The following is a 114,730-nucleotide window of genomic DNA, read 5'->3' on the forward strand; positions in this document are numbered from 1 at the left end:
CCCGCCCACCATCGCGGGACACGCTGCAAGTACGTCCTTGTAAGCTCCGTGGCGGCATCCATGCCGCCAAGGGTCCCGCGACGGTGGGCGGGCAAGGACCAGTCGAGTTGATCGGTGCCCAAGGTTCAGCACAGCAACCAGCAACCAGCAACCCTCGAAACCGCACGACGCGGTAGTTTCGTTCTTCAACGAAACCACCAGCCAACTGTCTAGTGCGGTGTCCTCGCCGCTTGCGGGACCGTTGGCGGCATGGATGCCGCCATCGAGCCCCCATGGACGGGTTAACGGCGTGTCCCGCGAGCGGTGAGGGCACCGCGCCCTCGATGCTGCGCGTTTGCTGCAGGACCCTTTCCCGGACCATCGCAGGACACATTCGACCAAGGGGAGCCTGGATCGTCCTGACGACGCCGATAGCGGCTGACCCACCGATGGCCCGGCGGTTGCCCGGTGCGGCATGTCGTACGCGCAACATTTCAATTCCTCCGCGCCGCCCACACCTGCCTTGCGCTTGCTCGCTGCGTTTGGTTGGCGCTCTTCGTCCGTTGCCCCCCAGGCATTGCAACGCAGGCTGGCGAGCAATCAGCGGCCGATGACCAGGTCCACTGGCACGCCTGCCGACAGTTCAACCATCACCGGCACGCTCTCGACATCATCTGCCTGACGCATCGCGTTGCCACTGCGCGATAGCCGTGCAAGCACCTGCACCTTTTCCAGCGACGACAGCGCGCGCGTCGGCATCGGGCTGTCGCCATCGTCCAGGGTGATGGTCAACGGGAGTTCGCTCAGCGCGTGTTTTTCCACTGCCACCGGCATCGGGGTGTCTGCTGCGCGTGCGATGACGAAGACGCTGGTATCGCCGGGCAATCCGGCGCGCTTGGCGAATGCGGCATCCAGCGTCACCCGCACCTGGATGCGTTTGCCGCTGGCTGCTTTGGTGGCAGGCGCAGCCGGTGCCTTGATCGGTTCCAGTTTGGCCTCCTGTCGCGCAGCATTGAGCTGCTCGAGCAGGCCGGGCCGGGTGGCGGCGTCGACCACGCTCAGCAGCGGTTCCCAGGTCTCGCTGGCCTTGGCCGGCTGGCCGGCCTGGCGCTGCACCACGCCGAGAAACCAGCGTGCGCGTTGATGGTCCGGCTGCACCGCCAGCGCGTGTTCGAGCAGGCGCATGGCCTGCGGGTCCGGTCGCCCGCTGTCGTCGGCGAGCATGCGCGACTGCGCGGCCGCTACCAGCACGTCCGGCTCGTCCGGGCGCAGCGCCACCGCACGCGCAAACGCGTCGCTGGCCTCGGCGAATTTCTGCTGGCTGGACAGCGAGCGCCCCAACAGCACCCAGCCTTCGGCCTGGTCGGGGTTACGCGCCAGGGCGCTGCGCAGTTGCACGATGGCCTCGTCCAGGGTGCGTGGCGTGGCCGGGCGGTCGGCCACCTGCTCGATCGCCGACGGCGTGCCGACCAGCCAGTACAGCGACGCGCTTGCGGCAAGCAACAGCAGCGCCACACTGGCCGCCAGGCCGCGCGTCTGGCGCCACAGCGGGCGCAGCGCCACGCCGAAGGCGAGCAGCGCGATCACGGCAACCGCCAGGACGAAGCCGGCCATCACCACTCCTGCTCATCGGCGGGCAACGCGGGCGCGGCAGCGCTGCGTCGACGCACCAGCAAGACAACCGCGCCGGCCCCCAGCAACAACACCAGCAGCGGGCCGAACCACAGCAGCCAGGTGCGCGATTCCACCTGCGGGCGATACAGCACGAACTCGCCATAGCGGGAGACCAGGAACTGGCGGATCTGCGCATCGCTGCGGCCTTCGTGCATCAAGGCCAGGACCTCGCGGCGCAGGTCCTGCGCAATCTGCGCGTTGGAGTCGGCCAGCGACTGGTTCTGGCACTGCACGCAACGCAGCTCGGCAGTCAGCGCGTGGAAGCGCGCTTCTTCGGCCGCCGAGCGATATTGCAGCGGCGCCGGGTCGCCGACCGGCTGGGCCAGGGCCAGCCAGGGCAACAGCAGCAGCGTCAGCAGCCAGGTGCGCTTCATGGGCTGGCGTGCAGGTCCGGGGCGGCGGTGGGCGAGCGCTCGATCTTGCTCAGCATTGGAATCAGCTGGGTGTCGATGATGGATTGGGTGAGCATGCCGCTGTACTTCCAGCGCACCACGCCGCGCCCGTCGACCAGGAAGGTTTCCGGTGCGGCAGCGATGCCGAAATCGATCGCGGTGCGCCCGTCTTTGTCGGCCACCACCAACAGATACGGATTGCCCAGTTGTTCCAGCCAGCGCAGCGCATCGGCTTGCTCGTCCTTCCAGTTGTAGCCGATCACGCGTACGCGCTTGGTCAGCGCAAAGCGGCTCAGTACAGGGTGCTCTTCGCGGCAGGCCGGGCACCAGCTGCCCCACACGTTGATGATGTACGGGGCGCCGCGCAGTTCGCGCGCGTGCACCACGATGCTGGGGTCGTGCAGCAGCGGCAGCGCGAACTCCGGCGCCGGCTTGCCGATCAGGGCCGAGGGCAGGGCATCGCGATCGTCCTGACCGGAGCGCACCACCGCGTAGACCAGCAGCGCTGCAAGTGCGAGCAGCAGCACGATGGCGCCCACGAGGACCGCAGTGGGCAGGCGGGGCGAACGTGACTCAACCATCTTGGATCTCCGGAGAACGACGAAAACGCCGGTCGGCCGCGGTGACCAGGCCACCGAGCGCCATCAGCAGCGCCCCCAGCCAGATCCAGCGCACGAACGGTTTGAGGTGGACGCGCACCGCCCAGGCCTGGTTGCCCAGCGGTTCGCCAAGGGCGACATACAGGTCGCCGAACGGACCGGGACGGATCGCCGCCTCGGTCAGGGTCTGTCCGCCGCTGGCATAGCGGCGTTTTTCCGCATGCAGCAGGCCGACCGGCGCATCGTCCTTGAACACCTGCAGGTTGGCGCGGTCTGAAACGTAATTGGGCCCGCGCAGTTCTTCCACGGTATCGAAGTGCAGCGCGTAGCGGCCGATCTGCACCTGCTGGCCCGGCGCCAATGCGACCTCGCGTTGCAGGCTCAGCGACTCCACCAGCAAGGCGCCGGCCAGAAACACCGCAACGCCCATATGCGCCAGCACCATGCCCAGCATTTCTGCAGTGAACTTGCGCCCCTTGGCCGCGCGACGGGTCCACAGGAAGCGTGCCGTGCCAAGCAGTACCCACACCGCACCGGCCACGCCGATGGCGGTTTTCAGCTGGCCTTGCGGCGCCATCAACCAGGCCAGCGCGCCCGCAGCAAGCGCCAGGCCTGCCCACGGTGTCAGCAGCGCCAGCGGCCGCGAGGCCTGCTCACGCTGCCAGCGCGTGAGCGGGCCGAACGGCAGCAATGCCACCAGCGGTGCCATCAACACCACGAACAAGGTGCCGAAGTAGGGCGGCCCAACCGACAGCTTGCCCAGGCCAAGCGCATCGGCCAGCAAGGGATACAGCGTGCCCAGCAACACCATCGCGCAGGCGCAGGTCAGCAGCAGGTTATTCAACAGCAGCAAGGTTTCGCGCGAGCTGCCGGCAAAGGCGCGGCGCGGGTCGTTGCTGGCGGACATGCCCGGCGCGCGGATGGCGTACAGCAGCAATGCGCCGCCCACCACCACCAGCAGGAACACCAGGATGAACAGCCCGCGCGACGGGTCGGCGGCAAACGAATGCACGCTGGTCAGCACGCCCGAGCGCACCAGAAAGGTTCCCAGCAACGACAACGCAAATGCGGCAATGGCCAGCAGCAAGGTCCAGCTGGCAAAGCTGCCGCGTTTTTCGGTGACCGCCTGCGAATGCAGCAACGCGGTGCCGACCAGCCACGGCATGAAGCTGGCGTTTTCCACCGGGTCCCAGAACCACCAGCCGCCCCAGCCCAGTTCGTAATACGCCCACCAGCTGCCCAGCGCGATGCCGACGGTGAGCATCGCCCAGGCCACGTTGGTCCACGGCCGTGTCCAGCGCAGCCAGCGCGCATCCATGCGGCCTTCCAGCAGCGCGGCGATGGCGAAGGCGAACGGCACCGCAAAGCCGACATAGCCGCAGTACAGCATCGGCGGATGGATGATCAGACCCGGATCCTGCAGCAGCGGGTTGAGGTCAGCGCCTTCCAGCGGCACCGGAAACAGGCGCGCGAACGGATTGGAGGTAAACAGCAAAAACGCCAGGAACCCGATACTCACCAGCGCCATCACCCCGAGCACGCGCGCGATGACGTGTGCGGGCAACTGCCGCGACCACACCGCCACCGCGCCGGTCCACAGCGCCAGCACCAGCGTCCACAGCAGCAGCGATCCTTCGTGCGCACCCCAGACCGCCGAGTAGCGGTAGATCATCGGCAACAGGCTGTTGGAATTCTCGGCGACATAGCGCACCGAAAAATCCTGCACCAAAAACGCATGCGTCAGCAGCGCGAAGGCCGCAGCGATCAGGCCAAGCTGCACCAACGCCGCCGGGCGCGCCACCGCCATCCAGCTGCTGTGCCCGCGCTGCGCGCCGGCCAGCGGCAATGCGGCCTGCATCAACGCGACCAGCAAGGCCAGCACCAGCAGAAAGGTACCGAGCTCAGGCAGCATGCAGAACTCGATGTTGGCAGCAGGGCATCGCAGCGCGTTGCCGGGAGCAGGCCATCAAGCGCCGGAGAGGGCCGGACATAGGGGCGTTGGCGGAACACGGGTTTCCCGTCGCCGCGCCGCGCCCACTGTTGGAACCCGCCGGTCCTGTCGCAGTGTCACGTTCTTTGGTCAGCGCGCCCGCGCAGCGACGTGCTGCCTGGCGGAGCCGGAGCGCGAGGATCAACGGCCGGCAAGCCGCCGCCACGGTACGATCCGCGCCGCTGCGTTGAGGCTCCATTGCCTGCGTCTGCCGGTCTTCATGTCGGCCGCCATCGCTTCGGACCGTCACTGCATCACCTTGCCCGGGGCCACCTGATGCTTGCGATGCGCGCTGCCCATCTTGTCGGCCACTTCCTTCGGCATATAGGTCTCATCGTGCTTGGCCAGCACGTCTTCGGCCACGAACACGCCTTGCTGCATGCGGCCGGTGGCGACCACGGCCTGACCTTCGCGGAACAGGTCAGGCAGGATGCGGTCATAGCGCACCGCCAGCTGCGCATCGCCATCGGTAACGCGGAACTGCGCTTCCAGCGAGCCGGAAGCGCGTTTGAACGAGCCTTTCTCGACCATGCCGCCAAGCCGGAAGCGGGCGTGGTCGCCGGCGTCGCCGCGCAGTACCTCCGACGGCGTGTACAGATAGGCCACATTGCGCTGCAGGGCCATCGCCACCAGCGCGGTCGCCAGCCCGGCGGCCAGCACCAACGCCAGCACCAGCCATAGCCGGCGGCGACGTTGCGGGTTCATCGGCTCAGCTCCGCATCGCTGGGCACGCTGCGCTTGCGCTCGCGCAGGCGGCGCGCCTGCGCGATCTTCAGGGCGCGACGCACCTGCCAGCGGCCGGCGATCAGGTCCCACAGCAGCACCAGCACGAACACCGCGTAAGCGGCGATCACGTAAGGCAGATAGCTCATGCCGCGCCCTCGGCATCGCGCACGATCCAGGCCTTGCCGGCCTCGCGGCGCAGGTTGTCGGCGCGCGCGCGGGTGAGCAGCGACCCGGCGAACCAGAACTTGGTGCCGATCACCATCAACCACAGCGGCAGCAGCATGCTGGCATCGATGGTGGATGGGCCGAGCAGACGAATGCTCTGGCCCTGATGCAACGAGTTCCACCACACCACCGAGTAGCGGATCACCGGCAGCAGCGCCACGCCGACGATCGCCAGCAACGCCGCCGCACGTGCCGCCTGGCGACGGTCGTCGATGGCCTGGTACAGACCGATCACGCCCAGATACAGGAACAGCAGGATCAGCTCGGTGGTCAGCCGCGGGTCCCAGTCCCACCAGGCGCCCCACATCGGCTTGCCCCAGATGCTGCCGGTCAGCAGGGTGATCACGGTGAATGCCGCGCCGATCGGTGCGCAGGCCATCGCCAGGATCTCGCACACCTTGATGCGCCAGATCAGTGCGATCCCCGCATACACCGCCATCAACCCGAACACGAACAAGCTCATCCACGCGCTCGGCACATGGATATACAGAATGCGGAAGCTGTCGCCCTGCTGGTAATCGGCCGGCACTGCAAACAGCGCCTGCCACATGCCTGCGCCCAGCAACACTGCGGCCAGCGCGTAGCACCAAGGCGCCCAGCGCGCGGTAAATCGGTCGAAGATCGGAGGTGAGGCGACTTGATGGAACCAGCGGACGACGACGTTCATGCGATGGCGATGGCTCTTGGCATGGCGATGGCTTCTTGCATGGAGACAGCTCTCGGTACGACACCGCCGTACGACCTACGGTGTCCCATCAACGGCGCATCTGCAATATCGATCAGCTGAGCGAAATCCGGATCGCCGCCGCTGCCGCCAACGGTGCCAGCACGATACCGATCACCAACCCGGCGCCTAACAACAACAACGCACCCACCGCATCCTGTCCTTGCCCGCTGGCCGCAACGCTGCCGGCGCCGAACACCAGCACCGGCACATACAGCGGCAACGCCAGCAACGCCACGAGAATACCAGAGCGTTTCATCGTCACCGTCAGTGCCGCAACCACGGCGCCGAGCAGACTCAATAAGGGTGTGCCCAGCGCCAACGATGCCAGCAGCACCGGTAGTTGGTCATGTGGCAGGTGCAGCAATTCGCCCAGCAACGGTGTCACTGCGATCAACGGCAGCGCGCTGGTCGCCCAATGCAGCAGCACCCGCACGGCGATCAACCACGCCAGCGGCACCGGTGCCAGCAACCATTGCTCCATCGAGCCGTCTTCCACGTCGCTGCGGAACAGCGCGTCCAGCGACAACAGGCCGGCCAGCAGCACCGACAGCCACAGCACCGCCGGTGCCGCCTGCGCCAGCAGGTCGGGGCGGCCGCCCAGGCCCAGCGCAAACAACACCACGATCAACAACGCGAACAATGCCGGCTGCAGGGCGTCGCTGCGACGGCGCCACAGCAATTGCAGATCGCGGCGCAGCAGCGCGCGCGCGGCCTGAAGCAACGAGGGTTGTGGCGACGGCGTGCTCATGCCGCAGCCTCCAGGGTGAGCATGCGGGTGCGCACCGGCGGGGCCGCATAGGCGCCATGGGTGGTGACCAGCGCCGCGCCACCACCGCGCAGATGCGCGGAGATCATCCGGTTGACCAGGGTGATGCCATCCAGGTCGAGGTTGGCATAGGGTTCGTCCAGCAGCCACAACGGCGCAGGCGACAGCCACAGTCGCGCCAGCGCCAGACGCTTGCGCTGCCCGGCCGACAACTGCCGCACCAGGGCATCTTCGTAGCCGGCCAGCCCGACGATCGCCAGCGCGCTGCCGGGCATCTGCTTGGCACGCCGTCCATGCAGTCCACACAGGAAATGCAGGTTCTCCAGGGTGCTCAGATCGGCCTTCAGGCCGGGCAGATGCCCCAGGTAGGCCATGAAGCGGCTGCGGTCGCCGCGCCGGGCGGTCTTGCCGTCGATCTGGATCTGGCCCTGTTCCACATGCAGCAGGCCGGCCAGCACCCGCAGCAAGGTGGTCTTGCCGGCGCCGTTGTCGCCCTGCACGAGCAGGGCTTCGCCGGCATCGACATGGAAATCCAGCGGGCCGAAGACCGGCTCTTCGTTGCGGCTGAAAGCCAGCGCGCGCGCCGCCAGCAGCGGAGGCGCAGTGTGCAGCGGTTCGATCATCGGCGCAGCGGGCTCCCGTCGCAGGACGGCATAAGGAAGGGCGGGCAGGGCGCGCATTGTAGCGACGATGGCCGCGGCACGGGCGCGCTTCAGCGGCGCGATGTGTCCGGGAACGCTGTTTTGCGCCGGGCCTGGCGCACCCGCGCGGCCGCTTTGCGTACACTCGCGGTCCCCGATTGCTGACCGGACAGGCGCGATGCCCCTCACGACCAAGCTGCCCAAGGTGGGCACCACCATCTTCACCGTCATGTCGCAACTGGCGGCCGAGCACGGCGCGGTCAACCTGGGCCAGGGCTTCCCCGATTTCGCGGTGCCGCAGCGCCTGGTCGATGAACTGGAGGCGGCCATGCGCGCCGGCCACAACCAGTACCCGCCGATGACCGGCGTGGCGGCCCTGCGCCAGGCCATCGCCGGCAAGGCGCAGCGCTGCTACGGCGCGCAGGTCGATGCCGACAGCGAGATCACCGTCACCAGCGGTGCCACCGAGGCGATCTTCAATGCCATTCACGCGGTGGTGCGCGCGGGCGAAGAGGTCATCGTGCTGGACCCGGCCTACGACTGCTACGAGCCGGCAATCGATCTGGCCGGCGCGCGCGCGATCCATGTGGCGCTGCACCCGCAGACTTTCGCCGTGGACTGGGACGCGCTGCGCGCGGCGATCACGCCCAAGACGCGCCTGCTGATGATCAACTCGCCGCATAACCCGTCCGGCGCGATGCTCTCGGCCGCCGACCTGCAGACGCTGACCGAACTGCTGCGTGGCACCGATATCTTCCTGCTCTCCGACGAGGTCTACGAACACATCGTGTTCGACGGCCACCGCCACGAATCGGTGCTGCGCTGGCCGGAATTGCGCGAGCGCGCGTTCGTGATTTCCAGCTTCGGCAAGACCTATCACTGCACCGGCTGGAAGATCGGCTACGCCATCGCGCCGCCGGCACTGAGCGGCGAATTCCGCAAGGTGCACCAGTACAACACCTTTACCAGCTTCGGCCCGGCCCAGCATGCGTTCGCTGCGATGATCCGCGACGAGCCCGAGCACGACGAGCAACTTGGCGCGTTCTATCAGGCCAAGCGCGACCGTTTCCGCGAGCAGTTGCTGACCACGCGCCTGAAGCCGTTGCCGGTGCCCGGCGGGTATTTCCAGCTGGTGGATTACTCGGCGATCAGCGATCTGCCCGACACCGAATTCGTGAAGTGGCTGACGGTGGAGAAGGGCGTGGCCGCGATTCCGCTGTCGCCGTTCTACGAGACCGCGCCGCAAGGGCAACGACTGGCACGGCTGTGCTTCGCCAAGAACGATGCAACCTTGGATGCGGCGATCGCGCGGTTGCAGAAGCTCTGAACAGCTGGGATTCGGGAATGGGGATTCGGGAATCGTAAGAGCGGTTGGTCGCTTTTCGATCCGAATCTGCACTTGGCCCGATGACATAACGTGCTCACCAAACCGCTGTCCAATTCCCGATTCCCGATTCCCGAGCCTTCAATGCACGACCTTCGCATCTCCCTGATCCAAGGCGACACCCGCTGGCACGATCCGGCTGGCAATCGCGATTACTACGGCGCATTGCTGCAGCCGTTGGCCGGGCAGACCGATCTGGTGATCCTGCCGGAGACCTTCACCAGCGGGTTCTCCAACGACGCCATCGACAAGGCCGAGGACATGGACGGGCCGACCGTGGCCTGGGTGCGTGCGCAGGCGGCGCGGCTGGGTGCTGCCGTCACCGGTAGCGTGCAATTGCGCACGCCCGAAGGCGTATTCAACCGGCTGCTGTGGGCCACGCCGGACGGAGCGCTGCAGTATTACGACAAGCGCCATCTGTTCCGCTTCGGCAACGAGCATCTGCGTTATGCGGCCGGGCGCGATCGCCTGTGCGTGGAATGGAAGGGCTGGCGGATCAATCCGCAGGTCTGCTACGACCTGCGGTTCCCGGTGTTCTGCCGCAACCGCTTCGATGTCGAGCGGCCGGGTCAGCTGGATTTCGATCTGCAATTGTTCGTCGCCAACTGGCCGTCTGCACGCGCATATGCCTGGAAAACGCTGCTGCGCGCGCGCGCGATCGAAAACCTGTGCTTCGTGGCGGCGGTCAACCGCGTCGGCGTGGATGGCAATCAGCTGCACTACGCCGGCGATAGCGCGGTGATCGATTTTCTCGGCCAGCCGCAGGTGGAAATCCGCGAGCAGCCGCAAGTGGTCACCACCACCCTCAGCGCTGCGGCCCTGGCCGAGCATCGCGCACGCTTCCCGGCAATGCTGGATGCCGATGCCTTTGAGATCAGGGATTAGAGATTGGGGATTAGGGATTGGTGCAAGCAGGCAAGGCATAACTTTCCGCTCACCCGCCGTTGCCAATCCCCAATCCCAAATCCCCAATCCCGGCTACTCACCCAGCTTGATCTCGTAGATCTTCGGCCAACGCTTGCCGGTGACGAACAGTCGATCGTGCTTGGCGTCGTAGGCGATGCCGTTGAGTACATCGTTGCTGGAATCGGTAAGCGTGTCGGCATCGGGCACCAGCGCCTTCAAATCGATCCAGCCGATCACCTTGCCGTTGGCCGGGTCGATCCGCGCGATGCGGGTCGTGAGCCAGACATTGGCCCACAGCTCGCCCTTGACCCATTCCAGTTCGTTGAGATTGTCCAACGGCTTGCCGCGGGCGGTGACCTTGATGGTGCCGGTCTGCTGCAGCGTTTGCGGGTCCAGCCGGCGGATGCGGGAAGTGCCATCGCTCATGTACAGGCTGCGCTCGTCGCTGGTCAACGCCCAGCCTTCGCCGGCATAGGCGAAGTGCGAACGCGGTGTCAGCGTGGCCAGGTCGTAGACGAAGCCTTGCTGGTTGCGCCAGGTCAACTGGATCAGCCGGTCGCCCCAGGCCACGATGCCTTCGCCGTAGTAGGGCGCGGGGGTATTGGCTTGCTGCAGCACGCGGCCGGTCTCCAGCTCGACCTTGCGCACGCTGGACTGGCCCAGTTCGCCGGTGCTCTCATACAGGTACCCATCGAGATAGAACAGGCCCTCGGTAAAGGCGGCGGTGTCGTGCGGATAACTGTTGACGACGGTGTAGCCCCGGGTCGGAATCGTGTCGCTGCAATGCGCGAGCGAAGGCAGCAGCAGGGCGGCGAAGAAGAGTCTGTGGGCGATGTGTGACATGCACGAATGATCCCATGCCGGCGCTGCTTCTGCAGCGCGCTGCCATACGCGCGCCGGAATAATCATTCGCTGAACGCGGGTTGGAGAGCTGTCGTGACCTTGTCGCGGCTGCTACGTCGGCGCTGCTAGTCTCGCGCCACGTCCACCACCGGCTACGCACACATGATCAAGTCACTGTCTCTTTTCGCCCTGCTCGGCGCGGCAACGCTGGCGCCGCAGGCGCAGGCCGCCGGCAACATCGATTGCCAGCTGAAGTTCAACCTGTCCGGGTGGTCGGTGTTCTACAAGACCGCCAGCGGCACCGGCACCATCACCTGCGATAACGGCGCGGTCATTCCGGTCAAGATCTCCAGCAAGGGTGGCGGCCTGACCGTTGGCAAATCCAAGATCACCGGCGGCCGCGGTTCGTTCTCCGGCGCTTACAGCCTGAATGATCTGTTCGGCACCTACGCCGCTGCCGAGGCGCATGCCGGCGTGGTCAAGTCCAGTACCGCGCAGGTGGTCACCAAGGGTGATATCTCGCTGGCCCTGGCGGGTACGGGCGAGGGCGTCGATCTGGGCATCAACGTCGGTAACTTCGTCATCGAACGCCGCAAGTAAGCGCAGCCGGTAGCCTGCTGCGCTTGATGTCAGATGGGCGCGACAGCTACCTGCGCGGCATCTGAGCTGCGTGTCTTCGCGCCATCCGTGCGCGTCTGATGACCGATGGTTTGCGGTGTGCCTTGCGCCAGTTCACGCGCTTGCGCATCGTGCCAGTGGCGCGTGGCGTTCGACTGCCGCCTGCGTCGCTGCGATGGGCCTGGCGAGTCGGACTCCTGTCGCGTGGCATGCGAGGTCATCGTTGCTTCACTGCCGCTGCAATTGAACATGACGCGCAGCGCCATTGAGTGCACAAACAAAAACGGCCCTTTGCAGGGCCGTTTTCTTATTGCGCGTGCCGCCTCTTAGCGGCCGCGATTGCCGCCGCCTGGCGGACGACGGTTGCCGCCGCCCGGCGGGCGCCCACCCGGGCCGCCTGCGCCACGCGGTGCGCCACCCGGGCCACCGGGACCGCGATTGCCGCCCGGACCACGGTTACCACCCGGGCCGCCGGCGCGTGCACCGGTCGGGCGACCTGCTGGACGCGCCGCGCCGTACGGGCTGAAGCCCGGATTGGCATGATCGGACGGAAAGCTCGGTGCATTGCCCGGATGCCCGTACGGATGCTTGCGCTGACCCTGGCCCTGCGACTGGCCCTGTCCGCCACCGGCACCGCCGCGCCCGGGGCCACCTGCGCCGGGACGTGCATTGCCTGGGCCGCCGGCACCTGGACGCGCGCCACCCGGACCCTTCTTGGCATAAGGACGCGCCTGGCCGGTGCCGGGGCCGCTGGGGCCGGCATTGCGGTGACCGCTGGGGCCGGTGCTCACGCCATCGGGCACATACCAGCTACGGAACGCGGCCGGGTTGCCGTCCGGCAACGAGCGGTCCCCCTTGGCCGGGCCGCGCTGCTTGAACGGGCGCTGCTGCGACTGCTTGGCGGCCGCTTCGCCGCTGACGGTGAGGCCGCCCTTGAAGCCGCCGGGCTTGCCGCGACCGCGGCCGCCACGATCCTCGCGCAGGTTGTCGAAGCGACGCAGCTCGCGGCCTTCATCGGCGCCGGAAGTCTGGCCGTTGACGTAGGCGTTGCTGCGCCCATCGCGCGAGACGTGCACGGTCGACTTGGCAGCGCGACGCTGGCCGATCACCGGCTGCAGCGTCAATGCCGACGGCGCGCCTTCTTCGAGCTTGAGTTCGGCGCGCAAGGCATCGACCTTGTCCTGCGCCACTTCCACCGACTGCCCGCGCAGCAGTTCGCGCGGCAACGAGATCTTGCCGTAGCGGCTGCGCTTGAGGCGACTGACCTGGCAGCCCTGCGATTCCCACAGCCGGCGCACTTCGCGGTTGCGGCCTTCCTTGACCACCACACGGAACCAGTCGTGCGAATCGGTGCCGCCGATGCGCTCGATCTCGTCGAACTTGGCGCCGCCGTCTTCCAGCAGCACACCGCGCGACAGGCGCTCGATGATGGCGTCGGAGACCTTTTCCTCGCCTTCCGGGGCGCGCACGCGCACCACGTATTCGCGCTCGACCTCGTAGGAGGGGTGCATCATCGCGTTGGCCAGCTCACCGTCGGTGGTCAGCAGCAACAGACCGGTGGTGTTGATGTCCAGGCGGCCGATGGCGATCCAGCGCGAACCCTTCAGTGCCGGCAGCGACTCGAACACGGTCGGGCGGCCTTCTGGATCTTCGCGGGTGGTCACTTCGCCTTCGGGCTTGTTGTAGATCAGCACGCGCGAAGGTTCGGTCAGCGCGCTGGCCACGAAACTGCGGCCATCCAGCTCGATCTTGTCGCCGCTGCGCACCGACATGCCGGTCTGCGCGACGGCGCCATTGACCTTGATCAGGCCATCGGCAATACGTTGCTCGAGCGCGCGGCGCGAGCCCAGGCCGGCCTGGGCCAGCACCTTGTGCAGGCGCTCTTCCAGCTTGGGCGCTTCGGGCGCGCTGTCGCGCTTGAGGGAAAGCTTGTTCAACGACAGCTTGCGGGGGGTGTCACTCATGTGTCTGGCTCCGGCCGACGCGCTCTGGGTCGGCCTCTGGGTCGGAATCGGCTTCGTCAACAGCCACGGTCGTCGTCGCGACGGCGTTGTCTTCGTCTTCGTTCACTGCATCCGCGCGCGTTCCCGGCGCGGTGTCGGGGTCGCCCTCACGGGCGTCGTCTGGGTCCAACGTGTTCGGGTCCTGCGCCGAGACAGGCTCGGGGTGCTGCGTTGTCTGCTTACGCGACGCATCCGTGCTGGCATCGTCATCGGCCGCGTCGGCGTGGTGTTCGTTTTCTTCGTCGACTGCAGTTGCGGTGCCGGCAGCCTGATCGTCGACATCGACATCGACATCCATCTCGGCATCGACGTGCGTTGCATCATCGGTGTCGCTGGTTGCGTCGGGCGTGCTGTCCGCTGCTGGCAAAACGTCCGCATCGCGGTGTTCCGGCGGACCGTCGCTCGGGTCGGCATCCGCGCCAACATCCGCCTCCGAGTGCACGCCGGCTGTCGCGTCGGTCGCTGCACCAGCCCCCTCCGCATCCGCCAGCTCCGCATCCGCATCCGGGCCCGCTTCGGCAAGTTCCGCATCCATCGCCGCCGATGCCGGCACCGCGCCATCCAGTTGCCCGTCGCGGTCCAGCGGCAGCTGCGGTTCCAGCTCGGCAATGTCCTTCAACTCAGACAATGGCGGCAGCTCGTCCAATCGCTTGAGCCCGAAATAATCCAGGAAGCCCTTGGTGGTGCCGAACAGCGCCGGCTTGCCGGGTACGTCACGGTGGCCCACCACGCGGATCCACTCGCGTTCTTCCAGTGCCTGGATGATGTTGCTGCTGACCGCCACGCCGCGCACCTGTTCGATCTCGCCGCGGGTGATCGGCTGGCGGTAGGCGATCAGCGCCAGGGTCTCCAGCGTGGCGCGGGTGTACTTGGTGCGGCGTTCGGTCCACAGACGGGCGACCCAGCCGTGCACATCGGCCTTGACCTGGAAACGGAACCCCGAGGCCACCTCGACCAGCTCCACGCCGCGCTCCGTGCAACCCTCGCGCAGCAGTTCCAGCGCGCGCTCGACGCTGCCGGGCGGCGCCGGCTCTTCTTCGGGAAACAGCCCCTGCAGCTGCGCCAGCGTCAACGGCTGGCTGCTGGCCAACAGGGCGGCTTCGATAATGCGGGTGATCAGCGCTTGATCCATTCGGTGATCGGCTTCAGATAGGTTCGTTGGCAGCGTCGCTGTCATCGAATTCGCTGGAGAATTGCAGCGGCGCATTGGTATTGCCCAACGCCAGCGACTTCACGTAGATCGGCGCCAGCGGCGCTTCCTGCACGATGTCCAGCAACTGCTCCTTGGCCAATTCGAGTAGCGCCAGGAAGGTGACCAGCACGCCGAGCTTGCCTTCTTCGGCAGTGAACAGCGATTCGAAACGGTAGAACTTGCCGTCGTCCAGGCGGCTCAGCACATCACCCATGCGCTGGCGCACGCTCAGCGCCTCGCGCTTGATCGCATGGCCGGTGAACAGCTCGGCGCGCTTGAGCACGTCGTACAGCGCCATCAGCATTTCTTTCAGTTCCACCGGTGGCGGCAGCTTGACCGCGGCGCGCTCGGGCAGATGCGCCTGCACCGGGGCGCTGTCGCGGCCCATGCGGGGCAGGGTGTCCAGGTCTTCGGCGGCCTGCTTGAAACGCTCGTATTCTTGCAGACGGCGCACCAGCTCTGCGCGCGGGTCTTCTTCTTCGCCGTCCTGGCTGGGTGGGCGCGGCAACAGCATGCGCGATTTGATCTCGGCCAGGATCGCGGCCATCACCAGATATTCGGCCGCCAGTTCGAAGCGCAGCTCCTGCATCACATTGATGTAGTCCACGTATTGCCGGGTGATCTCGGCCACGGGGATATCCAGGATGTCCAGGTTCTGGCGGCGGATCAGGTAAAGCAACAAGTCGAGCGGACCTTCGAACGCGTCCAGAATCACTTCCAGCGCATCCGGCGGGATATACAGATCCTGGGGGATCTGCAGTACCGGTTGCCCATGCACCACCGCCAGCGGCATTTCCTGCTGCTGTGGATGAGCGCTTGCGGCTGGCGGAGTCGCGACGTGCGCGAGTTCGGAATTCATCAGGTCGACATCGGGTCTTACGGTCGCCGGCCGCGGTCTTAAGCCGCGCCTGCAGGGCTTTGCCTTGAGTTATTGCGATCAATGTCGTGCCTGCTTCGGCACGATCCCACAAATTCACATCCGCCGGTCCGCATATCATCAGGCGCCGCGTGGCAGGCGGCGACGGAATAGCGAGGAGGTCGTCTACGCGAGCCGGCGGTGGGCAGCGATTCGGTCGTCGAATGAGGCATGGGGCCTGGGCCGACGGGCCGCTGCGTCCGGTTGCGTGTGCAGTAGCGCCAAGGGTAATGCGTGCGCGGGGGCGGTGTCCAGCGCTGACGCGGCTAGAATCTCGGCGGTGATCTTCAAGTCCTGGATGAGGTGGCATGTGTGGTACGTAATCGAAGGGTATGACGGGGCCGATGCACTGGCCGCGCGGCAGCAGGCGCGACCGGCGCATCTGGCGCGCCTGCAGGCGCTGGCTGCGGCAGGGCGGTTGCTGGTGGCAGGCCCGTGCCCGGCCATCGATGCCGAAGATCCGGGTCCGGCCGGTTTCAGCGGCAGTGTGGTGATTGCCGAGTTCGACGCCTTGCAGGACGCACGCGCCTGGGCCGATGCCGACCCCTATGTGGCCGCCGGCGTTTACGTGCGCACGGACGTCCGGCCGTTCCGCCGGGTCTTGCCATGAGCCGGGTCGAGCGGATTCGCCAAGCGTTGCAAGCGGCATTGGCGCCGACCGAGCTGGAGGTGGTGGACGACAGCCATCGGCATGCCGGCCACGCCGGCGCCCGCGACGGCCGCGGCCATTTCAATGTGCGCGTGATCAGCGCCGTCTTCGCCGGCAAGCCGCCGCTGGCGCGTCACCGCGCGGTCTACGCCGCGGTGGGAGAGATGATGCAGACCGACATTCACGCCTTGTCGATCGAGGCGATCGCGCCGGGCGAGGCTGGGTAGGCCAATCCGACAGACCGCTGTCGTAGGAGCGCACGTGGGCGCGACGGGCCTTACCGGTAAAGCCGTCGCGCCCCGGTGCGCTCCTGCGCAAGAGGACATTGCAAAGTTGGGCAGCGCCGGAGCGACCGACCGATTGGCAAGCCATCCTCCGCTCCCGATCCATGAGCAGGCCCAGCCATCCGCAACCGTGATCGCCGTTCACCTTCGTTTGTGGAGACGTGGGTGCGGGTTTGTTGCGTCGCAGCACATTCATTCACGCATTCATCACTTGCAGATGCTTGATCTGTAAGCGTTTTCACGGTTGTGAAGATAGGGGTTTACGCCTGCTTATGAAAACGCTTACAGTCCGCGCCAGTTTTGGGAAGTCGGTCGCGGAGGGCGACACGAATGGCCAAGGGTGCGGTCACCATCAAAGATGTCGCTCGGGAAGCGCAGGTCTCTGTCGCCACCGTGTCGCGTGCGCTCAATGGGCACGACAACGTTGCCGGGCCCGTGCGTCAGCAGGTCATGGACGTGGCCGAACGGCTGCGCTACAGCCCGCATGCGGCAGCCCGTAGCCTGAGCAGCCGGCGGTCGCAGACCCTGGGCGTGGTGCTGCCCGATCTGTACGGCGAATTCTTTTCCGAGTTGATCCGCGGCATCGACGGCGCGGCGCGCGCTGCCGGCCAGCACCTGCTGGTGTCCAGCTACCACGGCGACCCTGAAGCCCAGGGCAGGGCGCTGCGGTCGATGCGCGGGCGCGTCGACGGCCTGCTGGTGCTCTCTCCGTATGCCGAGCAGCCGGGATTTCTCACCGACAACCTGCCGCAGTCGCTGCCCACCGTGCTGATCAATGCCCATCTGCCCGGCGCCGGTTATCCGGTGCTGAGCATCGATGACCATGCCGGCGCCATGGCCATGACCGAGCACCTATTGGGTGCGGGCCATCGGCGCATTGCCTTCATCGGCGGGCCTTCGCTCAATTTCGATGCGCGCGAACGCCTGCGCGGTTTCCGCGACGCGATTGCCGGATTCGGCGACCAGGCGCAGGGAATCGAGTATGCCGGCGACTTCGACGAAGCCTCCGGGCATCGCGCCGGGCTGGCGATGCTGGCCGCCGGCGCATTGCCCGATGCGGTGTTTGCCGCCAACGACATGACCGCGCTCGGCTGCCTGTACGCGTTTGCGCAGGCCGAGGTGTCGGTACCTGGCGATGTGGCATTGGCGGGCTTCGACGACATTCCGCTGGCGCGCTTCGTCCACCCGGCGCTGACCACGATGCGGGTCAGCATCGCGCGTCTGGGCGAACAGGCGATGACCCGATTGATGCGGCTGGTGGAACTGCCCGGCCATGACGACGGTAGCCGCCAACTGCTGACGCCCGAGCTGGTGATACGGACTTCCTGCGGCGCCGGCGAGTCCGGCCCCTGACTTTCGCGGACGTTCTGTCCGCTCCCGCTGCTCCCCCGCAGCGGTCGTTCCTGCTGGTTTGCAACACCACAACAACAATCTGTACCGATCCCTGGAGGGACCAATGCGCCACCACCACCCCCATTCCGCCCGCCCGGCGCGCAAGCTGCTCAGCTGTGCCCTGGCCAGCTGCCTGCTGCTGGGCGCCGCGCCTGCATTTGCGCAGAGCACTGCCGCGACCATCCGCGGCCAGGTCAGCGTCGACTCCGCTCCCGCCGCCCAGGCGCAGGTGACGGCCACCAACTTGGCGACCGGCCTGACCCGCACCGTACAGGTCAGCAACGGCGGTTACTCGGTCGGCGGCCTGCCGCCGGGCTCGTACCGCATCGACGTCACCGCCAATGGTCAGACCAGCTCGCAGAATGTGACCGTGCAGGTCGGCCAGACGGCGACCTTGAACCTGGGCGTCGGCGGCGAGCCGGCCACGGCCGAAGCTGGTAACGCCACCACGCTGGACGCGGTGCAGGTCAAGGCGCCGCCGGTGCTGGTGGAAACGCGCACCTCCGAGAACGCCACGTACATCTCCAACGTGCAGATCCAGAACCTGCCGCGTGCCACGCGCAACTTCCTGGAACTGGCCGACACCGTGCCGAACGTGCAGTTCACCCGCGATGCCAACGGCACCACCAAGGTCCGTTCGGGCGCCACCTCGGCCGAAGGCACCAACGTCTATATCGACGGCGTGAGCCAGAAGAACTACGTGCTCACCGGCGGCGTCAGCGGCCAGGACTCCAGCCGTGGCAACCCGTTCCCGCAGTCGGCGATCGGCGAATACAAGGTCATCACCTCCAACTACAAGGCCGAGTTCGACCAGGTCAGCGGCGCGGCCATCGTGGCCTCGTCCAAGTCCGGCACCAACGATTTCCACGGCAGCTTCTTCTGGGACACCAGCAACGACGGCTGGCGCGAAGAGAGCCCGCTGGAGAAGAAGGCCGGCGTGCGCGACGACTTCGAGGAGACCCAGTACGGCGCCACCTTCAGCGGCCCGATCCTCAAGGACAAGGCGCATTTCTTCATCGCCTATGAGGCCAAGGAATACACCACCCCCAACGTGGTGATCCCCGGTTCGATCTATTCCGACCGCGTCGACCAGTTGCCTGCGCAGCTGCAGCCGCTGGTTGCCACCTACAGCACCCCGTTCAAGGAAGACCTGTACTTCGGCAAGATCGACTGGACCATCGGCGAGAACAACCTGTTCGAGCTGAGTGGCAAGTACCGCAAGGAAGACGAGCTCAACGATGTCGGCGGCACCTCGACCCTCGAGCACGGCAGCATCAACGGCCAGGAAGAAAAGCGCGCCAACCTGCGTTGGCAGTACAGCGGTGCCAACTTCCTCAACGAAGCCAACCTCAGCTACGAGAGCGCGTTCTGGAACCAGGCGCCGATCAACAACGGCACCGGTTATGTGCTGAGTTATGCGCCAGTGCGCGGCATCGAGGACGAAGTGCTGTCCGCGGGCGCCGGCAGCAGCTTCCAGCGCAAGGGGCAGAAGGGCTGGACCTTCCAGGACGACCTGACCTTGAACAGCCTGGAATGGCACGGCGCGCACACCGTCAAGATGGGCGTGAAGTTCAAGAGCATCGATCTGGATTCGACCCAGTTCAATCCGGCCAACCCGCAGTACTACTACAACATCCTCGGCGATCTCGAAACGCCGTACCGGGTGCGCTTCGGTGCGCCGCTGGTCGAAGGTGGTGGTTCGGTGGTGTCCAAGAACAAGCAGTACGGCATCTATCTGCAGGACGACTGGGAGGTCAACGAGCACTGGACCCTCAACCTGGGCGTGCGCTACGACTACGAAGAAACCCCTGCGTTCCTGGACTTCGTCACGCCGTCCGATGTGGCCGGTGCGTTGCAGAACTGGCCGAACCTGCAGAATGCCAACTACGACATCAACAACTTCATCAGCACCGGCAACAACCGCAAGGCGTTCAAGAATGCCTGGCAGCCGCGTCTTGGTGCCTCGTACGACCTGTTTGGCGACCAGGCCCACGTGATCTACGGCGGTGCCGGCCGTGCATACGACCGCAACATCTTCGATTACCTGGCGCTCGAACAGCTCAACAATTCGTTCAAGTCCTATAGCTACTACTTCACCAACCCCAACGCCCAGAACGGCCAGGCCTGCCTGGGCGACCCGTGCACCGCATGGAATCCGGCCTACAACACCCAGGAAGGGCTCGATGCACTGGCGGCGACCAGCGCTGGCGGCGGCGGGCGCGAAATCTATCTGATCGACAACAACATCAAGACCCCGTACTCCGACCAATTCAGCATCGGCATGCGCAACATGGTGCCGCTATGGGGCCAGGACTGGTTCACCGACGTGACCCTGAGCCGCATCGAAAGCCACGACGGTTTCGCGTTCGTGCGCGGTAACCGTCTGCCGGACGGCTCGTTCTTCCTGCCGGGTACCACCTCCGGTTCGCCGAACGACGGCCCGGACGGCTATAGCGCGATCGTGCTGGGCACCAATGGCGTGGAGACCCGCAACAACCAGCTCGCCCTGCAGGTCGAAAAGCCCTTCGATGAGGAATCCGGTTGGGGCCTGACCGTGGCCTACACCTATTCCGATGCCAAGGAGAACCGCCAGTTCGGCGAGCACTACGCGCTGGATCGCGAGCGCGTCCAGGACTACGGCTGGCGCGAGGCCGGTGGCATCGCCAAGAACCGTCTGGTGGTCACCGGCATCTACGAGCTGCCGTACGAGGTCAAGCTGTCCGGCAAGCTGTCGCTGGCCAGCCAGACCGCGCGCTACGGGCAGAACTGCGTGGCCGGCAACGACCAGTGCTACATCGTCCAGTTCAAGCCGGACGGCACGCTGGGCTACAAGGAGTTCAGCATTGCGGCCAATAAAGAATGGGATACCGGCGGCGGTGTCAAATTCAACGTCCGTGCGGATATCCTCAACGTGTTCAATTGGGTGAACTACGCCGCCTTTAACGGCGAGACCGGGACACTCGGTGACTTGAACACGGCTTACGGCACGCCAACCGGCGTGCTGGCATCGCCGATGCGGACCTTCCGGCTGGCCTTTGGCCTGAACTGGTGAGGACCCGACCGCCCTGGCGCAGGCCAGGGCGGTCGAACTCGGCGCTTGGATAGGGTAGGTTGGCGTGCGGGATGTAATCGATTACACAAGTGGGGGGCGGATGAACAGGGGCAACACATCGCGTTGGTTGATCGTTCCATTCATGCTGGGAGCGCTGTTGCTGGCGTCCTGCAAGCAGGCCGAGGAGCCCAAGGTCGCTGAAAAAAAGGCACCCGTAAAAGTGATCCTGATCGAAGCGCAAATCCCCCCCAAGCCGGTCAAACCGCCATTGCCGCCCCTGTTTTCGGACATCGAGCGACGCACCTTCCAGTTCTTCTGGGACACCACCAACGAACTCAACGGACTGGCGCCGGATCGATTTCCATCGCGTCCCTTCGCCAGCATCGCCTCGGTGGGGTTTGCGCTGACCGCGTATCCGATCGGCATCGAAAACGGCTGGGTCAGCCGCAATCAGGCGATCGATCGCACCCTGACCACACTGAAATTCTTCCGCGATGCGCCCATGGGGCCGCAGCGGACCGGTAGGGCCGGCTACAAGGGCTTCTACTATCACTTTCTGGATATGCAGCAGGGCAACCGCTACGACAGCTGGGTCGAGCTGTCGAGCGTGGACACCGCGCTGCTGATGATGGGCGTGTTGTTCACCCAGTCGTATTACGACGGCGACGACCCGCGCGAAAAAGAAATCCGCCAGATCGCCGATACGCTGTACAAGCGCGTGGACTGGCGCTGGCTGCAGCAACGCGCACCACTGATCTCGATGGGCTGGTTCCCCGAGAGCGGCTTCATCGACCACGACTGGATGGGATACAACGAAGCGATGATGCTGTACATCCTCGCGCTGGGCTCGCCTACCCATGGCGTGGACCCGGAGGCGTGGACCAGCTGGACGCGGACCTACAACAACGACTGGGGCGTCTACCAGGGGCAGGAGTACCTGTCCTTCGGCCCGCTGTTCGGCCACCAGTACAGCCATGTCTGGATCGACTTCCGCGATATCCAGGACCAGTACATGCGCGAACGCGGCATCGACTATTTCCTCAACAGCCGCCGCGCCACCCTGGCCCAGCGCGACTACGCCATCGACAACCCGATGAAGTGGAAGGACTACGGCGAGAACGTCTGGGGCCTGACCGCTGGCGACGGCCCGCAGAACACCAGCCAGGAATACCGTGGCGAACAGCGCCAGTTCCGCCATTACTCCTCGCGCGGCGCCGGCCTGCGCGAGAACTTCGACGACGGCACCATCGTGCCGTCGGCGGCGATCTCCTCGATCGTATTCGCCCCGGAAGTAGTGATCCCGGCCACCGAAGAGATGCACAAGCGCTATGGCGACTTCCTGTATTCCAGCTACGGCTTCCTGGATTCGTTCAACCCCAGCTTCAACTACGACATCCCGCTCAAGACCGGGCGCATGGTGCCGGACCGCGGCTGGGTGGCCAGCGACTACATCGCCATCGACCAGGGCCCGATCCTGGCGATGATCGCCAACTACCAGAACGAATTCGTCTGGACCGTGATGAAGAAGAACCCCTACATCCGCGCCGGTCTGGAACGCGCCGGCTTCACCGGCGGCTGGCTCACCCCCGAGGGCGAGCCGCAGCCGTTGCCGCAAAAGGACGAGCAGAAGGCCGCCGCACGCTCGCTGGGTATGGCCGAATCGCGTGCCGCCGCCGCCCAGGCCCAGCAAGACCCCTCGCAACGCCAAAAACCCGAGTAATCCGTGCGCCTTTTGAAACTGTTGATGTTGGCCGCCGCCCTGTGTGCAGGTGCGGCGGGATGTGACCGCTCCGATCCCGCCAAGACCACCGTGCGCTTCTGGGCCATGGGCAAGGAGGCCGAAGTGGTTGCCGAACTGGTGGCCGACTTCGAGAAGCAGAACCCGGACATCCAGGTCGATGTGCAGAACATCCCGATGACGGCGGCGCACGAGAAACTGCTGACCGCCTTCGCCGCCGACGGCTTGCCGGACGTGTGCCAACTTGGCAACACCTGGCTGCCGGAGTTCGCCCTGCTGGATACGCTGGAGCCGATGCAGCCGTACGTGGCGCGGTCCAGGATCGTCGATCCGCAGGATTATTTCCCCGGCGTGTGGGACACCAATCTGGTCGATGGCACGCTGTATGGCGTGCCGTGGTATGTGGACACCCGGCTGCTGTTCTATCGCAAGGATCTGTTGCGCGAGGCCGGTTACAACGAAATGCCCAAGACCTGGGCCGAGATGGAACAGGTGATGGCGGCGATCAAGCGCAAGGTCGGCCCCGACCGTTATGCCATCCTGATGCCGCTCAACGAGTTCGAGCAGCAGCTGTCGTTCGCGCTGCAGCAGGACGACCGCCTGCTGCGCGACCACGACAATTACGGCAATTTCCGCGGAGAAGGCTTCCGCAAGGCGCTGGGCTTCTACGACGGCATGTATCAGAAGGGTTGGGCGCCGAAGGTCTCCGAGACCCAGGTCTCCAACGTCTGGTACGAGTTCTTCAACGGTTACTACGCGTTCTACCTGTCCGGCCCGTGGAACGTGCGCGAGTTCAAGCTGCGCCAGCCGCCGGGCATGGAAGGCAAGTGGGGCACCGCGCCGCTGCCGGGACCCAACGGCCTGGGCGCGGGCATTGCCGGCGGCTCCAGCCTGGTGATCTTCAAGTCGTCGCAACACAAGGATGCCAGCTGGAAGCTGATCGAATACCTGTCGCAGCCCACGGTACAGGCGCGCTTCCACGCCATCATCGGCGACCTGCCGCCGCGTCGTAGCACCTGGAAGCTGCCATCGCTGGCCAACGACGAACTGGCGCACGCCTTCGGCGACCAGCTGGAGCGGGTCAAGGCCACGCCCAAGGTGCTGGAGTGGGAGCGCATCGTGCAGGAAATGCGCCTGGTGACCGAGCGCGTGGTGCGCGGCGGTCAATCGCACGAGGCCGCCGTGCAGGAACTGGACAAACGCGTGGACGAGATACTGGCCAAGCGCCGCTGGATCTTCGAACAGGAGGGCGGGCATGTCGGCCCCGCTGGTGAATCCACTTCACCTGCTGTTGGGGCAGGCGCACCACCAGACGCACCACCAGCCGCGACGCCGGCCGCAGCAGCGGACAAGGAGGCTGCACGATGATGAAGCGCAATTCCGTCGCCGGCTGGGTCTTCGCCGCACCGTCGATCCTGGTGCTGGGCATGTTCTTCGGCGTGCCGGTGTTCGCCGCGCTGGTGCTCAGCGTCACCGACTTCGATCTGTACGCATTGGCCGACAGCAGCCACCTGCGCTTCGTCGGCCTGGGCAATTACATCGACCTGCTGCAGACGCCGCTGTTCTGGAAGTCGTTGTGGAACACCACCTACTTCGTGTTGCTGGGTGTGCCGATGTCGATCGGCGTGTCGCTCGGTGCGGCCTTGCTGCTCAACGCCAAGGCCTCGCGCTTCAAGGCGCTGTTCCGCACCGCCTTGTTCGCGCCGGTGGTGACCACGCTGGTGGCGGTGGCGGTGATCTGGCGCTACCTGTTCCATATCAAATATGGCCTGGTGAACTTCGGCCTGAGCCATCTGGGCATCGCCCCGATCGACTGGCTGGGCGATCCGCGCTGGGCGATGCCGACCATCATGCTGTTCGCGGTGTGGAAGAACTTCGGCTACAACATGGTGATCTTCCTGGCCGGGCTGCAGGCGATCCCGCAGGACCTGTATGAGGCCGCGCGCATCGATGGCGCCTCGCGCTGGAAGCAGTTCCTGCATATCACCCTGCCGATGCTCGGCCCGGTGCTGATGGTGGTCGGGGTGATCACCATCTCCGGCTATTTCCAGCTGTTTGCCGAGCCCTACGTGATGACCCGCGGCGACCCGCTGCAGAGCACCGTCAGCGTGCTGTATTTCATGTTCGAGGAAGGCTTCAAATGGTGGAACCTCGGCCGCGCGTCGGCGGTGGCGTTCCTGTTGTTCCTGATCATCCTGGCGGTGACCACCGTGATGCTGCGCTTCGGCCGCAAGAAGGACCTGATATGAGTCGTGATGTCGGCCAATCGCGCTGGAACGGCGTGCTGATCAACGGCGGCTTGCTGGTGCTGGCCTTGATCAGCCTGGCGCCGCTGCTATGGATGCTGTCGGTGTCGTTCATGCCCACCGGCGAGGCCAGCCGGTTTCCGCCGCCGATGCTGCCGTCGGCGTTCACCACCGCCAACTACCACGAGCTGTTCGCGCGCACCGGCATGGCGCGCAACTTCGCCAACAGCCTGCTGGTGTCCGGGCTGATCACGTTGGGCTCGCTGCTGATCAACACCATGGCCGGCTATGCCTTCGCCAAGCTGCAGTTCGTCGGCCGCGAGCGCATCTTCAAGATCCTGATGGCGGCGTTGGTGATTCCGGCACAGGTGGCGATGCTGCCGCTGTTCCTGCTGATGAAGCAGCTGCACCTGGTCAACAACATCGGCGGGGTGGTGGTGCCGGCACTGGCCACCGTGTTCGGCATCTTCCTGGTGCGCCAGTACGCGCGCAGCATTCCCGACGAGTTGATCGAGGCCGCCCGCATCGACGGCGCCAGCGAGATGCGGATCTTCTTCCAGATCGTGCTGCCGATGCTCAAGCCGGTGCTGGTCACCCTGACCATCTTCACCTTCATGGGCTCGTGGAACGATTTCATGTGGCCGCTGATCGTGTTGACCGACCAGGAGCAATACACCTTGCCGGTGGCGCTGGCGGCGTTGTCGCGCGAGCACATCATGGACGTGGAATTGATGATGGCCGGCGCGGTGGTGACGGTGATTCCGGTGCTGCTATTGTTCCTGGCGCTGCAGCGTTACTACATCCAAGGTCTTCTGCTGGGGAGTGTGAAGGGGTGAAACCAGTGTTCCTGCGACTGTGTGCCATGGCCGCTTTCGTCACGTCTGCGGGCGCGGCGCAGGCGCAGGAGCGCGTGCTCGACGGCTTCAACGACATCGGCGCCTGGCGTCTGGTGGTATCCAACCAGGTCAGCGGCTCGCTGCGCCCGGTGGCAACGCCCTCCGGTGGGCATGCGCTGTGCCTGGATTACAACTTCAATGGCGTGTCTGGCTACGTCGGCATCCGCCGCACACTGCCGCTCGACTACCCCGAAAACTATCGCATCGGGTTTTCGCTGCGTGGCGAATCGCCGTCCAACGATCTGCAGCTCAAGCTGATCGATGCTAGCGGCGACAACGTGTGGTGGGTCAATCGGCCGGGCTTCAATTTCCCGAAGAACTGGACCACCTTCAACTACCGCAAGCGCAACATCGAAAAGGCCTGGGGACCGGGTGCGGACAAGCAGCTGCGCAGCAGCGCCGATGTCGAGTTCACCATCTACAACAAGTTCGGCGGCAAGGGCACGGTGTGCTTCGATCGCCTGACGCTCACCCCATTGCCGCCGGAAGACACCTCGCCGCTCAAGGCCGAGGCGATCACCGACACGGCGCCGGCGTTGGAACAACGCCTGGCCGATGGCAAGCCCGACACCTTCTGGCTCAGCGGCGCGGTGAAGCAACAGACCGTCACGCTGGATCTGGGCAAGGTGCGCGAATTCGGGGGCGCGGTGGTGCAGTGGGTGCCCGGCCTGCAGGCCTCGCAGTACGCAGTGCGTGCATCGGCCGATGGCCGCAGCTGGCGCGATCTGCGCACCGTCACCGCCGGCGCCGGTGGGACCGACTGGCTGGCACTGCCGGACACCGAAGCGCGCTACCTGCGTTTCGACCTGAAGGACGGCCCCAACTGGCGCTACGGGATCAAAGAGGTCCAGCTGCAGCCGCTGGCATTTGCGGCAACGCCCAACGACTTCATCAAATCGCTGGCCGGTCAGTTGCCGCGCGGCAGTTATCCACGGGGGTTTTCCGGCGAGCAGCCGTACTGGACCATCCTGGGTCTGGATGGCGGCACCGAGCAGGGCCTGATCGGCGAGGACGGCGCGGTGGAAGTGGGCAAGGGCGGCTTCAGTATCGAGCCGTTCGTGGTCACCGGCGGCAAAGTATTGCACTGGTCCGACGTCAGCAGCGAGCAAAGCCTGCAGGACGATTACCTGCCGATCCCCAGCGTCGACTGGCATCACGACCTGATGAACCTGCGCGTCACCGCGTTCGTGCAGGGCACCCCGGATCAGGCGCAACTGGTCGCCCGCTATCAGCTGCACAACACCGGCAAGCAGGCGCGCGACTTCACCCTGGCGTTGGCAGTGCGGCCGTTCCAGGTCAACCCGCCGGCGCAGTTCCTCAATACCCTGGGTGGCGTCAGCCGGATCGAACAACTGGCGGTGGACGGCGCGCAGGTCAGCGTTAACGGCAAGCCGCGCGTGTTCGCCGTGCAGCGGCCGGATGCCGGCTTTGCCAGCGCCTTCGATAGCGGTATGGATGTCAGCCATCTCACCGCCGCCACGCCGCCCACCGTCACCCAGGTCAAGGACGAAACCGGCCTGGCGTCGGGCGTGCTGCTGTATCGCTGGACGCTGGAACCCGGCCAGAAACGTGAAGTGGCCTTGGTGATTCCGCAGACCGGTGCTGCGCAACTTCCGGCCGGCTTCGATGCCGAGCAGGCGCAGCGGCAGGTGGCCCAGCAATGGCGTGGCAAGCTCGATCGCGTGCGCATCAGCGTGCCGGCCGAGGGCAAGCCGGTGGTCGATACGCTGCGTACCGCGCTGGCGCACATGCTGATCTCGCGCATCGGTCCGCGTCTGCAGCCGGGCACACGCTCGTACTCGCGCAGCTGGATCCGCGACGGCGCAATGATCTCCGAAGGCCTGCTGCGGCTCGGCCGCGAAGACGTGGTGCGCGACTACGTCGACTGGTTTGCGCCGTATCAGTTTGCCGACGGCATGGTGCCGTGCTGCGTGGACGACCGCGGCAGCGACCCGGTGCCGGAAAACGACAGCCATGGCGAGCTGATCTACAACATCGCCGAGTACTACCGCTACACCGGCGACAGGCCGTTCCTGGAGAAGATGTGGCCGCATGTCGCCGGTGCCTTCGACTACATGGAAAAGCTGCGCGCCAGCGAGCGCACCGAAGACAACTTCATGCGCAACCCGGCCTTCTACGGAATGATGCCGGTGTCGATCAGCCACGAGGGCTATTCGGCCAAGCCAGTGCATTCGTACTGGGACAACTTCTGGGCACTGCGAGGTTACAAGGACGCCACCCTGCTGGCCGGCGCCCTCGACAGGCCGGAGGACGTCACCCGTTTCAGCGCTGCCCGCGACGAATTCAGCGGCGACCTGATCGCCTCGCTGGGTGCGGCGGTGCGTGAGCACAAGCTCGATTTCCTGCCCGGTTCGGCCGAGCTCGGCGATTTCGATGCGACCTCGACCACCATCGCGCTGACGCCGGGCGGCGAGCAGCAGCGCCTGCCGCAGGACCTGCTGGCCAACACCTTCGAACGCTATTGGAAAGAGTTCTCCGACCGTCGCGACGGCAAGCGCGAGTGGAAGGACTACACCCCGTACGAGTGGCGCAACGTCGCCGCGTTCGTGCGGCTGGGCTGGCGCGAGCGCGCCTGGGACGCGACCGCATTCTTCTTCAAGGATCGCGCACCGCAGCCCTGGAATCAGTGGGCCGAGGTGGTCTCTCGCACGCCGCGCACGCCGTTCTTCGTCGGCGACCTGCCGCATGCCTGGGTGGCATCGGATTTCGTGCGCTCGGTATTGGACATGTTCGCGTACATGCGCGAGTCGGATCAGAGCATCGTGATCGCCGCCGGCACGCCGACGCGCTGGTTCGAAGGCAAGGGCATCGGCATTGCCGAATTGCGCACCCCGTACGGCCGCCTCAACTACACCTTGCAGCGCACCGAAAAGCAGCTGTCGCTGCAGTTGCAACCCGGCCTGCTGATGCCGCCAGGTGGCGTGGTGTTTGTCTGGCCGTATCAGGGCGAACCCGGCAAGGCCAGCGTCAACGGCGAAAGCGTGGATTGGCAAAATGGCGAGCTGCGGATCCAGCAGATGCCGGCCACCGTGCAGATCGATGTGCCCGGCGCGGTGCGGCGGGCCGAGCGCGCCACGCAGTGACGCCTGCGCCTTGGCCGGGACGGGCAGGGCCGCAACGGCGTTGCGCCAGCCTGGGTGCCGTCGTCGTCGCACTGGCGGTGTGCTGCGCACACGCGCAGGCAGGCCAGCGGCGTCAAGCTGGGCCATCGCCCGCTGCCGTGCAGTCAAGGCAGGGCGGCGCTACGGCTGCCGGCGACCGGGCAGGGCGGGCAGTTTCAGTTCCGTCTGCGCGCGGACTGACCCTGGTCACGCTGAACCTGCATCACGATCGCGAAGACTGGCCCGCGCGCCGCGCCTACATCGCCAAGGAACTCAAGCAACTGGCGCCGGATGTCATCGCCTTGCAGGAGGTCATCGAGCGGCGCGGCAGCGTGGAAAACCAGGCTGCCTGGCTGGCGCGCAAGCTGGGGTACGAGGTGATCTTCGCCTCGGTCGATCCTGCCGGCGCCCCCAAGCGCTACGGCAATGCGTTACTCAGCCAGCGCAAGGTGCTGGCGCGGCATCAGCGCCTGCTGCAACCGCTGGACGACTACCGGGTTGCCGCGCATCTGCAGGTGGACGTGGATGGCCAGCCGGTCAATGTCTACGTCACCCATCTCAACGAACGCGCCGATGCGCGCGGTACCGCAACGCGCACGCGCCAGGTCGGGGACCTGCTCGACTTCATTGCTGCCACCAGCGCGCAGGCGCCGGTGGTGATCGCCGGGGATTTCAATACTGCCGCCGACGCGCTGGATCTGGAGGCGCTACGCAAGGGCTATGGCGACAGCTATGGCAGCGTGCACCGCAACAGCGATGCCTCGGTCAGCACCTTGAATCTGCATGTCTTCGACACGCCGGCGCGGATCGACCACGTCTTCTTCCAGCAGAACCGCCTGCTCGCCCGCGAGGCCCGCATCCTGTTCGATACGCCTTACGCCGAGGGCCGCTGGGCATCGGATCACTACGGTGTGTGGGTACGCTTGCAGCTGGCGCCCGATCAGCCAGCTGCCCCGTAACGCCATCGTCGTAGGAGCGCACCCGGGCGCGACTCGCACTATCGATAACGCCCGTCGCGCCCAGGTGCGCTCTTACGATGCGTCGATGGACCACAGGGTTTTCAATCACCCATGCAGGCGATTGAAGATCTGCACGCCGGCCAGCCACACCCCGGCCATGCTGCCGAAGTTGGTCAGCAGAAACGTCAGCACCACCCGCGACACGCGATTGCGATACCAGCCGCGCAGGGTCTGCGCATCGTCGCGCAGCGACAGGAAATCCCCATAAGCCGGCTTGCGCATATGCACTTCGACCAACGCCGCGAAGGCACCGGTCGGTACGCTCAGCCGGAACGGCTTGAACGGTGCCACCAGTGCTGCGGTCAGGATGCTCAGCGGGTGGCTGCCGGCCAGCAGACAGCCCAGCGCGGCCAGGCCGCCGGTGTACATCGCCCACTGCAGCAACAGGTCGGTGCCCATGCTCAGGCCGCCGCGCCAGAAGCCGATGCCGATGCCGGTAATGATCACCGCCAGGATGCCCAGCGTGATCCAGGGAACGCGCTTGCGCTGCTGCACGTATTCCAGCGACTCGCGCAGCGGGCCGGGCGCATCGGTGTCCTGTTCCAGATGCCGCGCAAGCCCGGCCAGATGTCCGGCGCCGACGACCGCCAGCACTTCGTGCTGACCGGCACCGGCTTCCTCGCGCAGGCGCGTGGCCATGTAGCGATCGCGCTCGGCAATCACCGTCTCGTACAGCTCCGGGCTCTCGCTGGCGAAGTCGCCGAAGCTTGCCTCCAGCATGTCGCCCTGCTTGAGCTTCTCGATTTCCTCTTCGCCCACTTCGTCGGCCGCAAACAGGCCGCCGAGCAGGCCGCCAGCCAGTTTCATCTTGCCGAAGAATCCCAACCGCCCGGACGCACGCTTGAAGGTCAGCCCGACTTCGCGATCGATCAGGTGCACCGGCAGCCCTTGCGCACGCGCCAGATTCACCGCTTCCTTCAATTCCGCGCCCGGCTCGATGCCGAGCTGTTTGGCCAGCCGGCGCTGATAGGCGGCCAACGCCAGGTTGGCGGCAAACAAGGCCACGCGCCCCTTGCGGATCACCTGCACCAGATCCAGCCGGGCCAGTGCGTCCGGGTCGCTGAGCGCCTGCAGCCGTTGCGCGTCCAGTTCCACCGCTACCGCATCGTAGCGGCCGCTGCCGATCGCCCGCTGCACCGCGGCGACGCTCGCCAGCGAGACGTGGGCAGTCCCCAGCAAGGTGTAGCGCACGCCGTCGCGTTCGACGATGCGGTGCGGCTGGCCGGACAGTGCATCGTCCAGAAGGTGGGGAGTCTGCTCGGTCATGGGGTCATTCATCAGAAGGGGGGACGGTGTCGCCTGGGCCGAGCGCGCGTTGCATCTGCACGCCGTCCAGCCAGCGACCCTGTTTGCGGCCGATACCGGTGAACACTCCGACCGTGCGAAATCCAAAACGTTCATGCAGCCGCAGCGATGCCTGGTTACCGGCATCGCCGATCACCGCAATCATTTGCCGATCGCCACGCTGCTCGCAGCGTGCGATCAGCTCGCCCAGCAGCGCCTTGCCGATCCCGCGGCCCTGCATGTCGGCAGCGAGATAGATCGAATTCTCCACCGTCCAGCGATAGCCCGCACGTGCGCGATAGGCGCTGGCGTAGGCGTAGCCGACAACGGCGCCATCATGTTCTGCCACCAGATACGGGTAACCGGCATCCACGATCGCGCGCATGCGCGCATGCATTTCCGCGCTCGACGGCGCGCTGTATTCGTAGGTATTGAACCCGGCGATCTGCTCCGCATAGATCGCGGTGATCGCCGGGATGTCCGCATCGCGGACTGCACGCAGCTCGACGGGCATGCGATCAGTCGATGTAACGCTTGAGCAGGTCGCCATACGCGTCGATGCGACGGTCGCGCAGGAACGGCCAGATGCGCCGCACATGCTCGCTGCGCTGCAGGTCGACATCGCAGATCAGCACGGTCGGGTCCTGGCCGGCTTCGGCGATGAACTCGCCTTGCGGCCCCAGCACATGGCTGTTGCCCCAGAACTGGATGCCGGACGCGCCCAGCGGCGAGGGCTCATGGCCGACGCGGTTGCACGACAGCACAGGCACGCCATTGGCCACTGCATGCCCGCGATGGCTCAGGATCCACGCATCGCGCTGACGCTCCTGCTCGGGTTGCTGGTCGTCCGGATCCCAGCCGATCGCGGTGGGGTAGAGCAGTAGTTCCGCACCGGCCAGCGCCATCAGGCGCGCGGCCTCCGGATACCACTGGTCCCAGCACACCAGGACGCCCAGGCGGCCCACCGAGGTGTCGATCGGCGTGAAGCCCAGATCGCCCGGCGTGAAGTAGAACTTCTCGTAGAAGCCCGGGTCGTCGGGGATGTGCATCTTGCGGTACTTGCCGAGCAGGCGGCCGTCCTTTTCGAACACCACTGCGGTGTTGTGATACAGGCCGGCGGCACGGCGCTCGAATAACGAGGCAACCAGCACCACGCCGTGCTGTCTGGCCAGCGCACTCAGGCGCTCGGTGCTCGGGCCGGGGATTGGCTCGGCCAGATCGAATTCGTCCACCGACTCGTGCTGACAGAAATACGCGCCGTTATGCAGCTCCTGCAGCAGCACCAGCTTGGCGCCCTGTGCGGCGGCTTCGGCCACGCGCGATTCGATGATGGCCAGGTTGGCCTCGGCGTCGCCGTGGTTGCGCTCTTGAATCAGCGCGACAGAAAGAACGTGACCGGACATGGCATCTCATCCTGCAAAGGTGCGCACTAAGGTAGCGCGCCATGGCATAACACCGGCCTGCCGGCCGGAACAAGAAACGACGCAGCGTGTGCAGCCGCGTCGAACGCAACGCCTAGGCGGCGAGCAGGCCGGCCGGCAGCTGCATGGTCAAACAATGCAGGCTGCCGTTCTGCCAGATCAGCGCACGGCACGGCACCGGCACGATTTCGTGCTGCGGAAACGCTTCGGCCAGCACTGCCTGCGCGGTCGCATCGGCCTTGTCGCCATACGCCGGCATCAGCACCGCGCCATTGACGATCAGGAAGTTGGCATACGACGCGGCCAGGCGACGGCCCTGATCCAGGATCGGCTCGGCCCACGGCAGCACGAACAGGCGGTACGGCTGCCCGTCGGCGGTGCGCAGCGCTGCCAGCTCGTTGCCCATCGCCTGCAGTTCGGCGTAGTGCGAATCGCCCGGAACATCGCAGCCCTGGTAGACGATCGCATCCGGGCCGGCAAAGCGCGCCAGCGTATCGATATGCGCGTCGGTGTCGTCGCCCTCGAGGTAGCCGTGGTCCAGCCACAGCACGCGATCCTGCGACAGCCATGCAGCAAGATCGCTGCTCAGCGACTCACGGGTGCGCTGCGGGTGACGTTCGTGCAGGCAGGTCCAGGTAGTGAGCAGGGTGCCGGCGCCGTCGGTCTCGATCGCACCACCTTCCAGCGCAAAATCCACCGTCTGTACCGGGGCGGGCACGAAGACCTGTGCCGCTTCCAGCGAGCTCACCAATTGGTCGTCCAGGCCGGCCTCGAACTTGCCGCCCCAGCCGGTGAAGCGGAAATCCATCAGGCGGAAGCCGCCATCCTGGCGCAGCGTGATCGGGCCGGAATCGCGCAGCCAGGTGTCGTTGTAGGCGGCGATCACAAACCGCACGCGCGCCATGTCCACCCGCGCCGAACGCAGTCGCGCTTCGGCATAGATCTGCAGATCGTCATCGGCCACGCAGATGACCACCGGTTCGAAGCGGGAGATCGCGGTGACCAGCGCGATGTAGGTCTCTTCCACATCTGCCAGGCGCTCGGCCCAATCGGTACCGGCATGCGGCCACGCAAGCAGCACGGCGGATTGGGGTTCCCACTCGGCGGGAAAGCGAAGACGGTCGGTCATGCCAGGCAATACTCATCTTGGTGTCCGGGCAGCGGCCCGGACGTTCATCGATACCCCGCACCCGAGTGCAGGCTCTTGCGATCCTGGCGCAGGTTGCCGCGCCAGGCATTGATGCAGATTCGCAGCAACGCATGTCCGAGTGCTGACGGACCAGCGACGTTGTGATGCGACGCATTGGGCCGGACCTGCAGCGCGATGTCTGCAAACTGGCCGAGGTGATCTCAAGTCCTACTTGATGGGCGGCTTCGGCCCGATCTCGTTGGCGTCGGCCTGGTTGGCCACCACATCGATCACCTTGCTTTTTTCGAAGTACACGGTGAATGCCGGATACACCCAGCGGTGGATCGTCGGCCACTGGCGCTTCTGGCCGCCGCGCGGGTCGAGCTTTTCCTGCGGCGCACCGTAGCGGCCTTCGACCTGGCTCATGCTGTCGCCACGCAGGGGCAGGGCGGCGGCGGGCTTTTGCTGTGCACGATCGACCAGCAGCGTTTCGGCAGACGCGGCGGCACTGATCCCCATCAGCGCGATCAGCGGCAGGACTAACAAACGGTTGCGCATGTCATCTACTCCCCAGTGGACAAGATTCGGACGGTGATTACAGCAAAAAACCACAGCAGGCGTCGGCGCGGTGCATACCGATCGGCGGCCGCGTCAGCGTGTGGCCGCAGGTCGCGTCTCAACGCGCCAGGGACGGCGGTGCATCAGGCATCGGCCAAGAAAAAACCGCCCGGAGGCGGCTTTCTCGGGTCTGGCACGCACAGCAATTACTTAGCGCTGACGCGCCTTGAAACGCGGGTTCGACTTGCAGATCACGAAGACCTTGCCGCGGCGGCGGACCACCTTGCAGTCGCGGTGACGGGTCTTCGCAGACTTCAGGGAGGACAGGACTTTCATGGCACACCTCGGCGTAAACGGTTGGATTCGATGGAAGAGTGCGCGCGATCGAGGCTGCACCCGGAATTAAGCCGGCAATTCTAACCGGCTTTTCGTCGTGCTTTCAAGTGGTTGCATCGCAATCGCTGCGAGCGGCGCTACACTACCGCCTGATGACCTTCCGGAAACCTGAATGACCGACCTCTCGCCCGTCCTCACCATCGATGGTCCCTCCGGTGCCGGCAAGGGCACGGTCAGCCGCATCGTGGCTGCCCGGCTGAGCTGGCACTACCTCGATTCGGGCGCACTCTACCGCGCGGTGGGTGTGGCGGCGAGCTGGGCCGATCTGGATGTCTCCGACCCGGCCGCGCTGGTGCGCTGCACCTTCGACACCAGGGTCGAGTTCGACGATGCGGGCGAGGCGGGGCTGCGGGTGCTGGTCAATGGCGTGGATGCGACCGGCGAACTGCGCCTGGAAACCACCGGCGCCCTGGCTTCGGCCATTGCGGCGATTCCCGAGGTGCGCAGCGCGCTGAAGGAGCGTCAACGCGCATTCAGGCGCGCTCCCGGCCTGGTCGCCGATGGGCGCGACATGGGTACGGTGATCTTCCCCGATGCCGCCTTCAAGGTGTTTCTGACCGCCAGTGCCGAAGAACGTGCGGGCCGTCGCCATAAACAGTTGATGGAAAAGGGTGTTTCGGTTATCTTTGACGACCTGCTGCGCGAGATCATGGCCCGAGATGCCAGGGATGCCCAGCGGGTGGTGGCGCCATTGCGGCCGGCCGAAGACGCCGTGCTGATCGATACCAGCGGCATAGGGATCGAGGATGTCGTCCAGCGTGTGGTCGGGGTGTTGTCCGCCCGCACGTCGTCGTAAGCGTTCCGCAAGCGGGCAGGTCCCGCCGACCGTAAGGCGTTCCAAGCTCCGTCGCGCATCCTGCGTGGCGGTTCTACTACTTCTAAACCGACTCGTTGTTGGGGTCGACCAACAGGCTGGGCGGTCCGTCTCTGTCGCAATCCGACGACCGGCGCCCGTGTGTTCAACTGAGTAAAATCCAAATGACAGAATCTTTTGCTGAACTGTTCGAAGCCAGTCAAGCCAATCTGGCGAAGCTGAAGCCGGGCTCCATCGTCACCGGTACCGTCGTGGAAGTGCGCGGCGACGTGGTGGTGATCAACGCTGGCCTGAAGTCCGAAGGCATCGTGCCGATCGAGCAGTTCCGTAACGACGCTGGCGAGATCGATGTGGGTGTGGGCGACCAGGTCAAGGTTGCGCTGGACTCGATCGAAAACGGCTTTGGCGAGACCGTGTTGTCGCGCGAGAAAGCCAAGCGCGCGATGGTGTGGGACGAGCTGGAAGAGGCGTTGGAAAAGAACGAAACCATCACCGGCCGCATCAGTGGCAAGGTCAAGGGTGGTTTCACCGTGGACATCAAGGATGTCCGCGCGTTCCTGCCCGGTTCGCTGGTGGATGTGCGCCCGGTGCGCGACCCGGCTTACCTGGAAGGCAAGGAACTCGAGTTCAAGCTGATCAAGCTGGACCGCAAGCGCAACAACGTGGTGGTCTCGCGTCGTGCCGTGGTCGAGAGCGAGCACTCGGAAGAGCGCGAGCAGCTGATGGACAAGCTGCAGGAAGGCGCGATCCTGAAGGGTGTCGTCAAGAACCTGACCGATTACGGCGCGTTCGTGGACCTGGGCGGTATCGACGGCCTGCTGCACATCACCGACATGGCCTGGAAGCGCGTGCGCCATCCGTCCGAAGTCGTCAACGTCGGCGACGAGCTGGACGTGCGCGTGCTGAAGTTCGATCGCGAGCGTAACCGCGTCAGCCTCGGCCTGAAGCAGCTGGGCGAAGATCCGTGGGACAACATCGCCCGTCGTTACCCGGCCAACAGCCGCGTGTTCGGCAAGGTCTCCAACGTCACCGATTACGGCGCGTTCGTCGAGATCGAGCCGGGCGTCGAAGGTCTGGTGCACGTCTCCGAGATGGATTGGACCAACAAGAACGTCAACCCGTCCAAGGTTGTGCAGGTTGGTGACGAAGTCGAGGTGATGGTGCTGGATGTCGACGAGGAGCGTCGCCGCATCTCGCTGGGCATGAAGCAGGTTGCCGCCAATCCGTGGGAAACCTTCGCTGCGACCCACAAGAAGAACGACAAGGTGTCCGGTCAGATCAAGTCGATCACCGACTTCGGCATCTTCATTGGTCTGGACGGCGGCATCGACGGTCTGGTGCACCTGTCCGACATCAGCTGGAACACCACCGGCGAAGATGTCGTGCGCAACTACAAGAAGGGCGACACGCTGGAAGCCGTCGTGCTGGCAGTGGACCCGGAGCGCGAGCGCATCAGCCTGGGCGTCAAGCAGCTGGAGCAGGACCCGTTCGGCCAGTACATGGCCTCCAACCCGAAGGGTTCCAAGGTCGAAGGCGTTGTGCGTGAAGTGGATGCCAAGGGCGCCACGATCGACCTGGCCGATGGCATCGAAGGCTACGTCGCTGCACGCGATATCGCCAACGAGCGCGTCGACGATGCGACCCAGCACCTGAAGGTCGGCGACAAGATCGAAGCCAAGTTCGTGGGCATGGACCGCAAGGGCCGCACCCTGCAGCTGTCGATCAAGGCCAAGGACGATGCCGAAATGCGCGAAACGCTGGAGGAATACCAGTCCTCCGCTGCGTCGGGCGGCATGACTCAGCTGGGCGCGCTGCTGCGTGCACAGTTGAACAGCAACAAGTCCGAGTAAGCGCGTAGCGCTCGCAAGAGCGTGATGGATCGGCCCGGGCTTGCCCGGGCCGATTCCGATGTGTCAGTCGAAAAAAGCAAGTTCCCATGACCAAGTCCGAATTGATTGAAATCCTGGCGCGACGCCAAGCGCATCTGAAGTCGGACGACGTGGATCTGGCGGTGAAGTCACTGCTGGAAATGATGGGGCAGGCGCTCTCCGATGGTGATCGGATCGAAATCCGCGGGTTCGGCAGCTTTTCGCTGCATTACCGTCCGCCACGTCTGGGCCGCAATCCCAAGACCGGAGAATCGGTTGCGCTGCCGGGCAAGCATGTTCCTCACTTCAAGCCGGGCAAGGAATTGCGCGAGCGTGTCAGCTCCGTGGTCCCGGTCGATCTGGCCGATGCCGCCGAGTGACGACGGCTCTAGCGCTGCATTTATGTCGGCTCGGTTAAGCTAGGCGCCTTCCCGACGGAGTCGCGCGATGAAGGTGTTTCGCTTGCTGGTGATGCTGGCTTTCCTGTTGGTCGGCCTGATTATCGGTGCGGTCAATTCCCAGGACATCACTCTCGATTTCCTGTTTTCCAGTGTCCACACCAGTTCCGGGGTGGCGATCATCGTCGCGCTGCTGGTCGGTGTGTTGATCGGTGCCGGCATGGTGCTGGTCAGTGTGGTCATTCCTCTCTATTCCAAGCTGCGTCAGGCCAACAAGGCTGCTGCGGTCAGCCGCGCCGATGCAAGGCCCGTCACGCCTGCCGCAGTCGAGCCGCGCCCTCTCGATGGACTCTAAGCACGTATGGACTTCCTGACCGAGTGGTTCTGGTTTTTCCTGTTTTTACCGCTGGCAGCGCTCAGTGGCTGGATCGTCGGCCGCCGCGGTGGTCAGCGTCATGGCGATACCCAGGTCAGCCGACTGTCCAGCACCTATTTCCGTGGTCTGAACTACCTGCTCAACGAGCAGCCGGACAAGGCGATCGAGCTGTTTTTGCATATCGCCGAGCTGGATAAGGAAACCTTCGAGACCCAGGTCGCGCTTGGCCACCTGTTCCGCCGCCGCGGTGAAGTCGATCGTGCCATCCGGCTGCATCAGGGACTGGTGCAGCGCGCTGACCTGACCGACCAGCAGCGCGTGCAGGCCTTGCTGGCGCTGGGCGAGGACTACATGAAGTCCGGCCTGCTGGATCGCGCCGAAACGGTCTTCACCGAGCTTGCGCAGCTGGATCAGCGTGCGCCGCAGGCCCTGCGTCACCTGATCGGGATCTACCAGGCCGAGCGCGACTGGGAAAAGGCGATCGACAACGCCACCCGCTACGAAGAAGTCACCGGCGAGCCGATGGGCAAGCTGATCTCGCAGTTCGAATGCGAGCTGGCCGATCGATACCGTGGCCTGGGCAAGGCCGATGAAGCCTTGCAGGCGATTGCGCGTGCTTACCAGGCCGACGGCACGTCCGTGCGCGCCGGCATCCTGGAGGGGCGTATCGAAGCCGAGCGCGGCCATGACGAGGCCGCCGTGCGCGCCTTCGAGCGTGCCGCACGCCACGACCCGGAATACCTGCCGGAAATCATTCCTGCCTTGATGGCTGCGTATCGGCGGGTGGGCGACATCGCCGGTGCACGCAATTTCCTGTCGGAGATGACCGAGCACTATCGCGGTATCGCGCCGGTGCTGGCGCTGACCCAGTTGATGGAAGCGCAGGACGGAGTTGCGCCCGCACTGGCCTATCTCGGTCGTCAGCTCAAGGACCGGCCATCGGTGCGCGGCGAGTCGGCGCTGATCGATCTGACGCTTGCCGAAGGCAGCGACCCGGTGGGCACCTTGAACGATCTCAAGCACATCACCGATCAGCTGTTGGTGCGTAACCCCAGCTACCGCTGCACCCGTTGCGGGTTCGGCGCAAAGACTCATCATTGGCAATGCCCGAGCTGCAAGGAGTGGGGCACCGTCAAGCCGCTGTTGAACTACGCGGTGGTGTAAGGCGTGTCTTTGTCTTTTCGGCAGTGTGCATTGGGTCCACTGGACGCTGGGGTGGTGCGCCTTCGCAGCCTGCGTCGGTGGCGATCACACTGTGTCGTAGATTGCAGGGTCGTAGATCGCAGGTCCGCGGATGTGCAGATGCAGCCGCGAACCCTACGCCTTGGTTTGCCCGTCAACTTCATGCTTGGCCGGGCCGGCTTGCCGCCGTGCTGCTTTTCTGTGGCTGCATCGCACATGCGTCGATCCCGTGCCTGTGGTTCCCGAAGCGGTGATCGGCGCTGATGCCTCACATCTGGCTCTGGTGCGCCTTGCACGTGAGCGTTGCGGCGCTGGGAACGTGGCTGCTGCGCCGTTATGCCTTGCATCGTCGTCTGCTCGATGAACCCGGTGAGCGACGCAGCCATGTGGTCGCCACCCCGCGCGGCGGCGGCATGGCGATCGTCGTTGCAATTCTGTCGGGGTGCGTGGCGGCCAGCCTGCTGTGGCCGGCGGCGCGCATGGTGGTCGGCTGGTTCGCGATCGGCTTGATCCTGGTGGCCGGCGTGGGTTGGTGGGACGACCATCGGCCGTTGTCGGCCAGGCTGCGGTTTGCGATCCATCTGGCCGCCTCCGCGTCGCTTGGGGCGCTGGTCATTTATTCCACAGGCAACGTCGTGGACGGCATTCTCAGCGCGGTGGCGTCGGTGGTGTTGATCAACGTCTGGAACTTCATGGACGGCATCAACGGACTGGCCGCCACGCAGGCCGCGCTGGCTGCGCTGGCATTCGCGTTGGTGGCTCCGGCGGGTTGGTCGTTGGCCGGCCTGGCGGTGGCGGCAGCATGCCTGGGGTTTGTTCCGTTCAATTTTCCGCGCGCGCGCATCTTCCTGGGCGACGGTGGCAGCGGTGCGCTTGGCTATGTGCTGGCTGCGTTGCTTGCCCTGAGCGTGGCGGGCGGGCAGATGAGCTGGTGGATCGGCTGGTTGCCGCTGACGGCGTTCCTTGTCGACGCCGGCTTCACGCTGCTGTCTCGCATGCTCGCCGGGCAGCGTTGGTGGGAGCCTCACGCCCAGCACGTCTATCAGCGTCTGGCGCGCCGGCTTGGGACGCACGTTCCGGTAACCGCCGTTTATTTCGCTTTCAGCCTCGCTGCCGTCTGCTTGTCTGTGTTACTTCGTCATGATGTGTTCGGTCAGCAAGTCTGGGCGGCAGTGGTGTGGGGCCTGGGTGCGAGTGCCAGCTGGTATTTTCTGCGCGATGGATTGCGCAATTCCTGAATAATGGATTCTTATGATTTCCTGGCGTGACCGTTTGACCAAGGCGCTGCCGCAAGTGGCAGTCGTGTTGCACGACCTTCTGATGGTCTGGGTGTGCTGGCAGCTGCTGCATGCGGGCCGCTACTCGATGTTGCGCGAGGCGCCGGATCTTCCGCTGTGGGACTGGCGCACCGCCGTGGTCCTGGTGGCACAGGGCCTGGTGTTCTGGAAGATGGGGCTGTACCGCGGGCTGTGGCGCTTCGCGTCGGTGCCCGACCTGTGGAATATCTTCAAGTCGAGCTTTCTCGGCCTGGTGGCGATCGTATTGGCGCTGTCGTACGACCGCCTGGACGGCGTGCCGTTGTCGGTCCTGGTGGTCTATCCGTTTGCGCTGTCTGCGCTGCTGGGGACGCCACGCCTGCTGTATCGCGCCTGGAAGGACTACCAGATTGCGCACTCCGGAGATGCGGCGCAACGCGTGCTGATCCTGGGCGCCGGGCGGGCTGCCGAAGGTCTGGTGCGCGACCTTCGCCGCACCGGCACCTTCGTTCCGGTCGGCTTTCTGGACGATGCCAACAACCTGCATGGCGCAAAGATTCAGGGCCTCAACGTGCTGGGCAATCTGGATCAGGCCGCGTCGATCGCGAAAGAGACCGCCGCCAAGCTGCTGGTGATCGCGATCCCGTCGCTCGATGCATCCGGCATGCAGCGCGTGGTGGCGATCTGCGAGAGTACCGGCCTGCCGTTCCGGATGGTGCCCAAGCTGATCAATGTGCTGGAAGGCCGCTCGCTGCCCGGCGAATTGAAGGAAGTCGCCATCGAGGACCTGCTCAATCGCAAGCCGGTGACGCCGGACTGGCGCCTGATCCGCGACTGGCTGACCAACAAGACCGTGATGGTGACCGGTGCCGGCGGGTCGATCGGCTCGGAGGTCTGCCGTCAGTGCGCGCGCCATGGGGCGCGCCGCATCGTGCTGCTGGAAATCGACGAGCTGGCGCTGTTGACCATCGATTCGGACCTGCGTCGATTGTTCCCCGATATCGAAGTGGTACGGGTGCTCGGCGATTGCGGCGATCCGGCCGTGGTGGCGCACGCATTGAATACCGCCGCCCCCGACGCGGTGTTTCATGCCGCCGCGTACAAGCAGGTGCCCTTGCTGGAAGAGCAGCTGCGCGAGGCCGTGCGCAACAATGTGCTGGCGACCGAAAACGTGGCGCGTGCCTGTCAGCGCGCACGCATCGAGACGTTCGTGTTCATTTCCACCGACAAGGCGGTCGAGCCGGTCAATGTGCTGGGCGCAAGCAAGCGCTACGCGGAGATGATCTGCCAGAGTCTTGACGCGCGTGATGCGCCCACGCGCTTCATCACCGTGCGCTTCGGCAATGTGCTGGATTCGGCCGGTAGCGTAGTGCCGCTGTTCCGCGAGCAGATCCGCCAGGGTGGCCCGGTCACCGTGACGCATCCGGATGTGACGCGCTACTTCATGACCATCCCCGAGGCCTGCCAGTTGGTGATCCAGGCAGCTGCCTCGGCCTCGCATGGCGCGATCTATACGCTGGACATGGGCGAGCCGGTGCCGATCCGGCTGCTTGCCGAGCAGATGATCCGTCTTGCCGGCAAGCAGCCGGGCAAGGATGTGGCAATTCTCTACACCGGTCTGCGTCCGGGCGAGAAGCTGCACGAGACGCTGTTCTACTCCGACGAAGACTACCGCCCGACCGCGCATCCCAAGATCCTGGAAGCCGGCGTGCGCGAGTTCTCGCACGAGCAGGTGCTGCAGCTGGTGACGCGTCTGCGCGAGGCGGTTAATCGCTATGACATCAAGGCAATGGAGACTGTGCTGGGCAGTCTGATGCCGGATTTTGCGGCTGCTCGACGGAAAGTCGACGCGCGATCTGATACGGTCGTTCCATTCCCCGCACGTGAGGTCAGAAGACTGTAATGAGCCAGCGTATTCGCAAGGCCGTATTCCCCGTCGCAGGTCTTGGGACCCGCTTTCTTCCGGCGACCAAGACGGTGCCGAAGGAAATGCTGCCAATCATCGACAAACCATTGATCCAGTACGCCGTCGACGAGGCCATCCAGGCCGGCTGCGATACGTTGATCTTCGTGACCAATCGCTACAAGCACTCGATCGCCGACTACTTCGACAAGGCCTACGAGCTGGAGCAGAAGCTCGAGCGTGCGGGCAAGCTGGAGCAGCTGGAGCTGGTGCGGCATGCGCTGCCGGAAGGGGTTCGCGCCATTTTCGTGACGCAGGCCGAGGCGCTGGGTCTGGGGCATGCGGTGTTGTGTGCCAAGGCCGTGGTCGGCGATGAGCCGTTCGCGGTGCTGTTGCCGGACGATCTGATGTGGAACCGTGGCGACGCCGCGCTGACCCAGATGGCCGATGTGGCCGAAGCATCCGGTGGCAGCGTCATCGCCGTGGAAGACGTGCCGCACGACAAGACCGCCAGCTACGGCATCGTGTCCACCGACGCATTCGACGGCCGTAAGGGTCGCATCAATGCGATCGTCGAAAAGCCCAAGCCGGAAGTGGCCCCGAGTAATCTGGCCGTGGTCGGTCGCTATGTGCTCAGCCCGAAGATTTTCGAGTTGCTCGAAGCCACCGGTGCAGGTGCCGGCGGCGAGATCCAGCTGACCGATGCCATTGCCGAGTTGTTGAAGAAAGAGCAGGTCGACGCGTTCCGGTTCGAAGGCCGTCGTTTCGATTGCGGCGCGCACATCGGTTTGATCGAGGCGACCGTCCACTTTGCGCTCGAGCATGAGAAGCATGGTGGGCCGGCGAAGGAAATTCTGCGCAACGCATTGGCCCAGGCCGACGCGCGCGGCTGATCGCGCCACGAATGTTTTATCACGAACGACGCCAGCTGGCGTCGTTCGTCGTTTCGGCGTCCCGATTACAGGGGAGGAGGCTTCGTGGAAACGTCGGCATCCGGGCTGGTCGGCGCAACAAGCAAGCAGATGCAAGGCATCGGCGCGTGCGTGTCGTTAGAATCCAGGCATGAGCCAATCTGCGCACGCCAGTGAATTGATCAACGTTGTCGCTCTGCTGGGCGCTGCGGTTGTTGCTATCCCGCTCTTTCGCCGGTTGGGCCTGGGCTCGGTGCTCGGCTATCTGGCAGCGGGGCTGGCGATCGGGCCCTTCGGACTGGGCCTGTTCGACGACCCGCAGGCGATCCTGCATGTCGCCGAATTGGGCGTGGTGATGTTCCTGTTCGTGATCGGGCTGGAGATGCGGCCGTCGCATCTGTGGAGCCTGCGCAAGGAAATCTTCGGCCTGGGCACCGTGCAGATCTGCCTGTGCGCACTGGTGCTGACCGGTATCGGGATGTTGCTGGGTTTTCCGCCACCGGTCGCCTTCGTGGCCGCGTCCGGTTTCGTGCTGACCTCGACAGCGGTGGTGATGCAGTTGCTGGCCGAGCGCGGCGACGTGGCCTTGCCTTCGGGGCAGAAGATCGTGGCGATCCTGTTGTTCGAGGATTTGCTGATCGTCCCGTTGCTGGCGATCGTGGCGTGGATGGGTTCCAGTGGCGACCCGCAGGCCGCGTCGCAGCGCTGGCACGACATCGGCATTGGCCTGGCCTGTATCGTCGGCCTGCTGGTTGCCGGGCGCTGGCTGCTCAATCCGCTGTTCCGGGTCCTGGCTGCGTCCAAGGCGCGCGAGGTGATGACGGCCGCGGCGCTGCTGGTGGTGTTGGGCGCGGCGCTGCTGATGCAGGTAGGCGGGTTGTCGATGGCGATGGGCGCTTTCCTCGCCGGGGTGCTGTTGTCCGAATCCACCTTCCGCCATCAGATCGAAGCGGATATCGAGCCGTTCCGCGGCATCCTGCTGGGCCTGTTCTTCCTGGGTGTGGGCATGAGCCTGGACCTGCGCGTGGTCGCAGCCGACTCGCGGCTCATCCTCGTCGGCGTGTTGGCGCTGATGGTGGGCAAGGCGATCTGCATCTATGCGGTGGCGCGGGTGATGGGCAGTGATCATCGCCAGGCAATGGACCGTGGTGTGCTGATGGCGCAGGGTGGCGAGTTCGCCTTTGTGTTGTTTGCCGCGGCCTCGGCATCGGGCGTGATCGATGCGCAGGTCGATGCCACCCTCACTGCCATCGTGGTGCTGTCGATGGCGCTGACGCCGTTGTTCGTCCTGGTGCAGCGGCGTTTGACGCCCGCGCCGGAGGTGTCGCTGGAGGGAGTGGAAGCGGCCAACGGTCAGACCGGCAGCGTGCTGGTCATCGGCTTCGGCCGCTTCGGCCAGGTGGCCAGCCAGTCGCTGCTGGCGCGCGACGTGGACGTGACCATCATCGATAACGACATCGAGATGATCCAGAGCGCAGAAGAGTTCGGTTTCAAGATCTATTATGGCGACGGCACGCGGCTCGATGTGCTGCACGCCTCCGGCGCGCACAGTGCGCGCGCAATCGCGGTATGCATCGACGATCGCGAAGCGGCCAACCGCATCGTCGAGCTGGCGACCCGCGAGTTTCCGCATGCGCGCCTGCTGGTGCGTTCGTTCGATCGTGAGCATTCGCTGCAACTGATCGCGGCCGGTGTGGATTACCAGATCCGCGAAACCTTCGAGTCGGCGGTGACCTTCGGCCAGATGGCGCTGGTCGAGCTGGGCGTGGATGAGGACGAGGCCGGCACGATCGCGCGCGAGATCCGCCGCCGCGATGCGGAGCGGCTGGAGCTGGAAATCGCGGCGGGGAATGTCCGTGCCGGGGCAGGGTTAATGTTCGGCAACATCACGCCGACGGTGCCCAAGCCTACGCCGTTTACGCCGCCGCGCCGGGAGAGCCGGTCGCTCAACCGTGAAGCGGCGGTCGCGGCTGGCGAAGAGCCGAGCGTGCGGGACTGAGCGGCGCGAAGGCGCGAGTCTTCTCGATCGCCACGAATCAGCACCGTCATCGCTGGCATACCGGCCATTGCGCGGTGCCAGCGGACAGAGCCAACGATCAGCCGTGTTTGCGCTGAGCCGCAGCGAAGGCTTCGAGCTGTTCGGCAGTGGCGTCTTTCTGGTGCTGCTGCTTCCACTGCGCGAACGGCATGCCGTAGACCGCCTCGCGTGCCTGTTCCTTGCTCATCGGCTGGCCCTGTGCCTCGGCCGCTTCGCGGTACCAGTCGCCCAGGCAGTTGCGGCAGAAGCCGGCCAGGATCATCAGGTCGATGTTCTGTACATCGGTGCGCTGCTGATTGAGATGCTGCAGCAATCGGCGGAATGCGGCCGCTTCGATGGCGGTGGTAGTCGAATCGGTGGGCAAGGTGGTGTCGGTCATGACGGAATCGGGGACAATAGACGGCCTTCGACTCTACACCTGACGCCCCATGACCGCTTCCGCGCCAGCTGCCTCCGCTTCGGCCCGCCTTCTCGATGGTCGCCGCATTGCCGAGGACCTGCTCGACGGGCTGAAGCTGCGCGTGGATGCGCGCGTGGCAGCGGGCAAGGCGCGGCCCGGGTTGGCGGTGGTGCTGGTGGGTGGCGATCCGGCGTCGTCGGTGTATGTGCGCAACAAGCGGCGCGCGGCGGAAAAAGTGGGTATCGCAGCGTTCGATTACGACCTGCCGCACGGCACCAGCGAGGCCGAGCTGGCGGCCCTGATCGACGAACTCAACACCGATCCCAAGATCCACGGAATCCTGATCCAGCTGCCGCTGCCGGGGATTCCCGATGCCAATCGGCTGATCCAACGGATCGATCCGCGCAAGGATGTGGATGGCTTCCATCCGCAAAATGTGGGGCATCTGGCGTTGCGCGAATTCGGCCTGCGCCCGTGCACGCCGCGCGGCATCGTGACCTTGCTCGCGCATACCGATCAACCGGTGCGCGGACGCAACGCGACCATTGTTGGCGTGAGCAATCACGTCGGCCGGCCGATGGGGCTGGAACTGTTGATCGCCGGTTGCACGGTCACCAGCTGCCACAAGTTCACCCCGGCCGATGTGCTGGAGGCCAGCGTGCGCAATGCCGACATTCTGGTGGTGGCCGTAGGCCGCCCCGGGCTGATTCCCGGCGAGTGGGTCAAGCCGGGTGCGGTGGTGATCGATGTCGGCATCAACCGCCTGGAAGACGGACGCCTGGTTGGCGATGTCGGCTTCGATGCGGCAGCCAAGCGCGCGGCCTGGATTACCCCGGTGCCAGGCGGGGTGGGGCCGATGACGGTGGCCACGCTGATGCAGAACACCATCGAGGCCGCTGATGCGGCCGGGATTGGGGATTAGGGATTGGGGATTCGTTAAAGGCGACGGCCAAGCGCATGCGTCGGCCGATCCGGATTGCGTGCGGGATCGGCGGGCCATCGGCATCCTGACGAACTGAGGGGCGGTGCAGGGCGGCGTCTTTGCCACTCCCGACCCCAGACTCCCCAATTGCGGCCCTAATGCGTTAAAATGCCGCGCTTCCCCAAACTCGGGTCCGCCGATGCTCCGCATCCAGGCTGAAGCTCTCACCTACGACGACGTTTCGCTCGTCCCCGCTCATTCGATCGTCCTGCCCAAGGATGTCAGCCTGGAAACCCGGCTGACCCGCGATCTGCGTCTGAAACTGCCGATCCTGTCGGCCGCGATGGACACGGTGACCGAACACCGCCTGGCCGTGGCCATGGCGCAGCTGGGCGGCATCGGCATCATCCACAAGAACCTGACCCCGGCGCAGCAGGCTGCCGAAGTGGCCAAGGTCAAGAAGTTCGAGTCCGGCGTGATTACCGAGCCGTTCACGGTGAGCCCGGACACCACCATCGGCGAAGTGATCGCGCTGACGCGCGCACGCAACATCTCCGGCGTGCCGGTGGTGGACGGCAGCGAACTGGTCGGCATCGTGACCAGCCGCGACATGCGCTTCGAAAAGAAGCTCGACGATCCGGTTCGCCACATCATGACCAAGAAGGATCGCCTGATCACCGTGCGCGAAGGCGCCAGCGATGAGGAAGTGCTCGAGCTGCTGCATCGCAACCGTATCGAAAAGATCCTGGTGGTCAACGACAGCTTCGAGCTGCGCGGCCTGATTACGGTCAAGGACATCCAGAAGAAGACCGACAACCCCAACGCCGCCAAGGATGCCGCCACGCGGCTGCTGGTCGGCGCGGCCGTGGGTGTTGGCGGCGATACCGAACAGCGGATCGAACTGCTGGCCGCTGCCGGCGTCGACGTGGTCATCGTCGATACCGCGCACGGTCATTCGCAGGGCGTGATCGACCGTGTGGCCTGGGTCAAGAAGACCTATCCGCACCTGCAGGTGATCGGCGGCAACATCGTCACCGGCGATGCCGCGCTGGCCTTGATGGATGCCGGCGCCGATGCGGTCAAGGTCGGCGTGGGCCCGGGCTCGATCTGCACCACGCGCGTGGTTGCAGGCGTCGGCGTGCCGCAGATCACCGCGGTGGACATGGTGGCCGAAGCGTTGCAGGACCGCATTCCGTTGATCGCCGATGGCGGCATCCGCTATTCCGGCGATATCGGCAAGGCGCTGGTCGCCGGTGCGTCCACGGTGATGGTCGGCGGACTGCTGGCCGGTACCGAAGAGGCGCCCGGCGAAGTCGAGCTGTTCCAGGGCCGCAGCTACAAGAGCTACCGCGGCATGGGCAGCCTGGGCGCGATGGAGAAGGGGTCCAAGGACCGCTATTTCCAGGATGCTTCCGACGCCGACAAACTGGTTCCGGAAGGCATCGAAGGGCGCGTGCCGTACCGCGGCCCGGTCGGCGGCATCATCCATCAGCTCATCGGTGGCCTGCGCGCGACCATGGGCTATGTGGGCTGCGCCACCATCGAAGACATGCGCACCAAGCCGAAGTTCGTCAAGATCACCGGCGCCGGCCAGCGCGAAAGCCACGTGCACGACGTGCAGATCACCAAAGAGCCGCCGAACTATCGCGCTGGGTAAACCAGCGCACGGGAGTGGGGATTCGGCATTCGGGATTCGCAAGAGCCTACCGCGTCCTCATCCGGCAACGGTTGTGGCGTGTGCTCTTGCGAATCTCCAATCCCAACTCCCCAATCCCGGCTCTCAATGACCAGCATCCATAACGACAAGATCCTCATCCTCGATTTCGGCGCGCAGTACACGCAGTTGATCGCGCGGCGCATTCGCGAAATCGGTGTGTACTGCGAGATCTGGGCCTGGGATCACGATCCGTCCGAGATTGCCGGCTTCGGTGCCAAAGGCATCATTCTGTCTGGTGGCCCGGAGTCGACCACCTTGCCGGGCGCGCCGGTGGCGCCGCAGGAAGTGTTCGACAGCGGCTTGCCGGTGTTTGGTATCTGTTACGGCATGCAGACCCTGGCTGCGCAACTGGGCGGCGCCACTGAAGCGGCCGATCAACGCGAATTCGGCCATGCGGAGGTGGACGTCGTCGCGGCCGATGCGCTGTTCTCCGGCCTGACCGACCATGCCGGCGCATCGCGGTTGAACGTGTGGATGAGCCATGGCGACCACGTGTCGCAAGTGCCGCCCGGCTTCACGATTACTGCCGTGACCGACCGCATTCCGGTGGCTGCGATGTCCAACGAGGACAAGCGCTGGTACGGCGTGCAGTTCCACCCCGAGGTCACCCACACGCTGCAGGGCCAGACCTTGCTGCGTCGTTTCGTGGTCGATGTCTGCGGCTGCCAGACGCTGTGGACCGCCGCCAACATCATCGACGACCAGATTGCGCGCGTGCGCGCGCAGGTCGGGGACGACGAAGTGATCCTGGGTTTGTCAGGCGGTGTGGATTCGTCGGTGGTCGCCGCATTGCTGCACAAGGCGATCGGCGACAAGCTGACCTGCGTGTTCGTCGATACCGGCCTGCTGCGCTGGCAGGAAGGCGATCAGGTGATGGCGATGTTCGCCGAGCACATGGGCGTCAAGGTGATTCGCGTCAACGCGGCAGACCGTTACTTCGCCAAGCTCGAAGGCGTGAGCGACCCGGAAGCCAAGCGCAAGATCATCGGCAACCTGTTCGTGGACATCTTCGATGAAGAGTCCAACAAGCTGGCCAATGCCAAGTGGCTGGCGCAGGGCACGATCTACCCGGACGTGATCGAGTCGGCCGGCAGCAAGACCGGCAAGGCGCACGTGATCAAGAGCCACCACAACGTGGGCGGCTTGCCGGAACACATGAAGCTGGGCCTGGTCGAACCGCTGCGCGAACTGTTCAAGGATGAAGTGCGTCGCCTCGGTGTGGAACTGGGCCTGCCGCGCACCATGGTCTATCGCCATCCGTTCCCGGGCCCGGGCCTGGGCGTGCGTATCCTGGGCGAAGTGAAGCGCGAATACGCCGAGCTGCTGGCCAAGGCCGATGCGATCTTCATCGACGAACTGCGCAAGGCCGACCTGTACGACAAGACCAGCCAGGCGTTTGCGGTGTTCCTGCCGGTCAAGTCGGTCGGTGTGGTCGGCGATGCACGCGCCTACGAATGGGTGATCGCGCTGCGTGCGGTGGAGACCATCGACTTCATGACCGCGCACTGGGCGCACCTGCCGTACGACTTCCTCGGCACGGTGAGCAACCGCGTCATCAACGAACTGCGCGGCGTCTCGCGCGTGGTCTACGACATCTCCGGCAAGCCGCCGGCGACGATCGAGTGGGAGTGAATTGATTCTGCTCGAGAAATCGAACGAAAGGGCGCCGCAAGGCGCCCTTTTCATGTCTGGCAATTCCATCGCTGGCAATCAGGCCGCAAGATGCCGCCGCAACAAAAAAGCCGCGCACTGCGCGGCTTGTTGCAGGCGCTGCGTTGAAGGCTGGCGTCAACGCACCTTGGTCAGTGCCGCGCGCGCGTCGGCCATGAATTTCTGCGCTTCCTGTGGCGTTGCCAGGTTGGCGCCGAGTTGGCTGAGCACCTGCTCGACGTCGCTGGAGGCTTCCCAGGCTTCATCGCAGAGCATGCCGGCGATCGGGCCGAGATAATTCAATGCGACTTTCTCCAGCGCCTGGCGAACCGCTTCGTCCGGCGCTGCGCCGTTGCCGGCAGACGCCGGTGCGGGCGTTGTGGGTGCCGCGCTGGCTGCGGCAGGCGCCGAAACAGGTGCGGGCGCAGCCGGGGCACGCACCGGGGCCGGTGCACCGCCCAGATCCTGCTCGAACCCCCCCATCAACCACTGGCGCGAGTCTTCGCTCAGCAAGGATGGCTTGCCCAGGCCGGCGCCGGGGTCGGTCTGGAAGCGGGCCTTCGCGGCGCCGACCATGGTGAGGCGTTGCACCGCCTCGTCATTGCGCAGCATGCGGAAGACCACTTCTTCGATCTGCCCGGCATTGAGGCGGACGATGCAGGAATGGTTTTCTTCGGTGACGACAAACAGAAAGCCGGACGCCTTCTTCAGTGCCAGCGCCCTGAGCTCGCGCAGGACCTCGATCAGCGGACGGAATTCATTGGACATGGCGTCTTCCTTGCATCATCTGGTACGAAATCGGGCGGAGCGGCTCAGCGTTTGCTGAGGCGCTCCATGGCCAACCGGACGCTGTTGGACAGGCGAGAGATGGCACGCGCCAGGGTACCAATTTCATCCTTGAGGTTGACCTCTTCGATGGTGTGGTTCCACTTGCCCAGGCTCAGTTCTTCGGCCACGGTGGTCAGATGCTGGATGGGGCGCAGCACGCGGTTCCAGATCAGGGCCCACTGCAGGCCAAGCAACAGGGCGCAGACCAGCAGGCCGATGCCGGCGATCCACAGCGACTGGCGCACGATCACGCCATTGACGTCGCTCTTGGGATAGGCCGAGACCAGGGTGAAGCCCCAGTCGGGCACTTCCTGCTTGGTCACGACCCAGTCGTCCGGGCTGTCCTTGACGATGCGCTCAATGGTGGCGGTGTCGGTGGTGGCACCGGTGGTGGACTGGAAGCGCAGCTTGTTCTTGCTGTCGAACACGGCGATGAAGCCGGAATCGAGCACGCGACGGCTGCTGACCACGTTTTCCAGGGCCTGGGTGTCGGCCTTATAGCCGACGTACCAGGCGCCGATGACGCGCTTGTCGTTGCCGGCGAAGATCGGCTCGTAGCCGGTGACGTACGGGTTGCCGAGGATGTCGACCACGCCGTAGAAGCTCTCGCCGTTGCGCAGCTTGGCGGCAGCCTGGCCGTTGGGGTCGAGCACGGTGCCGATGGCGCGGCTGCCGTCGTCCTTCTTGACGTTGGTGGAAATGCGTACGAACTCATCGCCGGTACGCGAGAACAAGGTCGCGGTGCCTTCGTGAATGGCGGTGACGTCGTCCAGCATGGTGAAGGCGTTTGCCTGCGGGCGCTGGCCCAGCAGCAGGTCGTTGGCGTTGCGGTCGGCGACGCGGATTTCGCTGCCGATGCTCGGGGCGCCCTGCGCATTGGCTTCCTTGCGCAACTGGCGCATCGAGGAATTGACGCGGTCGAGCATCATCGAGCGGGTGACGGCGAACAAGGTCTGCAAGGACACCGACTGGCGCTCGATCGCGTCGCCGGTCTCGAACTTGACCCGGTTCGCTTCGGTAATGGCCAGAATGACCGTGAGGGCCACCACCACGACCAGCACCAAGGCCAGCACCGGCAACAGCAGGCGCACCCGCAAAGAGTGACGAAGCATCGCAATTCCCCTGAACGCGTTTAGTGATTGAATCGAGTGCCGCCGCAGCGCTGTGCGGCGGTCGGACCTAGCCGTTATCGGCTGTCAGACAAGATGCTGAAGCGGCCCCCATGCCGCTTGGCGGGGCATAAGATAGCTCAAGCCGATCGATTTGACAGTGCGTGTCGATCGCCTTGTGCGCCTTGCGTTCAAGAATGGTGGACCGGGTTACAGAGTTGGCGCTGGCGAGCGTGGTGGGCAGCGGGGTGGGGGAGTCCTCCATGGCGCGATCCATCGCGGCGCCATGGGTGAGCCGGCCGATGCGCGCGGGGGGGGCTTGGCATCCCCGCCTGCCGTTGCCGCGCTACCGCGATGACCGGATGAAGCGGCGATTGAAGAGCGACCGACGCTTGCGACCACCGGGTAGCAGGCGGCTCAGGTTTCCAGCGACAGGATTCCCCGGCGCAGGGCAACGGTGACCGCGTGGGTGCGATCGCGCACGCCGAGCTTGGCCAGGATGTTCTTCATATGCGCCTTGACCGTCTCTTCGGAAATGCTCAAGGCGTTGCCGATCTGCTTGTTGGAGCATCCGGTGGCCACCAGGCTCAGTACCTCCGTCTCGCGGGCGGATAGTGCGTCGTCGAGCACGTGGGCGGCGATGTTTTCGGCCACCGATGCCGGCACATGCCGCCGCTGGCCGCGGCGCACGTCGCGGATGGTGTCGACCAGCTCGCGGCGCAGCGCGCTCTTGAGCAGGTAGCCGCAGGCGCCGGCCTGCAGTGCGCGCACCGCACGCACATCGCCGGTGTAGGTGGTCAACACGATGACCTTGGCGGCGGGGTCGACACGGCGGATGCGCTGGATGGCTTCGACGCCATCCACGCGCGGCATCTGCAGATCCATCAGCACCACGTCCGGGCGCAGGCTGGCGTAGCAGGCCACGGCCTGTTCGCCGTCTTCGGCTTCGCCGACCACACGCATGTCGTGTTCGGCGGCGAGCATGGCGCTGAGACCGTCGCGCAGCAGCGGATGATCGTCTACCACCAGCACCTCGGTCGGTTTGACCATCTCAGCCATTGGAGCTCTCCGTGGATCGTGCAGGTCGAAATCGCCACCACCAGCGCGGTGGCGTCGCATAGGCGGTGCGGGCCGGAAGCGTGATCTGGATTGCGGTGCCGCTGCCTGGACGCGACCACAACTGCATCTTGGCGCCGATGCGTTTGGCGCGTTCCTGCATGCCGGTCAGCCCCCAGTGCCCGGTGCGCGCATGCCCATGCAGCACGTCCGGATCCAGGCCGCAGCCATCGTCGCGGATGCGCAGCACGAAGTCACGTGAACCGTAACGCAGTTCCAGCGCGATGCGCGTGGCGTCGGCATGGCGATCGGCATTGGCCAATGCTTCGCGGCCAAGCTGGAACACTTCGTCGGCCACCAGCGGGCGCAGCGCCACCGGGCGTCCTTCCACCGACACCTGCAGGTCGGCCGACGGCGGTGGCATGCTGGCCTCGCGTGCGCGCTGCAGTGCGGCGGCCAGATCCTGGCGCAGCGAATAACTGTCGCGCAGGCCGTTGACGCGGTCGCGGCCTTCGACCAGCGCATTCTCGGCCAGGTCGACCGCCTGTTCGAGCTCCAGCCGGCGCGGGTCGTCCTGCGGCAACGAGCGGCTGGCGGCATGCAGCCGCAGGATCAGCCCCTGGGTGCCCTGCAACAAGGTGTCGTGCAGCTCGCGCGCGATGCGTTCGCGTTCGCGGTAGCGCTCTTCCAGTCGTGCACGCAGGCGTCCGGCAACATGCCGGGTGCGCATGCGCCACAGCATCGCAAGCGTCAGCAACAGGGCGAACGCGACGCACACCTTGAACTGCCAGGTCTGCACGAAGGCCGCTTCGATGACGAAGTCCAGGGTGTCGCCGCGCGCGTTCCATACGCCATCGTTGTTGGCGGCGGCAATGCGGAAGCGGTAACGGCCGGGCGCGAGGTTGGTATAGAACGCCTCGTTACGGTTGCCGGCGTCCTGCCATTGCGCGTCCACGCCCTCCAGCCGGTAGCGGAAGCGCACGCGTTCGGGCCGGGTCAGGCTCACAGCGTCGTAGCCGATGCGCAGGCGGTGCGTCCACCTGGGCAGGCGCAGCCCGGCGGTGCGCGGGTAGGGGCGGTCGTTGGCGACCACGTCGGTGATGGAGACTTCCGGCGCGGTGGGGTTGCGGTAGGTCTGTTCGGGGTCCAGCCAGGCCAGGCCCTGGTTGGTGGTGAACCACAACAGGCCGTCGTCGGCGGCGATGGCCGTGGGGACCGGTGTGGCCTGCTGGGCGACACCGGGCAACCCGTCCATGATGTCGTACAGGCGCAGCGCCGGGCTGACCACGCCCGATTGCACGCTGCGCAGCAGCGCAGGTTGAGCGATCTGCACCACGCCGCGGTTGCCGTTCAACCACAGCGTGCCGTACCGGTCCTGCTCGATGCCGGTGATGCCTTGCAGGAGCGGATTGGTCTGATCGGCCACTTGCCGGAACCGGCCGTCGGCGCCCAGCGCCGCCAGCCCGGTTTCGCCGGCGACCAGCGTGAGCGACGGGCCTTGCCAGATGGCGGTGATCGGCCCCACCGACAGGCCATCTTCTGTGCTGTAGCGCGTCACCTGCCGGCCCTGCAGCAGGCGCACATCGCCCTTGATGGTGCCCACCCACACGCCACCATCGCGCGTGTTGGCGAGCACCGTGCACGGGCTGTCCTGCAGAGTGGGCAGCGGCTGCCAGGCGTTGCCGTCGAAAGCGTAGGGGCCGCCGGCATCCGGGCAGACCCAGGGATGGTTGCGGTTGTCCACGACGAAGGCGCGGATGGCGCCGGTCGGCAGGCCGAGCGGCAGCGCCACCGGTTGCACGCGGCCGACCTGCAGACGTAGCAAGGCATGCTCGCCGAGCACCCAGCCATTGGCGGTCGCCGGCACATCCAGGATGTGGTGGGACGCACCATGCTGCAAGCCTTCGAGGCGATCGCGGCTCAAGGCCAGCAGCCGGCCATCGCGCAGGCTGGCCAGGAGCGGCCGTGCGGCGGTGCCCGGGGCGGGATTGAAGGTCGCCACCGCCATCGCCTGGCCCGGCAGCAAGGACGCCAACGGCAGCAACGCGCGATGCCGGAACCGGTTGAGGCCCAGATTGGTGCCGGCCCACAGATTGCCTTCGCGGTCTTCGAGCAAGGGGCCGGCAGTGGCCGAGGTCAGGCCTTGTACGGTTCCGAAGCGTTCCAGCACCGGCGTGGGCGATGTGGGCAAGGCGATACGGAACAGACCATGCGCTGCGTAGTCGCTGCCCCATAGCGCGCCATCGCGCATGAACCGGATGCGCCGCGCGAACAGCCCGGGAAATTGCAGCCGGGCACGGGCCGCGGCGGGCAGCACGTCGCCATGCGCATCGGTCAACGCAAACACGCCGCGGTACGGGTCTGCAACCCAGATCGCTCCGTCCGGACTTTCGGCCATGGTGACGTAGAGGCCCACCTGCTGGCCGCTGGGTTCGAAGCGTTTGGCGCCAGGCCGCAACGACAGAATCTGGGTGCCGTCGCTGACCCAGAGCGTGCCGCGCACATCGCGCAGCAGCCAATGCGCGCGCTCGGCGGTGTAGCCCCAGTCGGCGCCTGCACGCTGCCAGCGTTGCCCATCGAACCAGCACAAACCGCCATCGATGGCGGCCCACCAGCGCCCACTGCCATCGTGCTCGATGCGGAACACCATGCCGGCGGGCACGTCCCTGCCCGGGCTGAAGTGCGTCAGGTGACCGTCGGCAAGGCGATCGATGCCGGCGTTGAAGTAGCCGATCCAGTCGGTGTCGTCCGGCGCCAGCGCAAGCGCGGTCATGTTGTGCGATGCATAGGCCTCGCCGTCCGGCGCCGCCTGCCGCGCGAAACGGTCGCCATCGAACTGAAACAGCCCAAATCCGGTCGCCAGCCACAATGGCCCGGCATCGGCTTGCTGGATATCCCAGATATCGGCCGGTGCGCCGCGCTCGGTGCTCCAGGCGGTGTGGTGGAATTGCAGCAGCCCAGCACGCGTTGCGGCGATGCCTTCGGCATACACGGGGGTGCACGGCCACCCGTAACTGCACAGCACAACGATCACCGCTGCGCACAGGCGCCAGAGCAGGTGGAGGCGGATGGGGGGCTCGCGCGGCATTGCAGCATTGTCGGGCGAGATCGGGGCCAAGCACCACCACCTCTTTCGGGGGAGGCAGGTCGGGCAGTAAATCGGCTACGCATGGATCGTCATGTGGCGTGGGGTGCGTGCATGTCGCTGCGATGCGGTGTGCGCTGAGCCGGATGCCATCGGTTGGCTGCAGCAGCGATGACGCTGCCTTGTAGCGTGTCGTGCCATGCGCTGGCGTTCGCTTGGTTTGCGTGTCGTGCGGATGCCGACCTGGACACTGCAAGGCGCGACAGAAACAACCGCACGGTCTCGCCGCTGCGTCGGCCTGCATGCGCCGGTGCAGGCCATGGCGATGCACCCATGCGATCCCATGCGTGCTTGTCGCAGCACGCATGCTGCTCACCCGAAAGAGTGAGCGATCGGCCTCACCATCAGGGGTGGGGCGATCGGCATGTTCGCCCCACCATGGCGTCATTCCTCGCCGGAGACGCCGCATGGCACGTCTGACTGCCGCTGGTCGCCCCGATCTGCATGCAGGCAACGCCACCAACGCACCGCATGCCCCACGCGCACGTGCCGTGGCAAGAGCGCTGCAGTACATCGATACGCATCTGTACGAGCCCATCGGCGTGACGCAACTGGCCGGCGCTGCCTGCATGAGCCGCTTCCATTTCGCGCGCGTGTTTCGCGATGCGCTGGGCGCCAGCCCGATGGAGTACTTGCGGCGTCGTCGCCTCGAACGCGCGCAGGCGATGTTGCGCGAAGGCCGCCACACCATCAGCCAGATCGCCACCGATCTGTGCTTCTTCGATCAAAGCCATTTCGTGCGCAGCTTCCGCAATGCCACCGGCTGCACGCCGGCGCGCTTTGCCGCGCAAGTGGCCAACGCCCCCTGCGCCGCGCGCACCGCACCGCGTGCGCATCGGCACGCCGCTGGTTCTTTTTCATCCTCCCTGGAGCATCACGCATGACCACCGCCACCGCCGTCCCCGGTCAGTCTCTGTTGTCGCCCGGCGATCACGCGTTGATCCTGATCGACCACCAATCGCAGATGGCGTTCGCCACGCATACCATCGACATCTCGGCGCTGCGCAACAACGTGTCGCTGATTGCCAAGGGCGCCAAGGGCTTCAAGGTGCCGGTGATTCTGACCACCGTCGCAGAGAAATCGTTCTCCGGCCCGTTGTTTCCCGAGCTGCCGGAGATCTTTGCCGGCGAGCCGGTGTTCGACCGCACCAGCATGAATGCCTGGGAAGACCAGGGCGTGATCGATCGCGTCAACGCCATCGGCAAGCAGCGTCTGGTGATTGCAGGGCTGTGGACCAGCGTGTGCATCGTCGGCCCGACGCTGTCGGCGATCGAACAGGGGTTCGAGGTCTACGTCATCACCGATGCCTGCGGCGATGTCAGCGACGAAGCGCACGAGCGCGCGGTGACGCGGATGGTGCAGGCCGGCGCCGCGCCCATCACCAGTGTGCAGTACCTGCTGGAATTGCAGCGCGACTGGGCCCGCAGCGACACCTACGACCTCACCACCGGCATCGCGCGTGCGCATGCGGGCGGCTACGGCATCGGCATTCAGTACGCCAAGACGATGTTCGGCGCGCAGGAAGGCGGGCATTGAACGCATCGGTACCACGCAGCAGCGCCGGTCTTGCATCGGCATTGCTGATGCTACGCATTGCCGGCGGCGGCTTCCTGCTGCCGCATGGTCTGGGCAAGTTGCTGGGATGGTTCGGTGGACCGGGACTGGCTGGATTTGCTGCTGAATTACAGCAATTCGGGTTTCCGTCCGCACCGCCGCTGCCGTTGCTGCTGGCCTTGGTACAGACGCTCTCGGGGCTGGCGGTGCTGCTGGGTCTATGGACGCGCGTCAGTGCCGCGCTGGCGGCCGTGTTCATCGCCACCACCGTCGTGGTGGCCGTGCCCAATGGCTGGTTCTGGATGCACGGTGGCATGGAATATCCGCTGATGTGGCTGTTGCTGTTGCTGGCCCTGACCGCCGCCGGCGGTGGCGCATGGTCGCTGGATGGGCTGCGCAGGCGTGGTGCCGCATGAGCAGTGCACCGAAGGATCACGATGCCGGGCGGCGCCTGTGGATGCAGGGCGCCGCCGCCGGTCTTGCGTTGGGCGCCTTGCCCGGCGCTTCGTCTGCTTCAAGGAAGTCTGAGATGGTCGATCTTGTCGTTCGCAATGCACGCATCACCACGCTCGATCCGCGTCAGCCCAGCGCCACCGCCATAGCAGTGGCCGATGGACGCATCGTGGCGGTGGGCGACGACGCGCAGATCATGGCGCTGGCAGCTGGCGCCCGCAGCATCGATGCGCAAGGCCGGCGCCTGTTGCCTGGCCTCAACGACAGCCACACCCATCTGATTCGCGGCGGGCTCAATTACAACCTGGAGCTGCGCTGGGATGGCGTGCGCTCGCTTGCCGATGCGATGGCGATGTTGAAGGCGCAGGTCGACCGCACGCCAGCGCCGCAATGGGTACGTGTGGTCGGTGGATTCACCGCACATCAGTTCGTCGAAAAGCGCTTGCCGACCCTGGACGAGATCAATGCACTCGCACCGGAGACACCGGTATTTTTGCTGCATCTGTACGACCGCGCCCTGCTCAACCGCGCGGCCTTGCGCGCCTGCGGCTACGACAAGGCCACTGCCGATCCGCCCGGCGGGCGCATCGAGCGCGACAAGCTGGGCAACCCCACCGGCCTGCTGCTGGCCAAGCCCAATGCGCTGATTCTCTACGCCAGCCTGGCCAAGGGCCCGCGTCTGCCGTTGGAGTATCAGGCCAATTCCACCCGCCATTTCATGCGCGAACTCAACCGGCTGGGTATCACCTCGGTGATCGATGCCGGCGGTGGTTTCCAGAATTATCCGGAGGACTACCAGGTCATCGAGCAGTTGCACGCGGCCGACCAGTTGAGCGTGCGCATCGCCTACAACCTGTTCACCCAGAACAAAGGCAGGGAAGTCGACGACTTCCGCGGCTGGACCGAGATGCTGCCGGTGCGCAAGGGCGACGATCTGTTGCGGCACAACGGGGCAGGCGAAATGCTGGTGTTCTCGGCAGCGGATTTCGAGCAGTTCAGCGAGCCGCGCCCGGAGCTGCCGCCGGGACTGGAGCCCGAGCTGGAGCAGGTGGTGCGGTTGCTGGTCGAGAAGCGGTGGCCATTCCGTATCCATGCCACCTACGACGAAAGCATCGCGCGCATTCTCGATGTCTACGAAAAGGTCAATGCCGACATTCCCTTCGATGGCCTGCATTGGTTCATCGACCACGCCGAAACCATCACGCCACGCAATATCGACCGCATTCGCGCCTTGAACGGCGGCATCGCCGTGCAGCACCGCATGGCCTATCAGGGCGAAGCGTTTGTCCAGCGCTATGGCGTACAGGCTGCGCGGCACACGCCACCGGTGCGCCGCATGTTGGCGGCCGGCGTACCGGTGGGCGCCGGCACCGATGCGACGCGCGTGGCCAGTTACAACCCGTGGGTGGCGCTGTCGTGGCTGGTCACCGGACGCACCGTGGGCGGCCTGGCGTTGTACGGCGAAGAGAACCTGCTCGACCGCGAGCAGGCGTTGCGGCTGTGGACGCAGGGCAGCGCGTGGTTCTCCGGCGATGAGAGCCACAAGGGCACGCTGGCGACGGGGCAACTGGCCGATTTCATCGTGTTGTCGGACGATTACTTCCGCGTCGACGATGCCGCCATTGCCGACATCACCAGCGTGCTGACCGTGCTGGGTGGTCGCATCGTCCATGGCGATGGCGACTTCGCCGCGCTGGCGCCCACCTTGCCGCCGGCGATGCCGGACTGGTCGCCGGTCAATCGTTTCGGCGGCTATCACGTGGGTGGTGCGGTCAGCGGGCTTGCCAGCGCCACGCACGTGCATGGTCATGGCTGTCGCGCGCACGGGCCGCATGGACATGCAGCGCAGCATGCTGCGCCCAGCGATGATTTGCGCGGCTTCTGGGGTGGGTTGGGTTGCGCGTGTTTCGCGTTCTGAGATCGACACCGTAGCGATGCGCCTGCCGGCGCATCCTGGCCCGTCACCTTGTTTGTTTCACCCCGTTCACTGGAGCCTTGCCGCGATGACTTCTTCTGCCGCACCCGCCGATAGCGGTGCCTGGGCGCCGCTGCGCGAGCCGATCTTTCGTGCGTTATGGCTGGCCATTTTAGGCAGCAACATCGGCACCTGGATCAACGATGTCGCCGCGTCCTGGGTCATGGCCGAACAGACCGGCTCGCCGTTGATGGTGGCGGCGGTGCAGTCGGCCACCACCTTGCCGGTGGTGCTGTTCGCACTGGTGGCCGGCACGCTGGCCGACATCGTCGACCGCCGCCGCTACCTGATGCTCACCCAGGGCTGGATGTTGCTGGTGGCCGCAGCGTTGGCCTTGCTATCGCATTTGCAGTTGCTCACCCCATGGGTACTGGTGGCATTGACCTTTGCGATGGGCATGGGCGCGGCAATGGCGATGCCTGCGCAGGCGGCAATCGTGTCGGAGCTGGTGCCGCGGCCGATGCTGGCCTCGGCGGTGGCGCTCAATTCGATCGGCATGAACATCGCCCGCTCGATCGGCCCTGCGGTTGGCGGTTTGATCGTGGCGCAATTCGGGCCGCCGTGGGCATTTTTGCTCAACGGCGTGACCTTCGGCCTGATGCTGCTGGTGTTGTGGCGTTGGCGTCGCGATGCGCACGTCTCTGCCTTGCCGCCGGAGAGCTTCGGTGCGGGCCTGCGTGCCGGTCTGCGCTACGCCGCACGCGCCGGGCGCTTGCAGGCGGTGCTGATCAAGGCCGCCGGGTTTTTCCTGTTCGCCAGCGCGTTGACCGCATTGCTGCCGTTGGTGGTCCGTCGCGACATGCAGTTGGGCGCCGGTAGCTACGGCATCTTGCTCGGCTGCATCGGCATCGGTGCGATCAGTGGCGCATTGCTGTTGCCACGCCTGCGTGCGCGCTACGACCGCGACCTGCTGGTGTTTGTGGCCACCATCGTGTGCGCAGCCTCGTTGCTGGGGCTGGCATTGTCGCGTCAGATCGGAGTGCTGTGCGTGGTGATGGTGGTCAACGGCCTGGCCTGGATCAGCGTACTGTCGTCCTTGCAGATCGCCGCACAAACGGCGGTGCCTGCCTGGGTGCGCGCACGTGCATTGTCGCTGTACATCGTGGTGTTTTCCGCGGGTATGGCGGCCGGCTCGCTGGTCTGGGGCGCGTTGGCGCAGCGCACCTCGATCGCGACCGCCCTGCAGATTGCCGCCGTTGGTGCGGTGATCGCGGCGCTGCTGGTCAAGCGCGCACGCATTGCCGGCACCGAACAGCTGGACCTCGCCCCCGGCGGGCACTGGCCTGTGCCGGCGCAATCGGATGCGGTCGAACACGACCGCGGCCCGGTGCTGGTGACGGTCGAATACCGCATCGCTGCCGACGCGCGCATGACCTTCCTGCAGCTGATGACGCAACTGGGTAACGCGCGGCGTCGTGATGGTGCGGTGGTCTGGGGTATCGCCGAAGACGCGGCAACACCCGGCGTGCAACTGGAATATTTCATCGTCGCCTCGTGGCTGGAACATCTGCGCCAGCACGAGCGCGTCACCGGCGACGACCGCCAGTTGCAGGAGCAGATCCGCGCACTGCATCAAGGCGAGCGCGCGCCGGTGGTGCGCCACTTCGTCGGTGGCGGCGGTGTGGCGGTGCCGCCGCATGCGCATGCGGATATTTGAGAACTTCATCAGCGCGACGCTCCCGATCGGCCCGGCGCTGAAATGGACGTCGCTTTCGGCTGCCAGATCGGCCGTGCCTGCCGCGCGTGAGGACGGTTGCCGGCGCTGGCAACGGCTTGCGCAGACGCAGTGCTGAAGCGCCTGCTGGCCAAATGGACCGGGCGCAACCTGCTTGCTGGCGGCGGCCCGATCGGCCGCACGGTCTGCCAGGGCAGGGCGCGTGTCTTTCACCGGTCGGCGTATCGCGTGCGTTGCTGATCGATATCGGCTGCCGGCTGCCTGACCTGCCATTGCTGGCATCGCCAAGGCTAGGCGTCGCGTTGCTGGTGGTCGTGCTGCGTGGCGGTTTCTTCCGGGTACTGGCTGCTGCGCTGACCGGTGGCTGGCCAGTCCATGCCTGGAGCTGGTCCGTTGCGCCTCGTTGCGACCAGGCTGCGAAGCTGCACCGTTGCCACATCGCTTGCTGGTTCGGCATCTTGCGAGCACGGCACGGACCCGCATCGCGCCTGCACGAGGCGCATCGATGCCCGGCACGGGCGCCACTGGCAACAAGCCATCGACGCTGAGGCCGCCAGCCTGATCGCAACGCATTCCCGCGCACCAAAGCGAAAGGCCGGCTCTCACGAGCCGGCCTTTGCCTGACGCAGTGAAGCAAAAATCAGCTCTTGGCGAAGGCCAGCAGATCCTTGTTGAACTGATCGGCGTGGGTGACGGTCAAGCCATGCGGCGCGCCAGCGTAGATCTTCAGTTCGGCGTTGCTGATGATCTTGGCCGACAACTTGCCCGACGCATCGATCGGCACGATCTGGTCGTCGTCGCCATGCACCACCAGCGCCGGCACATCGATCTTCTTCAGGTCGGCGGTGTAATCGACCTCGGAGAATTCCTTGATGCAGTCGTACTGACCCTTGTGGCCTCCCAGCATGCCTTGCAGCCAGAACGAATCGCGCATGCCCTGGGTGACCTTGTTGCCGTCACGGTTGGCACCGAAGAACGGCGTGGTCAGGTCCTGATAGAACTGCGAACGGTCCTTGGCCACGCCATCGCGGATGCCGTCGAACACGCTCATCGGCAGGCCGCCCGGATTGGTCGGGCTCTTGACCATCTGCGGCGGCACTGCGCCGACCAGTACCACCTTGGCCACGCGCTTGCTGCCATGGCGGCCAACGTAATGCGCCACTTCGCCACCGCCGGTGGAATGGCCGACCAGGATCGCATCCTTCAGGTCCAGCGCGTCGATCACTGCAGCCAGGTCGTCTGCATAGGTGTCCATGTCGTTACCGTCCCAGGTCTGCGAGGAGCGGCCATGGCTGCGGCGGTCGTGCGCGATCACGCGATAGCCGTGCTGACCCATGAACAGCATTTGCGGGTCCCAGGCATCGGCGCTGAGCGGCCAACCATGTGCGAAGACGACCGGTTGGCCCTTGCCCCAATCCTTGTAGAAGATGTTGGCGCCGTCGGGGCGTTTGACGAAATTGGACATCGGGTTGACTCCGTGAGTGGACGAGTGGGACGGGCTGGCAGCGGGGGCGCGTGCGGGAGCAGCGGCAGTGGCGAGCGCTGGCAATGACAACGCTGCCACGGCGACCGTGCCGGTGATGAGAAAACTGCGGCGTCCGGCGTCGGCCGGATGCGCCTCGAACGGATCCATAAATACTCCTGGGGGCGAGGGGCATGCAGCCCGGCGATGGCACGATGCGATCGCATCGCGCTTGCATGGGCCTGCGCCACGCAGCGCGAGCAGGCCACGGGCGTGCCGGTGCATGCGAGCAGTAGACCGCCTGCGTTGCAGCGCAGATTGCATCTGCGTGCGCTCTACAGCGGTTATCCCCCGTGTTGCAGATCAGCTCGTTCGCTGCAGTCGATGCGCCGTTGTGGATCTTTCCGGACATCCACCTCGCATGAACGCAGTGCGGCGCTGATCAAAGCCTCAGCGTGCATCGCCGACTGGCTCTGCAGCGCGCGCCGATGCCGTGTTCCATCGACCATTCCGGCTGTGCCCGCCACTCAGTGCAGTGCGGTGTCCCACAGCAGCTTGCCGTTCAAGACAACGATCACCGCCGCAATCACCCAGGCCATGCGTACCAGCCAGGCCGGCGCCACCAGCGCGCCCATCAGGGTTCGGTCCGAGACAAAGCGCACCAGCGGAATCACCGCAAACGGCAACTGCATCGACAGCACCACCTGGCTCAACACCAACAGCCGCGCAGTGCCTGCCTCGCCGTATAACCAGGTCACCACCACCACCGGCACGATGGCGATGCCACGGGTGAGCAAGCGGCGCACCCACGGCGGCAAGCGCAATTGCAGGAAGCCTTCCATCACGATCTGTCCGGCCAACGTCGCGGTGACCGTCGAGTTGACCCCGGAGGCGAGCAGGGCGATCGCAAACAGGGTCGAGGCCAGCCCCACGCCCAGCATCGGCGCGAGCAAGGCATGCGCCTGTTCGATTTCCTGCACGTCGGTGCGGCCCTGCGCATGGAACACCGCTGCCGCCAGGATCAGGATCGACGCGTTGATGAACAACGCAAACATCAGCGCCACGGTGCTGTCGGTGACTGCCCAGCGCAGTGCCGAGCGACGTCCATCGTCGGTGCGCGGGTAGGCGCGCGTCTGCACGATCGACGAATGCAGGTACAGGTTATGTGGCATCACGGTGGCGCCGATGATGCCGATGGCCAGATACAGCGCCTGCGGATCGGTGACTACTTGCGCACGCGGAATGAAGCCGCCCAGCACGGCGGCGATCGGCGGTGCCGCCAGCGCGATCTGGATGCCGAAGCACACGAAGATGATCAGCAGCAACGCCATCACAAACGCTTCCAGTGCACGGAAGCCGCGATTCATCAGCAACAGCACCAGCACTACATCGATCGCGGTGATGATCGCGCCCATGGTGAGCGGAATACCGAACAACAACTTCAACGCGATCGCGGTGCCGATCACTTCGGCAAGATCGCAGGCGACGATCGCCAGCTCGCACAGCCCCCATAGCGCCAGGTTCACGCCACGCGGGTAGCGCGCGCGGCAGGCCTGCGCCAGATCCAGCCCGGTCGCGATGCCCAGCCGCGCCGACAGGCTCTGCAACACGATCGCCATGACATTGGACAGCAGGATCACTGACAACAGCAGATAGCCGAACTGCGAGCCGCCGGCCAGATCGGTCGCCCAGTTGCCCGGATCCATGTAGCCCACCGACACCATGTAGCCCGGGCCCAGAAAGGCCAGCAGACGGAACCACCAATGGCCGTTCCTGGGCACGGCCACGCTGGCGTGGTGATCGCCCAGCCCGCCGTTGGTGGAGGCAGGAGAGCGCACAGGGGAAAGAGTATCGGCGGACATGCAGGGGAGGCAGCGAGGGCGGTGGGATGGATGATATAGCAAGTGCTATGCTGTTGAGCATTGGCAAACTCAATCGTATTGATCGGCCGCGTGCTTCACACTACGCACCCGGCACCGATGCCGGACGCGACGACGAGGATGCGGGTGGGCAAGAGCGAAAAGCTGGCGGCGGCTACGCCGTCCCTGATCGATGCGCAGGTGCATATGGAGAGCTTCCGTCAGGTGCGCGAAGCGCGCCGCGCCGAGCTGGTCGAGGACTATGTGGAGCTGATCTCCGATCTATTGGTCGACGGCGGCGAGGCGCGCCAGGTCGACATCGCCGCGCGCCTGGGCGTGGCGCAGCCCACCGTGGCCAAGATGCTCAAGCGCCTGGTACGCGACGGCTGGGTGGTGCAGCGCCCGTACCGCGGCGTGTTCCTGACCCCGGCCGGCGAGGCATTGGCAGCCTCCAGCCGCCAGCGGCATCAGATCGTCGAGCGCTTCCTGCTCGCACTGGGCATCGACGAAGCCACCGCACGTCGCGATGCCGAAGGCATCGAACACCATGTCAGCGAGGCCACCGTTGCCGCGTTCGCCGCGTTTCTCGATCGCCAGGGCGGTCCGGCGACGTGAGTGCGCCGGCCGCACCGCTGGTCGGTACGTCGCAGGCGGCCATCGATACGCAGTGGATGCAGCACGCCCTGCAGCTGGCCGAGCGTGCCGAACGCGACTATGACGAAATCCCGGTCGGGGCAGTGCTGATCGACACCGATGGCAACGTGCTGGGCGAGGGCTGGAACTACAACATCGCCAGTCACGATCCCAGCGCGCATGCCGAGATCGTGGCCATGCGCGAAGGCGGGCGCCGCCTGGCCAATCACCGCCTGATCGGCTGCACGCTCTACGTCACGCTGGAGCCGTGCGCGATGTGCGCCATGGCCATGATCCATGCACGTATCGCCCGCGTGGTGTTCGCCGCCAGCGACCCCAAGACCGGCGCCTGCGGCAGTGTCTTCGATCTGTTGGCCGACCCGCGTCACAACCATCGCGTGCAGGTGGCGGGCGGCGTGCTGGCGGCAGAGGCGAGCCTGCGGCTGACCAATTATTTTCGCGCCAAGCGTGGCAAGCCGCCGCTCGTGCCCTGAGCGGCACGGCCGCGGTATGATGCGCGCCCTTTCAGTACCCCGGCCGGCAACGGCCTCCACAGGACGGTGATATGGCAGACAACGTTGCGGGCAACGACCGACTGATCTGGATCGATCTGGAAATGACCGGCCTGGATACCGATCGCGATTCGATCATCGAGATCGCCACCATCGTGACCGATGCGCAGTTGAACGTGCTTGCCGAAGGGCCGGAACTGGCCATCGCCCACCCGCTGGCCACCCTGGAAGCGATGGACGAGTGGAACCGCAACCAGCACCGTCGTTCCGGCCTGTGGCAACGCGTGCTCGATAGCCGGGTCACCCATGCGCAGGCCGAAGCGCAGACGGTGGCGTTTCTTGGCGAGTGGATCCGCGCCGGTGCCTCGCCGATGTGCGGCAACTCGATCTGCCAGGACCGCCGCTTCCTGCACCGCCAGATGTCGCGCCTGGAGCGTTATTTCCACTACCGCAATCTCGACGTGTCCACCATCAAGGAATTGGCGCGCCGCTGGGCACCGACGGTGGCAAATGGTTTTGCCAAGAGCTCGGCGCATACCGCGCTGAGCGATGTGCGCGATTCCATCGACGAACTGCGTCACTACCGCCAGTTCATGGGTGCGCTCGGCGGCGATACCGAGGCCGGCGCGCAGGGGTGATCCTGCTGCAGGACGCAGTGCATCTGGCGCACCCAGACTCGATCGCGCCCATGCCAAGGCGGCCGTCGCAATCGCAGCAACAGCGCAGCGCGCAGTGACGCAACACAAAAGGCCGCATCCTTCGATGCGGCCTTTTGCTCTTTACAGGTGACCTGGACGCTCAGCGCGCCAACGGCGGCCCCTTGGTGAGATCGCCATCGTCCGCGATGCCCTTGCGCAACAGATCCCCGATCGGCTTGCCGTCGGCATCGTGGTGATACACGTGCAGGTCGCGCTGCGGATACGGAATGTTGAGCCCGTTCTCCAGCAGCTGGTTGCGGATCTGTTCCAGCGTGGTGCTCTTGGCCGCGCCGAAATTGCCGTTGGTCGCATATGCGAACAACATCAGATCCACCGTGCTTTCGCCCAGGTTGGTGACCTGCACGAACGGTGCCGGCGACTCCAGGATGTTCGGATTGTCCTTGGCGATCTGCAGCAACAGCTGCTGGGCTTTCTTCAGGTCATCGCCGTAGCCCACGCCCACGGTCACTTCCAGGCGACGGTTGGGCAGGGTGCTGTAGTTGACGATGGGCGCGGTGGTGATGGTGCTGTTGGGCAGGGTGATCATGCGTTCGTCGAAGCTACGCAGCCGGGTCTGGAAGATCCGGATCTCGTCCACGATGCCTTCCTGGCCGGCGATCACCACGTGGTCGCCGTCGCGCATCGGCCGCAGCACGATCAGCATCACGCCTGCTGCGATGTTGGACAGCGAATCCTTCAACGCCAGACCGACCGCCAGGCCTGCCGCACCGAGCACCGCAATCAACGAGGTTGGCGGTACGCCGATCTTGCTCAGCGCACTGACGAACACCAGGACCAGCAGCAATGCGTAGACCACATTGCGCAGGAAGTTGGTCAGCGTGATCTCGATGCGGGCGCGGGTCAAAGCGCGGTGCAGCCATTGGCTGAGCTGCTTTGCCAGCCACATGCCCACGATCAGAATGACAAGCGCAACTCCCCAGTTCAGCAGGATTTGCGCCCAGTCGACCTTATCCCAGCCCGTCGGTTGCTTCGGGACAGCGACTACCGTCTTGGTGGTTGCTGCAGCAGCTCCCGCTGCTGCCGCCAGTACCGCACCCGGCATACCCATCAGCTCTCGCTCTTCAGCTTGGCCAGACGCAACCAGGTATCGACCACGGTGTCAGGATTCAGCGACACCGACTCGATCCCTTCCTGCATCAGCCACTCGGCCAGCTCCGGGTGATCCGACGGCCCCTGGCCGCAGATGCCCACATACTTGCCCTTGGCGCGCGCCGACTTGATCGCCATCGACAGCAGCTTCTTGACCGCCGGATTCCGCTCGTCGAACAGGTGCGCCACGATCGACGAATCGCGGTCCAGGCCCAGGGTCAGCTGGGTCAGGTCGTTGGAGCCGATCGAGAAACCGTCGAAGATCTCCAGGAATTCATCGGCCAACAGCGCGTTGGACGGCAGCTCGCACATCATGATGATCTTCAGACCGTTCTCGCCCTGCTTGAGCCCGTTCTGCTCTAGCACCTCGATCACCTTGCGGCCTTCTTCCAGCGTGCGCACGAACGGGATCATCACCCAGAGGTTGTCCAGGCCCATCTCGTTGCGCACCTTCAGCACCGCCTTGCACTCCAGCGCGAAGGCCTTGGTGAAGGACGGATCGACGTAGCGGCTGGCGCCACGGAAGCCGATCATCGGGTTCTCTTCATGCGGCTCGTAGCGCGAACCGCCGATCAGGTTGGCGTACTCGTTGGACTTGAAGTCCGACAGGCGCACGATCACCGTGTTCGGCGCCACCGAGGCGGTCAGCGTGGCGATGCCCTCGGCCAGGCGGTTGACGTAGAAGCTCACCGGATCGCCATAGCCGGCGGTCTTGGCGTCGATCTTCTTGCGGACGTCGGCGTCCTGCTTGTCGTATTCCAGCAGCGCGTTGGGATGGATGCCGATATGCGCGGCGATGATCATTTCCAGACGCGCCAAGCCGATGCCGGCGTTGGGCAGCTGGCCGAAGTCGAACGCGCGCTCCGGGTTGGCCACGTTCATCATGATCTTGAGCGGGGCAGGCGGCATGTTGCCCAGGTCGGTGGTGGTGCGCTCGAACGGCAGCAGGCCGTCGTAGATGAAGCCGGTATCGCCCTCGGCGCAGCTGACCGTCACTTCCTGGCCGTCGCTGATCACATCGGTGGCGTTGCCCGAGCCGACCACGGCCGGCACGCCGAGTTCGCGCGCGATGATCGCTGCATGGCAGGTGCGGCCGCCACGGTTGGTGACGATGGCCGAGGCACGCTTCATCACCGGCTCCCAATCGGGGTCGGTCATGTCGGCGATCAACACGTCGCCGGCCTGCACGCGATTCATGTCGTCCAGCGAGCGCACCACCCGGGCCACGCCGCTGCCGATCTTGGCGCCCACCGCACGGCCCTCGACCAGGATCTTGGCGTCCTTGGCTTCCAGCGAGAAACGCTCGATCTGGGTGGCATGGCTGCGCGACTTCACGGTTTCCGGGCGCGCCTGCACGATGAACAGCTTGCCGCTCACGCCATCCTTGGCCCACTCGATATCCATCGGGCGGCCGTAATGCTTTTCGATCACCAGCGCCTGCTTGGAGAGCTCCTGCACGTCTTCGTCGCTGATCGAGAAGGTGCTGCGCAGCTCCACCGGTGTGTCTTCGGTACGCACGCGCTCGCCGGGCACGTCCGAATACACCATGCGGATCGCCTTGCTGCCGAGCGAGCGACGCAGGATCGCCGGTTTGCCTGCGGTCAGCGTGGGCTTGTAGACATAGAACTCGTCCGGGTTGACCGCGCCCTGCACGACCATCTCGCCCAGGCCGAAGCTGGAGGTGACGAACACCACGTCGCGGAAGCCCGATTCGGTGTCCAGCGTGAACAACACGCCGGCCGCGCCCACGCCCGAGCGCACCATCAACTGCACGCCGGCCGACAGGAACACGTCTTCGTGCTTGAAGCCGTGGTGCACGCGATAGGCAATCGCGCGATCGTTGTAGAGGCTGGCGAACACTTCCTTGACCTTGTGCACGACATCGTCGGCGCCGGTCACGTTGAGGAAGGTTTCCTGCTGGCCGGCGAACGAGGCGTCCGGCAGGTCTTCTGCAGTGGCAGAAGAACGCACGGCCACCGCGACGTCGCCGCCGCCATTTTCTGCGCACAACTGCTCGTAGGCGGTGCGGATGTCGCGGTCCAGTTCCGGCTGCAGCGGTGCATCGATCACCCAGCCGCGGATTTCCTTGCCGGCCGCGGTGAGTGCGGTGACGTCTTCGACGTCCAGCGTTGCCAGCTTGTCGAAAATGCGCTTGGACAGATCGTTGTGCGCGATGAAGTCCTTGAACGCTTCGGCAGTGGTCGCATATCCACCGGGAACCGAAACGCCCAGCCCGGCCAGGTTGCCGATCATCTCGCCGAGCGAGGAGTTCTTACCGCCTACGCGGGCCAGGTCGGCCAGGCGTAGCTCATGCAACCACAGGATATTCTCGTTCAAGCGCGATGCTCCGTAAGGCCATCGCCCGAGCGGGCTGAATGGCCGCGACCGTAGGAAGAAGCCGCTATGATGCAGTGCACAGCGGAGCCTGCACAAGCATGAACCCGTAACTTTTGGACACCAGTTCAAAGAGGTGGTCTTGATGTCAACAATTCGGCCGGTGTTTTATGTCTCCGATGGAACCGGTATCACCGCTGAAACGATTGGGCATAGCCTGCTCACCCAGTTCAGCGGATTCAACTTCGTCACCGACCGCATGTCGTTCATTGACGATGCAGAAAAAGCGCGCGACGCCGCGATGCGCGTGCGCGCTGCCGGCGAGCGTTACCAGGTGCGTCCGGTGGTGGTCAATTCCTGCGTGGATCCGCAGCTGAGCATGATCCTGGCCGAAAGCGGTGCGCTGATGCTGGATGTGTTTGCGCCCTTCATCGAGCCGCTGGAGCGCGAGCTCAACGCGCCGCGGCACTCGCGCGTGGGCCGCGCGCACGGCATGGTCGATTTCGAGACCTATCACCGCCGCATCAATGCGATGAACTTCGCGTTGAGCCACGACGACGGCATTGCGCTCAACTACGACGAGGCCGATGTGATTCTGGTGGCGGTATCGCGTGCAGGCAAGACGCCAACGTGCATCTATCTGGCCTTGCATTACGGCATCCGCGCCGCCAACTATCCGTTGACAGAAGAAGATCTGGAAAACGAACGCCTGCCGCCGCGCTTGCGCAACTACCGCAACAAGTTGTTCGGCCTGACCATCGACCCGGAGCGTCTGCAGCAGATCCGCCAGGAGCGTCGTGCCAACTCGCGCTACAGCGCGGCCGAGACCTGCCGACGCGAGGTTGCAACTGCCGAGCGCATGTTCCAGATGGAGCGCATTCCCACGCTCAGCACCACCAACACGTCGATCGAAGAAATCTCCAGCAAGGTGTTGTCGACCCTGGGGCTGCAGCGCGAGATGTTCTGAGCCCGGATTGGCGCGGCGGGCTTGCGGGCTGTGCACGGGGGTTGGGCAACCGGGCGGCGTCCACCATCCGGGTGCTGCCGCGACGCCGCTGACGGCTTGCTGGCAGTGCGATGGAAATCAAGCGGGCGGGGCAGTGCTCCGCCAAGGTAGGCCTGTCATTGGGCTCTCGTCAATGCTGCCCGTGCGGCAGCGCAGCGTGTAGGATCGGTGCATGGCCCAAGCATTGAGCAAACTCGAAATCATCCCCCGTCTGAGCCGTTTCGGCTGGCTGATGGGGTTGTACGCAGAAAACTTCCAGCATCTCACCCGCCTGTTTGCGCCGGCCGATCTGGCGCCTGGGTCGTATGTGTCGTCGATCGGCGATGGGCTGAACCTGCGGCTGGACGTGATCGAATGCCATCGCTACACCGTCGAGCTGCGCCTGACCTACGACCTGTGCGACCCGGTGACCGGTGAGCCGGACCCGTCTGCATATGTGCGTCTGTACCGCGATGCACGCCAGGCCGAGACCACCCATTGCTACGTGGGCCGTCGCTGGCAGGACGTGATGGGCATGTTTCCGCCGCCGGCCGAGCTGATCAGCCATCGCATGCGCATGAATACCTTCCTGGGCAAGTGGCTGGAATACCTGGCCGAACGCGGCCATGGGGTTGCCACCCTGCGGCTGGATACCGACTACGTGGCGCCGCCGCGGCCCAGCGCGCAGGTAATTGTCGGTTAAGCGCACTCAGTAGCGGGTGCCTGGGCGTCGTCAGCGAGCGCGGCCGTTGGGCGGGGGCGGCGAGTTGTCTGCAAGCGGGTCGGGCCTGGCCCGTGCCAAGCGCAGCCGATGCACCTGTGCCACGACTGCACGTCAGCCGGTCGCTGTCTGCGCCACGCGGGATGCGTGGCATCGGTCATACTGATGCGCTTCGTTGCAGATCGCGCGCCATGCCCTATACCCCGATTGTCGCCACGCTTGGCTACCTGTTGTCGCCGGACGGCACGCAGGTGCTGATGATCCACCGCAATGCCCGCCCCGGTGATCAACACCTGGGCAAGTACAACGGGCTCGGCGGCAAGGTGGAGCCGGACGAAGACGTGCTGGCCTGCATGCGGCGCGAGATCCGCGAAGAAGCCGGCGTGGAGTGCGGTGACATGCAATTGCGCGGCACCATGAGCTGGCCCGGGTTCGGCAAGCAGGGCGAGGATTGGTTGGGGTTCGTGTTCCTGATCCGCAGCTTCGACGGCACCCCGCAGACCTCCAATCCGGAAGGCACGCTGGAATGGGTGCCGCTTGCGCAGATGGACCAGGTGCCGATGTGGGAGGGCGACCGCAACTTCCTGCCGCTGGTGTTCGATGGCGACCCGCGCCCCTTCCATGGGGTGATGCCGTATCGCGACGGGCGCATGCAATCGTGGAGCTATTCGCGGGTCTGATCGATTGCCGTTGGGCTGTCCTGCACGGCCGCCGCGCGTCGGGCCGCCGGCATGTCACGTCGCGCTCGCCGGGCTCACCGGTGCCGTCGGCGATCTTCGTCATCAGCAAGGCGCGATTACCCGCACAGTTTTCCACATGGCCTGTGGATGGACGCTGCGCAAGTCTGTGGACAAGTGCGCAGCCCCCTTGCGGCGCAACACGCTTGCGCTGGCTGGTCAAAATTTCGCCAGTGCGTTTATTGGGCGGTCCAGCCGCCATCGATGGCGATGGATTGCCCGGTGATGTTGCGGGCCGCATGCGACATCAGGAATGCTACCGTGCCGGCCAGCTCGTCGTACTCGATGAAGGCGCCCTTGGGCATCGGCTTGAGCATCACATCGCGGATCACCGCCTCTTCGGCAATGCCACGCGTGCGCGCCTGGTCGGCGATCTGGCGCTCCACCAGCGGCGTGCGCACATAGCTGGGGCAGAGCGTGTTGACGGTGATGTCGCAGTCGGCGGTTTCCAGCGCAATCACCTTGGCCAGGCCGACCAGGCCATGCTTGGCGGCCACATACGCGCTCTTGTAGGGGCTGGCGACCAGCGAATGGATGCTGCCGACGTTGACGATACGGCCATAGCCTGCCGCGCGCATGCCCGGCAGCACTGCACGGCTGAGCCGAGCCGCACCGGTCAGCATGACCTCGACCAGCAGCGCCCAACGCTGCATCGGGAAGTCTTCCAACGCAGCCACCTGCTGCAGGCCGGCGTTGTTCACCAGCACCTGCGGGGGCTGCGAGGCGCTGGACAGCGCACGCGCGATGCTGTCGTCGTCGGTGACATCCAGCACAAGGGCCTCGGCCGAGCCGCCCGCGTTCCGTATGCGCTGGGCCGTGTGCCCGGCAGCGGTCTGGTCCATGTCGCTGACCAGCAGATGGTGGCCGTCGCTTGCCAGGTGGGTGGCGATGCCGGCGCCAATGCCGCTGCCCGCGCCGGTGATCAGGATGCTGCGCATCGGGAGTCCTTCTCTGTGACGCGCGGCCAGGAGCGGCCACGCTGATCGCCAGCCTAGCGGACGAGGGCGAAACGGTCGCCTGCATGGCGCGCGCGCGTTACCCTTTGCGCCTCGCTCTGATCAGGTTCCGCATGAAACGCCATTTTTCGATGCTGCGCGATTTCCAACTTGCGGACTGGTTCACGCTCGCCAACGCCTTCTGCGGGACCGGGGCTGTCTTCGCCTCGATGCGGTTCCTGCAGGAAGGACACCGGGGCGACCTGTTGCTGGGCATGGCGTTGATTCCGCTGGCATTCGTCTTCGACGCGCTGGACGGGCACGTCGCGCGTTGGCGCAAGGCGTCCTCCACCCTCGGCCGTGAGCTGGATTCGCTGGCCGACGTGATCTCCTTCGGCGTGGCGCCGGCGGCGCTTGGTTACGCCTGCGGCATGCGTGGCGGCTGGGACTGGCTGGTCCTGAGCTATTTCGTCTGCTGCGGCGTGAGCCGGCTGGCGCGCTACAACGTGACCGCCGAAGAGATCGCCGGCGAGGCCGACAAGGTGCCGTACTTCGAAGGCACGCCGATTCCGACCAGTCTGGTGCTGGTGATCCTGCTCGCGGTCGCCGCCAGCACCGGCCACATCGGCCAATCCCTGTGGTGGGGCCAGTGGCAGCTCGGGCCATGGCAGTTCCATCCGTTGGTGCTGCTGTTCGCCATCTCCGGCTCGCTGATGATCAGCAAGACGTTGCGGATTCCCAAACCCTGAGCGGCACGCCTGGTCTCACGCGGTAGGATGGCTCGGTGGATCGTCACAGGAGGGCATGATGGCTAGCAGCGGTTCGGGCAACGGCAATGTCGAGGACAAGGCACGCCAGTATTGGGCCGCCTGGGGAGACGCCATGCGCCACGGCCAGTCCGGGTCCGCCGCGCAGCCACCGCCGGCGCCCGGCGGCGACGCCCCGCAGGACTGGCGCAAGGCGGTGGACTGGTGGTCGCAGTTGCTGCCCACCCAGGCCGCGCCGCAGGCGCAGGAAGCCATCGATCGCTTTCGGACCCAGGCTGGCGGCTGGTTCGGCACCATGCAACAGGTGGCCGGGCAGTTCGCGGGCCGCGATACCTCCGCCAATGAAGTCTCCGATGCCTGGCGGCGTGCGGTGCAGGGGCAGGGCGAACAACTGATGCAGTGGACGCTGGGCTCGCTGCGCGGCGGCGGCCCGGGTGGCTTCGACCCGTGGTTGCAGGAGGCGGCACAGACCCTGGGCAAATGGCGCGAGGAAAACGCGCCGTGGCTGGACATGCCAGCCTTCGGCTTGAACCGCAATCATCAGGCGCGCCTGCAGAAACTGGCGCGCGCGCAACAGGACTATCAGGCGCAGTCGCAGGCCTATGGCGAGCAACTCAAGGCCGCGATCGAGCAGGCTTTCACCCGGTTCACCACCAAGCTGAGCGAGCACGAGAGCAGCGGCAGCCAGCTGACCAGCGCGCGCGCCCTGTTCGATCTGTGGATCGAGGCGGCCGAAGAATCCTATGCCGATGTCGCGTTGTCGGATCAGTTCCGCGACGTGTACGGCGGTTTCGCCAACGCGCATATGCGCTTGCGCGCGGCCTTGCAGGAGGAAGTAGAGCAACTCAGCGAGCGCTTCGGGATGCCGACGCGCTCGGAGATGGATGCCGCCCATCGCCGTATCGCAGAACTGGAGCGCGCGGTGCGACGGATGCTGCGTACCGCCGCCGCCAGCACCCGGACGGCGGGCAAGCCTGCCGACGCCACCCCGGACGAGCCGCAGGCCGCGCCCCCGCCAAGGCGCGCAGCGGCGCCCAAATCCGCCGCTGCGCGCAAGCCGGCCGCTGCAACCGATGCAGCAAAGACGACCGCCCCCAGGAAACCTGCGGCCAGGAAGACCGCAGCTGCAGCAGCTGCGGCCAAAAAGCCCGCGACAGCGAAAGCCACATCGAAACCCTCGTCCGGCAAGGCGTCCGCCGGTAAGCCGTCCGCACGCCCGCCACGTGGAGCCAAGGCATGAAAGGGCCGTTGGGATTCAGCGCCGAAGACCTGATGCAGGAAACCCTGTCGCTGCAACGCAAGCTGCGCGAAGGCCTGAAACTGCTGCCCGGTGTGGAAGACGTCGACTACGGGGTGACCGAGCGCGAGGAAATCTGGCGCGACGGCAAGGTGGTGCTGTATCGCTTTGTCGGCGAGCAGGCGCCGGTGGCCAAGACGCCGCTGCTGATCGTGTACGCGTTGGTCAATCGCCCGTACATGGTGGATCTGCAGGCCGATCGATCGCTGGTCAAGGGCCTGCTGAGTCACGGCCAGGACGTGTATGTGCTGGACTGGGGCTACCCGGATCGCTCCGAGCGCTACCTCACGCTCGAAGACTATCTGCTGCGCTACATCGATGGCGCGGTGGATCACCTGCGTGCGCAATCAGGGCTGGATGCGGTGGACGTGCTGGGCATCTGCCAGGGCGGCACCTTTTCGCTGTGCTACGCCGCGCTGCAACGGCACAAGGTGCGCAACCTGATCACCATGGTGACGCCGGTGGATTTCCACACGCCCGACAACATGCTGTCCAACTGGGCGCGCATGGTCGATGTGGATCTGTTCGTGGACACCATGGGCAACGTGCCGGCCGATCTGATGAACGCCAGTTACCTGATGCTCAAGCCGTTCCGGCTCAACCTCCAGAAATACGTCGGCTTGCTCGACATCCTCGACGACAAGCAGGCGCTGGAGGACTTCTTGCGCATGGAAAAGTGGATCTTCGATTCGCCGGATCTGGCGGGCGAGGCGTTCCGCGAATTCGTGACGTTGTTCTACCATCGCAACGGGCTGGTCACCGGCCAGGTGAGCATCGGCGGGCAGGCGGTGGATCTGCAGGACGTGGACATGCCGGTGCTCAACATCTACGCCGAACACGACCATCTGGTGCCGCCCGATGCCTCGCGTGCACTGCGTGGGCTGGTTGGCAGCGACGACTACAGCGAGCTGAGTTTTCGCGGTGGGCACATCGGGATCTACGTGTCCGGACGTGCCCAGCGCGAGGTGCCGGTGGCGATCCATCGCTGGTTGCAGGAGCGCGACCGCAGCGCCTGACGCGCCGCGTGCAACCGCCGATCCGTGTGCGATCGCCGCCCATCACGGCCCGCTGCCGCGCGGTTTTTTAGACTGCGCGCTACGTTTCGAGGAGCCTTCCCATGGCCACCACTGCACTGTCCCGCTCCCTCAATGACCGCATGATCGCCGGCGTCGTCGGCGGCATCGCGCGCCGTCTCGGCTGGAGCTCAACGCTGCTGCGCATCCTGTTCGTGATCGTCTCGATCGCCTCGGCTGCGTTTCCTGGCATCCTGGTCTACCTGATCTTGTGGCTGCTGATCCCCAATCAGGCCGACTGAGCCGGTTGCGGCTGGCACGATCGGCATGGCTGCTGCTGGGCGCGTTGTGGACGCTGCCCAACACCGTGCTTGGCCTATTGATCGGTGCGGTCGGCAGTTGTTTTGGCGCGCGTCCGCGCTGGTCGGGCCACGAGCTTGCGCTTGTTTTTCATGGCTGGCCCTGGGGGCCGGGCGGGGCGATGACGCTGGGCAATGTGATCCTGCTCAAGGGCGCATCGCTGGATCTGCAATGCAGCACCTATGCGCACGCGGCCGGCCGCTGCGAGCATCCGCCGGTGCGCCTGGGCGATCACGAGCGTGCACATGTCTATCAATACATGCTGCTCGGGCCGCTGTTCCTGCCGGTGTATCTCATCTGCGGCGGCATCCATGTGCGCAATCCGCTGGAGCGGGCGGCCGACGCTTATGCAATGCACGGCCGCGGTTGGTGGCCGTGGTGGTCTTAGGCACTGCAATGGATCTGCAGTGGCTGGCAACGCTTCCGCGCTCACCGCCAGGCCTGTGCCCATCCTGGTCATGAGCGCACCATCCATGCCCGCCTGCCGACTGCTCGCGATCTGTGTCAGTCCCTCGTGGTGACAGCCACACACTCAGCGGCTGCGCTGCAAGACGGCATCCCCTCTCAACCCAAGCGCGAAAATCCGAACAGTTCCGACAACGGGTGCGGCTTTCCTTCCAGTTGCGCACGCAGCAAGCCGGCGCCGATTGCGCTGTAGGTGATGCCGTTGCCGCCGTAGGCCATCGCGAACGATACGCGTGGGCCTTGCTCGGCATGCGTGCCGAAGAAGGGTAGGCCGTCGGCGGTTTCGGCAAACGTGCCGCCCCACGAAAACACCGGGCGTAGACGCGCGTCCGGCATGGTCTTGCCGATCTTTTTCAGCAGCGTCTTCAATTTGCCCTGCACGCGCGCATCGCGGCGTGCGGGGATGTCCACGTTGTCGTCTTCGCCACCGGCCACCACACGGCCATCGGGGGTGCTGCGCATGTACAGATACGGGCGTGCGGTCTCCCACATCATGGTGTGCTTGAGCGCGCCGATCTCGCTGTCGTGCAGCGGGTCGGTCACGAAGGCATAGCTGCTGCGATTGCGTGCCACGCGCTGCGACAGCCACTGCTGGTTGCCATAGCCTGCAGCCAGGATCACGTGCTTGGCGTGCAGCACGACGCCATCGCGCGTGCGCAACTGGACGTGTTGATCGTGCGGGATGATGGCGGCGATGGTGGTGCGATCGAAGATGCGTGCGCCGTATTGCTCGCATTCGGCAAACAGGCGGTAGCAGAGGCGATACGGGTCGACGCTGGCGGCAAGGCGGCTGAGGATTGCGCCGTCCGACCGCACGCCGTAATCGTGCCATAACGCCTCGCGGTCGACCCATTCCACCGGCAGCCGATGCGTCTGGCGTGCGTCGAGCTCGTCTCGCAGGTCGCTCAGATCGCGTGCACGGCTGGCGTAATACAGGCTGTCCTGGCGGGTGAAATCGCAACCGCCAACGCTGTCGCACAGATCCTGCAGATCGACGATGGCCTGCGCGCAGGCGCCATAAGCCAGTGCGGCCGCCGGCATGCCATGTTGTTTGGCCAACTCGATCATCGGCGTATCGATTTCGTATTGCAGCAAGGCGGTGCTGGCCGAGGTGCTGCCCCAGCCGATCTCGCGTTGTTCGACCACCACCACTTCATGGCCATTGCGCAGCAGTTCGTGCGCGATCAGCGCCGCGGTCACTCCACCGCCCACAATCACCACCTCGCTGTGGATGTCTTGCTCCAGGCGTGGATAGGCATGCATCAATCCGTTTCGGATCGACCAGAACGGGTAGCCACTTTTGAGGTCCATGCGATCTCGTGAGAACTGGGGATCGCGATTGGACAGCCGAGCGCGGTGAAGTCGCCGTGAGGCGAGCCTTGCCTGGAAGCCGTCACCAAACCGCAAACAGCCGGCGTTAACGTGCGTGGAAAGCTCCTCACGGCGCGCTCGTTATGCTCGCGCCCCAACGCAGCAACTGCAACAAGAGGGTGTGGCATGTCGATTGTCCTGTACGTCGGTGGCAGCAAAGATGGCGACAAGGGCGTTGTGCCTTACGGGTTCAGCAAGTCGCGGGCGATGACCGACGCCGGCCCGGAGGTGTATGTGGAACGGATGGTGCCGCTGAAGGACGTCGGCAAGATCCGCGTCATGGCACTGGAATCCCTGCACGAAAGCATTCTGGTCGAACGCGCCGCCACCCATTACGCGCACCGCGCCAGCTGAGCGCGGCGGCATAGGTTTACGACCACGCTGTCAACGGGTTTCCGTGACGGGCCCGCACTGCGAAAATGCTTTTTTTCAGTGAAGCGGTTCATGCCGCGCCGTCATGCACGATAGCCAGCTTGCCCAGCAGATTGCTCGCACCATTGCCGATGAGATCGGTGCCCAACCCGCCCAGGCGCGTGCCGCCATCGCCCTCCTCGACGAAGGCGCCAGCGTGCCGTTCATCGCCCGCTACCGAAAGGAAGTCACTGGCGGCCTGGACGATACCCAGCTCCGTAACCTGGAAACGCGCCTGACCTATCTGCGCGAGCTGGAAGACCGCCGCGCGGCGATCCTGTCCAGCATTGGCGAGCAGGGCAAACTCAGCGACGAACTACGCAACGAGATCGCCGCTGCCGACACCAAGTCGCGGCTGGAAGACCTGTATCTGCCCTACAAGCCCAAGCGCCGCACGCGCGCGCAGATCGCGCGTGAAGCCGGGCTGGAGCCGTTGGCCGATGGCTTGCTGGCCGATCCGACGCAGGCACCGGACGTCGCCGCTGCCGCATTCATCGACGCCGACAAGGGTGTGGCAGACGGCAAGGCTGCGCTGGAAGGCGCGCGCGCGATCCTGATGGAGCGCTGGGGCGAAGATGCCGCGCTGGTCGGTGAACTGCGCAGCTGGCTCAACGACAACGGGGTGATCCGCGCGCGCGTGGCCGAGGGCAAGGAAGAGGCCGGGGCCAAGTACCGCGATTACTTCGACCATGCCGAGTCGCTGGCAAAGATTCCCTCGCACCGGTTGCTGGCGCTGTTTCGCGCGCGCCGCGAGGAGTTTCTGTACCTGGATCTGGACCCGGGTACCGATGCCGAAGCCGGGCATCAGTACGCCGAAGGCCGCGTGGCGCGCAGCGCCGGCATTTCCAACCAGGGCCGCCCGGCCGACCGCTGGTTGCTGGACGCCTGCCGGCTGACCTGGCGCGCCAAGCTGCACATGCACCTGCTGCTGGACCTGTTCAACCAGGCGCGCGAAAAAGCCGAGGCCGAGGCAATTGCCGTGTTCGGCGACAACCTCAAGGACCTGATGCTGGCCGCGCCCGCCGGTCCACGCGTGGTGCTGGGACTGGATCCGGGCATCCGCACCGGCTGCAAGATCGCCGTGGTCGATGCCACCGGCAAGCTGGTGGCCACCGAGACGATCTATCCGCATGAACCCAAGCGGCAGTGGGACCAGTCGCTGCAGACCATCAAGAAATTGTGCATGCAGCACAACGTGGAGCTGATCGCGATCGGCAACGGCACCGCCAGCCGCGAGACCGACAAACTGGCCGGCGAGGCGATTGCGTTGTGCGGGGCGGCCAAGTTGCAGAAGGTCGTCGTCAGCGAGGCGGGTGCGTCGGTGTATTCGGCGTCCGAGTTTGCCGCCAAGGAATTCCCCGAGTTGGATGTCTCGCTGCGCGGCGCGGTGTCGATCGCGCGGCGCCTGCAGGACCCGCTGGCCGAGCTGGTCAAGATCGAGCCCAAGGCGATCGGCGTGGGCCAGTACCAGCACGACGTGGATCAGTACCGCCTGGCCAAGGCGCTGGAGGCGCGGGTGGAAGACTGCGTCAACGCGGTCGGCGTTTACGTCAACACTGCCTCGGCGGCGCTGCTGTCGCGCGTGTCCGGCCTGTCCGGCACGGTGGCGGAGAATATCGTGCGCCATCGCGACGACAACGGCCCGTTCAAGCGCCGCAAGGACCTGCTCAAGGTGCCGCGTCTGGGCGACAAGACCTTCGAACAATGCGCCGGTTTCCTGCGCATCGCCGATGGCGACGAGCCGCTGGACGTGTCGGCGGTGCATCCGGAAGCCTATCCGGTGGTGGAGCGCATCGTGGCCAACACCGGCAAGCCGATCAAGGCGTTGCTGGGCGACGGCAGCTTCCTGCGCGGCCTCAAGCCGGAGTTGTTCACCGACGACCAGTTCGGCGTACCGACCGTGCGCGACATCCTCAAGGAGCTGGAAAAACCCGGTCGCGACCCACGCCCGGAGTTCAAGGCCGCGCAATTCGCCGAAGGCATCGAGGACATCAAGCACCTCAAGCCGGGCATGGTGCTGGAAGGCGTGGTGAGCAACGTGGCCGCGTTCGGCGCCTTCGTCGATATCGGTGTGCACCAGGATGGCCTGGTGCATATCTCGGCGTTGTCGGACACCTTCGTCAAGGATCCGCGCGATGTGGTCAAGGCCGGCGACATCGTCAAGGTCAAGGTGCTGGAAGTGGACGTGGCGCGCAAGCGCATCGCACTGACCTGCCGTCTGTCCGATACGCCGCCGGCGGCCGATGGCGCGGCGCAGTCGCGCGATACGCGCGGCAATGGCGGGCCGGGGCAGGGCCGTCGCGACGGTGGTGGTGGTGGACGTGGACCGGCGCAGGGCAACAGCAAGCCGCGCACCACCGCTCCACCGGCCGATAACGCACTGGCTGCCGCATTCGCCCGCGCCAAGCGCACCTGAGTCGTGCTGCCCGGCGTGGCGACTGGCTTGAAGTGATGGGGCAGCAACGTTGCAGATCAGTCGTGAGCGGCTGAGTGCAACGTGACTGCAGGGGCCTTGCCCGCCCACCATGGCGGGACACATGTCCCTGTGACTCGCCTGCCCAGCCTTACATCCACGCGTTGCAACTCTGGCAACCGTTCGGGCGACACAGGGGAGAAACCGGCGGGGGCACCCAGCTACACGACGATCGGTAACGATCCAGGCTCTCACAGTGGCCTGCGCCGGCTCTCAACGCCCAAACGCCAGAATCCGAGCAGATAAGGCTCTTCTGCGGCATCCATGTCGCATAAGGTCCCGCGACGGTGGGCGGGCTAAGGACCAGTCGAGATGGTCTGTGCGCATTGTTTTCAATAACGCGACCAGCCAACTCGTTGCTGCGGTGTCCCGCGAGCGGCGAGGGCACCGCACCCTCGACGACCTGCGCTTTTGACTGTATCCAACGAGCGACGCTACTACTCGAATGATGTTGTGCACATGCAGCCTGCAATGCAGTCGGGCGGCAATTGAAACGTGCCGGCTGCCAGGCGGTGCGCTCCCGCAAGACAGTGTGCACTCGCGATCAGGGCGTTGGCCTTCGTCCTTCTCCCTGCCTGCATTCTTTTAGTCAGCCGCTGTCGGGCGATCTCACGCCGCTCACGGTACCGCACGCATCGGCACCACCAAGCCTTCGATCAGATCGACCAGTCCTGGCGGCTCCACCGGCTTGCCCATATGCGCATCGAAACCGGCCGCCACCGCACGGTCGCGGTCTTCTTCGTGCACGTAGGCAGTCAGTGCGATTGCCGGGATATGCCGCGGCAGATCGGCGCGACCGGCACGCACGCTGCGGATCAGATCGTAACCATCGCGCAGCGGCATCGCGATGTCGCTGACCAGCACGTCGAAGGCCGCAGCGGCCAGACAGTGTTCGGCCGCATCCACCGAGCCGGCCGCCTGCACCTGTGCGCCGGCAAGTAACAGAAACTGCAGCACCGCCTCGCGCGAATCCTGATCGTCGTCGACCAGCAGCACCCGCACGCCGTCCAGCCGCCCATGGCAATCGGCCGGAAGCGGCCCATGCTGGCTCGAATCCACCGATTGCGGGCGCAGGCCACTGACCCCATGCTGGAACGGCAGCACGATGGTGAATGTCGCCCCCTTGCCTTCACCGGCGCTGGAGGCGCCAAGGCTGCCGCCGTGCAGATCCACCAACTGGCGCGAAATCGACAATCCCAGCCCGAGGCCGCCAACCCGGCGCGTGGTGCCGGCATCTGCCTGCCGAAACCGATCGAACACGTGCGGCAGGAAGTCCGGTGCGATGCCGATCCCGCTGTCCTGCACGCATAGCCGCAGACGCCCGTCCTCCACATCCAGGCCCACGCGCACGCTGCCACCGGGTGCGGTGAACTTGAGCGCATTGCTGAGCAGGTTGGTGAGCACCTGCTGCACGCGCCCGGCATCGCCAAAGAACCACAGCTCGCTACCAGCCGGTGCATCCAGTTCCAACGCGATGTCGCGCGCCAGTGCGGCCGGCTGCATCAGCTCCACGGTGCTGTGCGCCAATCCGGCAATGTCGAAATGCGCGGACTGCAGACGAATCTTGCCGGACAGGATCGCGCTCATGTCCAGCAGGTCGTCGATGATCTGCGTCTGCGCACGCGCGCTCCGCTCGATGATGACCAGGCCCTTTGCCATATTCTCCGGCGCGAAGCTCTGCGACTGCATCAGTCGCGACCACCCCAAAATCGCGTTGAGCGGCGTGCGCAATTCGTGGCTGAGCGTGGCCAGGAATTCGTCCTTGACCCGGCTGGCGTGTTCGGCCTGACCGCGCGCAGCGGTTTCCGCCTGCAGCGACAGCTTGAGCTTGGCATCCACGCGCGTGCGTTCGATCACGATGCCGGCCAGGTGTGATGCAGAGCGCGCCATCGCCTGTTCGCGCAGCGACGGCAGATATGGGCGGTCGTAGTAGATGTTGAGCGTGCCCAACACCTGACCATCGCTGGACAAGATCGGCGTCACGCAGCACGCCACGATGCCCAGCATCGCCGACACCGCATGATGAGGGCCGAAACTTGGCTCGGCCTGGAGATCGGCGCAGATGACCTGCCGGCCAAGATGCGCGGCGCGCGAGCAGGGCGGGCCACCCGGACCGATCGGGACCGGCTCGAAATTGCCGTGATACGCGATTGGAAAGTGCGGCGCCGAGCCGAAGCTCAAGGTGTGCCGCACTTCGTCCAGCACCATCACCGAGCAGTACAAGCCGATCTCACCGCGCGCCTCCACGCTCAATGCAATCGCATCCAGCACCACCGGCAACGGCGCGCCGGTGGTGATCAGGCTAAGGATCGCGCGGTCGGACGCGGTGGCATCTTCGATATGCTTGCGTTCGGAGATATCGGTGAGCGAGCCGATATGCCCGAGAAAACGTCCATCGCTGGCGAAATGCGGCGAGGCGGTATCGATGCACCAGCGGTACTGCCCGTCGTGGCGGCGCACGCGGTACTCGGCCAGGAATTCGCCGCGCCGTTCCAGTGCCTGTTCGAACGCCAGCCGTACGCGCCCGGCATCGTCCGGGTGCATCACGTCCCACCAGCCCTGATCCAGCGCCTGGTCTTCGGCTTGTCCGGTGAAGTGGTACCAGCGCGGGTTCCAGTACACGCAGGCGCCTTGCGCATCGGACATCCAGATCATTGCCGGCACCGTCTCGCACAGCGCACGGAAGCGGATTTCGCTCTCGCGCAATTGCTGCTCGAAGGTGCGGCGATCGTGGATGTCGGTATAGGTGCCGATCCATTCGCTGATGCGGCCGTCGTCGCCACGAACGGGCAGGGCGCGTGCCAGATGCCAACGCGCCTGGCCGTCGTACCGCAGCAATTCGCATTCGATCTCGTAGGCACGGGTGTCGAGCAGTGCGTCCTGCCACGTTTTCACAGACAACCGCAGGCCATCGGCGGTGTGGGCCCGATGCCACGCCGCGCTCTCGTTGTTGGCCGGATCCAGCCCGGTGTACTCGTACCAGCGTTGATTGAAGTAGTGCGGCTGCCCATCCGGTCCGGCAATGAAGATGATCTGCGGCAAGGTGTCGGCAAGCCGACGCAGACGCGCTTCGTTGGCCGCCAGTTGCTGCTGCGCCTTGGCCCGCTGCATCGACTCCCAGCAGCGTGCCGCCACCAGCCGCACCAGCTCGATCTCGCTCGACAACCAGCGTCGCGGTGCGCGTTGATGCACCCCGATCGCCGCGACCAGACGGCCATGTTTATGCAGCGGTATCGCCAACGATGCGCGCAGGCCGGAATGGCGATACTGCTCGGCCACATAGTCCGGCGCACCCGGTGCCATCGCATCGGTGGTGAACCAGGGCCGGTTTGCCAGCAGTGCATCGCGCAGACCTTGGGCCACTTCCATCGGAAAGTCGCCTTGCAGGCTCGGCATGTCCTGCACATGGTCGCTGATGACACGCATGATGCTGCCGTCTTCGGTCGCCAGTCCGAATGCGCAGCGGTTGGCCTGCAGATGTTCGCCCAGCAGGCGCACGCTGGTGTCGATGACGTGCCGTGGGTCGGAGACGTGTTGCAAGGCGTCTTCGAGCATCAGCAGAAAACTGTCGCGCCCTTCCACGCGCCGCTGCGCGGTGACATCAAAGCCGTGCACCAGGATCGCATCGACGCGGCCGTCGCTGTCGCGCATCGGCTGGTACAGAAAGTCCACGAAGGTTTCGTCGAGCATGCTGCCGGGTGTGCGCTGCAGATAGGCCGTCATCGATTCGCCGATGAAGGGCCGGCCGCTACGACGCACCTCGTCGAGCAGGCCGAGATAGCCTTGATCGGCGATCTCCGGCATCGCCTCCAGCAAGGGGCGGCCCAGCAATGGGCGCTCGCCGACAAGATCGTGGAAGCGTTGGTTGACGCTCTCGATGATGTAGTCGGGCCCCCGCAGCACCGCCATGAAGGCCGGTGATTGGTCGAGCGCTGGTGGCGCTGCAAGCGACACCGCATCGCTACGCCACTCGGGCGCACTGCGTGCGGACGCAGTGGCCACATACAACGCGCCTACCTGCCGGCCGGTCTCCAGGATCGGACTGCACGACCATGTCGACAGATTCAATGCAGTGCCTGCGCCGGCAGGCGGGTTGCCAGGGCTGTCGCTTGTCGTCAGCTCGGCAAGCGGCTGGCCGAATGCTGCAGGGTGCCGTGGGCCGAACGAAGCGATGCAGGCGTCGTTATAGATGCAGTGTGCGTGCTCGCCCCAGACCAGCAGCATCGGGTGCGCTGCGTGCAGGCACACCGACAGCGCGGTGCGCAGTGCCTGACTGCTGCAGAGCAGTGGGTCGGCCACGCATGCCGATGCCCTGACCAATGCTGCGGTTTCGCTCGTCTGCGGTAACAGACCGGCAAACGGCGAGGCGGCATTCTCCATCCAGCAACCACCTGCAAATCTTCGATGCCTGATTCTAGTGACAACCGCTCAGCTGGCAACTGCAGCCGACACCCGGTCAGAGGGCGACCAGGCAACCAGGGACGGTCAGCTGCTGGCGCCGCTCAGCTGCCGCGCACGCGACAGCGCACCGACAAGTTCTTCGGACAGATAGGGCTTGGTCAGAATGACGCCGCGTTCGAAGCCGCTGGGAATGCTGCCGCTGGCAACGCCGGTTGCCAGTACAAAGGGAATGCCGCGCTCCGACAGCAGGCGGGCAACCGGCTCGCTGGTCTGGCCATTGCCCAGGCGATAGTCCAGCACGGCGATATCCGGCGCATCATCCTGGATCAACTGCAGCGCGTCCTGCACCTCGCCGACAGGACCGACCACAGCCGCACCGGCGTGGACAAGCTGCAACTCGAGCAGCATGGCATTCATGTCATCGTTTTCGACCACGAGTACCCGAACTCCACGCAACACCGACATTGCTTACTCCTTCACCAAGTCGGCCAGTATATCGGGGCTGGTCTGTCACGGCGCTGCCGATGCCGCTTGCACCTGAATTCGTCAGGAGCGTCCTGACACTGTTCGTTTCATTCGCAAGCCGCTATACTGCGCGGCCACGCCGAAGTGGCGGAATCGGTAGACGCAGCGGACTCAAAATCCGCCGCCCTTAAAAGCGTGTGGGTTCGAGTCCCACCTTCGGCACCAAGATGTTGCAGTGATAGCAAAGCCCTTCCGGCGCAATCCGGAGGGGCTTTTTGCTGTAGGCCGGCTTGCCGTGCAGGCGAGCGCTTTCACCCTGTCGCGAAGTGCGCGACGAGTACTGGTGAAGCGTCCGTCCGTGGTGGGCGGCATCAACGTTGCCCCGTTGCGCAGGCGTCGTTGCGTTGTCTGTCGTCGGTATCGATCCATCGTCTGGTGGCAGTCGTCATGCCTCACCGAACCAAGCTTTCGCTGCGCATAACAGGGGTACCGGATGGCGTTGCAGGCACGCAGTCATCACGCCCGGTGCGTACCGTGGAGGTCTCTTTCAAGCGGATGGCCCTCATGGATTTCGATTCTTCGCAGCGGTTGCGCATTCTTCGCGACATCCACGACACCAAGCCGGTATCCGACGAGGAGGGCAACTGGGCGGTACGTGCGGGCTATGCCACGCAAGCCGAGGACGGAGATATCGATCTGACCCACGAGGGTCGCAAGGCGTTGGACGACGGGCAGGCCTGAGCGTGCTGGATGGTGATGTGCATGCGCGTGTCGCATGCACGCACCCAGCCGCACTTGCAGGGGTTGAATAACCCGCTTCAGCCGAACGCTGTCTTGCGTATGCTGTGAACAGCAATGCATAAAAAAACCCCGGCAAAACCGGGGTTTTTGGATGATTGGCGTCCCCACGGGGATTCGAACCCCGGTGTCCACCGTGAAAGGGTGGTGTCCTAGGCCTCTAGACGATGGGGACGCGTATCAAAACCTCGTTGTCCATTCCAGACGGCCTAATGTCTGAAGTGGTGGAGCCAGGCGGGATCGAACCGCCGACCTCCTGCATGCCATGCAGGCGCTCTCCCAGCTGAGCTATGGCCCCGCGTTGCTGCGAGCCGGCAATCATAGCGAACTCATCGTCGTTTGCAAAGCGATGTCGCAACTTTTTTCGTACGGGGTGAGCCTCGCTGACGCGGCTTCTGAGGTGTCTGCGCCTGGATGGGGAGAGACGGCGAGCACTCCTTGCGCATTCCAGCACCGCAATGGGCGTATACGAGTGCACGCGACCGCGCCGGCACTTGGGCGAAACGCCCTGCGCGCCTGGATTGCGATTCGCCGAGCGTGGGTATTCGTGGCAAGGCGTGCTGCACATCATGCAGCGCGTCCTTGCCTGTGCGGGCTGCATTCAACAGGTGCGATGGCCGGGCGCGACTTCGGCCACCCGCCGCGCTTCACGGCAAAAGTGCGTGCCAACTGCATGACTTCTTCGTCAGTGCAACCCGCGAACTTGCCTGTCTTTTTACGAATGCATCCAGGCGTATCGCTGTGTTGGTCGTGATGCGAGGTGTCGCAATCATGAGGCTTTGCGCGACACCGGGCAGGGGGGGGGGGGGGGGCGACCCATGTGCGTGCCGACCAGGCATCATGCAAAGAAAAAACCCCGGCAAAGCCGGGGTTTTTGGATGATTGGCGTCCCCACGGGGATTCGAACCCCGGTGTCCACCGTGAAAGGGTGGTGTCCTAGGCCTCTAGACGATGGGGACGCAGATCAAAACCTGAGTTGTCATTTCAGACGGCCTAATGTCTGAAGTGGTGGAGCCAGGCGGGATCGAACCGCCGACCTCCTGCATGCCATGCAGGCGCTCTCCCAGCTGAGCTATGGCCCCACGAAACTGAGAACGAAATGATAGCGACCTGTTAATGTTCGCGCAAGCGCTTTTTCAGTCCGGTTGAGACGGCGCGTGCGCTCGGCAGCACTGCCTGCCACTTACTTGACGCCATGCAGATCGCGCAGCTGCGTCGGCCGAGCGCCGAAGTAGGCGGCGAGGTCGGCGATGTCCTGATCGCTCAATGCGGTGGCCTGCGCAGTCATCAGCGGGTGCTGGCGATCGCCGCTGCGATAGGCCTGCAGCGCATGCGCAAGATAGTCGCCGTACTGGCCGCCGAGCTTGGGATAGCTGGGGTCGATCGGCGCATTGCCATCGGCACCATGGCAATCCACGCAGCTCTGGCCGGTAGCCTTGCCCTTGGCATGCGCGAGTTTGTCGCCAGCGTCGGCGCGACCGGTGGGCAGGCCGGCAGAGGAGCCAGAGCCGTGTTCGCCGCTGGCATGGCCGGCATCGCCGGCGGAGTGATCGGTGGATTCGACCTGGGATTGGGAACAGGCCGCCATCATCAGGGCAGCGACCAGGACGATGGCTAGACGCGGAGCGTGCAGGGCGTTCGGCATGTGGGCGCTTACTTGAGGGTGGACAGGAAGGCGGAGATGTCGGCGATGTCCTGCTCGGAGAAACTCTGCGCCTGCGCCTGCATGGTCGGGTGTTTGCGCTTGCCCTGGCGGTACTCGGTCAATGCCTGGGTCAGATACTGACTGGACTGGCCGCCGATCTTGGGCACGCGGTAACTGGGATAGGCGTTCTTGTAGCCGGTCACGCCGTGGCAGCCCTGGCAGGTATACGCCAGCAGGCGGCCATTGGAGGGATTACCGGTCGGGGCTGCGGGCGCGGAGGCAGCAGGTGCGGCGGCAGGCGCCGGCGTGGCCGGGACTGCTGGCGTGACTGACGGTGTCGCTGATGCGCCCCCAAACGACAGGAAGACGACCAGAGCGAGACAAGCGGCGAGCGGCTGCGGGCGCATGGTTTCGTATCCGGAAGACTGATTGAGCGTCCGCACGTGGGGGCGTGACGGAACCGGACCGAGTATGCCTGCGATTTGGCGTGGCGCAAACGGGGTGAATACGCGAAGTTGAACAGACCATGACCTTTGGCGCATTGGCGACATGCATGTTCGGGTGGTCTACTTGCCTACAACACCTGTTCACGCATCCACTAGGACACGACGATGTCGCCACTCTTCTTCTTGCCCGCCCGCAGCGGAATCTGCGCCGCAGTATTGATCTCCAGCCTGCTGTTGGGCGGCTGCAAGACCGGCGATGGAGAGGCCAAGGCCGCAGAAGAAAAAAAGGCCGTGGACGCGGTGCCGGTGGAAACCGCCAAGGCAGCGCGTCGCGCTGTGGCTGCCAGCTATACGGGTACCGCCGCGCTGGAGCCGCGCGCCGAGGCGCAGGTGGTGGCCAAGACGTCCGGCGTGGCATTGGCGGTGATGGTGGAAGAAGGCCAGAAGGTGTCGGCCGGCCAGGCGCTGGTGCGACTGGACCCGGACCGCGCGCATCTGGCCGTCGCACAGAGCGAAGCGCAGTTGCGCAAGCTGGAAAACAGCTACCGCCGTGCGACGCAACTGGTCGGCCAGCAGCTGGTGAGCGCGGCCGATGTGGACCAGCTCAAGTTCGATGTGGAAAACAGCCGTGCGCAGCATCGCCTGGCATCGCTGGAGCTGTCCTACACCACGGTGCAGGCGCCGATTTCCGGCGTGATCGCCTCGCGTTCGATCAAGACCGGCAACTTCGTGCAGATCAATACACCGATCTTTCGCATCGTCGACGACTCGCAGCTGGAAGCCACGCTCAACGTGCCCGAACGCGAACTGGCGACATTGAAATCCGGCCAGCCGGTGACCCTGCTGGCCGATGCGCTGCCGGGCCAGCAGTTCGTGGGCAAGGTGGATCGCATTGCGCCGGTGGTGGATTCGGGGAGCGGGACGTTCCGCGTGGTGTGTGCGTTCGGCAAGGGCGCCGAGTCGCTGCAGCCGGGCATGTTCGGGCGCATCCGCATCGATTACGACCAGCGCAAGGATGCCCTGGTGATCCCGCGTCTGGCGTTGCTGGACGACGGTGAGCCGGCGGTATTCGTGGTGCGCAATGGCAAGGCAGCACGGGTGCCGGTGAAACTCGGTTACGCCGAAGGCCCGTGGCTGGAAGTGCGGCAGGGCCTGAAGGAAGGCGACCAGGTGGTGACCGCCGGCAAGGTGGCACTGCGCGACGGCACTGCGGTGCAGGTCATCGGCCAGCCCGACCGCAAGCCGGTGGCGGCTGCGGCGCCGGCAACCGGCAGCGACGGGAAGCGCTCATGAGCGATCACGGCAACCCGCACGGACCCGTGCACGACCCGCATGCGCCATTGCCCGGCGGCGGGCTGGTGGTCTTCGCCACACGACGGCGGGTGACCATCGCGATGATCACCGTGACCATGCTGTTGTTCGGCCTGATCGCACTGCGCAGCCTCAAGGTCAATCTGCTGCCGGATCTGAGCTATCCCACGCTGACCGTGCGCACCGAATACACCGGCGCAGCGCCGGCGGAAATCGAAACGCTGGTGACCGAGCCGGTGGAAGAAGCCGTTGGCGTGGTCAAGAACCTGCGCAAGCTCAAGTCGATCTCGCGCACCGGGCAAAGCGATGTGGTGCTGGAATTCGCCTGGGGCACCAACATGGACCAGGCCAGCCTGGAAGTGCGCGACAAGATGGAAGCGCTGTCGCTGCCGCTGGAAACCAAGCCGCCGGTGCTGCTGCGCTTCAATCCCTCCACCGAACCGATCATGCGCCTGGCGCTGTCGCCCAAACAGGCGCCGGCGTCGGACACCGATGCCATCCGTCAGCTCACCGGCCTGCGCCGCTATGCCGACGAAGACCTGAAAAAGAAGCTCGAACCGGTGGCCGGCGTGGCGGCGGTCAAGGTCGGCGGTGGCCTGGAAGACGAGATCCAGGTCGATATCGATCAGCAAAAACTCGCACAGCTCAACCTGCCGATCGACAACGTGATCACCCGGCTCAAGGAAGAAAACGTCAACATCTCCGGCGGCCGGCTGGAAGAAGGTTCGCAGCGCTACCTGGTGCGCACGGTCAACCAGTTCGTGGATCTGGACGAGATCCGCAACATGCTGGTCACCACGCAGAGCAGCAGCGGCAGCGCGGCGCAGGCGGCGATGCAGCAGATGTATGCGATTGCCGCGTCCACCGGTTCGCAGGCGGCCCTGGCGGCGGCGGCCGAAGTGCAGAGCACCTCGTCGGCGTCCAGCAGCAGCATCGCCGGCGGCATGCCGGTGCGGCTGAAGGATGTGGCCGACGTGCGCCAGGGCTACAAGGAGCGCGAGGCGATCATCCGCCTGGGCGGCAAGGAGGCGGTGGAGCTGGCGATCTACAAGGAAGGCGACGCCAACACCGTGTCCACCGCCGCTGCGCTGCGCAAGCGGCTGGAGCAGTTGAAGGCGAGCGTGCCCGGCGATGTGGAGATCACCACCATCGAGGACCAGTCGCACTTCATCGAGCACGCGATCAGCGACGTCAAGAAGGATGCGGTGATCGGCGGCGTGCTGGCGATCCTGATCATCTTCCTGTTCCTGCGCGATGGCTGGAGCACCTTCGTGATCAGCCTGTCGTTGCCGGTGTCGATCATCACCACGTTCTTCTTCATGGGCCAGCTTGGCTTGAGCCTCAACGTGATGTCGCTGGGTGGGCTGGCGCTGGCCACCGGGCTGGTGGTGGACGATTCGATCGTGGTGCTGGAGAGCATCGCCAAGGCCCGCGAGCGTGGCTTGAGCGTGCTGGATGCGGCGATTGCCGGCACCCGCGAAGTGAGCATGGCGGTGATGGCCTCCACGCTGACCACGATTGCGGTGTTCCTGCCGCTGGTGTTCGTGGAGGGCATCGCCGGGCAGCTGTTCCGCGACCAGGCGATGACCGTGGCGATCGCGATCGCGATCTCGCTGGTGGTGTCGATGACGCTGATCCCGATGCTGAGTTCGCTCAAGGGCGCTCCGCCGATGGCGTTCCCGGATGAGCCCGGCCATCCGGACTGGAAGCCCGAACAACGCTGGCTCAAGCCGATGGCTGCCGGTCGGCGCGGTGCGGGCGCAAGCGTGCGCTATGCGTTCTTCGGTGCAGCGTGGGCAGTGGTCAAGCTATGGCGTGGCCTCGCGCGGGTGGTGTCGCCGGTGATGCGCAAGGCCAGCGACCTGGCGATGGCGCCGTACGGCCGTGCCGAACGCGGCTATCTGGCGATGCTGCCGGCGGCGTTGCGGCGGCCCGGTCTGGTACTGGGACTGGCGGCGGCGGCGTTTGTCGGCACTGTGTTGCTGGTGCCGATGCTGGGCGCGGACCTGATCCCGCAGCTGGCGCAGGATCGCTTCGAAATGACGGTGAAGCTGCCATCCGGCACGCCGTTGGCGCAGACCGATGCCATGGTGCGCGAGTTGCAGCTGGCGCACGACAAGGACCCGGGCATCGCCTCGTTGTATGGCGTGAGCGGCAGTGGTACGCGGTTGGATGCCAACCCCACCGAAAGCGGGGAGAACATCGGCAAGCTCACCGTGGTGATGGCTGGCGGCGGGAGCCCGGAAGTGGAAGCGGCGGCGACGCAGCGGTTGCGCAGCAGCATGGTCGGGCATCCCGGCGCGCAGGTGGATTTCGCACGGCCGGCGTTGTTCAGCTTCTCCACGCCGCTGGAAGTGGAATTGCGCGGGCAGGATCTGGGCGAGCTGGAGCGTGCAGGGCAAAAACTGGCCGCGATGCTGCGCGCCAATGGACACTACGCCGACGTCAAGTCGACGGTGGAAGAGGGCTTTCCGGAAATCCAGATCCGCTTCGATCAGGAGCGCGCCGGTGCGCTGGGGCTGACCACGCGCCAGATCGCCGATGTCATCGTCAAGAAGGTGCGTGGCGATGTCGCCACGCGCTACAGCTTCCGTGATCGCAAGATCGATGTGCTGGTGCGTGCGCAGCACAGCGACCGTGCGAGCGTGGATGCGATTCGCCAGCTGATCGTCAATCCGGGCAGCAGCCGGCCGGTACGTCTGGCTGCGGTGGCCGAGGTGCTGGCGACGACCGGCCCGAGCGAGATCCATCGCGCCGATCAGACCCGCGTGGCCATCGTGTCGGCCAGCCTGAAGGACATCGACCTGGGCGGTGCGGTGCGCGAAGTGGAGACGCTGGTGCGCAAGGACCCGTTGGCTGCGGGTGTGGGCATGCATATCGGCGGGCAGGGCGAGGAGCTGGCGCAATCGGTGAAGTCGCTGCTGTTCGCGTTCGGGCTGGCGATCTTCCTGGTCTATCTGGTGATGGCGTCGCAGTTCGAATCGCTGCTGCATCCGTTCGTCATCCTGTTCACCATTCCGCTGGCGATGGTGGGTGCGGTGCTGGCGTTGCTGATGACCGGCAAGCCGGTCTCGGTGGTGGTGTTCATCGGCTTGATCCTGCTGGTGGGCCTGGTGACCAAGAACGCCATCATCCTGATCGACAAGGTCAACCAGTTGCGCGAAGAGGGCGTGCCCAAGCGCGAGGCGCTGATCGAGGGCGCGCGTTCGCGTTTGCGGCCGATCATCATGACCACGCTGTGCACCCTGTTCGGCTTCCTGCCGCTGGCGGTGGCGATGGGCGAGGGCGCGGAAGTGCGCGCACCGATGGCGATCACAGTGATCGGCGGCTTGCTGGTGTCCACGCTGCTGACGCTGCTGGTGATTCCGGTGGTGTACGACCTGCTGGATCGCCGCGCCGATGCCTACTACCTGGAGCGCGGGCGGCGCATGGCGCGGCAGCAGGCGCAGGCACGCGAGACCACCGACGGGCTGGAGGCGCTATGAGCGTTGCGGCTTTCAGCATTCGTCGTCCGGTCACCACCATCATGTGCTTCGTGTCGTTGGTGGTGGTGGGCTTGATCGCCGCCTTCCGATTGCCGTTGGAGGCGCTGCCGGATATCTCGGCGCCGTTCCTGTTCGTGCAGTTGCCGTATACCGGCTCCACCCCGGACGAGGTGGAGCGCAACCTGGTGCGGCCGGCCGAAGAAGCCTTGGCCACGATGACCGGCATCAAGCGCATGCGCTCCACCGCTACCGCCGACGGCGCCAATATCTTCATCGAGTTCTCCGACTGGGACCGCGATATCGCCATCGCCGCATCGGATGCCCGCGAGCGGCTGGATGCCATTCGCGACGATTTTCCGGACGATCTGCAGCGCTTCCATATCTTCAAGTGGTCCAGCAGCGACGAGCCGGTGCTCAAGGTGCGCCTGGCCAGCCAGACCGACCTGACCGGTGCGTACGACATGCTCGACCGCGAGTTCAAGCGGCGCATCGAACGCATTCCCGGTGTGGCGAAGGTCGAAATTTCCGGCGCTCCGCCCAACGAGGTGGAGATCGCCATCGCGCCGGATCGCCTGACCGCGCACGATCTCAGCCTCAATGACCTGAGCGAGCGGCTGGGCAAGCTCAATTTCTCGGTGTCCGCCGGGCAGATCGACGACAACGGGCAGCGCATCCGCGTGCAGCCGATCGGCGAGTTGCGCGATCTGCAGGAGCTGCGTGAGCTCGTACTCAATGCCAAAGGCTTGCGCCTGGGCGATATTGCACAGGTACGCCTCAAGCCCACGCGCATGAACTACGGGCGGCGGCTGGACGGGCGCCCGGCGATCGGCCTGGATGTCTACAAGGAGCGCAGTGCCAATCTGGTGGAAGTGTCCAAGGCTGCGCTGAAAGAGGTCGAAGACATTCGCGCCGAGCCTGCGATGCGCGACGTACAGATCAAGGTGATCGACAACCAGGGCAAGGCGGTGACCTCGTCGCTGGCCGAACTGGCCGAAGCCGGCGCGGTGGGCCTGTTGTTGTCGATCACGGTGTTGTTCTTCTTCCTGCGCCACTGGCCATCGACGCTGATGGTGACGCTGGCGATCCCGATCTGCTTTGCGATCACGCTGGGCTTCATGTATTTCGTCGGCGTCACGCTCAACATCCTGACCATGATGGGCTTGTTGCTTGCGGTCGGCATGCTGGTGGACAACGCGGTGGTGGTGGTGGAAAGCATCTACCAGGAACGCGAGCGCATGCCCGGGCAGCCGCAACTGGCGGCGCTGATCGGCACCCGCAGCGTGGCGATCGCGCTCAGCGCCGGCACCTTGTGCCATTGCATCGTCTTCGTGCCGAACCTGTTCGGCGAGACCAACAACATCTCCATCTTCATGGCGCAGATCGCGATCACCATTTCGGTGTCGCTGTTGGCGTCGTGGCTGGTGGCGATCAGCCTGATCCCGATGCTGTCCGCGCGCATGAAGACGCCGCCCTTGGTGACTTCCGACCATGGCGTGATCGCCAGACTGCAACGCCGCTATGCGCGGGTACTGGCGTGGACGCTGGCCCATCGCGGCTGGAGCGTGACCGGCATCATCCTGGTGAGCGCCATCAGCCTGGTGCCGATGAAGCTGACCAAGGTGGACATGTTCGGCGGCGATGGGGGTAACGAGGCCTTCATCCAGTATCAGTGGAAAGGCTCCTACACCCGTGAGCAGTTGGGCGAAGAGATCGGCCGTGTGGAAAATTATCTCGAAGCCAATCGCGCCAAGTACCACATCACGCAGATCTATTCGTGGTTCAGCGAAGTGGAGGGCAGCAATACGGTGGTGACCTTCGACGCGAGCAAGGTGAAGGATCTGCCGCCGTTGCTGGAAAAGATTCGCAAGGAACTGCCGCGCTCTGCGCGCGCCGACTACAGCATCGGCAACCAGGGCGATGGCGGCAGCGGCAACCAGGGCGTGCAGGTGCAGTTGGTTGGCGACTCCACCGAAGCGCTCAAGTCGCTGGCCGACGACGTCATTCCGCTGCTGGCGCAACGCAAGGAATTGCGCGACGTGCATGTGGATACCGGCGACCGCACCAGCGAGTTGGCGATTCGGGTAGACCGCGAACGCGCGGCTGCATTCGGCTTCAGCGCGGAGCAGGTGGCCAGTTTCGTGGGTCTGGCATTACGCGGTACGCCGTTGCGCGAATTCCGTCGTGGCGACAATGAAGTGCCGGTGTGGGTGCGTTTTGCCGGCGCCGAGCAAAGCAAGCCCGAAGACCTGGCCGGCTTCACCGTGCGCACAAAAGATGGCCGCAGCGTGCCGTTGCTGAGCCTGGTGGACGTGCAGATTCGCCCGGCCGCCACCCAGATCGGGCGTACCAATCGTCAGACCACAGTGACCATCAAGGCCAATCTGGCCGAAAAAGTCACCGTGCCGGAAGCACGTGCGGCGATGGAAAAGCCGCTCAAGGCGATGAGTTTCCCGGCCGGCTACAGCTATACCTTCGACGGCGGCGATTACCAGAACGACGGCGAAGCGATGGGCCAGATGGTATTCAATCTGATAATCGCGTTGGTGATGATCTACGTGGTGATGGCGGCGGTGTTCGAGTCGCTGCTGTTCCCGGCAGCCATCATGAGCGGCGTGCTGTTTTCGATCTTCGGCGTGTTCTGGCTGTTCTGGATCACCGGCACCTCGTTCGGCATCATGTCCTTCATCGGCATCCTGGTGCTGATGGGCGTGGTGGTGAACAACGGCATCGTGATGATCGAGCACATCAACAATTTGCGTCGCCGTGGCATGGGCCGCACGCAGGCGCTGGTGGAAGGCTCACGCGAGCGCTTGCGCCCGATCATGATGACGATGGGAACCGCGATCCTGGCGATGGTGCCGATCTCGCTGACCAGCACCACGATGTTCAGCGACGGCCCGCCGTATTTCCCGATGGCGCGCGCCATCGCCGGCGGCCTGGCGTTTTCCACGGTGGTGAGCCTGCTGTTTCTGCCGACGATCTACGCGATTCTCGACGACATGAGCAGCGGCGCAGCAGCGCTGGTACGACGTGCGCGCGGGGTGCCGCACACGCCCCCGGCGAGCGCAGCGCTGGAGTCTTGATCATTCAACCTGGCTGAAGTTTGTCGCGGTGCGCCGACGGCGCCGCTGTCACGTCGTGCTCGAGCCTTGAACCTCATGAGCCGCCTGACGCCCCTCTCCCACCGGAGCGAGGAGGCACAGCGTGGGCGCCATGGGCACGCGTGCCTTGGAGCGCCCGCGCCGCAAGCGCGGGCCGGGGCGCGGAGCGGAGGATGGGGGTGAGGGTACGGGTCGCCAAGTACGCGCCTGTCATTCGCTGGCTTCGGTAAGAGCAACAGCGCGTCCGGGGATCGGCTCCTCGGCTCGGTCAGACATCCTGTCTGACTCGCCGCCGCGGCACATCCCTGTGCGGTTCTCCGCCAATCCCCGGCCGCGCTGCCGCTTCGGCGAGTCGTTGCCATGGCCTAGTCAAGGCAAGCCGATTCGTCATTTATTTTCCAGTGACTTGCGCGATTCTCGATGACACCAGCAGAGCCGGGATCTGTTGACGTGTCATGGTGTGGTGCGCCGAAGACGCCATCGCCGCGTAGCGCTGAGTTTTGAACGACACGATGCGCCTGAAGCCCCTCTACCGTCGGGGCGAGGAGGCACGGCTTGCGCGCCATGGGCGCGCGTGCCTTGGAGCGCCCGCGACGCAAGCGTAGGCCGGGGCGCGGAGCGAGGGGTTGGGGTGAGGGTACGGTTTCTCCGCGTGCAACCCGCTCGTCAGTTACTGGCTTCGGTGAGGGCGACAGCGCGTCCGGGGATCGGCTCCTCGGCTCGGTCAGACATCCTGTCTGACTCGCCGCCGCGGCACATCCATGTGCCGCTCTCCACCAATCCCCGGCCACGCTGTCGCTTCGGCGATTCGTTTCCGCGACGTTGGGCAACGAAAAACGGCAGCCGGTTCAGTGCTCGATTTTGATGCATGCCAACCATCCGCAAAGTTCGCTGCACGTTTTCTGGACCTTGGACTTCGTAGCTCCCAGACAAACCGCCCGGATGCCAACTACTTAGAAGTGCACGGTTTCCACCGCTCTCAATCCGCCGCCTTCAAGAAGGATGCGAAGAGGCCTCTGCCTCATCAGGCGGGGCAACGACCAAAGCTAGGTCGGGCATGCCATGCGGCAATGGCTGCTCTCCGTTCCGCCAACACAGGAACATTCGAGAGTGGTCCGCGGGCGCCGGGGCAGGACCTTACACGACATGGCGCGTGTAAGAGCCCCCATGGATGGGTTCACGGCGTGTCCTGCCCCGGCGCCCGCGGGCCGCTCCCACGCACAAGATCAAGGCGCCAGCGAATCAGGCTTCCTCAGCCAAATTCAAAGCGTAACCAGACTGCGCTTTTCCTCAATCACCTGAAAGCGCTGGCCAACCAGGCTTTCCTCAGCCAACCAGCGTTTCGTCACCAAATCAGCCTTCCAACGCAGCTCGGCTTTTCAACTCGCTGGATGCGGCGCTCAGAAATCAGCCCGCCCGCACCTGCCGCACGATCGCCGCCGCCTTGGCCGAGCTTTCCTTGACCTTGTCCCACTGACCCTGTGCCAGCCAGTCCTTGGGCACCATCCACGAGCCGCCGATGCAGACCACGTTCGGCTGCGACAAAAACTCCGCCGCGTTGGCTTCGCTGATGCCGCCGGTGGGGCAGAGCTTGAGGTCGGACAACGGGCCAGCCAGGCCCTTGAGCATTTGCAGGCCACCCACGGCGGTGGCCGGGAACAGCTTGCAGACCCGGAAGCCCAGGCCCATCAGCGTCAGTAGTTCGGTCGGGGTGGCCGCGCCGGGCACGGCCGGGATTGGCGCATCGGCCAGCAGCCGCGCCAGCGGTGCCGGCGTGCCCGGGGTGACCAGGAAGTCCGCACCGGCATCCACCGACTGACGCAGTTGCAGCTCGCTCAGCACGGTGCCGGCGCCGATCACGATGTTGGGCAGCTCGCGCTTGAGCATGGCCAGCGCTTCCAGCGCGATCGGGGTGCGCAGGGTCAGTTCGATCGCGGGCAGGCCGCCTTCGAGTAGCGCATCGGCGACGCGGCGCGCCTGGTCCAGCGTGTCCACGGTGACCACCGGCAGGATGCCGGCGTCGCGCAGCAGCTTTTCGGCGGTGTTCTGGGTCTGGGCAATCGTCATTGCAACTCCGTTAGACGGCGACCGTCGGGGCGGCCGCTGAGAGGGAAAAGGGTCAGGCGTCCTTGGACTCGTGTGGCGCAGCCGCTGCAGCAGCATCCGCGCCGAGTTCGTACTCGGCGTCGTAGCTCCACAGCGCACCGTCCGGATGGGTCGGGCCGCAGGAAATCGAGATGGCGCCCTGGTCGGCCGGGCCGACGACCTGGCGGTTGATCGCAAACAGGTTGCGGCCAAGGTCGTTGCCGGCCACGGCGGTGTTCGGGGCAACCTCGCGCGATGCCCATTCCTCGGCCGAGACCAGCACTTCCAGCGTGCCGGCTTCGCCGTCCAGGCGCACCATGTCGCCTTCGCGGACGCGCCCGATCGGGCCGCCACGCGCGGCTTCCGGCGTCATGTGGATTGCGGCGGGGAACTTGCCCGAGGCACCGGACAAGCGGCCGTCGGTAACCAGCGCCACGCGGCGGCCCTGGTTCTGCAGCAGGCCGAGCAACGGGGCCATCGAGTGCAGTTCGGGCATGCCGTTGGCGCGCGGGCCCTGGTAACGCAGCACCACCACGAAATCGTGCGGCAACACGCCGGCCGCATGCAGCTTGTTGAGCACCTGCGGGGTGTCGATCACCACCGCAGGCGCTTCGATCTTGCGGTGCTGCGGCTTGACCGCCGACAGCTTGATCAGCGAGCGCCCCAGGTTGCCGCGCAGCAGGCGCAGGCCGCCTTGCGATTCGAATGCATCGCCGACCGGTCGCGCCACGCTGTCGTCGGCGGTCGTCGCTGTACCTGGCACATAGGTGACCTTGCCATCCTGCAGGCGTGGCTCGTTGACGTAGGCACGCATGCCGCCTTCGACCACGGTCGGCAGATCGTCGTGCATGTAGCCGGCGTCCATCAGCTCGCGGAACACGAACGCGGTGCCGCCTGCGGCCTGGAAGCGGTTTACGTCGGCCTCGCCATTCGGGTAGATGCGGGTCAGCAGCGGCACGGTCTGCGAGATCAGATCCATGTCGTCCCAGGTCAGCACGATGCCGGCCGCACGCGCCACTGCGATCCAGTGAATCGTGTGGTTGGTCGAGCCGCCGGTCGCCATCAGCGCGACCACGGCATTGACGATGGCGCGCTCGTCGATCAGGCGGCCGAACGGGCGGAAGTCATTGCCCAGGGCCGAGATCGCCAGGGCCCGTGCGGTGCCCTCGCGGGTCAGCGCATCGCGCAGCGGCAATTCCGGGTTGACGAACGAGGCGCCGGGCAACTGCACGCCCATCGCTTCGAGCAGCACCTGGTTGGAATTGGCGGTGCCGTAGAAGGTGCAGGTGCCAGCCGAGTGGTACGACGACGACTCGGCCTCCAGCAACTCCGCGCGCGTGGCTTCGCCGGCGGCATAGCGCTCGCGCACTTCGGCCTTTTGCTTATTCGGGATACCCGGCGTCATCGGGCCGGCCGGCATGAAGATCGCCGGCAGATGGCCGAACGCCAGCGCGCCGATCAACAGGCCAGGCACGATCTTGTCGCACACGCCCAGGTACACCACGCTGTCGAACATGTCGTGGCTGAGCCCGATCGCTGCAGCCTGGGCGATGTTGTCGCGCGAAAACAACGACAGCTCCATGCCCGCGCGGCCCTGGGTGACGCCGTCGCACATCGCCGGCACACCGCCGGCCACTTGCGCGGTGGCGCCGAGCGTACGCGCGGCATCGCGAATCAGTTGCGGGTAATGCTCGAACGGCTGATGCGCCGACAGCATGTCGTTGTAAGCGGTGATGATGCCCAGATTGGGGGTGGCCGCACCGCGCAGGCGCGATTTGTCGGTCGGCTCGGAGGCCGCAAAGCCGTGCGCAAGATTGCCGCAGCTCAGACGGCTACGGAACGGACCCTCACGCAGGGCGGCATCGAGGCCGGCCAGATACGCCGCGCGCGACGGCGCGCTGCGCTTGCGGATACGGTCGGTGACAGCTTGGATGTTCGGATGCAGGCTCATTGGCTACCGGCTATGAGAAACGGGGAAGGTAATCACGCTGTTCTTTTCTTAGATACCCGCACATGGATGTGCGGGCTCTTGCGAGGGACTCGCATGTTTGAATTCCCGCACATGGATGTACGGGCTGTTGCGAGGGATTCGCACAAAAATCGGCTTTTGCGAGGGATGCGCATTCAAGAGCACCAATGCACCCGCAGACGCGGACCGGGCTGCTGGAGCGCAACGCGAATCGGGTACTCGCCGATGTCTTCGCCGGCAAGCGCGGCTTGCAGCACGTCGAGCTTCTGCTTGCCGCGCAACAGCAGCAGGCGCGTAGGGACAGCGGCGAGCCCGGCAGGTGTCAGCGTGATCCGCAGCGGCCACTGGTTCGCGCCTGGGCAACCGGTCGCGTCCAGCGACGCATACGGCTGTGGGCTGGCCAGCGCCTTGGGCAGATCGGTCGAACCGGGGAACAACGAAGCGGTGTGTCCGTCGCCGCCCATTCCCAGCACCGCCAGGCAAGCCGGCTCGGCATGCGTGGCCTGCAGGTTGGCGGTGTGCACGCACTCGGGCAATTGCTTGCCGGGGCGCACCAACGGGATGAAGGTCGCAGCCGGCGCATGGGTCAGAAAGCTGTGGTTGACCAGCCAGGCATTGCTGTCCTGATCCTGCGGCGAGAGCCAGCGCTCATCGACCAGGCCCACTTCCACCCGCGACCAATCCAGCGGGCGATGTGCCAGCGATTCATAGACTGGTGCCGGCGTGGTGCCGCCGGAGAGCAACATGCGGGCCTGCCCGCGGCGCGAGATTTCCTGTTCCAGCAGATCGGCCATCTCGCTGGCGACCGCTTCGGTCCATTCGGCCGGGTCTTCGTAGCGCACCAGTGTGATGCGCGGGTTGTCCTGCAGGTTCATCGCTGCTCTCCCGGATGCTGACGCTGCGCATCCACCGCATACGCTGCCGCGCCCAGCAGGCCGGCATGCGGATGCATGACCGCCAGCGACGGCACCCGCGACATGATCGCGGAGAACCTGCCCTTGTGCTCGAAACGCTGGCGAAAGCCCGAATGCTGCAGCGAATCCAGCACCTTGGGCACCAGCCCGCCGGTGAGGAACACGCCATCCCAGGCGCCCTGCATCAACACCATGTCGCCGGCGATCGCGCCGAAGATGGCGCAGAACAGATCGATGGTGCGCGCCGAGCGCGGGTCGCCTGCAGCAGCGCGTGCGGTGATGTCCTTGGGCTCCAGCGGGCCCGGGTCGATGCCGGCGATCTCGCTCAATGCGCGGTGGATGTTGACCAGGCCGGGGCCGCAGATCAGCCGCTCGTTGGACACCCGGCCGAACTGCTCGGAGAGGATTTCCAGCACACGGATTTCTTCCGGCGTACCGGGAGGAAAGCTGACGTGGCCACCTTCGGTCTCCAGCGGAAAACAGCGCCCGTTGCGGATGATCAGCCCGCCTACGCCCAGGCCGGTGCCGGGGCCGATCACGCCGTAGTTGCGCGGTTGATCGATCGGCGCCGGGCGCCAGCTGGCGCCGCCCACCTGCACCACGTCCTGCGGGCGCAGCAGGCTGATCGCCATGGCCTGCGCGGCAAAATCGTTGATCAGGTGCAGGGTGCTGAAACCGAGCATGCTGGCGGTGCGCGTGCGCGAGATCACCCACGGATGGTTGGTGATGCGCGCTTCATCGCCATCGACGCGGCCGGCGACGGCGAACACGCCCTGGGTGGCCTGCACGCCGATCTGGTCGAGGTAATACCGCGCGGCCTCGCCGAGCGAAGCGAACTCCACCACCGCGAACTCACGCGAGGTGTCGTCCAGCAGCGGCACCGAGGCGTCGACATCGGCCAGCGCGAAGCGTGCGTTGGTTCCGCCGATATCGGCAACCAGCACCGGCTTGGAAGGAGCGGTCATGCGTTGTTTCCCTGTGCGTCGGTGGCAGGAGGCAGGAACGGTGTGGCGGTGTCCGGGCCCCAGCTACCGGCGGGGTAGGGCTGCAGCGGCAATTGCGCCGCGGCCCAGGCGTCGCTGACGCTGTCGATCCAGGCCCAGGCTGCCTTGACCTCGTCGTCGCGTACGAACAGCGCCGGGTTGCCGTTGAAGGCATCCACGAACAGGCGCTCGTAGGCGATGCGACGGTGCAGGCCGGTCGGCACCGACAATTCCAGTTCCAGCGGCTGCAGCTCGATCGCACCCCATTCCGGGCCGGCCAGGCTGCTCATCAGGCCGAGCTCGATGTTTTCCTGCGGTTGCAGCTGGAAGGTCAGCCGGTTGGGCACTGCGTTCTGCCGGTCCGGGCGCTCGAACAACCAATGCGTCACCGGCTTGAGCGTCACCACGATACGGGTGGAACGCTCGGCCAGGCGCTTGCCGGTGCACAGATGGAACGGCACCCCGGCCCAGCGCCAGTTGTCGATATGCGCGGTCACCGCGACGAAGGTTTCCACGTCGCTGCCTTCCGGCGGATGGTAGGCCTGCGCCGGCTGGCCATTGATGGTGCCGGCGGTGTAGCGGCCGCGCACGCTGTCATGGGCGGCATGCTCGGCGGTCATCGGACGCAGCGCGCGCAGCACCTTGACCTTTTCGTCGCGGATGCGGTCGGCATCCAGCGCGGCCGGCGGCTCCATCGCCACCAGACACAGCAGCTGCAGGATATGGCTCTGCACCATGTCGCGCAGCGCGCCGGAGCGGGCGTAATAGGCATCGCGCCCGTCGACACCTTCGCTTTCGGCAACCAGGATCTGCACCGACTCGATATAGGTGCGGTTCCAGACCGCCTCGAGCAGCGTATTGCCGAAGCGCAGCGCGATCAGGTTCTGCACCGCCGCCTTGCCCAGGTAATGGTCCAGACGGAATACGCGGTCTTCGTCGATCAGCGCGCCGATCGACTGCAGGATCTCGCGGGCGCTGTCCGAGTCGTGGCCGATCGGCTTCTCCAGCATCAGCCGGTGCGGTGCGGCCAGCGCGCCACCCAGGGCCAGACCCTGGCAGGTGCTGATGTAAAGCCCCGGCGGGATCGCCAGGTAGCTTACGATCTGGCGGGACGCAAGCTCGCGGACCGCATCGGCCACCGACTCGGCATTGCGCAGGTCCACCGAGCGGTAGTCCACGCGCTGCAGCAGTGTCTGGATCTGCTCCGGGGTGGCAATCGGCAGCGCTTCGGTCAGGCGGGGACGCAGCACTTCACGGAAGGCCTCGGTATCGTGCGGCGACAATGCCAGCGCGCGGATACGGAAGTCCTCCGGCAGCAGGCCGTCGACGAACAGGCGCAGCAGGGAGGGGAAGAGATAGCGCTGGGCGAGGTCGCCGGTGGCGCCGAACAGGATCAGGGTGTTGTGCATGGACCGAGTTTCAGATTCTGGGGACATCGTTATCAGCGGCTTGTCGGAAAGGCGCCGGACACCCGGCGGTCGGTACGTCTGTTCCTGGGCGACACTTGCGTGCGCGCAGCGGGGGATGGACGCTGACGCCCAATCCCCGATTGTTGCAGCAACTGGTGGTCAGCGGTTAGCGCCTGGGCGGCATACCTGCACATGCGTGGCGGAATGCCCGCCCGCGCGGCGCAGGTAACGTGGCCGGAAACAGCGGCGTGGGTCGGTAGCGGCATGGTTCCTCCGAGATCGATGTTGCCATGTGAAAACGATTACATGTCAGAATAAACCAATGCATTCGTTTGCAGGGGATTTCCTCGCAGACGGGTCGGTCGTCATTGCCATCGGGAGGGCCGAGGGCAGGGCGCATACAACACGTTGAGGCCGAACGATGGCGAAAGTGCAGTTGGAAGGTGTCCGCAAGGTCTATGAAAACGGCCAGGTGGCGGTGCAGGGCGCAAGCTTCGAGGTGGCCGATGGCGAGCTGATGGTGCTGGTCGGGCCGTCAGGCTGCGGCAAGTCGACCTTGCTGCGCATGATCGCAGGGCTCGAGGACATCAGCGCGGGCACGCTCAAGATCGGCGAGCGCGTGGTCAACGACGTGGCACCGAAGGACCGCGACATCGCCATGGTGTTCCAGAGCTATGCGCTGTATCCGCACATGACCGTGGCGGAAAATCTGGCCTTCGGCCTCAAGCTGCGTGGTCACCCGAAGCAGGTCATCGCCGAGCGCGTCAATAACGCCGCCGAGCTGCTGGGCCTGACCCCGATGCTCGACAAGCTGCCTAAGGCGATGTCCGGCGGCCAGCGCCAGCGCGTGGCGCTGGGGCGGGCGATGGTGCGTGAATCGTCGGTGTTCCTGCTCGACGAACCGCTGTCCAATCTGGACGCCAAGTTGCGCCACAGCGTGCGCACCGAGATCGCACAGCTGCACCGCAAGCTCGGCACCACCATGATCTACGTCACCCACGACCAGGTCGAAGCGATGACGCTGGGCCAGCGCATCGTGGTGCTCAAGGACGGCGTGATCCAGCAGATCGACAGCCCGATGGCGCTGTACGATCGTCCGGCCAACCTGTTTGTCGCCGGTTTCCTGGGCAGCCCGGCGATGAATGTGCTGCAGGGTCGGCTGGATGAGCAGGACGGCCTGCATCTGGTGATGGCCGACGGCTGGCGGGTGCCGCTGGGCGCCGCACGCGTCGATCGCCGCTGGTTCGGCCAGGACGTCATTGTCGGTGTGCGCCCCGAGCATCTGCAGCCGTCCAGCGACGCGCAACTGGGTTTCGATGCGCAGGTGGAGGTCATCGAGCCGGTCGGCAACGAGATCTTCCTCAATCTCGATCGCGGTGGGCAGCCGCTGGTGATCCGCGTGGCGCCGCAGGCGCTGCCGGCGGTCGGGCAACCGCTGCGCCTGGCATTGCGCAGCGACGCGTTGCATTTCTTCGACCCGGCAACCGGGCAGCGGCTGGAGCCGGCTTAACGCTCCAGCCCGGGAACGATCGCGCGCGGGTGCGCGGCCTGCGCGCCCACGTTGAGGGCGATAGCCGCGTCCACGGCCAAGTCCAGTGGCAACACCGCCAGTGCCAGATCGCCGGCAACGCTGACCACGGTGCCGATGGCGGTACCGTCCAGTTCGACGCTATCGCCTGCCTGGACAGCGGCTTCAGTCTCCAGGAGCTGCAACGCACGCTTGGCCTTGCCCAGGAAATGCGTGCGCGCAACGATCTCCTGACCCGGGTAGCAGCCCTTCTTGACGCTGAAAGCCTGCAGGCGGTCCAGTGCCAGTTGCTGCAGGGTCCATTGTTCGCGCTGCGCATCCGGCAGCCGAACCAGGCCCAGTTGCAGATCCGCACGGCGCCATTGCACGTCCATGTTGGGCAATTCGATAGGTGCTGCCAATGTGTGGTCGCTGATGAGCAAGAGCGTGCGAGGCAAGCCGGCGCTGCCCATATCCAGCGCGACACGCTGCGTTCCGATATCGGCCTGCGCGCCTCGCGCGTGCTCGGGCGCCTGGAAGCCGCCATACGCCACAAGCGCGACGGCGTTGATTTTCAGCTTGCGCCGGAACACGAAGCGGCCGAGCTGCGCGGCGATCTCGCCGGCGTTGCCGTCAGGCAACAGCATCAGCACGCTGGTGTCGTCCTCACGCAGGAGTGCGAAGATGGCGATCACGCGCCCCTTCGCCGTCAACCACGCGTTCCACTGCCACCGCCCGATCGCCAACGCCTGCACGTCGTTGGCGAATTGGGCATGCGCAAACGCCACTGCATCCGCGCCGACAAGTCGGACGTATTGCATATCGTGCAGGGAGCCAAAACCCTGTGGAATAAGATTCAGGTTGTCAGCCATGGATGGGGAGGACTAAAATCGCAACGTTGTGAGACCACTATGATAGGCCATCCAACCCCCACCCCAGCGCAGGATTCCGAGACGCAGCCTTCCCCTCAGGAGCATATTCCCGAGAAGAAGCCACTGCCGAAGGAGATTGGTGGACGCGACGGCCCCGAGCCAACGCGCTACGGCGACTGGGAAAAGAATGGACGCTGCATCGATTTTTGAGCAGCTTCTAGCCACAGCGGCCTAGTGCCGCCCAGCCGAGAAAACGAGCCCAGCGAATGGCGATCCGCGAACGTCCCACTTCTCCACATCTGCAGGTATATCGCTGGCAGATCCAGATGGCGACCTCGATCCTGCATCGAGCCACCGGCGTCATCCTTTCCGGAGGCGCGCTGGTCATCGCCGTCTCGCTGTTGTTGCTGATGCTCGGTGAGGACCACTGGAATTGCCTCACCCAGCATCTGGGTGCCTGGTACGGCCAGTTGTTCCTGTTCGCCTGGTCATGGGCCTTCACCTATCACCTGTCCAACGGCATCCGCCATATCGTCCAGGATTTCGGCCGCGGCTTCAGCATTCCCGCCTTCATCCGCAGCAGCTGGACGTCGGTGATCGCCAGCCTGGTGCTGACCGCTGCGATCTGGGCGTATGTCCTCACTGGAGCTTCCGCATGAGCCGCTATCGCACCCCGTTGAAGAACGTACGCGGGCTGGGCGCGGCCAAGACCGGCACCGAACATTTCGTGATGCAGCGGCTGACCGCGACCGCGTTGGTCGTGCTGGCGATCTGGTTTGTGGCGTTCGTGCTGAGCCTGCTCGGTTCCGACTACATGACGGCAGTCACCGCGGTGTCCAAGCCATGGAACGCCGTATTGCTGGTCGGTTTCCTGGTGGCGATGTTCTGGCATGCGCAGCTTGGCCTGCAGGTCGTGCTCGAGGACTACATCCACAATTCGTTGCTGGCGCTGGCGTTGCAGACGACGGTGAAGTTCATCGCCGTGCTTGGCGCGATCGTCAGCATTTTCGCAGTGGCGCGCATCGCGCTGGGCGGTGCCTGAGTCATCGGGCACACAGAACAGGAATCCAGATTAGATGTCCGCTTACAAGATCACTGAACACAAGTACGACATGGTCGTGGTGGGTGCCGGCGGCGCCGGCCTGCGCGCCACGTTCGGCCTGGCCCAGAAGGGCTTGCAGACGGTCTGCCTGACCAAAGTCTTCCCGACCCGCTCGCACACCGTGGCGGCACAGGGCGGTATTTCGGCCGCGCTCGGCAACATGGGCGAGGACGACTGGCGCTATCACTTCTACGACACCATCAAGGGCTCCGATTGGCTGGGTGACCAGGACGCAATCGAGTACATGTGCCGCGAAGCGATCCCGGCCATCATCGAGCTCGAGCACTACGGTGTGCCGTTCTCGCGTACCGAAGAAGGCAAGATCTACCAGCGCCCGTTCGGTGGCATGACCACCAAGTACGGCGAAGGCCCGTCGGCGCAGCGCACCTGCGCGGCAGCCGACCGTACCGGCCACGCGATGCTGCACACGCTGTATCAGCAGTCGCTGGCGCACAACGCGCGCTTCATGATCGAGTACTTCGCGCTGGACCTGATCTTCGACGAAGAAGGTGTCTGCCGTGGCGTGCTGGCCCTGGACATGGCCGAAGGCTCGCTGCATCTGTTCCGCGCCCACGGCGTGGTGCTGGCCACCGGCGGCTACGGCCGTGCCTACTTCAGCGCCACCTCCGCGCACACCTGTACCGGTGATGGCGGCGGCCTGGTGATGCGTGCCGGCCTGCCGGTGCAGGACATGGAGTTCGTGCAGTTCCATCCCACCGGCATCTACGGTGCGGGCTGCCTGATCACCGAGGGCGTACGCGGCGAAGGCGGCATTCTGCGCAACAGCAACGGCGAGCGCTTCATGGAGCGCTACGCACCGCACTACAAGGATCTGGCATCGCGCGACGTGGTATCGCGTTCGATGACGGTGGAGATCCGCGAAGGCCGCGGTGTTGGCGAGCACAAGGATCACATCCTGCTCGACCTGACCCACCTCGGCCCGGAAGTCATCAACGAAAAGCTGCCCGGCATCGCCGAAAGCGCCCACATCTTTGCCGGTGTGGACGTGACCAAGCAGCCGATCCCGGTGCTGCCGACGGTGCACTACAACATGGGCGGCATTCCGACCAATTTCTACGGCGAAGTGGTGCGCAAGCAGGGCGACGACCCGGATGCGGTGGTGCCTGGCCTGTACGCGATCGGCGAAGCCGCCTGCGTGTCGGTGCACGGTGCCAACCGCCTGGGTTCCAACTCGCTGCTGGATCTGGTGGTGTTCGGCCGTGCGGTGGCAAACCGCTGCGCCGAGACGGTCAAGCCCAATCAGCCGCACAAGACCCTGCCGTCCGATGCCTGCGACAAGGCACTGGGGCTGCTGGACAAGTTGCGCTATGCCAACGGCTCCACGCCGACCTCGGTGATCCGCGACAACATGCAGCGCACCATGCAGTCCGACGCCGCAGTGTTCCGCACCAGCAAGACCTTGAAGGAAGGCGTGGACAAGATGGCCGAGATCTTCGCCACCTTCGAAGACGTCAAGGTGTCCGACCGCTCGCTGGTCTGGAACTCGGATCTGATCGAGACCTACGAGTTGAACAACCTGCTGCTCAACGCAGTGGCGACGATCAATTCGGCCGAGCAGCGCAAGGAAAGCCGCGGCGCGCATTCGCACGAGGACTTCCCGGACCGTGACGACGTCAACTGGCAGAAGCACACGCTGGTCACCGTCGACGACAAGGGCAAGTGCGAGTTCGAGTATCGCCCGGTGCACATGTACACGCTGAGCAAGGACGTGGACGTCGTCCCGCCGAAGCCGCGCGTTTACTGATCGATGCGCATGCAAGGCTCCCTCGCTGTAACGAAGCCGGTCGCCGGGTTGTCCTGGCGCCGCGGCAGGTGCTTGCAGCGGCCGGAGCGTTTGACCACGCAGGAGCAGCGCCGGCAACAGGCCGGTCGCTGCACCGCCGCTTCGGTGGCGGCATCCATCGTCTTTACCTTCATGCGCACGGTGCGGCTGTCGTTCGCACCGCGCACCGCCTGAGCCAACGAGAGCAGCTATGGCAGAGTTCACCCTCCCCAAGAATTCAAAGATCGGCAAGGGTAAGCATTACCCTGCGCAGGGCGCCAAGAACACGCGCACCTTCAAGGTCTACCGCTGGGATCCGGATGGCGACGCCAACCCGCGCACCGATAGCTATGAGATCGATCTCGACAAGTGCGGCCCGATGGTGCTGGACGCACTGATCAAGATCAAGAACGAGATCGACCCGACATTGGCGTTCCGTCGTTCGTGCCGCGAGGGCATCTGCGGCTCGTGCGCGATGAACATCGACGGCACCAATACGCTGGCCTGCACCAAGGCGATCAATGCCTGCGGCAAGGCCGAAGTGCCGATCTACCCGCTGCCGCATATGGATGTGATCAAGGATCTGGTTCCGGATCTGACCCACTTCTATGCGCAGTACGCGTCGATCAAGCCGTGGATCCGCACCCAGACCCCGCCGCCGCCGGATCGCGAGCGCCTGCAGTCGCCGGAAGACCGCCGCAAGCTCGATGGCCTGTACGAGTGCATCCTGTGCGCGTGCTGCTCGACCAGCTGCCCGAGCTACTGGTGGAATGGCGAGCGTTACCTGGGTCCGGCAATCCTGCTGCAGGCGTACCGCTGGATCATCGACTCGCGCGACGAGGACACCGGTGCGCGGCTGGACGATCTCGAGGACCCGTTCAAGTTGTATCGCTGCCACACCATCATGAACTGCGCACGGACCTGCCCGAAGGGCCTGAATCCTGCGCTGGCGATCGCCGAGATCAAGAAATTGATGATGGCCCGTCGCGCCTGATCGCAAGGCGCCGATATCTCGCATGGGCGGGATGTGGTTCGCAGCGGCACCGGCCTTATGGTCAGGTGCCGCTGTCGTTTTCGCCCCCGCCGCAGGGCGGGGTGGAGATAGGAATGGACGAACAGACCTTGTTGAAAAAGCTGCGCTGGCGTTGCCGGCGCGGCATGCGCGAACTGGATCAGCTGTTCGGGCGCTATCTGGATCAGCGCTGGGCGCAGGCTTCCGAGGCCGAGCGCGCGGTTTTCCTACAGCTGCTGGATTGCGAAGACGATAAGTTGTGGCGCTGGTTCATGGGTTACGAGGCTTGCCCGGATGTCGCCAACGCCGCACTCATCGCCGATATCCGCGCCTTGCCGGCTTGAGTGGCGGCCTTCGCGCGGGCTTGTTTGCGCACTGAGCCTTCTCGCAGTGCTGGCGCTGTGCGCCATCTGGCGCAGCGGCATGCCGGCCTGGCTGGCTGTGGTCCTGTCCATCGTTGCGTCGGCTTCGGTCGGCAGGTCGCACTGGCGGCTGTTGCGTTCGCCAGTGCGGCAACTGGTCGTTCCCTGGGGCGAGAGCCCCGCCAGCATTGACGGCACGCAGGTGCAGAACCTGCAGATCGCCTGGCGCGGACCGATTGCGGTGGTGGCGTGGACAGGTCCGGATGCGCGCCGCGAACGCCTGCATTTCTGGCCGGATACCCTGCTTGCAGCGCAACGACGTGAACTGCGTCTGGCCGCGCAGGCACATGCGATTTCGTCCGGGCGGCCGCAAGTGGCACCATAGCGTCCCTTTCCCGGTTGAACCGCATGTTCAAACCTATCCCGGTTGCCATCGGCTTGCGCTACCTGCGTGCCAAGCGGCGCAATGGCTTCATCTCCTTTATCTCGATGGCATCGATCCTGGGCATCGCCCTGGGCGTCACTGTGCTGATCACCACGCTGGCAGTGATGAGCGGTTTTCAAAAGGAAATCCGCGACCGTCTGCTGCAGATGGCGGCGCATGCCACTGTCAGCGCCGAAGGCGCGCCGATGCGCGATTGGCAGCATGCGGTCGAGGTCGCCATGGCCGACCCGCGCGTTGCCGGCGCCGCACCGTATATCGAAACCGAATCGCTGCTGCAGGGCCCACGCAAGCAGCCGGCCATCGTCCGTGGCATCGTTCCGGCCGAAGAGAACAAGGTGTCCGTGCTGGCCAAGAAGATGCAGCAGGGCTCGGTCGACAGCCTGACTCCGGGCTCCTACAACATCGTCATCGGCAAGGAGCTGGCGATCTGGCTGGGCGTGGATGTGGGCGACAGCGTCGTCGTATTGCTCAGCGATACCCAGGCCACGCCATTGGGCGCGATGCCGCGGCTCAAGCGCTTCACCGTCAGCGGGATTTTCGAAGCCGGCTACAACGAGATCGATCGCGGCCTGGCGGTGGTCAACATGCAGGATCTGGGGCGGGTGTTGCGCATGGATGGCGTCACCGGCGTGCGGCTGCGGCTCCACGACATGGATCAGGCCTGGAACGTCGCGCGCGATCTGGCGTTGAAGTTGCACGGCCCGTACCGGGTGAGCGACTGGACCCAGGAAAACGCCAATCTCTATCACTCGTTGAAGATGGAAAAGACCGTGATGGGCATCCTGCTGTCGCTGATCGTGGCGATGGGTGCGTTCAACCTGGTGTCTTCGCAGGTCATGCTGGTCACCGACAAGCAGGCCGACATCGCGATTCTGCGCACGCTGGGCCTGTCGCCCGGCGGGGTGATGCAGGTGTTCATGGTGCAGGGCTCGTTGATCGGTTTCATGGGCACGATCATGGGGGTGATCGGCGGTATCGTGCTGACCCTCAATCTGGAGCGCATCCTCGGCCTGATCGAGACGATCTTCAGCGTCAAGCTGCTGCCGGAAGACGTGTACTACATCACCGGCCTGCCGACCGACATGCAGACCCAGGACGTGGTGGTGATCACCGTGGTGGCGCTGGTGATGAGTTTCCTGGCGACCTTGTACCCGGCATGGCGCGCCTCGCGTACCCAGCCGGCGGAGGCGCTGCGTTATGAATGAGATCAGGGAATCGGAAATCGGGAATCGGGAAGCGGTCGTGCAGAAGCCAAACCAAGCAGAGTCAGTGATTCGGGCCGAGGGTCTGGGCAAGACCTATGCCGAAGGCAAGATGCGCACGCCGGTGTTCGACGGTCTGGATCTGACGGTGGCAACCGGCGAAACGGTCGCGATCGTCGGCGCGTCCGGCGCGGGCAAGAGCACCTTGCTGCATCTGCTTGGCGGGCTGGACATTCCGACCTCGGGGGAGGTGTATGTCGCAGGACAGCGCATGTCGGCGCTGTCCGATGGCGAGCGCGGCAGGCTGCGAAACCAGGCATTGGGCTTCGTGTACCAGTTCCATCATCTGCTGCCGGAATTCACCGCGCTGGAAAACGTGATGATGCCGGTGCTGCTGTCGGGCAAGGATGTAGCGGTGGCGCGTGGGCAGGCATTGCAGTTGCTGGAATCGGTCGGGCTCGGCCATCGCATCGAACACAAGCCCAGCGAACTGTCGGGCGGCGAGCGTCAGCGCTGTGCGGTGGCGCGTGCACTGGTGAACAAGCCGGGATGCGTGCTGGGCGACGAGCCCACCGGCAATCTCGACGACAAAACCGCAGGCACGGTGTTCGAACTGATGCTGGAACTCAACCGCGCGCAGCGTACCAGCCTTGTATTGGTCACTCACGACCGCAGCCTGGCGCGTCGCCTGGATCGGGTGCTGGAGCTGCATCAAGGCAAGTTGCGCGAGCTGGCGCCCTCGGCCGTGTGAGTGCCTGCGACGCGATCGGGTTGTCGGTCGCCTCGCGCAATAAAACGCATCTCTCGCGCCATGGCGCTGCGTGCAGGATGCGCAGCGCGGCAGCGCGGTGCGTCGCTGCCGTGGTGCAATCCCGGTGCACAGCTCCAGGGCCAGCGAACGCAACGTGGCGAGCCGTTGCCAGGGTAGGGCATGAGCGGCGCGCTCGAAACTGCAGTGCATGAATGGTCCATGCGGTACCGAGCATCGGCCGCGTCCCACCGGCGGTGAGCACACGCGGTTTGTCGGGCGGTTCTAAACCTCTGGACTCCACGCTTATCCATATCGCTGCAGGCCGGTGCGACCTGCAGCGACGCATTGGCTGCGGTCAGGGAATGATGCGCAGTGCTCGCAACCGGGTGAACAGCTCGAAGAACGAAGCGCGGCTGTCGTAGAAGTCCAGAAAGCCCAGTTCGCGACTCTTGGTCATGTCGTTGACGCACTCGATCTCGCGGCCCAGGTCGGCATCGGTGTGCCACCACGAGGCCAGGCGATTGACGTCCGACTCGACCAG

98 protein-coding genes, 5 tRNA genes and 2 pseudogenes (1 of these 105 cut by a window edge) are annotated in these 114,730 nt (G+C 65.3%); 59 read left to right on the plus strand and 46 right to left on the minus strand.

Features of this window, described 5'->3' with window-relative positions; genetic code table 11:
- Positions 1-579 precede the first annotated feature (579 nt).
- The 9 genes from FHY18_RS00005 to ccmA form a co-directional block, all read right to left on the minus strand.
- Complete coding sequence (locus FHY18_RS00005) at positions 580-1,593, minus strand: tetratricopeptide repeat protein (RefSeq protein ID WP_259148714.1); 1,014 nt, start codon at positions 1,591-1,593, stop codon at positions 580-582.
- Positions 1,593-2,027 carry a cytochrome c-type biogenesis protein gene (locus FHY18_RS00010; RefSeq protein WP_259148716.1) on the minus strand — a complete coding sequence of 145 codons (435 nt, stop codon included), beginning with the start codon at positions 2,025-2,027 and terminating at the stop codon, positions 1,593-1,595. Before FHY18_RS00010 ends, FHY18_RS00005 begins: the two co-directional genes overlap by 1 nt.
- Positions 2,024-2,626 (minus strand): DsbE family thiol:disulfide interchange protein, encoded by a 603-nt coding sequence (locus FHY18_RS00015; RefSeq protein ID WP_259148718.1) that lies wholly within the window; start codon positions 2,624-2,626, stop codon positions 2,024-2,026. Before FHY18_RS00015 ends, FHY18_RS00010 begins: the two co-directional genes overlap by 4 nt.
- The gene (locus FHY18_RS00020) at positions 2,619-4,556 is read right to left on the minus strand and encodes a heme lyase CcmF/NrfE family subunit (RefSeq protein WP_259148719.1); all 1,938 of its coding nucleotides are present in this window, start codon (positions 4,554-4,556) and stop codon (positions 2,619-2,621) included. The genes FHY18_RS00015 and FHY18_RS00020 overlap by 8 nt, the downstream gene beginning before the upstream one ends.
- 324 nt (positions 4,557-4,880) lie before the next feature.
- Positions 4,881-5,339, minus strand: coding sequence for a cytochrome c maturation protein CcmE (gene ccmE, locus FHY18_RS00025; protein ID WP_259148721.1), 459 nt, complete (start codon positions 5,337-5,339; stop codon positions 4,881-4,883).
- Positions 5,336-5,506: a heme exporter protein CcmD gene (locus FHY18_RS00030; protein ID WP_259148723.1), complete on the minus strand. Its 171-nt coding sequence runs from the start codon at positions 5,504-5,506 to the stop codon at positions 5,336-5,338. The genes ccmE and FHY18_RS00030 overlap by 4 nt, the downstream gene beginning before the upstream one ends.
- Complete coding sequence (gene ccmC / locus FHY18_RS00035; RefSeq protein ID WP_259148726.1) at positions 5,503-6,252, minus strand: heme ABC transporter permease CcmC; 750 nt, start codon at positions 6,250-6,252, stop codon at positions 5,503-5,505. Before ccmC ends, FHY18_RS00030 begins: the two co-directional genes overlap by 4 nt.
- 112 nt (positions 6,253-6,364) lie before the next feature.
- The gene (gene ccmB, locus FHY18_RS00040; protein ID WP_039420296.1) at positions 6,365-7,060 is read right to left on the minus strand and encodes a heme exporter protein CcmB; all 696 of its coding nucleotides are present in this window, start codon (positions 7,058-7,060) and stop codon (positions 6,365-6,367) included.
- Entirely contained in the window at positions 7,057-7,701 is a 645-nt protein-coding gene (gene ccmA / locus FHY18_RS00045) for a heme ABC exporter ATP-binding protein CcmA (protein WP_046962697.1), read from the minus strand. The genes ccmB and ccmA overlap by 4 nt, the downstream gene beginning before the upstream one ends.
- A gap of 196 nt (positions 7,702-7,897) precedes the next feature.
- On the opposite strand from ccmA, the gene FHY18_RS00050 reads away from it, so the two are divergent.
- Together FHY18_RS00050 and FHY18_RS00055 are read left to right on the plus strand one after the other, a co-directional pair.
- Positions 7,898-9,046, plus strand: a complete 1,149-nt coding sequence (locus tag FHY18_RS00050) for a pyridoxal phosphate-dependent aminotransferase (RefSeq protein WP_259148733.1) — start codon at positions 7,898-7,900, stop codon at positions 9,044-9,046.
- A gap of 141 nt (positions 9,047-9,187) precedes the next feature.
- Positions 9,188-9,988 (plus strand): amidohydrolase, encoded by an 801-nt coding sequence (locus tag FHY18_RS00055; protein WP_259148735.1) that lies wholly within the window; start codon positions 9,188-9,190, stop codon positions 9,986-9,988.
- Between the two features lie 93 nt (positions 9,989-10,081).
- Here FHY18_RS00055 and FHY18_RS00060 read toward each other — a convergent pair whose 3' ends face one another.
- Positions 10,082-10,852, minus strand: a complete 771-nt coding sequence (locus tag FHY18_RS00060; RefSeq protein WP_259148736.1) for a glutaminyl-peptide cyclotransferase — start codon at positions 10,850-10,852, stop codon at positions 10,082-10,084.
- 162 nt (positions 10,853-11,014) lie between these two features.
- Here FHY18_RS00060 and FHY18_RS00065 point away from each other — a divergent pair, with 162 nt between their 5' ends.
- The gene (locus tag FHY18_RS00065) at positions 11,015-11,452 is read left to right on the plus strand and encodes a hypothetical protein (protein ID WP_046962693.1); all 438 of its coding nucleotides are present in this window, start codon (positions 11,015-11,017) and stop codon (positions 11,450-11,452) included.
- Positions 11,453-11,796: 344 nt separating this feature from the next.
- Here the strand turns inward: FHY18_RS00065 and FHY18_RS00070 are convergent, their stop codons facing one another.
- The 3 genes from FHY18_RS00070 to FHY18_RS00080 are packed head-to-tail and all read right to left on the minus strand — an operon-like array spanning position 11,797 to position 15,524.
- Positions 11,797-13,434: a pseudouridine synthase gene (locus FHY18_RS00070; protein ID WP_046962692.1), complete on the minus strand. Its 1,638-nt coding sequence runs from the start codon at positions 13,432-13,434 to the stop codon at positions 11,797-11,799.
- The gene (gene scpB, locus FHY18_RS00075; RefSeq protein WP_259148737.1) at positions 13,427-14,680 is read right to left on the minus strand and encodes an SMC-Scp complex subunit ScpB; all 1,254 of its coding nucleotides are present in this window, start codon (positions 14,678-14,680) and stop codon (positions 13,427-13,429) included. Before scpB ends, FHY18_RS00070 begins: the two co-directional genes overlap by 8 nt.
- On the minus strand, positions 14,619-15,524 hold the full coding sequence (locus FHY18_RS00080) for a ScpA family protein (protein WP_046962690.1): 906 nt from the start codon (positions 15,522-15,524) through the stop codon (positions 14,619-14,621). Before FHY18_RS00080 ends, scpB begins: the two co-directional genes overlap by 62 nt.
- Positions 15,525-15,891: 367 nt before the next feature.
- Between FHY18_RS00080 and FHY18_RS00085 the strand changes: the two genes are divergently transcribed.
- The 10 genes from FHY18_RS00085 to FHY18_RS00130 all read left to right on the plus strand — a co-directional run bounded on the left by FHY18_RS00085 (position 15,892) and on the right by FHY18_RS00130 (position 29,919).
- Complete coding sequence (locus tag FHY18_RS00085; RefSeq protein WP_046962706.1) at positions 15,892-16,191, plus strand: YciI family protein; 300 nt, start codon at positions 15,892-15,894, stop codon at positions 16,189-16,191.
- On the plus strand, positions 16,188-16,457 hold the full coding sequence (locus tag FHY18_RS00090; protein WP_259148738.1) for a BolA family protein: 270 nt from the start codon (positions 16,188-16,190) through the stop codon (positions 16,455-16,457). The genes FHY18_RS00085 and FHY18_RS00090 overlap by 4 nt, the downstream gene beginning before the upstream one ends.
- A gap of 387 nt (positions 16,458-16,844) precedes the next feature.
- On the plus strand, positions 16,845-17,867 hold the full coding sequence (locus tag FHY18_RS00095) for a LacI family DNA-binding transcriptional regulator (RefSeq protein WP_259148740.1): 1,023 nt from the start codon (positions 16,845-16,847) through the stop codon (positions 17,865-17,867).
- Positions 17,868-17,970: 103 nt separating this feature from the next.
- Entirely contained in the window at positions 17,971-20,958 is a 2,988-nt protein-coding gene (locus FHY18_RS00100) for a TonB-dependent receptor (RefSeq protein ID WP_259148742.1), read from the plus strand.
- Between the two features lie 100 nt (positions 20,959-21,058).
- On the plus strand, positions 21,059-22,678 hold the full coding sequence (locus FHY18_RS00105; protein WP_259148744.1) for a glucoamylase family protein: 1,620 nt from the start codon (positions 21,059-21,061) through the stop codon (positions 22,676-22,678).
- A gap of 3 nt (positions 22,679-22,681) precedes the next feature.
- Positions 22,682-24,064 carry a sugar ABC transporter substrate-binding protein gene (locus FHY18_RS00110; protein ID WP_259148746.1) on the plus strand — a complete coding sequence of 461 codons (1,383 nt, stop codon included), beginning with the start codon at positions 22,682-22,684 and terminating at the stop codon, positions 24,062-24,064.
- Entirely contained in the window at positions 24,061-24,945 is an 885-nt protein-coding gene (locus FHY18_RS00115) for a sugar ABC transporter permease (protein WP_011258869.1), read from the plus strand. The genes FHY18_RS00110 and FHY18_RS00115 overlap by 4 nt, the downstream gene beginning before the upstream one ends.
- Positions 24,942-25,778, plus strand: a complete 837-nt coding sequence (locus FHY18_RS00120) for a carbohydrate ABC transporter permease (RefSeq protein ID WP_259148750.1) — start codon at positions 24,942-24,944, stop codon at positions 25,776-25,778. Before FHY18_RS00115 ends, FHY18_RS00120 begins: the two co-directional genes overlap by 4 nt.
- A gap of 26 nt (positions 25,779-25,804) precedes the next feature.
- A complete protein-coding gene (locus tag FHY18_RS00125) occupies positions 25,805-28,942 on the plus strand; it encodes a discoidin domain-containing protein (RefSeq protein WP_259148752.1) in 3,138 nt (1,045 codons plus the stop codon).
- 50 nt (positions 28,943-28,992) lie between these two features.
- Positions 28,993-29,919, plus strand: a complete 927-nt coding sequence (locus FHY18_RS00130) for an endonuclease/exonuclease/phosphatase family protein (RefSeq protein WP_259152436.1) — start codon at positions 28,993-28,995, stop codon at positions 29,917-29,919.
- Positions 29,920-30,024: 105 nt separating this feature from the next.
- Here the strand turns inward: FHY18_RS00130 and FHY18_RS00135 are convergent, their stop codons facing one another.
- The 6 genes from FHY18_RS00135 to ykgO all read right to left on the minus strand — a co-directional run bounded on the left by FHY18_RS00135 (position 30,025) and on the right by ykgO (position 34,707).
- Positions 30,025-31,245 carry a TraB/GumN family protein gene (locus tag FHY18_RS00135; RefSeq protein WP_259148754.1) on the minus strand — a complete coding sequence of 407 codons (1,221 nt, stop codon included), beginning with the start codon at positions 31,243-31,245 and terminating at the stop codon, positions 30,025-30,027.
- Positions 31,246-31,249: 4 nt separating this feature from the next.
- Positions 31,250-31,777, minus strand: coding sequence for a GNAT family N-acetyltransferase (locus FHY18_RS00140; protein WP_259148756.1), 528 nt, complete (start codon positions 31,775-31,777; stop codon positions 31,250-31,252).
- A gap of 4 nt (positions 31,778-31,781) precedes the next feature.
- Positions 31,782-32,666: a carbon-nitrogen hydrolase gene (locus FHY18_RS00145; protein WP_259148758.1), complete on the minus strand. Its 885-nt coding sequence runs from the start codon at positions 32,664-32,666 to the stop codon at positions 31,782-31,784.
- A gap of 112 nt (positions 32,667-32,778) precedes the next feature.
- Positions 32,779-33,813, minus strand: a complete 1,035-nt coding sequence (locus FHY18_RS00150; protein WP_259148760.1) for an agmatine deiminase family protein — start codon at positions 33,811-33,813, stop codon at positions 32,779-32,781.
- 228 nt (positions 33,814-34,041) lie between these two features.
- Positions 34,042-34,371, minus strand: coding sequence for a hypothetical protein (locus tag FHY18_RS00155; protein WP_259148761.1), 330 nt, complete (start codon positions 34,369-34,371; stop codon positions 34,042-34,044).
- Positions 34,372-34,581: 210 nt separating this feature from the next.
- On the minus strand, positions 34,582-34,707 hold the full coding sequence (gene ykgO, locus FHY18_RS00160) for a type B 50S ribosomal protein L36 (RefSeq protein ID WP_005913193.1): 126 nt from the start codon (positions 34,705-34,707) through the stop codon (positions 34,582-34,584).
- A 172-nt stretch (positions 34,708-34,879) separates the two neighbouring features.
- Here ykgO and cmk point away from each other — a divergent pair, with 172 nt between their 5' ends.
- The 9 genes from cmk to FHY18_RS00205 all read left to right on the plus strand — a co-directional run bounded on the left by cmk (position 34,880) and on the right by FHY18_RS00205 (position 45,474).
- A complete protein-coding gene (gene cmk, locus FHY18_RS00165) occupies positions 34,880-35,563 on the plus strand; it encodes a (d)CMP kinase (RefSeq protein WP_259149143.1) in 684 nt (227 codons plus the stop codon).
- Positions 35,564-35,745: 182 nt separating this feature from the next.
- Entirely contained in the window at positions 35,746-37,431 is a 1,686-nt protein-coding gene (rpsA, locus tag FHY18_RS00170) for a 30S ribosomal protein S1 (protein ID WP_016903550.1), read from the plus strand.
- A gap of 86 nt (positions 37,432-37,517) precedes the next feature.
- The gene (locus FHY18_RS00175) at positions 37,518-37,829 is read left to right on the plus strand and encodes an integration host factor subunit beta (RefSeq protein WP_046962676.1); all 312 of its coding nucleotides are present in this window, start codon (positions 37,518-37,520) and stop codon (positions 37,827-37,829) included.
- Between the two features lie 67 nt (positions 37,830-37,896).
- Positions 37,897-38,202 carry a LapA family protein gene (locus FHY18_RS00180; RefSeq protein WP_259149150.1) on the plus strand — a complete coding sequence of 102 codons (306 nt, stop codon included), beginning with the start codon at positions 37,897-37,899 and terminating at the stop codon, positions 38,200-38,202.
- A 6-nt stretch (positions 38,203-38,208) separates the two neighbouring features.
- The gene (lapB, locus tag FHY18_RS00185) at positions 38,209-39,387 is read left to right on the plus strand and encodes a lipopolysaccharide assembly protein LapB (protein WP_039409755.1); all 1,179 of its coding nucleotides are present in this window, start codon (positions 38,209-38,211) and stop codon (positions 39,385-39,387) included.
- A 281-nt stretch (positions 39,388-39,668) separates the two neighbouring features.
- On the plus strand, positions 39,669-40,643 hold the full coding sequence (locus tag FHY18_RS00190) for a glycosyltransferase family 4 protein (RefSeq protein ID WP_259149160.1): 975 nt from the start codon (positions 39,669-39,671) through the stop codon (positions 40,641-40,643).
- A gap of 13 nt (positions 40,644-40,656) precedes the next feature.
- Positions 40,657-42,564 (plus strand): nucleoside-diphosphate sugar epimerase/dehydratase, encoded by a 1,908-nt coding sequence (locus FHY18_RS00195; RefSeq protein ID WP_259149161.1) that lies wholly within the window; start codon positions 40,657-40,659, stop codon positions 42,562-42,564.
- Positions 42,564-43,457 carry a UTP--glucose-1-phosphate uridylyltransferase GalU gene (gene galU / locus FHY18_RS00200; protein WP_046962674.1) on the plus strand — a complete coding sequence of 298 codons (894 nt, stop codon included), beginning with the start codon at positions 42,564-42,566 and terminating at the stop codon, positions 43,455-43,457. The genes FHY18_RS00195 and galU overlap by 1 nt, the downstream gene beginning before the upstream one ends.
- A 169-nt stretch (positions 43,458-43,626) precedes the next feature.
- Positions 43,627-45,474, plus strand: a complete 1,848-nt coding sequence (locus tag FHY18_RS00205) for a monovalent cation:proton antiporter-2 (CPA2) family protein (RefSeq protein ID WP_259149168.1) — start codon at positions 43,627-43,629, stop codon at positions 45,472-45,474.
- A gap of 97 nt (positions 45,475-45,571) precedes the next feature.
- On the opposite strand, the gene FHY18_RS00210 is transcribed toward FHY18_RS00205, so the two are convergent.
- Complete coding sequence (locus tag FHY18_RS00210) at positions 45,572-45,892, minus strand: DUF1244 domain-containing protein (protein WP_259149169.1); 321 nt, start codon at positions 45,890-45,892, stop codon at positions 45,572-45,574.
- Positions 45,893-45,941: 49 nt separating this feature from the next.
- Between FHY18_RS00210 and folD the strand changes: the two genes are divergently transcribed.
- The 3 genes from folD (at position 45,942) to guaA (ending at position 50,184) form a co-directional block, all read left to right on the plus strand.
- Positions 45,942-46,835 (plus strand): bifunctional methylenetetrahydrofolate dehydrogenase/methenyltetrahydrofolate cyclohydrolase FolD, encoded by an 894-nt coding sequence (folD, locus tag FHY18_RS00215; protein WP_259149171.1) that lies wholly within the window; start codon positions 45,942-45,944, stop codon positions 46,833-46,835.
- A gap of 199 nt (positions 46,836-47,034) precedes the next feature.
- Positions 47,035-48,492: an IMP dehydrogenase gene (gene guaB / locus FHY18_RS00220; protein WP_259149173.1), complete on the plus strand. Its 1,458-nt coding sequence runs from the start codon at positions 47,035-47,037 to the stop codon at positions 48,490-48,492.
- A 126-nt stretch (positions 48,493-48,618) separates the two neighbouring features.
- Entirely contained in the window at positions 48,619-50,184 is a 1,566-nt protein-coding gene (gene guaA / locus FHY18_RS00225) for a glutamine-hydrolyzing GMP synthase (RefSeq protein ID WP_259149178.1), read from the plus strand.
- Between the two features lie 156 nt (positions 50,185-50,340).
- On the opposite strand, the gene FHY18_RS00230 is transcribed toward guaA, so the two are convergent.
- From FHY18_RS00230 to FHY18_RS00245, 4 genes are all read right to left on the minus strand, one after another.
- Positions 50,341-50,970 (minus strand): hypothetical protein, encoded by a 630-nt coding sequence (locus tag FHY18_RS00230; protein WP_259149181.1) that lies wholly within the window; start codon positions 50,968-50,970, stop codon positions 50,341-50,343.
- Between the two features lie 44 nt (positions 50,971-51,014).
- Positions 51,015-52,142 carry a Cache 3/Cache 2 fusion domain-containing protein gene (locus tag FHY18_RS00235; RefSeq protein ID WP_259149184.1) on the minus strand — a complete coding sequence of 376 codons (1,128 nt, stop codon included), beginning with the start codon at positions 52,140-52,142 and terminating at the stop codon, positions 51,015-51,017.
- A gap of 414 nt (positions 52,143-52,556) precedes the next feature.
- Positions 52,557-53,198: a response regulator transcription factor gene (locus FHY18_RS00240; RefSeq protein ID WP_259149187.1), complete on the minus strand. Its 642-nt coding sequence runs from the start codon at positions 53,196-53,198 to the stop codon at positions 52,557-52,559.
- Positions 53,191-56,283, minus strand: a complete 3,093-nt coding sequence (locus FHY18_RS00245) for a sensor histidine kinase (RefSeq protein ID WP_259149188.1) — start codon at positions 56,281-56,283, stop codon at positions 53,191-53,193. The genes FHY18_RS00240 and FHY18_RS00245 overlap by 8 nt, the downstream gene beginning before the upstream one ends.
- 464 nt (positions 56,284-56,747) lie before the next feature.
- On the opposite strand from FHY18_RS00245, the pseudogene FHY18_RS00250 reads away from it, so the two are divergent.
- From FHY18_RS00250 to FHY18_RS00270, 5 genes and pseudogenes are all read left to right on the plus strand, one after another.
- Positions 56,748-57,137 (plus strand): annotated as a pseudogene (locus FHY18_RS00250) (AraC family transcriptional regulator); the annotation flags it as partial.
- 83 nt (positions 57,138-57,220) lie between these two features.
- Positions 57,221-57,877 carry a hydrolase gene (locus FHY18_RS00255; protein WP_259149191.1) on the plus strand — a complete coding sequence of 219 codons (657 nt, stop codon included), beginning with the start codon at positions 57,221-57,223 and terminating at the stop codon, positions 57,875-57,877.
- A complete protein-coding gene (locus FHY18_RS00260) occupies positions 57,874-58,311 on the plus strand; it encodes a DoxX family protein (RefSeq protein WP_259149192.1) in 438 nt (145 codons plus the stop codon). Before FHY18_RS00255 ends, FHY18_RS00260 begins: the two co-directional genes overlap by 4 nt.
- 113 nt (positions 58,312-58,424) lie before the next feature.
- Positions 58,425-60,266 (plus strand): amidohydrolase, encoded by a 1,842-nt coding sequence (locus FHY18_RS00265; protein ID WP_259152437.1) that lies wholly within the window; start codon positions 58,425-58,427, stop codon positions 60,264-60,266.
- A gap of 85 nt (positions 60,267-60,351) precedes the next feature.
- Positions 60,352-61,980, plus strand: coding sequence for an MFS transporter (locus tag FHY18_RS00270; RefSeq protein WP_259149195.1), 1,629 nt, complete (start codon positions 60,352-60,354; stop codon positions 61,978-61,980).
- A gap of 658 nt (positions 61,981-62,638) precedes the next feature.
- Here FHY18_RS00270 and FHY18_RS00275 read toward each other — a convergent pair.
- Both FHY18_RS00275 and FHY18_RS00280 read right to left on the minus strand, forming a co-directional pair.
- Positions 62,639-63,463, minus strand: coding sequence for an alpha/beta hydrolase (locus FHY18_RS00275; RefSeq protein WP_259152438.1), 825 nt, complete (start codon positions 63,461-63,463; stop codon positions 62,639-62,641).
- 524 nt (positions 63,464-63,987) lie between these two features.
- Positions 63,988-65,322 (minus strand): Nramp family divalent metal transporter, encoded by a 1,335-nt coding sequence (locus tag FHY18_RS00280; RefSeq protein WP_259149198.1) that lies wholly within the window; start codon positions 65,320-65,322, stop codon positions 63,988-63,990.
- A 144-nt stretch (positions 65,323-65,466) separates the two neighbouring features.
- Here FHY18_RS00280 and mntR point away from each other — a divergent pair, with 144 nt between their 5' ends.
- The 3 genes from mntR to orn all read left to right on the plus strand — a co-directional run bounded on the left by mntR (position 65,467) and on the right by orn (position 67,102).
- Positions 65,467-65,934 (plus strand): manganese-binding transcriptional regulator MntR, encoded by a 468-nt coding sequence (mntR, locus tag FHY18_RS00285; RefSeq protein ID WP_259149199.1) that lies wholly within the window; start codon positions 65,467-65,469, stop codon positions 65,932-65,934.
- The gene (gene tadA / locus FHY18_RS00290; RefSeq protein ID WP_259149200.1) at positions 65,931-66,446 is read left to right on the plus strand and encodes a tRNA adenosine(34) deaminase TadA; all 516 of its coding nucleotides are present in this window, start codon (positions 65,931-65,933) and stop codon (positions 66,444-66,446) included. The genes mntR and tadA overlap by 4 nt, the downstream gene beginning before the upstream one ends.
- 71 nt (positions 66,447-66,517) lie before the next feature.
- A complete protein-coding gene (gene orn, locus FHY18_RS00295; protein ID WP_259149201.1) occupies positions 66,518-67,102 on the plus strand; it encodes an oligoribonuclease in 585 nt (194 codons plus the stop codon).
- Positions 67,103-67,262: 160 nt separating this feature from the next.
- Here the strand turns inward: orn and FHY18_RS00300 are convergent, their stop codons facing one another.
- Positions 67,263-68,231: a mechanosensitive ion channel domain-containing protein gene (locus tag FHY18_RS00300; protein WP_259149203.1), complete on the minus strand. Its 969-nt coding sequence runs from the start codon at positions 68,229-68,231 to the stop codon at positions 67,263-67,265.
- Positions 68,231-70,609 carry a phosphoenolpyruvate synthase gene (gene ppsA, locus FHY18_RS00305; protein ID WP_259149205.1) on the minus strand — a complete coding sequence of 793 codons (2,379 nt, stop codon included), beginning with the start codon at positions 70,607-70,609 and terminating at the stop codon, positions 68,231-68,233. The genes FHY18_RS00300 and ppsA overlap by 1 nt, the downstream gene beginning before the upstream one ends.
- A gap of 142 nt (positions 70,610-70,751) precedes the next feature.
- Between ppsA and FHY18_RS00310 the strand changes: the two genes are divergently transcribed.
- The 3 genes from FHY18_RS00310 to FHY18_RS00320 all read left to right on the plus strand — a co-directional run bounded on the left by FHY18_RS00310 (position 70,752) and on the right by FHY18_RS00320 (position 72,992).
- A complete protein-coding gene (locus FHY18_RS00310; RefSeq protein WP_005995409.1) occupies positions 70,752-71,573 on the plus strand; it encodes a pyruvate, water dikinase regulatory protein in 822 nt (273 codons plus the stop codon).
- A 211-nt stretch (positions 71,574-71,784) separates the two neighbouring features.
- Positions 71,785-72,294 carry a DUF1249 domain-containing protein gene (locus tag FHY18_RS00315; protein ID WP_259149210.1) on the plus strand — a complete coding sequence of 170 codons (510 nt, stop codon included), beginning with the start codon at positions 71,785-71,787 and terminating at the stop codon, positions 72,292-72,294.
- 209 nt (positions 72,295-72,503) lie between these two features.
- Entirely contained in the window at positions 72,504-72,992 is a 489-nt protein-coding gene (locus FHY18_RS00320; RefSeq protein WP_259149211.1) for an 8-oxo-dGTP diphosphatase, read from the plus strand.
- A gap of 236 nt (positions 72,993-73,228) precedes the next feature.
- Here the strand turns inward: FHY18_RS00320 and FHY18_RS00325 are convergent, their stop codons facing one another.
- Positions 73,229-73,987 carry a 3-hydroxybutyrate dehydrogenase gene (locus FHY18_RS00325; RefSeq protein ID WP_259149212.1) on the minus strand — a complete coding sequence of 253 codons (759 nt, stop codon included), beginning with the start codon at positions 73,985-73,987 and terminating at the stop codon, positions 73,229-73,231.
- A gap of 83 nt (positions 73,988-74,070) precedes the next feature.
- On the opposite strand from FHY18_RS00325, the gene FHY18_RS00330 reads away from it, so the two are divergent.
- From FHY18_RS00330 to FHY18_RS00350, 5 genes are all read left to right on the plus strand, one after another.
- Complete coding sequence (locus FHY18_RS00330; protein WP_259149214.1) at positions 74,071-74,733, plus strand: CDP-alcohol phosphatidyltransferase family protein; 663 nt, start codon at positions 74,071-74,073, stop codon at positions 74,731-74,733.
- 55 nt (positions 74,734-74,788) lie between these two features.
- Entirely contained in the window at positions 74,789-75,991 is a 1,203-nt protein-coding gene (gene phaE / locus FHY18_RS00335; protein WP_259149216.1) for a class III poly(R)-hydroxyalkanoic acid synthase subunit PhaE, read from the plus strand.
- A complete protein-coding gene (locus FHY18_RS00340) occupies positions 75,988-77,064 on the plus strand; it encodes a class III poly(R)-hydroxyalkanoic acid synthase subunit PhaC (RefSeq protein ID WP_259149221.1) in 1,077 nt (358 codons plus the stop codon). Before phaE ends, FHY18_RS00340 begins: the two co-directional genes overlap by 4 nt.
- A 101-nt stretch (positions 77,065-77,165) precedes the next feature.
- Positions 77,166-77,363, plus strand: coding sequence for a PspC domain-containing protein (locus tag FHY18_RS00345; protein ID WP_259149222.1), 198 nt, complete (start codon positions 77,166-77,168; stop codon positions 77,361-77,363).
- An 11-nt stretch (positions 77,364-77,374) separates the two neighbouring features.
- Positions 77,375-77,809 (plus strand): hypothetical protein, encoded by a 435-nt coding sequence (locus tag FHY18_RS00350; RefSeq protein WP_259152439.1) that lies wholly within the window; start codon positions 77,375-77,377, stop codon positions 77,807-77,809.
- A gap of 176 nt (positions 77,810-77,985) precedes the next feature.
- Here the strand turns inward: FHY18_RS00350 and FHY18_RS00355 are convergent, their stop codons facing one another.
- Positions 77,986-79,197 (minus strand): FAD-dependent oxidoreductase, encoded by a 1,212-nt coding sequence (locus FHY18_RS00355; protein WP_259149224.1) that lies wholly within the window; start codon positions 79,195-79,197, stop codon positions 77,986-77,988.
- Positions 79,198-79,383: 186 nt separating this feature from the next.
- On the opposite strand from FHY18_RS00355, the gene FHY18_RS00360 reads away from it, so the two are divergent.
- Together FHY18_RS00360 and FHY18_RS00365 are read left to right on the plus strand one after the other, a co-directional pair.
- Positions 79,384-79,611 (plus strand): hypothetical protein, encoded by a 228-nt coding sequence (locus FHY18_RS00360; protein WP_259149227.1) that lies wholly within the window; start codon positions 79,384-79,386, stop codon positions 79,609-79,611.
- Positions 79,612-79,714: 103 nt separating this feature from the next.
- Positions 79,715-82,084, plus strand: a complete 2,370-nt coding sequence (locus tag FHY18_RS00365) for a Tex family protein (RefSeq protein ID WP_259149228.1) — start codon at positions 79,715-79,717, stop codon at positions 82,082-82,084.
- Between the two features lie 675 nt (positions 82,085-82,759).
- Here FHY18_RS00365 and FHY18_RS00370 read toward each other — a convergent pair.
- From FHY18_RS00370 to FHY18_RS00375, 3 genes and pseudogenes are all read right to left on the minus strand, one after another.
- The gene (locus FHY18_RS00370) at positions 82,760-86,143 is read right to left on the minus strand and encodes a PAS domain S-box protein (RefSeq protein ID WP_326521194.1); all 3,384 of its coding nucleotides are present in this window, start codon (positions 86,141-86,143) and stop codon (positions 82,760-82,762) included.
- Positions 86,141-86,521 (minus strand): annotated as a pseudogene (locus FHY18_RS22030) (histidine kinase); the annotation flags it as partial. The gene FHY18_RS00370 and the pseudogene FHY18_RS22030, both read right to left, overlap by 3 nt.
- Before the next feature lie 105 nt (positions 86,522-86,626).
- Entirely contained in the window at positions 86,627-87,007 is a 381-nt protein-coding gene (locus FHY18_RS00375; protein ID WP_046964096.1) for a response regulator, read from the minus strand.
- Positions 87,008-87,145: 138 nt separating this feature from the next.
- Here FHY18_RS00375 and FHY18_RS00380 point away from each other — a divergent pair.
- Positions 87,146-87,232: transfer RNA gene (locus FHY18_RS00380), tRNA-Leu, on the plus strand.
- Positions 87,233-87,571: 339 nt separating this feature from the next.
- Positions 87,572-87,748 carry a hypothetical protein gene (locus FHY18_RS00385; RefSeq protein ID WP_259149237.1) on the plus strand — a complete coding sequence of 59 codons (177 nt, stop codon included), beginning with the start codon at positions 87,572-87,574 and terminating at the stop codon, positions 87,746-87,748.
- 156 nt (positions 87,749-87,904) lie between these two features.
- On the opposite strand, the gene FHY18_RS00390 is transcribed toward FHY18_RS00385, so the two are convergent.
- The 6 genes from FHY18_RS00390 to FHY18_RS00415 form a co-directional block, all read right to left on the minus strand.
- Positions 87,905-87,980, minus strand: a tRNA-Glu gene (locus tag FHY18_RS00390).
- Between the two features lie 47 nt (positions 87,981-88,027).
- Positions 88,028-88,103 (minus strand) — tRNA-Ala (locus FHY18_RS00395).
- Positions 88,104-88,688: 585 nt separating this feature from the next.
- Positions 88,689-88,764, minus strand: a tRNA-Glu gene (locus FHY18_RS00400).
- Positions 88,765-88,811: 47 nt separating this feature from the next.
- Positions 88,812-88,887 (minus strand) — tRNA-Ala (locus FHY18_RS00405).
- Between the two features lie 101 nt (positions 88,888-88,988).
- A complete protein-coding gene (locus FHY18_RS00410) occupies positions 88,989-89,450 on the minus strand; it encodes a cytochrome c (RefSeq protein ID WP_005995424.1) in 462 nt (153 codons plus the stop codon).
- A gap of 8 nt (positions 89,451-89,458) precedes the next feature.
- A complete protein-coding gene (locus tag FHY18_RS00415; protein ID WP_259149240.1) occupies positions 89,459-89,857 on the minus strand; it encodes a cytochrome c in 399 nt (132 codons plus the stop codon).
- 204 nt (positions 89,858-90,061) lie between these two features.
- Between FHY18_RS00415 and FHY18_RS00420 the strand changes: the two genes are divergently transcribed.
- The 3 genes from FHY18_RS00420 to FHY18_RS00430 are packed head-to-tail and all read left to right on the plus strand — an operon-like array spanning position 90,062 to position 97,775.
- A complete protein-coding gene (locus FHY18_RS00420) occupies positions 90,062-91,189 on the plus strand; it encodes an efflux RND transporter periplasmic adaptor subunit (RefSeq protein WP_259149241.1) in 1,128 nt (375 codons plus the stop codon).
- Positions 91,186-94,692 (plus strand): efflux RND transporter permease subunit, encoded by a 3,507-nt coding sequence (locus FHY18_RS00425; RefSeq protein ID WP_259149242.1) that lies wholly within the window; start codon positions 91,186-91,188, stop codon positions 94,690-94,692. Before FHY18_RS00420 ends, FHY18_RS00425 begins: the two co-directional genes overlap by 4 nt.
- Positions 94,689-97,775 carry an efflux RND transporter permease subunit gene (locus tag FHY18_RS00430; RefSeq protein ID WP_259149244.1) on the plus strand — a complete coding sequence of 1,029 codons (3,087 nt, stop codon included), beginning with the start codon at positions 94,689-94,691 and terminating at the stop codon, positions 97,773-97,775. The genes FHY18_RS00425 and FHY18_RS00430 overlap by 4 nt, the downstream gene beginning before the upstream one ends.
- 1,425 nt (positions 97,776-99,200) lie before the next feature.
- Here FHY18_RS00430 and FHY18_RS00435 read toward each other — a convergent pair.
- The 5 genes from FHY18_RS00435 to zwf form a co-directional block, all read right to left on the minus strand.
- Positions 99,201-99,860: a bifunctional 4-hydroxy-2-oxoglutarate aldolase/2-dehydro-3-deoxy-phosphogluconate aldolase gene (locus FHY18_RS00435; protein WP_259149247.1), complete on the minus strand. Its 660-nt coding sequence runs from the start codon at positions 99,858-99,860 to the stop codon at positions 99,201-99,203.
- A gap of 52 nt (positions 99,861-99,912) precedes the next feature.
- Positions 99,913-101,829: a phosphogluconate dehydratase gene (edd, locus tag FHY18_RS00440; RefSeq protein WP_259149249.1), complete on the minus strand. Its 1,917-nt coding sequence runs from the start codon at positions 101,827-101,829 to the stop codon at positions 99,913-99,915.
- 173 nt (positions 101,830-102,002) lie between these two features.
- A complete protein-coding gene (pgl, locus tag FHY18_RS00445; RefSeq protein ID WP_259149250.1) occupies positions 102,003-102,722 on the minus strand; it encodes a 6-phosphogluconolactonase in 720 nt (239 codons plus the stop codon).
- Positions 102,719-103,726, minus strand: a complete 1,008-nt coding sequence (gene glk, locus FHY18_RS00450; protein ID WP_046964087.1) for a glucokinase — start codon at positions 103,724-103,726, stop codon at positions 102,719-102,721. Before glk ends, pgl begins: the two co-directional genes overlap by 4 nt.
- Positions 103,723-105,153 (minus strand): glucose-6-phosphate dehydrogenase, encoded by a 1,431-nt coding sequence (zwf, locus tag FHY18_RS00455; RefSeq protein ID WP_259149252.1) that lies wholly within the window; start codon positions 105,151-105,153, stop codon positions 103,723-103,725. The genes glk and zwf overlap by 4 nt, the downstream gene beginning before the upstream one ends.
- Positions 105,154-105,574: 421 nt before the next feature.
- On the opposite strand from zwf, the gene ugpC reads away from it, so the two are divergent.
- On the plus strand, positions 105,575-106,663 hold the full coding sequence (ugpC, locus tag FHY18_RS00460) for a sn-glycerol-3-phosphate ABC transporter ATP-binding protein UgpC (RefSeq protein WP_259149253.1): 1,089 nt from the start codon (positions 105,575-105,577) through the stop codon (positions 106,661-106,663).
- Here ugpC and FHY18_RS00465 read toward each other — a convergent pair.
- Positions 106,660-107,532: a folate-binding protein gene (locus FHY18_RS00465; protein ID WP_259149255.1), complete on the minus strand. Its 873-nt coding sequence runs from the start codon at positions 107,530-107,532 to the stop codon at positions 106,660-106,662. The two genes, ugpC and FHY18_RS00465, sit on opposite strands and share 4 nt — an antisense overlap.
- Here FHY18_RS00465 and FHY18_RS00470 point away from each other — a divergent pair.
- From FHY18_RS00470 to lolD, 10 genes are all read left to right on the plus strand, one after another.
- A complete protein-coding gene (locus tag FHY18_RS00470) occupies positions 107,434-107,742 on the plus strand; it encodes a DUF1674 domain-containing protein (protein ID WP_259149256.1) in 309 nt (102 codons plus the stop codon). The genes FHY18_RS00465 and FHY18_RS00470 overlap by 99 nt on opposite strands.
- Before the next feature lie 56 nt (positions 107,743-107,798).
- Positions 107,799-108,191 carry a succinate dehydrogenase, cytochrome b556 subunit gene (gene sdhC, locus FHY18_RS00475; RefSeq protein ID WP_104615640.1) on the plus strand — a complete coding sequence of 131 codons (393 nt, stop codon included), beginning with the start codon at positions 107,799-107,801 and terminating at the stop codon, positions 108,189-108,191.
- Positions 108,188-108,574, plus strand: a complete 387-nt coding sequence (gene sdhD / locus FHY18_RS00480) for a succinate dehydrogenase, hydrophobic membrane anchor protein (protein ID WP_064630112.1) — start codon at positions 108,188-108,190, stop codon at positions 108,572-108,574. Before sdhC ends, sdhD begins: the two co-directional genes overlap by 4 nt.
- 34 nt (positions 108,575-108,608) lie before the next feature.
- Positions 108,609-110,399 carry a succinate dehydrogenase flavoprotein subunit gene (gene sdhA, locus FHY18_RS00485; RefSeq protein ID WP_005995652.1) on the plus strand — a complete coding sequence of 597 codons (1,791 nt, stop codon included), beginning with the start codon at positions 108,609-108,611 and terminating at the stop codon, positions 110,397-110,399.
- Positions 110,400-110,402: 3 nt separating this feature from the next.
- Positions 110,403-110,612 carry a hypothetical protein gene (locus FHY18_RS00490; RefSeq protein WP_259149274.1) on the plus strand — a complete coding sequence of 70 codons (210 nt, stop codon included), beginning with the start codon at positions 110,403-110,405 and terminating at the stop codon, positions 110,610-110,612.
- A 16-nt stretch (positions 110,613-110,628) separates the two neighbouring features.
- A complete protein-coding gene (locus FHY18_RS00495) occupies positions 110,629-111,411 on the plus strand; it encodes a succinate dehydrogenase iron-sulfur subunit (protein WP_259149275.1) in 783 nt (260 codons plus the stop codon).
- 113 nt (positions 111,412-111,524) lie between these two features.
- Positions 111,525-111,773 carry a succinate dehydrogenase assembly factor 2 gene (locus FHY18_RS00500; RefSeq protein WP_259149276.1) on the plus strand — a complete coding sequence of 83 codons (249 nt, stop codon included), beginning with the start codon at positions 111,525-111,527 and terminating at the stop codon, positions 111,771-111,773.
- On the plus strand, positions 111,724-112,176 hold the full coding sequence (locus tag FHY18_RS00505; protein ID WP_259149277.1) for a hypothetical protein: 453 nt from the start codon (positions 111,724-111,726) through the stop codon (positions 112,174-112,176). The genes FHY18_RS00500 and FHY18_RS00505 overlap by 50 nt, the downstream gene beginning before the upstream one ends.
- A gap of 23 nt (positions 112,177-112,199) precedes the next feature.
- Positions 112,200-113,441: a lipoprotein-releasing ABC transporter permease subunit gene (locus FHY18_RS00510; RefSeq protein WP_259149279.1), complete on the plus strand. Its 1,242-nt coding sequence runs from the start codon at positions 112,200-112,202 to the stop codon at positions 113,439-113,441.
- Complete coding sequence (lolD, locus tag FHY18_RS00515) at positions 113,434-114,189, plus strand: lipoprotein-releasing ABC transporter ATP-binding protein LolD (RefSeq protein ID WP_259149282.1); 756 nt, start codon at positions 113,434-113,436, stop codon at positions 114,187-114,189. The genes FHY18_RS00510 and lolD overlap by 8 nt, the downstream gene beginning before the upstream one ends.
- A gap of 355 nt (positions 114,190-114,544) precedes the next feature.
- Here lolD and FHY18_RS00520 read toward each other — a convergent pair whose 3' ends face one another.
- Positions 114,545-114,730: the final stretch of an SDR family oxidoreductase gene (locus tag FHY18_RS00520; RefSeq protein WP_259149284.1), read on the minus strand. It continues 879 nt past the right edge of the window; 186 of the gene's 1,065 nt are visible here — the last part of the coding sequence; its start codon lies off the right edge, out of view; it ends in the stop codon at positions 114,545-114,547.

This window comes from Xanthomonas sp. 3793 (assembly GCF_024806835.1).
In the GTDB taxonomy this organism is placed as follows: Bacteria; Pseudomonadota; Gammaproteobacteria; order Xanthomonadales; family Xanthomonadaceae; genus Xanthomonas; species Xanthomonas arboricola_F.

Bases quoted from the DNA above. Each gene is read 5' to 3' on its own strand.
- FHY18_RS00265 (WP_259152437.1), top strand. From the start codon at position 58,425: ATGGTCGATCTTGTCGTTCGCAATGCACGCATCACCACGCTCGATCCG.
- FHY18_RS00175 (WP_046962676.1), top strand. From the start codon at position 37,518: ATGACCAAGTCCGAATTGATTGAAATCCTGGCGCGACGCCAAGCGCAT.
- FHY18_RS00330 (WP_259149214.1), top strand. From the start codon at position 74,071: ATGGCGCGCGCGCGTTACCCTTTGCGCCTCGCTCTGATCAGGTTCCGC.
- FHY18_RS00005 (WP_259148714.1), bottom strand. From the start codon at position 1,593: ATGGCCGGCTTCGTCCTGGCGGTTGCCGTGATCGCGCTGCTCGCCTTC.
- FHY18_RS00095 (WP_259148740.1), top strand. From the start codon at position 16,845: ATGGCCAAGGGTGCGGTCACCATCAAAGATGTCGCTCGGGAAGCGCAG.
- galU (WP_046962674.1), top strand. From the start codon at position 42,564: ATGAGCCAGCGTATTCGCAAGGCCGTATTCCCCGTCGCAGGTCTTGGG.
- ugpC (WP_259149253.1), top strand. From the start codon at position 105,575: ATGGCGAAAGTGCAGTTGGAAGGTGTCCGCAAGGTCTATGAAAACGGC.
- FHY18_RS00030 (WP_259148723.1), bottom strand. From the start codon at position 5,506: ATGAGCTATCTGCCTTACGTGATCGCCGCTTACGCGGTGTTCGTGCTG.
- zwf (WP_259149252.1), bottom strand. From the start codon at position 105,153: ATGCACAACACCCTGATCCTGTTCGGCGCCACCGGCGACCTCGCCCAG.
- FHY18_RS00340 (WP_259149221.1), top strand. From the start codon at position 75,988: ATGAAAGGGCCGTTGGGATTCAGCGCCGAAGACCTGATGCAGGAAACC.
- FHY18_RS00080 (WP_046962690.1), bottom strand. From the start codon at position 15,524: ATGAATTCCGAACTCGCGCACGTCGCGACTCCGCCAGCCGCAAGCGCT.
- FHY18_RS00280 (WP_259149198.1), bottom strand. From the start codon at position 65,322: ATGTCCGCCGATACTCTTTCCCCTGTGCGCTCTCCTGCCTCCACCAAC.
- FHY18_RS00430 (WP_259149244.1), top strand. From the start codon at position 94,689: ATGAGCGTTGCGGCTTTCAGCATTCGTCGTCCGGTCACCACCATCATG.
- ccmE (WP_259148721.1), bottom strand. From the start codon at position 5,339: ATGAACCCGCAACGTCGCCGCCGGCTATGGCTGGTGCTGGCGTTGGTG.
- sdhA (WP_005995652.1), top strand. From the start codon at position 108,609: ATGTCCGCTTACAAGATCACTGAACACAAGTACGACATGGTCGTGGTG.
- FHY18_RS00070 (WP_046962692.1), bottom strand. From the start codon at position 13,434: ATGAGTGACACCCCCCGCAAGCTGTCGTTGAACAAGCTTTCCCTCAAG.
- FHY18_RS00235 (WP_259149184.1), bottom strand. From the start codon at position 52,142: ATGCTTCGTCACTCTTTGCGGGTGCGCCTGCTGTTGCCGGTGCTGGCC.
- FHY18_RS00145 (WP_259148758.1), bottom strand. From the start codon at position 32,666: ATGTCCGGTCACGTTCTTTCTGTCGCGCTGATTCAAGAGCGCAACCAC.
- sdhD (WP_064630112.1), top strand. From the start codon at position 108,188: ATGAGCCGCTATCGCACCCCGTTGAAGAACGTACGCGGGCTGGGCGCG.
- guaA (WP_259149178.1), top strand. From the start codon at position 48,619: ATGACCAGCATCCATAACGACAAGATCCTCATCCTCGATTTCGGCGCG.
- FHY18_RS00105 (WP_259148744.1), top strand. From the start codon at position 21,059: ATGAACAGGGGCAACACATCGCGTTGGTTGATCGTTCCATTCATGCTG.
- ccmB (WP_039420296.1), bottom strand. From the start codon at position 7,060: ATGAGCACGCCGTCGCCACAACCCTCGTTGCTTCAGGCCGCGCGCGCG.
- sdhC (WP_104615640.1), top strand. From the start codon at position 107,799: ATGGCGATCCGCGAACGTCCCACTTCTCCACATCTGCAGGTATATCGC.
- FHY18_RS00120 (WP_259148750.1), top strand. From the start codon at position 24,942: ATGAGTCGTGATGTCGGCCAATCGCGCTGGAACGGCGTGCTGATCAAC.
- FHY18_RS00195 (WP_259149161.1), top strand. From the start codon at position 40,657: ATGATTTCCTGGCGTGACCGTTTGACCAAGGCGCTGCCGCAAGTGGCA.
- FHY18_RS00270 (WP_259149195.1), top strand. From the start codon at position 60,352: ATGACTTCTTCTGCCGCACCCGCCGATAGCGGTGCCTGGGCGCCGCTG.
- FHY18_RS00125 (WP_259148752.1), top strand. From the start codon at position 25,805: ATGGCCGCTTTCGTCACGTCTGCGGGCGCGGCGCAGGCGCAGGAGCGC.
- FHY18_RS00190 (WP_259149160.1), top strand. From the start codon at position 39,669: ATGCCTCACATCTGGCTCTGGTGCGCCTTGCACGTGAGCGTTGCGGCG.
- FHY18_RS00205 (WP_259149168.1), top strand. From the start codon at position 43,627: ATGAGCCAATCTGCGCACGCCAGTGAATTGATCAACGTTGTCGCTCTG.
- FHY18_RS00435 (WP_259149247.1), bottom strand. From the start codon at position 99,860: ATGACGATTGCCCAGACCCAGAACACCGCCGAAAAGCTGCTGCGCGAC.
- glk (WP_046964087.1), bottom strand. From the start codon at position 103,726: ATGACCGCTCCTTCCAAGCCGGTGCTGGTTGCCGATATCGGCGGAACC.
- FHY18_RS00315 (WP_259149210.1), top strand. From the start codon at position 71,785: ATGGCCCAAGCATTGAGCAAACTCGAAATCATCCCCCGTCTGAGCCGT.
- FHY18_RS00490 (WP_259149274.1), top strand. From the start codon at position 110,403: ATGCGCATGCAAGGCTCCCTCGCTGTAACGAAGCCGGTCGCCGGGTTG.
- FHY18_RS00135 (WP_259148754.1), bottom strand. From the start codon at position 31,245: ATGACCGAGCAGACTCCCCACCTTCTGGACGATGCACTGTCCGGCCAG.
- FHY18_RS00050 (WP_259148733.1), top strand. From the start codon at position 7,898: ATGCCCCTCACGACCAAGCTGCCCAAGGTGGGCACCACCATCTTCACC.
- FHY18_RS00010 (WP_259148716.1), bottom strand. From the start codon at position 2,027: ATGAAGCGCACCTGGCTGCTGACGCTGCTGCTGTTGCCCTGGCTGGCC.
- FHY18_RS00375 (WP_046964096.1), bottom strand. From the start codon at position 87,007: ATGTCGGTGTTGCGTGGAGTTCGGGTACTCGTGGTCGAAAACGATGAC.
- FHY18_RS00155 (WP_259148761.1), bottom strand. From the start codon at position 34,371: ATGCGCAACCGTTTGTTAGTCCTGCCGCTGATCGCGCTGATGGGGATC.
- FHY18_RS00495 (WP_259149275.1), top strand. From the start codon at position 110,629: ATGGCAGAGTTCACCCTCCCCAAGAATTCAAAGATCGGCAAGGGTAAG.
- FHY18_RS00020 (WP_259148719.1), bottom strand. From the start codon at position 4,556: ATGCTGCCTGAGCTCGGTACCTTTCTGCTGGTGCTGGCCTTGCTGGTC.
- folD (WP_259149171.1), top strand. From the start codon at position 45,942: ATGACCGCTTCCGCGCCAGCTGCCTCCGCTTCGGCCCGCCTTCTCGAT.
- FHY18_RS00275 (WP_259152438.1), bottom strand. From the start codon at position 63,463: ATGTCCAATTTCGTCAAACGCCCCGACGGCGCCAACATCTTCTACAAG.
- scpB (WP_259148737.1), bottom strand. From the start codon at position 14,680: ATGCGCCGCTGCAATTCTCCAGCGAATTCGATGACAGCGACGCTGCCA.
- orn (WP_259149201.1), top strand. From the start codon at position 66,518: ATGGCAGACAACGTTGCGGGCAACGACCGACTGATCTGGATCGATCTG.
- FHY18_RS00065 (WP_046962693.1), top strand. From the start codon at position 11,015: ATGATCAAGTCACTGTCTCTTTTCGCCCTGCTCGGCGCGGCAACGCTG.
- guaB (WP_259149173.1), top strand. From the start codon at position 47,035: ATGCTCCGCATCCAGGCTGAAGCTCTCACCTACGACGACGTTTCGCTC.
- FHY18_RS00310 (WP_005995409.1), top strand. From the start codon at position 70,752: ATGTCAACAATTCGGCCGGTGTTTTATGTCTCCGATGGAACCGGTATC.
- FHY18_RS00320 (WP_259149211.1), top strand. From the start codon at position 72,504: ATGCCCTATACCCCGATTGTCGCCACGCTTGGCTACCTGTTGTCGCCG.
- FHY18_RS00365 (WP_259149228.1), top strand. From the start codon at position 79,715: ATGCACGATAGCCAGCTTGCCCAGCAGATTGCTCGCACCATTGCCGAT.
- FHY18_RS00355 (WP_259149224.1), bottom strand. From the start codon at position 79,197: ATGGACCTCAAAAGTGGCTACCCGTTCTGGTCGATCCGAAACGGATTG.
- FHY18_RS00510 (WP_259149279.1), top strand. From the start codon at position 112,200: ATGTTCAAACCTATCCCGGTTGCCATCGGCTTGCGCTACCTGCGTGCC.
- FHY18_RS00470 (WP_259149256.1), top strand. From the start codon at position 107,434: ATGCGCAAACGCCACTGCATCCGCGCCGACAAGTCGGACGTATTGCAT.
- FHY18_RS00425 (WP_259149242.1), top strand. From the start codon at position 91,186: ATGAGCGATCACGGCAACCCGCACGGACCCGTGCACGACCCGCATGCG.
- FHY18_RS00300 (WP_259149203.1), bottom strand. From the start codon at position 68,231: ATGGGTATGCCGGGTGCGGTACTGGCGGCAGCAGCGGGAGCTGCTGCA.
- edd (WP_259149249.1), bottom strand. From the start codon at position 101,829: ATGAGCCTGCATCCGAACATCCAAGCTGTCACCGACCGTATCCGCAAG.
- FHY18_RS00500 (WP_259149276.1), top strand. From the start codon at position 111,525: ATGGACGAACAGACCTTGTTGAAAAAGCTGCGCTGGCGTTGCCGGCGC.
- FHY18_RS00100 (WP_259148742.1), top strand. From the start codon at position 17,971: ATGCGCCACCACCACCCCCATTCCGCCCGCCCGGCGCGCAAGCTGCTC.
- FHY18_RS00255 (WP_259149191.1), top strand. From the start codon at position 57,221: ATGACCACCGCCACCGCCGTCCCCGGTCAGTCTCTGTTGTCGCCCGGC.
- FHY18_RS00410 (WP_005995424.1), bottom strand. From the start codon at position 89,450: ATGCCGAACGCCCTGCACGCTCCGCGTCTAGCCATCGTCCTGGTCGCT.
- ccmC (WP_259148726.1), bottom strand. From the start codon at position 6,252: ATGAACGTCGTCGTCCGCTGGTTCCATCAAGTCGCCTCACCTCCGATC.
- FHY18_RS00210 (WP_259149169.1), bottom strand. From the start codon at position 45,892: ATGACCGACACCACCTTGCCCACCGATTCGACTACCACCGCCATCGAA.
- lapB (WP_039409755.1), top strand. From the start codon at position 38,209: ATGGACTTCCTGACCGAGTGGTTCTGGTTTTTCCTGTTTTTACCGCTG.
- FHY18_RS00240 (WP_259149187.1), bottom strand. From the start codon at position 53,198: ATGGCTGAGATGGTCAAACCGACCGAGGTGCTGGTGGTAGACGATCAT.
- FHY18_RS00385 (WP_259149237.1), top strand. From the start codon at position 87,572: ATGGATTTCGATTCTTCGCAGCGGTTGCGCATTCTTCGCGACATCCAC.
- lolD (WP_259149282.1), top strand. From the start codon at position 113,434: ATGAATGAGATCAGGGAATCGGAAATCGGGAATCGGGAAGCGGTCGTG.
- FHY18_RS00505 (WP_259149277.1), top strand. From the start codon at position 111,724: ATGTCGCCAACGCCGCACTCATCGCCGATATCCGCGCCTTGCCGGCTT.
- FHY18_RS00245 (WP_259149188.1), bottom strand. From the start codon at position 56,283: ATGCCGCGCGAGCCCCCCATCCGCCTCCACCTGCTCTGGCGCCTGTGC.
- FHY18_RS00060 (WP_259148736.1), bottom strand. From the start codon at position 10,852: ATGTCACACATCGCCCACAGACTCTTCTTCGCCGCCCTGCTGCTGCCT.
- FHY18_RS00140 (WP_259148756.1), bottom strand. From the start codon at position 31,777: ATGCCCGTCGAGCTGCGTGCAGTCCGCGATGCGGACATCCCGGCGATC.
- cmk (WP_259149143.1), top strand. From the start codon at position 34,880: ATGACCGACCTCTCGCCCGTCCTCACCATCGATGGTCCCTCCGGTGCC.
- ccmA (WP_046962697.1), bottom strand. From the start codon at position 7,701: ATGATCGAACCGCTGCACACTGCGCCTCCGCTGCTGGCGGCGCGCGCG.
- FHY18_RS00115 (WP_011258869.1), top strand. From the start codon at position 24,061: ATGATGAAGCGCAATTCCGTCGCCGGCTGGGTCTTCGCCGCACCGTCG.
- FHY18_RS00015 (WP_259148718.1), bottom strand. From the start codon at position 2,626: ATGGTTGAGTCACGTTCGCCCCGCCTGCCCACTGCGGTCCTCGTGGGC.
- FHY18_RS00230 (WP_259149181.1), bottom strand. From the start codon at position 50,970: ATGTCCAATGAATTCCGTCCGCTGATCGAGGTCCTGCGCGAGCTCAGG.
- FHY18_RS00180 (WP_259149150.1), top strand. From the start codon at position 37,897: ATGAAGGTGTTTCGCTTGCTGGTGATGCTGGCTTTCCTGTTGGTCGGC.
- phaE (WP_259149216.1), top strand. From the start codon at position 74,789: ATGATGGCTAGCAGCGGTTCGGGCAACGGCAATGTCGAGGACAAGGCA.
- FHY18_RS00465 (WP_259149255.1), bottom strand. From the start codon at position 107,532: ATGGCTGACAACCTGAATCTTATTCCACAGGGTTTTGGCTCCCTGCAC.
- ykgO (WP_005913193.1), bottom strand. From the start codon at position 34,707: ATGAAAGTCCTGTCCTCCCTGAAGTCTGCGAAGACCCGTCACCGCGAC.
- FHY18_RS00090 (WP_259148738.1), top strand. From the start codon at position 16,188: ATGAGCCGGGTCGAGCGGATTCGCCAAGCGTTGCAAGCGGCATTGGCG.
- FHY18_RS00360 (WP_259149227.1), top strand. From the start codon at position 79,384: ATGTCGATTGTCCTGTACGTCGGTGGCAGCAAAGATGGCGACAAGGGC.
- FHY18_RS00055 (WP_259148735.1), top strand. From the start codon at position 9,188: ATGCACGACCTTCGCATCTCCCTGATCCAAGGCGACACCCGCTGGCAC.
- pgl (WP_259149250.1), bottom strand. From the start codon at position 102,722: ATGAACCTGCAGGACAACCCGCGCATCACACTGGTGCGCTACGAAGAC.
- FHY18_RS00420 (WP_259149241.1), top strand. From the start codon at position 90,062: ATGTCGCCACTCTTCTTCTTGCCCGCCCGCAGCGGAATCTGCGCCGCA.
- FHY18_RS00325 (WP_259149212.1), bottom strand. From the start codon at position 73,987: ATGCGCAGCATCCTGATCACCGGCGCGGGCAGCGGCATTGGCGCCGGC.
- FHY18_RS00345 (WP_259149222.1), top strand. From the start codon at position 77,166: ATGGCCACCACTGCACTGTCCCGCTCCCTCAATGACCGCATGATCGCC.
- rpsA (WP_016903550.1), top strand. From the start codon at position 35,746: ATGACAGAATCTTTTGCTGAACTGTTCGAAGCCAGTCAAGCCAATCTG.
- FHY18_RS00150 (WP_259148760.1), bottom strand. From the start codon at position 33,813: ATGACCGACCGTCTTCGCTTTCCCGCCGAGTGGGAACCCCAATCCGCC.
- FHY18_RS00415 (WP_259149240.1), bottom strand. From the start codon at position 89,857: ATGCGCCCGCAGCCGCTCGCCGCTTGTCTCGCTCTGGTCGTCTTCCTG.